This window comes from Paenibacillus plantiphilus (genome assembly GCF_927798095.1).
Taxonomy (GTDB): domain Bacteria; phylum Bacillota; class Bacilli; order Paenibacillales; family Paenibacillaceae; genus Paenibacillus_Z; species Paenibacillus_Z plantiphilus.
Map to the genome: position 1 here is coordinate 1 of NZ_CAKMMF010000004.1, position 115,343 is coordinate 115,343.

At 51.7% G+C, this 115,343-nt stretch carries 93 protein-coding genes, 1 rRNA gene and 1 riboswitch (1 of these 95 running past the window's edge); of the genes, 15 read left to right on the top strand and 79 right to left on the bottom strand.

From position 1 onward, the window contains the following. The 4 genes from L6H65_RS03960 to L6H65_RS03975 form a co-directional block, all read right to left on the bottom strand. A 16S ribosomal RNA gene (locus L6H65_RS03960) occupies positions 1 to 112 on the bottom strand; the annotation flags it as partial. A 658-nt stretch (positions 113 to 770) separates the two neighbouring features. Next, positions 771 to 1,097: a hypothetical protein gene (locus tag L6H65_RS03965; RefSeq protein ID WP_236339127.1), complete on the bottom strand. Its 327-nt coding sequence runs from the start codon at positions 1,095 to 1,097 to the stop codon at positions 771 to 773. Positions 1,098 to 1,300: 203 nt separating this feature from the next. Next, complete coding sequence (locus tag L6H65_RS03970; protein ID WP_236339129.1) at positions 1,301 to 2,233, bottom strand: manganese-dependent inorganic pyrophosphatase; 933 nt, start codon at positions 2,231 to 2,233, stop codon at positions 1,301 to 1,303. Positions 2,234 to 2,446: 213 nt separating this feature from the next. Then, a complete protein-coding gene (locus L6H65_RS03975; RefSeq protein ID WP_236339130.1) occupies positions 2,447 to 3,385 on the bottom strand; it encodes an alpha/beta hydrolase in 939 nt (312 codons plus the stop codon). Between the two features lie 178 nt (positions 3,386 to 3,563). Here L6H65_RS03975 and yxiS point away from each other — a divergent pair, with 178 nt between their 5' ends. After that, positions 3,564 to 3,869, top strand: coding sequence for a protein YxiS (yxiS, locus tag L6H65_RS03980; protein WP_307728299.1), 306 nt, complete (start codon positions 3,564 to 3,566; stop codon positions 3,867 to 3,869). A 132-nt stretch (positions 3,870 to 4,001) separates the two neighbouring features. Here yxiS and L6H65_RS03985 read toward each other — a convergent pair whose 3' ends face one another. The 5 genes from L6H65_RS03985 to L6H65_RS04005 all read right to left on the bottom strand — a co-directional run bounded on the left by L6H65_RS03985 (position 4,002) and on the right by L6H65_RS04005 (position 8,644). Beyond that, a complete protein-coding gene (locus L6H65_RS03985; RefSeq protein ID WP_236339133.1) occupies positions 4,002 to 4,301 on the bottom strand; it encodes a hypothetical protein in 300 nt (99 codons plus the stop codon). Continuing rightward, entirely contained in the window at positions 4,270 to 4,884 is a 615-nt protein-coding gene (locus L6H65_RS03990) for a DUF3990 domain-containing protein (RefSeq protein WP_236339134.1), read from the bottom strand. Before L6H65_RS03990 ends, L6H65_RS03985 begins: the two co-directional genes overlap by 32 nt. A 41-nt stretch (positions 4,885 to 4,925) precedes the next feature. Next, entirely contained in the window at positions 4,926 to 6,875 is a 1,950-nt protein-coding gene (locus L6H65_RS03995; protein ID WP_236339136.1) for an ATP-dependent DNA helicase, read from the bottom strand. A gap of 120 nt (positions 6,876 to 6,995) precedes the next feature. Further along, a complete protein-coding gene (locus L6H65_RS04000; RefSeq protein ID WP_236339138.1) occupies positions 6,996 to 8,117 on the bottom strand; it encodes a DUF4179 domain-containing protein in 1,122 nt (373 codons plus the stop codon). Then, the gene (locus tag L6H65_RS04005; protein WP_236339141.1) at positions 8,114 to 8,644 is read right to left on the bottom strand and encodes an RNA polymerase sigma factor; all 531 of its coding nucleotides are present in this window, start codon (positions 8,642 to 8,644) and stop codon (positions 8,114 to 8,116) included. The genes L6H65_RS04000 and L6H65_RS04005 overlap by 4 nt, the downstream gene beginning before the upstream one ends. A 183-nt stretch (positions 8,645 to 8,827) precedes the next feature. Here L6H65_RS04005 and L6H65_RS04010 point away from each other — a divergent pair, with 183 nt between their 5' ends. Next, positions 8,828 to 8,959, top strand: a complete 132-nt coding sequence (locus L6H65_RS04010) for a YjcZ family sporulation protein (RefSeq protein ID WP_371877638.1) — start codon at positions 8,828 to 8,830, stop codon at positions 8,957 to 8,959. Between the two features lie 92 nt (positions 8,960 to 9,051). Here the strand turns inward: L6H65_RS04010 and msrB are convergent, their stop codons facing one another. Both msrB and L6H65_RS04020 read right to left on the bottom strand, forming a co-directional pair. Next, the gene (msrB, locus tag L6H65_RS04015; RefSeq protein WP_236339437.1) at positions 9,052 to 10,041 is read right to left on the bottom strand and encodes a peptide-methionine (R)-S-oxide reductase MsrB; all 990 of its coding nucleotides are present in this window, start codon (positions 10,039 to 10,041) and stop codon (positions 9,052 to 9,054) included. Between the two features lie 27 nt (positions 10,042 to 10,068). Beyond that, on the bottom strand, positions 10,069 to 10,251 hold the full coding sequence (locus tag L6H65_RS04020) for a hypothetical protein (protein WP_236339143.1): 183 nt from the start codon (positions 10,249 to 10,251) through the stop codon (positions 10,069 to 10,071). A 165-nt stretch (positions 10,252 to 10,416) separates the two neighbouring features. Between L6H65_RS04020 and L6H65_RS04025 the strand changes: the two genes are divergently transcribed. Further along, a complete protein-coding gene (locus L6H65_RS04025) occupies positions 10,417 to 11,061 on the top strand; it encodes a metal-dependent hydrolase (RefSeq protein WP_236339145.1) in 645 nt (214 codons plus the stop codon). An 82-nt stretch (positions 11,062 to 11,143) separates the two neighbouring features. Here L6H65_RS04025 and L6H65_RS04030 read toward each other — a convergent pair whose 3' ends face one another. The 4 genes from L6H65_RS04030 to L6H65_RS04045 form a co-directional block, all read right to left on the bottom strand. After that, positions 11,144 to 12,328 carry a peptidylprolyl isomerase gene (locus tag L6H65_RS04030; protein WP_236339147.1) on the bottom strand — a complete coding sequence of 395 codons (1,185 nt, stop codon included), beginning with the start codon at positions 12,326 to 12,328 and terminating at the stop codon, positions 11,144 to 11,146. 189 nt (positions 12,329 to 12,517) lie between these two features. Next, positions 12,518 to 13,408 carry a hypothetical protein gene (locus L6H65_RS04035; RefSeq protein ID WP_236339149.1) on the bottom strand — a complete coding sequence of 297 codons (891 nt, stop codon included), beginning with the start codon at positions 13,406 to 13,408 and terminating at the stop codon, positions 12,518 to 12,520. 126 nt (positions 13,409 to 13,534) lie between these two features. Continuing rightward, positions 13,535 to 14,188, bottom strand: a complete 654-nt coding sequence (locus L6H65_RS04040; RefSeq protein WP_236339151.1) for an HAD family hydrolase — start codon at positions 14,186 to 14,188, stop codon at positions 13,535 to 13,537. Between the two features lie 61 nt (positions 14,189 to 14,249). After that, positions 14,250 to 14,990, bottom strand: coding sequence for a MerR family transcriptional regulator (locus tag L6H65_RS04045; RefSeq protein ID WP_236339153.1), 741 nt, complete (start codon positions 14,988 to 14,990; stop codon positions 14,250 to 14,252). Positions 14,991 to 15,233: 243 nt separating this feature from the next. Here L6H65_RS04045 and L6H65_RS04050 point away from each other — a divergent pair, with 243 nt between their 5' ends. Continuing rightward, complete coding sequence (locus L6H65_RS04050; RefSeq protein ID WP_236339155.1) at positions 15,234 to 16,985, top strand: alpha-glycosidase; 1,752 nt, start codon at positions 15,234 to 15,236, stop codon at positions 16,983 to 16,985. Positions 16,986 to 17,029: 44 nt separating this feature from the next. Then, positions 17,030 to 17,824 (top strand): hypothetical protein, encoded by a 795-nt coding sequence (locus tag L6H65_RS04055; RefSeq protein ID WP_236339156.1) that lies wholly within the window; start codon positions 17,030 to 17,032, stop codon positions 17,822 to 17,824. A gap of 86 nt (positions 17,825 to 17,910) precedes the next feature. Here L6H65_RS04055 and L6H65_RS04060 read toward each other — a convergent pair whose 3' ends face one another. From L6H65_RS04060 to L6H65_RS04160, 21 genes are all read right to left on the bottom strand, one after another. Further along, the gene (locus L6H65_RS04060) at positions 17,911 to 18,663 is read right to left on the bottom strand and encodes a (S)-benzoin forming benzil reductase (RefSeq protein WP_236339157.1); all 753 of its coding nucleotides are present in this window, start codon (positions 18,661 to 18,663) and stop codon (positions 17,911 to 17,913) included. Positions 18,664 to 18,853: 190 nt separating this feature from the next. Continuing rightward, positions 18,854 to 19,516, bottom strand: a complete 663-nt coding sequence (locus tag L6H65_RS04065) for an ABC transporter ATP-binding protein (RefSeq protein ID WP_236339158.1) — start codon at positions 19,514 to 19,516, stop codon at positions 18,854 to 18,856. A gap of 33 nt (positions 19,517 to 19,549) precedes the next feature. After that, on the bottom strand, positions 19,550 to 21,196 hold the full coding sequence (locus L6H65_RS04070; protein ID WP_236339159.1) for an ABC transporter permease: 1,647 nt from the start codon (positions 21,194 to 21,196) through the stop codon (positions 19,550 to 19,552). Between the two features lie 3 nt (positions 21,197 to 21,199). Next, on the bottom strand, positions 21,200 to 22,321 hold the full coding sequence (locus tag L6H65_RS04075; RefSeq protein WP_236339160.1) for a Fe(3+) ABC transporter substrate-binding protein: 1,122 nt from the start codon (positions 22,319 to 22,321) through the stop codon (positions 21,200 to 21,202). A gap of 248 nt (positions 22,322 to 22,569) precedes the next feature. Beyond that, entirely contained in the window at positions 22,570 to 23,682 is a 1,113-nt protein-coding gene (locus L6H65_RS04080; protein ID WP_236339438.1) for an extracellular solute-binding protein, read from the bottom strand. A 26-nt stretch (positions 23,683 to 23,708) separates the two neighbouring features. Then, positions 23,709 to 25,133 (bottom strand): HAMP domain-containing sensor histidine kinase, encoded by a 1,425-nt coding sequence (locus tag L6H65_RS04085; protein ID WP_236339161.1) that lies wholly within the window; start codon positions 25,131 to 25,133, stop codon positions 23,709 to 23,711. After that, positions 25,130 to 25,807, bottom strand: a complete 678-nt coding sequence (locus L6H65_RS04090; RefSeq protein ID WP_236339162.1) for a response regulator transcription factor — start codon at positions 25,805 to 25,807, stop codon at positions 25,130 to 25,132. Before L6H65_RS04090 ends, L6H65_RS04085 begins: the two co-directional genes overlap by 4 nt. Positions 25,808 to 26,190: 383 nt before the next feature. Next, entirely contained in the window at positions 26,191 to 27,906 is a 1,716-nt protein-coding gene (locus L6H65_RS04095) for an ABC transporter ATP-binding protein (protein ID WP_236339163.1), read from the bottom strand. Between the two features lie 131 nt (positions 27,907 to 28,037). Then, positions 28,038 to 29,252, bottom strand: coding sequence for an MFS transporter (locus tag L6H65_RS04100; RefSeq protein WP_236339165.1), 1,215 nt, complete (start codon positions 29,250 to 29,252; stop codon positions 28,038 to 28,040). 15 nt (positions 29,253 to 29,267) lie between these two features. After that, entirely contained in the window at positions 29,268 to 29,858 is a 591-nt protein-coding gene (locus L6H65_RS04105) for a nitroreductase family protein (RefSeq protein WP_236339166.1), read from the bottom strand. Positions 29,859 to 29,866: 8 nt separating this feature from the next. Then, the gene (locus tag L6H65_RS04110; RefSeq protein WP_236339167.1) at positions 29,867 to 30,862 is read right to left on the bottom strand and encodes a FecCD family ABC transporter permease; all 996 of its coding nucleotides are present in this window, start codon (positions 30,860 to 30,862) and stop codon (positions 29,867 to 29,869) included. 8 nt (positions 30,863 to 30,870) lie between these two features. Then, positions 30,871 to 31,851 carry a FecCD family ABC transporter permease gene (locus L6H65_RS04115; RefSeq protein ID WP_236339168.1) on the bottom strand — a complete coding sequence of 327 codons (981 nt, stop codon included), beginning with the start codon at positions 31,849 to 31,851 and terminating at the stop codon, positions 30,871 to 30,873. Positions 31,852 to 31,872: 21 nt separating this feature from the next. Further along, positions 31,873 to 32,880, bottom strand: coding sequence for an ABC transporter substrate-binding protein (locus tag L6H65_RS04120; RefSeq protein WP_236339169.1), 1,008 nt, complete (start codon positions 32,878 to 32,880; stop codon positions 31,873 to 31,875). 185 nt (positions 32,881 to 33,065) lie between these two features. After that, complete coding sequence (gene ssuE, locus L6H65_RS04125; protein ID WP_236339170.1) at positions 33,066 to 33,587, bottom strand: NADPH-dependent FMN reductase; 522 nt, start codon at positions 33,585 to 33,587, stop codon at positions 33,066 to 33,068. Positions 33,588 to 33,611: 24 nt separating this feature from the next. Further along, positions 33,612 to 34,814: a type III PLP-dependent enzyme gene (locus L6H65_RS04130; RefSeq protein ID WP_236339171.1), complete on the bottom strand. Its 1,203-nt coding sequence runs from the start codon at positions 34,812 to 34,814 to the stop codon at positions 33,612 to 33,614. Next, positions 34,811 to 36,724, bottom strand: coding sequence for an IucA/IucC family protein (locus L6H65_RS04135; RefSeq protein ID WP_236339172.1), 1,914 nt, complete (start codon positions 36,722 to 36,724; stop codon positions 34,811 to 34,813). The genes L6H65_RS04130 and L6H65_RS04135 overlap by 4 nt, the downstream gene beginning before the upstream one ends. Before the next feature lie 20 nt (positions 36,725 to 36,744). Beyond that, positions 36,745 to 37,779 carry a 2,3-diaminopropionate biosynthesis protein SbnB gene (sbnB, locus tag L6H65_RS04140; RefSeq protein WP_236339173.1) on the bottom strand — a complete coding sequence of 345 codons (1,035 nt, stop codon included), beginning with the start codon at positions 37,777 to 37,779 and terminating at the stop codon, positions 36,745 to 36,747. A 13-nt stretch (positions 37,780 to 37,792) separates the two neighbouring features. After that, the gene (gene sbnA, locus L6H65_RS04145; protein WP_236339174.1) at positions 37,793 to 38,779 is read right to left on the bottom strand and encodes a 2,3-diaminopropionate biosynthesis protein SbnA; all 987 of its coding nucleotides are present in this window, start codon (positions 38,777 to 38,779) and stop codon (positions 37,793 to 37,795) included. Then, the gene (locus L6H65_RS04150) at positions 38,754 to 40,691 is read right to left on the bottom strand and encodes an IucA/IucC family protein (RefSeq protein WP_236339176.1); all 1,938 of its coding nucleotides are present in this window, start codon (positions 40,689 to 40,691) and stop codon (positions 38,754 to 38,756) included. Before L6H65_RS04150 ends, sbnA begins: the two co-directional genes overlap by 26 nt. Further along, a complete protein-coding gene (locus L6H65_RS04155) occupies positions 40,666 to 42,480 on the bottom strand; it encodes an IucA/IucC family protein (protein ID WP_236339177.1) in 1,815 nt (604 codons plus the stop codon). The genes L6H65_RS04150 and L6H65_RS04155 overlap by 26 nt, the downstream gene beginning before the upstream one ends. 14 nt (positions 42,481 to 42,494) lie before the next feature. Further along, positions 42,495 to 43,835, bottom strand: coding sequence for an LLM class flavin-dependent oxidoreductase (locus L6H65_RS04160; RefSeq protein ID WP_236339178.1), 1,341 nt, complete (start codon positions 43,833 to 43,835; stop codon positions 42,495 to 42,497). Positions 43,836 to 44,137: 302 nt separating this feature from the next. Between L6H65_RS04160 and L6H65_RS04165 the strand changes: the two genes are divergently transcribed. After that, the gene (locus tag L6H65_RS04165) at positions 44,138 to 45,742 is read left to right on the top strand and encodes a helix-turn-helix domain-containing protein (protein WP_236339179.1); all 1,605 of its coding nucleotides are present in this window, start codon (positions 44,138 to 44,140) and stop codon (positions 45,740 to 45,742) included. 117 nt (positions 45,743 to 45,859) lie between these two features. On the opposite strand, the gene L6H65_RS04170 is transcribed toward L6H65_RS04165, so the two are convergent. The 10 genes from L6H65_RS04170 to L6H65_RS04210 form a co-directional block, all read right to left on the bottom strand. Then, the gene (locus L6H65_RS04170) at positions 45,860 to 46,060 is read right to left on the bottom strand and encodes a copper ion binding protein (protein WP_236339180.1); all 201 of its coding nucleotides are present in this window, start codon (positions 46,058 to 46,060) and stop codon (positions 45,860 to 45,862) included. A gap of 17 nt (positions 46,061 to 46,077) precedes the next feature. After that, a complete protein-coding gene (locus L6H65_RS04175) occupies positions 46,078 to 46,428 on the bottom strand; it encodes a metal-sensitive transcriptional regulator (protein WP_236339181.1) in 351 nt (116 codons plus the stop codon). 137 nt (positions 46,429 to 46,565) lie between these two features. Continuing rightward, positions 46,566 to 47,882, bottom strand: coding sequence for a deoxyguanosinetriphosphate triphosphohydrolase family protein (locus tag L6H65_RS04180; protein WP_236339182.1), 1,317 nt, complete (start codon positions 47,880 to 47,882; stop codon positions 46,566 to 46,568). A 37-nt stretch (positions 47,883 to 47,919) separates the two neighbouring features. Next, positions 47,920 to 48,987 carry an adenosine deaminase gene (add, locus tag L6H65_RS04185; protein WP_236339183.1) on the bottom strand — a complete coding sequence of 356 codons (1,068 nt, stop codon included), beginning with the start codon at positions 48,985 to 48,987 and terminating at the stop codon, positions 47,920 to 47,922. 254 nt (positions 48,988 to 49,241) lie between these two features. Then, positions 49,242 to 50,582: a 2-oxoglutarate dehydrogenase complex dihydrolipoyllysine-residue succinyltransferase gene (odhB, locus tag L6H65_RS04190; RefSeq protein WP_236339184.1), complete on the bottom strand. Its 1,341-nt coding sequence runs from the start codon at positions 50,580 to 50,582 to the stop codon at positions 49,242 to 49,244. 16 nt (positions 50,583 to 50,598) lie between these two features. Next, positions 50,599 to 53,502 carry a 2-oxoglutarate dehydrogenase E1 component gene (locus L6H65_RS04195; RefSeq protein WP_236339185.1) on the bottom strand — a complete coding sequence of 968 codons (2,904 nt, stop codon included), beginning with the start codon at positions 53,500 to 53,502 and terminating at the stop codon, positions 50,599 to 50,601. A 302-nt stretch (positions 53,503 to 53,804) separates the two neighbouring features. Beyond that, positions 53,805 to 54,173, bottom strand: coding sequence for an ArsR/SmtB family transcription factor (locus L6H65_RS04200; RefSeq protein WP_236339186.1), 369 nt, complete (start codon positions 54,171 to 54,173; stop codon positions 53,805 to 53,807). Positions 54,174 to 54,344: 171 nt separating this feature from the next. Then, a complete protein-coding gene (locus tag L6H65_RS26535; protein ID WP_290370303.1) occupies positions 54,345 to 54,476 on the bottom strand; it encodes a hypothetical protein in 132 nt (43 codons plus the stop codon). A gap of 13 nt (positions 54,477 to 54,489) precedes the next feature. After that, positions 54,490 to 55,473 (bottom strand): carbon-nitrogen hydrolase family protein, encoded by a 984-nt coding sequence (locus tag L6H65_RS04205; RefSeq protein WP_236339187.1) that lies wholly within the window; start codon positions 55,471 to 55,473, stop codon positions 54,490 to 54,492. Positions 55,474 to 55,502: 29 nt separating this feature from the next. Beyond that, positions 55,503 to 56,321 (bottom strand): uroporphyrinogen-III synthase, encoded by an 819-nt coding sequence (locus L6H65_RS04210; protein WP_236339188.1) that lies wholly within the window; start codon positions 56,319 to 56,321, stop codon positions 55,503 to 55,505. A 419-nt stretch (positions 56,322 to 56,740) separates the two neighbouring features. Here L6H65_RS04210 and pdxR point away from each other — a divergent pair, with 419 nt between their 5' ends. After that, positions 56,741 to 58,171 (top strand): MocR-like pyridoxine biosynthesis transcription factor PdxR, encoded by a 1,431-nt coding sequence (gene pdxR, locus L6H65_RS04215; protein ID WP_236339189.1) that lies wholly within the window; start codon positions 56,741 to 56,743, stop codon positions 58,169 to 58,171. A gap of 73 nt (positions 58,172 to 58,244) precedes the next feature. Here pdxR and L6H65_RS04220 read toward each other — a convergent pair whose 3' ends face one another. Both L6H65_RS04220 and L6H65_RS04225 read right to left on the bottom strand, forming a co-directional pair. Then, complete coding sequence (locus L6H65_RS04220; RefSeq protein WP_236339190.1) at positions 58,245 to 60,194, bottom strand: ATP-binding cassette domain-containing protein; 1,950 nt, start codon at positions 60,192 to 60,194, stop codon at positions 58,245 to 58,247. Continuing rightward, positions 60,185 to 61,030, bottom strand: a complete 846-nt coding sequence (locus L6H65_RS04225; protein ID WP_236339191.1) for an ATP-binding cassette domain-containing protein — start codon at positions 61,028 to 61,030, stop codon at positions 60,185 to 60,187. Before L6H65_RS04225 ends, L6H65_RS04220 begins: the two co-directional genes overlap by 10 nt. Before the next feature lie 85 nt (positions 61,031 to 61,115). Here L6H65_RS04225 and L6H65_RS04230 point away from each other — a divergent pair, with 85 nt between their 5' ends. Next, positions 61,116 to 61,715 carry a biotin transporter BioY gene (locus L6H65_RS04230; protein WP_236339192.1) on the top strand — a complete coding sequence of 200 codons (600 nt, stop codon included), beginning with the start codon at positions 61,116 to 61,118 and terminating at the stop codon, positions 61,713 to 61,715. A gap of 20 nt (positions 61,716 to 61,735) precedes the next feature. Here L6H65_RS04230 and L6H65_RS04235 read toward each other — a convergent pair whose 3' ends face one another. Both L6H65_RS04235 and L6H65_RS04240 read right to left on the bottom strand, forming a co-directional pair. Continuing rightward, complete coding sequence (locus L6H65_RS04235) at positions 61,736 to 62,215, bottom strand: YhjD family protein (RefSeq protein ID WP_236339193.1); 480 nt, start codon at positions 62,213 to 62,215, stop codon at positions 61,736 to 61,738. Continuing rightward, positions 62,212 to 63,471 (bottom strand): DNA polymerase IV, encoded by a 1,260-nt coding sequence (locus tag L6H65_RS04240; RefSeq protein WP_236339194.1) that lies wholly within the window; start codon positions 63,469 to 63,471, stop codon positions 62,212 to 62,214. Before L6H65_RS04240 ends, L6H65_RS04235 begins: the two co-directional genes overlap by 4 nt. Before the next feature lie 183 nt (positions 63,472 to 63,654). Between L6H65_RS04240 and L6H65_RS04245 the strand changes: the two genes are divergently transcribed. Together L6H65_RS04245 and L6H65_RS04250 are read left to right on the top strand one after the other, a co-directional pair. Further along, on the top strand, positions 63,655 to 64,911 hold the full coding sequence (locus tag L6H65_RS04245; RefSeq protein ID WP_236339195.1) for an MFS transporter: 1,257 nt from the start codon (positions 63,655 to 63,657) through the stop codon (positions 64,909 to 64,911). 628 nt (positions 64,912 to 65,539) lie between these two features. Then, complete coding sequence (locus L6H65_RS04250; RefSeq protein WP_236339439.1) at positions 65,540 to 67,180, top strand: diguanylate cyclase domain-containing protein; 1,641 nt, start codon at positions 65,540 to 65,542, stop codon at positions 67,178 to 67,180. Between the two features lie 135 nt (positions 67,181 to 67,315). Here L6H65_RS04250 and helD read toward each other — a convergent pair whose 3' ends face one another. The 7 genes from helD to L6H65_RS04285 form a co-directional block, all read right to left on the bottom strand. Beyond that, positions 67,316 to 69,706, bottom strand: coding sequence for an RNA polymerase recycling motor HelD (helD, locus tag L6H65_RS04255; RefSeq protein WP_236339196.1), 2,391 nt, complete (start codon positions 69,704 to 69,706; stop codon positions 67,316 to 67,318). Between the two features lie 356 nt (positions 69,707 to 70,062). Next, positions 70,063 to 70,713 (bottom strand): cell wall hydrolase, encoded by a 651-nt coding sequence (locus tag L6H65_RS04260; protein ID WP_236339197.1) that lies wholly within the window; start codon positions 70,711 to 70,713, stop codon positions 70,063 to 70,065. A gap of 201 nt (positions 70,714 to 70,914) precedes the next feature. Further along, entirely contained in the window at positions 70,915 to 71,784 is an 870-nt protein-coding gene (hflC, locus tag L6H65_RS04265) for a protease modulator HflC (protein ID WP_236339198.1), read from the bottom strand. Further along, a complete protein-coding gene (gene hflK, locus L6H65_RS04270; RefSeq protein WP_236339199.1) occupies positions 71,781 to 72,809 on the bottom strand; it encodes an FtsH protease activity modulator HflK in 1,029 nt (342 codons plus the stop codon). The genes hflC and hflK overlap by 4 nt, the downstream gene beginning before the upstream one ends. A 77-nt stretch (positions 72,810 to 72,886) precedes the next feature. After that, positions 72,887 to 73,105: a coiled-coil domain-containing protein 22 gene (locus L6H65_RS04275; RefSeq protein ID WP_236339201.1), complete on the bottom strand. Its 219-nt coding sequence runs from the start codon at positions 73,103 to 73,105 to the stop codon at positions 72,887 to 72,889. A gap of 150 nt (positions 73,106 to 73,255) precedes the next feature. Further along, on the bottom strand, positions 73,256 to 73,669 hold the full coding sequence (locus L6H65_RS04280; protein ID WP_236339203.1) for a disulfide oxidoreductase: 414 nt from the start codon (positions 73,667 to 73,669) through the stop codon (positions 73,256 to 73,258). Between the two features lie 26 nt (positions 73,670 to 73,695). Then, on the bottom strand, positions 73,696 to 74,361 hold the full coding sequence (locus tag L6H65_RS04285) for a DsbA family protein (protein WP_236339204.1): 666 nt from the start codon (positions 74,359 to 74,361) through the stop codon (positions 73,696 to 73,698). Between the two features lie 620 nt (positions 74,362 to 74,981). Between L6H65_RS04285 and L6H65_RS04290 the strand changes: the two genes are divergently transcribed. The 3 genes from L6H65_RS04290 (at position 74,982) to L6H65_RS04300 (ending at position 76,678) form a co-directional block, all read left to right on the top strand. Beyond that, positions 74,982 to 75,884: a transposase gene (locus L6H65_RS04290; protein ID WP_236339205.1), complete on the top strand. Its 903-nt coding sequence runs from the start codon at positions 74,982 to 74,984 to the stop codon at positions 75,882 to 75,884. Between the two features lie 387 nt (positions 75,885 to 76,271). Next, on the top strand, positions 76,272 to 76,427 hold the full coding sequence (locus L6H65_RS04295; RefSeq protein WP_236339206.1) for a DUF1540 domain-containing protein: 156 nt from the start codon (positions 76,272 to 76,274) through the stop codon (positions 76,425 to 76,427). Positions 76,428 to 76,543: 116 nt separating this feature from the next. Next, on the top strand, positions 76,544 to 76,678 hold the full coding sequence (locus tag L6H65_RS04300; protein ID WP_236339207.1) for a DUF4023 domain-containing protein: 135 nt from the start codon (positions 76,544 to 76,546) through the stop codon (positions 76,676 to 76,678). An 85-nt stretch (positions 76,679 to 76,763) separates the two neighbouring features. Here L6H65_RS04300 and L6H65_RS04305 read toward each other — a convergent pair whose 3' ends face one another. After that, on the bottom strand, positions 76,764 to 77,921 hold the full coding sequence (locus tag L6H65_RS04305) for a response regulator (protein WP_236339208.1): 1,158 nt from the start codon (positions 77,919 to 77,921) through the stop codon (positions 76,764 to 76,766). Positions 77,922 to 78,172: 251 nt separating this feature from the next. Here L6H65_RS04305 and L6H65_RS04310 point away from each other — a divergent pair, with 251 nt between their 5' ends. After that, a complete protein-coding gene (locus L6H65_RS04310) occupies positions 78,173 to 86,437 on the top strand; it encodes a carboxypeptidase regulatory-like domain-containing protein (RefSeq protein WP_236339209.1) in 8,265 nt (2,754 codons plus the stop codon). 133 nt (positions 86,438 to 86,570) lie between these two features. On the opposite strand, the gene L6H65_RS04315 is transcribed toward L6H65_RS04310, so the two are convergent. The 17 genes from L6H65_RS04315 to L6H65_RS04395 form a co-directional block, all read right to left on the bottom strand. After that, complete coding sequence (locus L6H65_RS04315) at positions 86,571 to 87,674, bottom strand: DUF3900 domain-containing protein (protein ID WP_236339210.1); 1,104 nt, start codon at positions 87,672 to 87,674, stop codon at positions 86,571 to 86,573. 148 nt (positions 87,675 to 87,822) lie between these two features. After that, entirely contained in the window at positions 87,823 to 88,752 is a 930-nt protein-coding gene (locus tag L6H65_RS04320) for an EcsC family protein (RefSeq protein ID WP_236339211.1), read from the bottom strand. A 315-nt stretch (positions 88,753 to 89,067) separates the two neighbouring features. Beyond that, positions 89,068 to 90,687: a DUF4179 domain-containing protein gene (locus L6H65_RS04325; RefSeq protein ID WP_236339212.1), complete on the bottom strand. Its 1,620-nt coding sequence runs from the start codon at positions 90,685 to 90,687 to the stop codon at positions 89,068 to 89,070. After that, positions 90,668 to 91,252, bottom strand: a complete 585-nt coding sequence (locus L6H65_RS04330) for an RNA polymerase sigma factor (RefSeq protein ID WP_236339214.1) — start codon at positions 91,250 to 91,252, stop codon at positions 90,668 to 90,670. The genes L6H65_RS04325 and L6H65_RS04330 overlap by 20 nt, the downstream gene beginning before the upstream one ends. A gap of 305 nt (positions 91,253 to 91,557) precedes the next feature. Then, positions 91,558 to 93,630: a HelD family protein gene (locus tag L6H65_RS04335; RefSeq protein ID WP_236339216.1), complete on the bottom strand. Its 2,073-nt coding sequence runs from the start codon at positions 93,628 to 93,630 to the stop codon at positions 91,558 to 91,560. A 740-nt stretch (positions 93,631 to 94,370) separates the two neighbouring features. Next, positions 94,371 to 94,664: a DUF1294 domain-containing protein gene (locus L6H65_RS04340; protein WP_236339218.1), complete on the bottom strand. Its 294-nt coding sequence runs from the start codon at positions 94,662 to 94,664 to the stop codon at positions 94,371 to 94,373. 101 nt (positions 94,665 to 94,765) lie between these two features. Then, positions 94,766 to 97,255, bottom strand: coding sequence for an ATP-dependent helicase HrpB (hrpB, locus tag L6H65_RS04345; protein ID WP_236339220.1), 2,490 nt, complete (start codon positions 97,253 to 97,255; stop codon positions 94,766 to 94,768). A gap of 56 nt (positions 97,256 to 97,311) precedes the next feature. Next, entirely contained in the window at positions 97,312 to 98,025 is a 714-nt protein-coding gene (locus tag L6H65_RS04350) for an adenosylcobinamide amidohydrolase (protein WP_236339221.1), read from the bottom strand. Next, positions 98,022 to 99,830 carry a cobyric acid synthase gene (locus L6H65_RS04355; RefSeq protein ID WP_236339223.1) on the bottom strand — a complete coding sequence of 603 codons (1,809 nt, stop codon included), beginning with the start codon at positions 99,828 to 99,830 and terminating at the stop codon, positions 98,022 to 98,024. The genes L6H65_RS04350 and L6H65_RS04355 overlap by 4 nt, the downstream gene beginning before the upstream one ends. Before the next feature lies 1 nt (position 99,831). Then, positions 99,832 to 100,962, bottom strand: coding sequence for a threonine-phosphate decarboxylase CobD (cobD, locus tag L6H65_RS04360; RefSeq protein WP_307728301.1), 1,131 nt, complete (start codon positions 100,960 to 100,962; stop codon positions 99,832 to 99,834). Positions 100,963 to 101,006: 44 nt separating this feature from the next. Beyond that, positions 101,007 to 101,822 carry an adenosylcobinamide-GDP ribazoletransferase gene (cobS, locus tag L6H65_RS04365; RefSeq protein WP_236339224.1) on the bottom strand — a complete coding sequence of 272 codons (816 nt, stop codon included), beginning with the start codon at positions 101,820 to 101,822 and terminating at the stop codon, positions 101,007 to 101,009. After that, on the bottom strand, positions 101,804 to 102,784 hold the full coding sequence (gene cbiB / locus L6H65_RS04370; RefSeq protein WP_236339225.1) for an adenosylcobinamide-phosphate synthase CbiB: 981 nt from the start codon (positions 102,782 to 102,784) through the stop codon (positions 101,804 to 101,806). Before cbiB ends, cobS begins: the two co-directional genes overlap by 19 nt. Next, positions 102,781 to 103,383 carry a bifunctional adenosylcobinamide kinase/adenosylcobinamide-phosphate guanylyltransferase gene (cobU, locus tag L6H65_RS04375; RefSeq protein WP_236339226.1) on the bottom strand — a complete coding sequence of 201 codons (603 nt, stop codon included), beginning with the start codon at positions 103,381 to 103,383 and terminating at the stop codon, positions 102,781 to 102,783. The genes cbiB and cobU overlap by 4 nt, the downstream gene beginning before the upstream one ends. Before the next feature lie 61 nt (positions 103,384 to 103,444). Next, the gene (cobT, locus tag L6H65_RS04380; RefSeq protein ID WP_236339227.1) at positions 103,445 to 104,500 is read right to left on the bottom strand and encodes a nicotinate-nucleotide--dimethylbenzimidazole phosphoribosyltransferase; all 1,056 of its coding nucleotides are present in this window, start codon (positions 104,498 to 104,500) and stop codon (positions 103,445 to 103,447) included. 44 nt (positions 104,501 to 104,544) lie between these two features. Beyond that, complete coding sequence (locus L6H65_RS04385; RefSeq protein ID WP_236339228.1) at positions 104,545 to 105,342, bottom strand: heme ABC transporter ATP-binding protein; 798 nt, start codon at positions 105,340 to 105,342, stop codon at positions 104,545 to 104,547. Further along, positions 105,339 to 106,379 (bottom strand): FecCD family ABC transporter permease, encoded by a 1,041-nt coding sequence (locus L6H65_RS04390; protein ID WP_236339229.1) that lies wholly within the window; start codon positions 106,377 to 106,379, stop codon positions 105,339 to 105,341. The genes L6H65_RS04385 and L6H65_RS04390 overlap by 4 nt, the downstream gene beginning before the upstream one ends. Before the next feature lies 1 nt (position 106,380). Beyond that, positions 106,381 to 107,382 carry an ABC transporter substrate-binding protein gene (locus L6H65_RS04395; protein WP_236339231.1) on the bottom strand — a complete coding sequence of 334 codons (1,002 nt, stop codon included), beginning with the start codon at positions 107,380 to 107,382 and terminating at the stop codon, positions 106,381 to 106,383. 186 nt (positions 107,383 to 107,568) lie between these two features. After that, a riboswitch (cobalamin riboswitch) is annotated at positions 107,569 to 107,800 on the bottom strand. 193 nt (positions 107,801 to 107,993) lie between these two features. Between L6H65_RS04395 and L6H65_RS04400 the strand changes: the two genes are divergently transcribed. Continuing rightward, positions 107,994 to 108,425 (top strand): FixH family protein, encoded by a 432-nt coding sequence (locus L6H65_RS04400; protein WP_236339232.1) that lies wholly within the window; start codon positions 107,994 to 107,996, stop codon positions 108,423 to 108,425. Between the two features lie 473 nt (positions 108,426 to 108,898). Here the strand turns inward: L6H65_RS04400 and L6H65_RS04405 are convergent, their stop codons facing one another. The 4 genes from L6H65_RS04405 to L6H65_RS04420 form a co-directional block, all read right to left on the bottom strand. Continuing rightward, positions 108,899 to 109,579, bottom strand: a complete 681-nt coding sequence (locus L6H65_RS04405) for a sulfite exporter TauE/SafE family protein (protein ID WP_236339234.1) — start codon at positions 109,577 to 109,579, stop codon at positions 108,899 to 108,901. Further along, on the bottom strand, positions 109,579 to 111,798 hold the full coding sequence (locus L6H65_RS04410; protein WP_236339236.1) for a heavy metal translocating P-type ATPase: 2,220 nt from the start codon (positions 111,796 to 111,798) through the stop codon (positions 109,579 to 109,581). Before L6H65_RS04410 ends, L6H65_RS04405 begins: the two co-directional genes overlap by 1 nt. Positions 111,799 to 112,494: 696 nt before the next feature. After that, a complete protein-coding gene (locus L6H65_RS04415) occupies positions 112,495 to 112,806 on the bottom strand; it encodes a rhodanese-like domain-containing protein (RefSeq protein WP_236339237.1) in 312 nt (103 codons plus the stop codon). Positions 112,807 to 113,148: 342 nt separating this feature from the next. Continuing rightward, positions 113,149 to 115,343: the 3' portion of a VWA domain-containing protein gene (locus tag L6H65_RS04420; protein ID WP_236339238.1), read on the bottom strand. 778 nt of this gene lie beyond the right edge of the window; 2,195 of the gene's 2,973 nt are visible here — the last part of the coding sequence; the start codon falls outside the window, past its right edge; it ends in the stop codon at positions 113,149 to 113,151.

Consider the following 115,343-nt stretch of genomic DNA (forward strand, 5'->3'; position numbering starts at 1 on the left):
CCGTCCGCCGCTAACCATCAGAGAAGCAAGCTTCTCTTCAAGTCCGCTCGACTTGCATGTATTAGGCACGCCGCCAGCGTTCGTCCTGAGCCAGGATCAAACTCTCCATAAAAGAAGTTTTCGCTTTCGACGCTAGTCGAGAGAGAAAAGCTTCAACGAAGTTTTTCTTTTGCAGCGTTAGCTGCTGGAGAAAAGCTTCAAGATAAGCTTGTAGCTCATTACATTTGTATTACTTAACTACAGTTCCGAAGAGCTATAGGGCATTGCGCTCGTTGTTCAGTTTTCAAAGAACAATATGTCTCTGTGCGAGACAGGAATTACATTGTATCATGTTCATGTTTTTATTGCAAATACTTTTTTTAATAATGTTTCAGCATATCATTATCTGAACCATCATTACCGCCCTCATCTTGCGGCAGGAATAATAGAATATCATAGTATTCGTATAATGTACAATATCATTTTTTTCCAAAAGCTAAATTATTTTTTCATTTTGAATCCTCGCCTCTAACCCCTCTTCTTGACATTCATCTGTTTGCCCTCACACAAACCATCAACAGCGATGCCAAAGGCGCTTATCCGCCTGCATGCGTATACCTCCAATATGCCCTGCCTCTTGCCTGTGATATTCAATAGAAGTAAGCTTCACCAATTGGAACAGAATTATTCCAAGCAGCTAGCAACTGTATCGGGCAATTGCGGCAGCAAAAAACAGGGTCCCCCATGATAGAAGGAGCGCCTGTTTGAAATGCCGGGTATGAGGTAAAAGCTTAGGAGTGTGTCAGCATGGCATGCAGCTCATCCTTGCTTCGATCGCGCATCAGCACATATTCTGCAGGGATCTCGTCTACTTCCGGCTTGCAAAAAGCTTTGCCATGTAGATGATAGCCGCTCATCCTTGCCATGGAATAGAACGTACACAGCTGATCCGCTACTCGAATAGCTTTTTCTTTGCTGGAAGCCGTATACAGCGTGTTGCCGAAACTGAGCGGATTGTTGTCGCTTTGAATGTTGACATTATATTGCCCGCCCTCTTCCTCCACCTGCTTCACTAGAATCTTCATATTATAGCAGTTCAATAGATAATGGACTGTCATGTCATTCACCGCCTAATCGTCGTTTCGGCCTGCGCATCGGCTTGCCGTACTTCCTATTACACACAACTATACATTCTTAACCAGTTTCTCTAATGCCAGCATGACAGCCACTTTTGATACGGATTGCTCCCCAAACAAAAACCGCCCTCGCATTGCTGTGTCAGCAACGCAGGACGGTCTTATACGATCTCTACAGCAATATATTAAAACTTGCTTAATGTTTCTGTAAGTATCGGAACAATCTGTGATTTGCGGGACACAACACCTTTAAGAACCGCTTTGTTGTCCTCTAAAGTGACGTTGTAAGCCTGCTCCACCGCTTTGCTGACGCGACCAAGCGCCAGACCGATAGAATCATTATTGAGGATATCGGTTACGACCAGCAGGAACAAATCAAGGTTCTTCTCAGCGATTATGCTGCCCAGAGCTTCCTCCAGCTCAGCTTGACGCGACAGAACATCGTTCGTATCAACCGCGTTTACTTGTGCGATTTCAACCTTGTAGCTGCCCATTTGGAACTCTTTGGCATCCAGCGAGATCAGTTGGCTGATCGTTTTGTCGCTCAGATCTGCGCCTGCCTTCAGCATCTCAAGACCGTAGCTCTCTGCATTCACGCCTGCAATTTCAGCAAGCTCGCGAGCAGCGTCTACATCCTCTTGTGTGCAAGTCGGCGATTTGAAAAGAAGGGAATCCGAAATAATCGCAGACAGCATCAATCCAGCGATGTCCTTCTCGATTGCGACTCCATTCTCCTTGTAAATCTTCTTAAGAATCGTTGCTGTACAGCCTACAGGCTCTGCACGATAGTATAACGGACCGCTTGTCTCAAAGTTAGCGATACGGTGGTGGTCAATTACTTCAACAACGCGAACTGCATCAATATCAACTGCGCTTTGTTGGCGTTCATTATGATCAACCAATATGACATCTTTTGCTTCGTTCGCTACTGTCTCCACCAGACGCGGGGCAGCTACCTTGAACTGATCCAATGCATATTGTGTTTCTCCATTCACTTCACCCAGACGGACAGCTTCAACGTTCAAGCCCAGTTTGGCTTTAAGCGCAGCATAAGCGATTGCTGAACAAATTGTGTCTGTGTCGGGATTCTTGTGCCCGAAAATAAGCGTCTTTTCCATGATAATCTCCTTAATAGTTTATTGGCGGGAGAGAACCTTTCGATGCAATCAGCAGAAACTCATGCGCTCTCTACCCCTCCTGATGCTTTTCCCCATCTATTATAACGTGAAATCCACCTTATTCCTATCCCTTTTGTACAGAATACGACAAACAGCTCGCAAAATTGGCAAAATGATGTCCGGCCCCCGCACTGCCTCCGCGTTCATCCTTATTCAGACTCTCTCGTTCCCAGACAGCACCTGCTTCAGCCAGATCAGAATATCGTTATATACCTGCTCTTTATCTATTTCATTCAGAATTTCATGGCGCATCCCGTCATACAGCTTCATCTGAACGTTGGTTACCCCTGCTTTCACATAGCTAGAGACTGTCCGTTTTACCATTTTGCCATAGGAGCCGACTGGGTCGTCCCCTCCCGACAGCAGCAGTATCGGCAGATCAGCACGGGTTTGGTTGACATTATTCTGAGCGGTTATATAGAGCAGACCCTCGAACATATCGCGAAATCCATTCGCAGTAAAAACAAACCCGCAGCGCTCGTCCCGTATAAACTGATCAACCTCGGCATCACTCCGTGTGAGCCAGTCCTGCTTCGTTCTTGATGGCTGAAATCGATGGTTGAAGGATTCGTATGATAATCGGTTCAGAAGCCTGCTGCGATGCTTTCTGCCTAAGGCCCGAATTTCCCAGCTCGCTATAATCTTCGCCAGGTGCAGAGTGAATCTGGATTGATGCGCCGTTCCGACAAGGATTAAGCCATCCAGTTCCTCCACGTATCTCATCGCGTAGTGTCGCGCCAGAAACGAACCCATGCTATGTCCAAGCATAACAATGCTTAAATGCGGATGCTCTTGTCTGGCCAGCTTCGTCACTTGGTACAGATCATCCACCATCAGGCTCCAGCCGTTCCATTCTCCAAAATAACCCAATTCCTCGTCTGATGTGGCCGTTAAACCATGTCCCCTATGATCATTGGCGTATACCACATAGCCATGTGCTGCGAGAAAATGCGCAAATCGTTCATATCTGCCCGCGTGCTCACAGGAACCATGCACCAGTTGAATGATGCCGATCACTTCCATCGCATGATCCGGTTCCCATTTGTAAACATACAGATGATCGTCAGACAGCTTGTAGTGCGAGCATTTCATCCTTCCCTCTCCTCCAACTCAAATCTCTTCGCATATGATGCTCTTATCCCGTTTCTCCCTATACGATTCATTCTTCCATGGCTCCGAAATGCCCCTTAAATCAACGCCCTGAGTTGTGGAACATAGCCAGTCTCCGTATAATGTGTTCATATGTATCTGACAAATTGAAGGAGCGCTGATGATGGACCGCCATGAATTAGAGCAATTTATTGTACAAAGGTATCAGGATGACGAGCAGTCGATGATCGCCATCTTCGCCCAGTGGTGTATAAATCATAGCCTTGATCCGCTTGAATTGTATGCTCGCGCCTATCCGCAGCAGGCTGGCAATGCCGCTCTGAAGCTGGCGATAGAACAAGCCGTGAGCAGTGAAATGTCTGAGCCAATATCTGCTGAAATCGTGCAGGCCGTATTATCCATGTTCGATAATGAAGAGCTGGCCTATGTCGTCTATGAGGAAGCAGGCAAAATCAAAGCTAAGTAAAGCGCCGTCCGGCTTCTCCGCAAAGCAAAAACCTGCCGTAGCTTCCCTCCACAATAAAGGCTACCCTGAGTCATTCATTTCATGACAATAGGATAGCCCTGTGAAGTTCCATATCTGCAGCTGGCAGGCAGCTTACCTTACGCGCGCATATTGGGAGCCGCGTTCAAGATGAGAAATGCCTTTGTCTCTCGCCGCATCGCGATCGATCGTCCGAATTCGTTCCAGCCATTCCTCTGGGGCGATGCCCATTTGCTTAGCCTCGGCCAGCCGCTCCGCATGATCAAAGCAGTTATCGTAGCCGCCAAGCTTGCGTATAACAACAATATATTGAATAACTAGTCGGCGGGCGGCATCAGCCGTAAAGCCGTAGCTTCCGACCAGCGCTTCCACAATGCCGCGTTCATAGAGACTGAGCCTCACTTGAGCAGTCATGATAGACCCACCTTCCTCCCATATAGATATGATACCCAACGAGTGCGAGTGCTGATTCCCAGCTTTCGGAAGAGAAGACAACCTGATTGCCAAGCTGCAAGGAATCCATTCTTCGCCCGCGCATTGACCGTGTAATTTGCTCGTAAAACCAGTGTGCATCTTTATTCAATTGTACTGCTTCTTTTATTATTTTACCAGTGTCACTGTCCGCCATGGGGCCAATTATGATATCAGGATGGCGCTGATGACAGGGATCTTCGCCCTTCTGCGAGGCCAGACGGTGCAGCATTATAAATTGCGCCCAAGCGAGTGAATCACTTAAGAATATTAAGGGCTGACAGGATGCCGGTATTGTACGCAATTCGATCTCCAGCACACATGCTCTCGCATTTCCCAGCAAGGAGCTTCTTAGTCCCCTGTACGCCCACTTGCGGGCTTGTCCAACCGAGATTGTCGTATAGAAGCCTTCTCCGAAATCTCGGCCAGGGCGCCAATATTGGCTGTTCAGCAGCTTGTTCTGGAAGGATGGCAAATAGTTGTCTGTCGTGCCGTGATACAACCTTTGTGGTGTAATGATATCCATCGCACACACTCCGATCTGACGAGGTCTCTAATATGTGGATGCTACAGCTCGATGAGCTGGATTCCCACTCCAGGTGGAAGCGACCCGACGACTCGCTCCCGAATGCTCTCATCCTTTAGCTCATGTGCGATGATCGTTACAGTTCCAGAGTCCTCCCGAGACCGTATAAGTCTCCCGACGCCCTGTCTAAGTCTAAGCAGCATATAGGGCATATCCACCTCTTCGAAGGCGTCAGCCGCATCCTTGCGCTTGGCTGTAAATACGGGGTCATGTGAAGGGAATGGCAGCGACCATACGAGCACTTGAGATAAGGCTGGCCCTGGAATGTCAAGTCCCTCCCATAGTGTGACCGCTCCAAGCGTACTCGTCACATCATTCTGAAATTCACTGATGAGGTGGCTGATCTCACTGTCGCCCTCATATAACAATCGAAATGCGAATTGCTCCGCCTCCGGCTGCATATGCTCCTTGAACTTCTCCAGCTCTTCCTTGGAGGGGAACAGGATGAGCGTCCTGCCTTCATTTTGCTGCAGCAAATGAACGGCAAGCTTTATTTTTTCCGTATAATCCGTGTCGGCCGTGAGGGTGGAGGTTTTGACGCTCATCTGATTCTCATAATCATAGGGAGAGGCAACGGTGAAGCTCATGCTGTTCTCTATCCCCAGACTCTCTGCGATATAGCGAAAATCTCCATTAACCGAAAGCGTTGCTGAAGAGAATACAACCGGCATTTCTCTGGAGAATACCTGCTCCTTCAACACTTGCTTCACCCATTTGGGCATGATGACGAGTGTAATTCCATCCTTATCCTCCATAACCCAGGAGATAAATTGGTCCTGCTGTTTGAATAGCGCCAATGCAAGCTGAATCATCTCAAGATGCTCTTCTACAATTTTGAGCTGATAAGAATCCAGAGAATATACGCCGCTCTCGAACACCAGCTCTTCCTCTATGGCGTCGATCAGCCCCCGGAAGCGGTTGATCTCGCGAAGCAGCCCGTCGCTCCAAGCGATTTCCTTCCGATGTGATGCCGGAACCCGCACACTATGACGGTCTATCTCTGCGAAGAGATGCTCGCTTTGCATGCTCGCCTCATCAATGGCAACGGCAAGCGATTCGCGGATTTCCCCTTGCAGCAGTCTGGACAGGATACTATCGAATACCGCGTGGTTCAGCTTATAGGTCAGCGCCTTCTGCGCGGCGGTCTCCAGCAAGTGACCCTCATCGAACACAACAGAGCTGTGCTCCGGCAGCAGCGGCAGCTGCCCTTCCCGTTTTCTGGACTCATAGGTCCACACATGCTCCATGTAGAAATCATGGGAACAGATAATCAGATCCGCCGATTTGCGATAATGCTCCCGCGATATTGTCTGTCCGCATCGATGCCTTCTGCTGCACACCAGGCAATCCTGAAAGACATCCCAGCCGATTCTCTCCCACTGCTCGTCGCTCAGATGGGCGTAGTCCTTACGGTTCCCATAGGGATAAAACGACTGCATCGTAACGGGAGAATGAACGAAATCCGGCAGCCCCTGATAAATATTCTGATATTCTTCGCCGTCATCGATTGAGCCTCTTACCTCGTCCAGCTTGTTCAAGCAAATATATTGATGGGGCGACTTGCCCAATCTTGCATCAATGGTCAGCTCCAAATGGCGGGCAAGCTTTGCAATATCGCCTTCAGGCTTGATCAATTGCTCAATCAGCGATTCATCCGCACACGCAATAATAGCCGGTTTTCTCGTATAACGGGCATAATTGATCGCATAAAGCAAATAAACAAGCGTCTTCCCCGTGCCAACTCCCGCTTCCGCGAAAATAGTAGCCTTCTCGCTGTACGCTCGCTCCAGCTGAAACGCCATAAAAATTTGTTCATCCCTGATTTCAAATCCGGCCTCAGGCAATATTTCGTAGAATACATCGGCAATCCAATCGCTTGCCTGTGCAACAAATGGTTGTTTTGGATCAAATGAGAATGGATAATTGTTCACTTGGTCTTGCCTCCACATTAACAGTTCTATCTGTATAGTTAAACAATTCATTGTAACACAAAATTCAAAAAAACCGAACAGCTTCCCCGCAGGAATTCTGTTCGGCTGCTATGGCCCCACCTACTGATCAATCGGAACCTCGAAGGCAAACTGTCTCAGCGGCTTCTCCACCGCCGGTTCATTGCTGCCTTCCTTCGGAAAGATTATTAAGACAGGTGTGATTGTTACTAACTTGCACCCTTCGGGCACAGGCTCCGTATATAACGTCACCTTCTCTTCGTGAAGCCATTGCTCAACCGGCAATTCTCGATCTACAATACGTCCGTCTGAATTTCTGGTTAATACAGCGAGAGAGCGCCCGCGATCGTACTGCACTTCGTATTTGATGCCATAGCGAAGATCACGATTTACTTTCTCATCTACAATCCCTCTCGGCAGTTTCCAATTCATGCTCCATACTGCCGCATTCGGAGATAGTCTGGACTTCACAAGCTGGAAGATGATATCCTTGTCTGCTGCAATAAATTGCTCTCCGTACTTCCTCTCCGTCACCGAGCCCGACTGATGAAGAACTGCTTCAAAGCTCCAGTCGCCCTTGATGCTCCTCCAGTCTGATCCGGTGTTGCTGAAGGATAGCTGAGATATATTCACTTTAAGCTGCAGAGGACCTTGTATCTCTCGATCCAAGTAATAATTGACGATGCCGATCTTATTCTGCTCGTTGATGCGCCCTGAGTCTGACATTAATATACCCGGCGACAGCTTCTTGATGGCAGGGTCCAATGAAAAGCTGGGCTCAACATATTGTTCACGAAGGCTGCCATCCTCCTTCGATATTGAATAACTGTACGAAATCCGCAGACCGTCGAATTTCACCTCATGAACACGGAAGATATAGCCCTGATCCACCCTCTCTGCGAGAACTGCAATTTCGCTGCTGCTGTCTGTGCCAGCAGCGAGCCCATTGTCTCCCATCATCCCGAAAATCGATTGGAAGAAGGGACGGACAGAATCTGCAAATGTGTTCGTATTAAAAACAATGATGGAGGAAAGCAGAACGACACCCCCAATCAGACTAGCAGCCCAATAGCGAGGGAGCGCTCTCCCGGGTTTTCGTCTCTCGTGCTGAAGAGGCTGTGGCAGCTCGTCAAGCACATTGTTAATACGCTGCTTCACCTCATCAGGCATAGCCGTTTCTCGAAGATTCAGCCGCGTCTTTATTAGACGATCAACGTGTGTCATAGCCAGTGTTCCTCCTTCATATCCGCATCCTTTAGCAAAGTCGCAAGCTTGGTTCTTGCCCTGTATAGCCGAGACTTGACCGTACCTTCGGAAATATCGAGCATGCCAGCGATCTCCTTCACCGATATATCCTCCATATAATAAAGAACAACAACCTCCTTATGATCCATATCCAATTGCTCCAACAGCTCTTCCATTTCTAATTTTGAATCCAAGCCTTGATACGCAGCTGTCGGCTCCATTACAGCAGCAATGGATACAAACTTGCTATTATATCTGACAATTTGCCGACATTCATTAATAAGAATACGAATGAGCCATGTTCGGAAATAAGCTGGCTCACGGAGATTGCCGATATTGCTGTATGCTTTCAGAATCGCCTCTTGCATCGCGTCAGCCGCATCATTGTCTGTTCGGAGAATGTTGCGCGCGATTGCGTACATTACACCTTCATTATTGCGAATCAAGCTGATGAACGCATCTCTTGAGCCGTTCTGAGCGTCATGAATCGTTTGCAATACATTCAACAGCCGTTTCCCCTCTCCCTCTCTTTCATTTGCCTATTAGATGGACGAGCGTCCTGCTCGGTTCCCGATTCTGAAAAATATTTTTTATAGTCATCCACGCGCTTGTCTGAGGGACAAATGCACAGTCACTACGGCGTCTGCCACATACATTGTATGGAGTCTATTCGAGAGGAGATCAAACAAATGTCATATTCAGGCGGCTTCGATAACAAATGCAACAACATCAGCCCCGTAGGCAGCTGCTTCACAAGCGCTGGCGTCATCCTCGTTCTGTTCATACTACTTGTCATCGTCTCTTGCTCCGTATTCTGTTAATGCTATGACCCCATAAAATGCACAAAGAACCTTCAACACCACTGTAAAAGTGGAGCTGAAGGTTCTCTTGTAACCCCATAACGTCTACCGCTTTACTCGAACAGACTCGCGTACTCCCCGTAGCCCGCCTGCTTTAGCTCTGACTTCGGAACGAATCGAAGAGAAGCGGAATTGATACAGTAACGCAAACCTCCTGGCTGGGGACCGTCAGGGAAGACATGGCCAAGATGAGAATTGCCCAGTCTGCTTCTCACTTCCGTACGGAACATATTGTGGCTGTAATCCTCAACTTCAGCAACGATGCCTTGCTCCAGCGGTTTCGTGAAGCTGGGCCAGCCGCAGCCCGAATCGAATTTATTTCTGGAGCTGAACAGCGGCTCGCCGGATACAATGTCCACATAAAGCCCTTCCTCGTGGTTGTTCCAATATTCATTATGGAATGGCGGCTCTGTTCCATTGTTCTGGGTTACTTCAAACTGAATGCTGGTCAGCTTGCTACGCAGCAGATTCCGATCCTTCTCTGTATTCCAATGCTTCGCAATAAAAGCGTCGCGGCCCGAGCCTTTGCGGTACATTTTGTAACGGAGCGGGTGTGTCTTATGATAGTTCTGATGATACTCCTCAGCATCATAGAACGTTGTGGCAGGAATAATTGGCGTGACGACAGGATGCGCGAAGCGGCCGCTCTGCTGAAGCTCAGCTTTTGACGCCTCAGCCTTGCGTTGCTGCTCCTTGGTATAGGTAAAGATCGCTGTTCGATAGGATGATCCGCGATCATGGAATTGACCGCCTTCATCTGTGGGATCAATTTGACGCCAATAGATATCGAGCAGCTTCTCGTATGGAAATTTCTCGGGGTCAAACGTAATTTGCACAGCTTCCGTATGCCCTGTTGCATTCGAGCATACCTCTTCATAGGTCGGATTCGCCGTATGCCCGCCGATGTAGCCAGACACGACACTGATAATACCCGGCAGCTCCTCGAACGGTGTTACCATACACCAGAAGCAGCCGCCCGCAAAGGTCGCTTGCTCTGCTTGCCCAACATTCTCATCTTGCTCAACAGGTTGTTTCTCAGTCATCATCCTCAGCTCCTATACATCATTTATTCAATCGACTAAGTCCCATATACTTCCGTTCCATTTCAACTTATCGCCAAGCTTGGCCAGCGGAGCCACCTTCATTGCCGGCACTCGTATAAGCTTGCCATTAACCTCCAGCGTAACAAATGGAAGCTCCTGCGCAACAACTGAGCCGAGCCGCTCGATTGAACAATTGCTCCTCTCCCCCATCGATCAACATCCCTCATCTTACATATTCTTTCCCTTAGTATACACCAGCTCATCATGTCTGAGCTCATCCTGCTGCTCAGGTTGTCTCATAATGATGAATCATGTATACTATAGCAACGAACATACGTTTGTGTCTTATGAATAAGGTTAATATTTGGAGGCGTTATGAAAGGAACAACACATCTTGCCATCGGCGCTGCAATCGGCGTTGCCGCGTCAATCTACTATCCCTTCACCGTTAACAATGCCGCCCTTTATCTTACAGTAGCTTCCTTCTCTGCGCTTAGTGCGGACCTTGATGGTACTAGCTTATTGAGCAGCAAGCTCGGCAAGCTATCCAAGCTGTTAAGAGAGCTGTTTCTATGGGGCGGTATGCTCTTATTAGCCGCAGTCGCCTACTTCTATTACATCGGGGAGCCTTTATCCAGGGAATATGCCCTCATATCCGGCGCGATATTTCTACTTGGCATGATAACAAAGCAAGGCGTAATTCGCAATGCGCTTGTGAGTGCAATCGGATGCGCGCTCATGATCGTTGGCTTGTCTTATGCAATGAACTGGCTGATCGGTCTTGGGTTGTTCATCGCCTGGGCTCCATGGCTGAGTCATAGAGGAATGACGCATACGGTATGGGCCGTGCTCATTTGGGGCGCTATCGGATGGGGATTGGAGCAGCAGCTGCATGTGGCAGGAATTACTGCCGTCTCTGTGGCCGGTTATCTGTCGCATCTGCTTGCAGACACTTTAACGCCGAGCGGAGTCAGATGGCTGTATCCCCTGTATAAGAAAAGCATAAAGATGCCGCTATAGCAGCATTCGACTTTACTGCAAAAAATCCACCTTGCAGACAGCAGCAAGCCGCTGAACTGCCAGGTGGATTTTTCACTTCGAATTATGCCTTCGACATATCAAGCTTCGTTATTTTACCAGGCAATTCCTTGCTCATAAACGTATCGAAGCTGGCCTTTGCAATTGCGGATCGAATAGCTAGAGCCTCTTGGGAGGTGAGCTGCTCATACGATTTCGTATCCCGCTTCTCTACCTTGATGACATGATAGCCGAAACTCGTCTTCACAGGCTGTCCGATCTCGCCGACAGGCTGTGTGTTCGCAGCATCCTTGAATTCAGCCACCCATCCATTCGACTGCTGGTTCTCATACAAACCGCCGTTGCCGCTGGACCCCGGGTCTTCGGAATACTCCTTCGCAAGCAAAGCCCAATCGCCGCCTTCTACGAGCAGCTTTCTCACTTTATTCGCCCGCTCCAGCGCCTCGGCATCCGTACGTTGAACACCGCCGGTATCCAATGGGTTGGTTCCAACCAGAATATGGCGTACTGTCACCATGTTGTAATTAGCTTGCGTTTTCTTAAACTCGGCTTTCAGCTCATCTTCGGTTACTTCGTTTTCCATTGCAAGAGGAACTTGTATCAGCATCGTATAGTACACTTTGATATCAGCGTCGGTTAAACCAACCTTATCCACCGTCGCCTGTATATTAGCATTCTGTTTCACATAGGTTTTGAGCTCGCTCAAAAAGCCTGCCAGATTGCTATCGAAGCTTGCCTGCTGTTCCTTGCTCAAAGGCTTGGCTCCATACTTTGCGTACAAGATTTTATAACCAATATACTCATGCATAAATTGTTCCTTGTAGGATGCGTCGCTGAGCATTTGCTCTGTTTGTGTATTGATAATGCTCATAAATGCTTTGTATTTGGCAAACTCTTTGTCCGTTACAGAACCTGTAATCGCATTATCCTTATAAGTAGCTATCGTCTGGGGTTTAGTCGGAAGGACAGATGGATCTACTTTCAGCTCAACGGTCTTGGACTTGGCATTCCAGTTCACCTGAGCGCCTACAAGCTTGCTAATGTCCTTCAGATAGACATAGGTTTTGCCGTCATAAGTAATTGCAGGATTGTCCAGCTTGGCCGCACTGCCGTTAACCGTAACCTTAAGGTCCTTGTTGAGCAGCGCTTTAATCGCCTGAATACCCGTATCGGCAAAGGTGACTGAAGATATGGTTAACAGCGAACCTACTACCGTACCAATAATAAATGGTTTGATCGACTTCTTCATTATGTAACCCCTTTCATTTATACATCTTGTTAAGTATAGCATATCTTTCAAAGGTTGCTAGGATGGAAGTTGACATGAGCCCCAATATCTGCCTATTCACAGATAGCAGAAAACCAGCTGAGGAGATGTAAATGAATCTCTCAGCTGGTTATTCCCGCATTTGCAATGTAATTGTTAGGGGCAGCAAGATTAACCGAGCCGTTGTTGAAGGATTGCCGTCAGCTCCTCGGTCCCTTCCCACACAATAGGATGAATGCCGCTCGCTTGCAGGAGAGGCTGATCCGCATCACTTCGGTTAACCGTACACAGAATCGGAATTTGCAACCCTAATGCATACCCTGCGGCAAAATAAATCTCCCGATCCTGCCCTGTTAAATCCGCAATGATAAGCTTGCTTTCCGAGATGAGCTGCATGAGTCCATCGTCATCGATCTCATGACTGGAATGATCCGCCAAGCGAACCTTGTAGCCGCATTGTTCAATCTGAGGAAGCACCTTATTGCACCATTCCCGGCGCCACTCCTCATCATCAGCAAGTATGACGACACATGACTGAAGCGGCTTGCCCCCGGCATTCGCCGCCGCTTCGTTCCAGCCCTTCTCCGTAAGCTTGAAGGTCGCTCCAACTCTCTCAATATACTCTTCCTCCCTGAGCTTCTCAATAATATAGATGAGCTCTTGCAGGTTTGGAGAGTAGGTCAAGTTATAGCTCTCAGACAGCTGGTGAATGACAATCGGATCTTGAGGCCCCTTGGATCGAATAAATAAATATTGCAGGAGTCGGTTGGACTTCTCTTCAATTGTCGACGGAATAGCCGAGCTATTGGCCAAATGTTCCATATCCTCGAATTTAAATGCAACCCGCTCATCACTGTCCGAGCGCTCACGAATATATGCAGAAACGATCGGGAATAACTGGCGTTTGATTCTATTGGATAGCGAACTGAATGCAGGAACGCTATCTGAATGTATGCTGTATGAGCTTCCGGGCGCACAATAACAGCCTTCATAGCGGTCAAATTCACCGATACTATGAACAGGTACAACTCCATCGCAAAATAAACAACGTTTCGTAATCATAATCTGCAGTCACTCCTTCACCATAGCTTTCGCATCGGCTACAGGATTAAAGGGTGCTGCCGAGATTAATAGTCTCTCATGAAACGTTCATTATTCTCACAAAACAGTCCTTGCTGGCTGGCTCAATTATTTTGCTCGATAGAGCACTTCATGAAGCTCATTAAAGTGCGAAATAAGAAAGTCCGCATCCTCCAAACGCTCTGACACATGAGGCAGGCCCTTGTATCCGATACCTGTCATACCAGCGCTTTTCGCTGCCATCATCCCATTATAGGAATCCTCAATTACGACGCATTTATCAGGCGAGACAGCTAGTTTGCTGGCTGCAAGAAGGAATATTGCAGGGTCGGGCTTCGAATGCTTCACTTCGTTATCGCACACACATTGATGAAACAATGAACGCAGCTCAAACTGATCCAGAACCGCATCCATCCTTTTCTTGGAGGCGCTCGTTGCAAGTGCTGTCTTAAAGCCATGTTCATTAAGATGCTGAAGCAACTCTTTAACTCCTTCAATGAGTCCGATCTCTTCGTACAAGGCAATCTCCTGATCAACATCATAAGAGCCAATCAATACCTTCATATCATGCGGGAGCCCATAGTCATCCTTCACCCGTTGCCAGAACTGGCGCGCGCTTAGACTTCCCCAGGTTTTGATCTCCTCGATAGTCAGATCACAGCCAAACGACCGGGCGGCATCACACAATAACGAATACGCGACAGAATGAGAGTCAATAACAACACCATCCATATCGAATATAACAGCTTCCACACCAACCATAATAACGCACTTCCCATTCTATCAAGTAATCGAAACATGAGGCTGTTTCAATACAGAAATTTTATCCCCTGTTATGATCAGCATAGACCGCCATTGCATCGCGCATGAAAAGCGCCAAGCCTTCACCGAACTTATCGATGTTTTTGGTAAAGCGTTCATCGTCGACATACATTTGGCCCAAGCCTTTGAAGGCGTCGAGTGAATAGCAGCCCATTCTGTTCAGCATGTCATACCATTCTTTGATCCCCGCTTGAGCCTCGCTCGATGCAGGAGCATGATGGCGAAGCGAAGCAAGCTTCGTGTAGAGCGCAGTCATTTCATCAGACATAGCCTGCTGCTGTCCCTTGGACATGCCTGCTAATCGGGCATTCGACTCATCTACAGCCCTATCGCCCCAGCGTTCGCGAGCTTCTTGCTCATAAGGGTTGCGGCTGAAGTCAAAGCCTTCAAACTTCTCTTTATTCGTCATTGCAATTTCTCCTCTCGTGTATAGCAGCGTCTTATCAATGGTTGCAATCATACGGTCAAGGCGGTCGCGCTTCTCTAGCAGCAGTCTGCGATGCATGGACAATGCAGCCTCTCGATCAAATGACTCATCATTGACAATTTCTTTAATTTGCTTCAAAGGAAGATCCAGCTCTCTGAAAAACAAAATTTGCTGCAGCAGCTCAAGATTGTCGTTGGAGTATAGCCGATATCCGGTATCCGTAATCTCCCCGGGTGTTAATAACCCAATCTCATCGTAATGATGCAGTGTGCGCACACTGACTCCAACCAAATCTGCAACCTCTTTTACTTTCATAGCAGCATTCAATGCCTCCCTTCAACATTCACTATAAAATATAACGTAACGTGAGAGTCAATCAAAAATATGGCTAAAGTTAAAAAAATTCGACTTTTTTCGCGCCCCCATATTGACGAGAGAGTAATTGCTGTGTTATATTGACATTAATTTAAGGGCAATGCAACCTACGGGTTCAACCTCACCAATATGTGAGGTTGAACCCTTTTTGCTTTATGCCGGCTAAGGAGGATAACTACTATCATGAATTTAGAAGCCGTGTACCACCGTACCAAATCCAATTGGTCCTACGCCTATGACGCCGAAACGCTGCATGTCCGGATTCGCACGAAAAAAGCGGATATCACCTCAATCGAGCTGCACTGCGGCGACAAGTATGGCTGGGATAAAACAAGCGCCATTATTCCAATGGTTCCGTTAGCCTCAGACGCCCTGTTTGATTATTGGGAAGCAGCCGTACAGCCAAAATTCCGCAGAACGGTCTACTATTTTGCACTTCATGACGGAGAGACGACCGCTTATATGCTGGAAAAAGGATTTTTCAACGAGCCGCCAGCCATTATCTATGAAGGTCTATTCGATTTTCCCTTTATAAATCCTGCCGATGTGCTCAAGCCGCCTTCCTGGGTGAAGCAAGCGGTATTCTATCAAATCTTCCCGGAGCGGTTCGCAAACGGCGATCCCTCCCTCAATCCTGAAGGAACAGAGCCTTGGGGCGGGACTCCTACACCGAAGAACTTCTTTGGCGGCGACTTGAAGGGCGTGCTGGATCATCTTGATTATTTGACCTCTCTCGGCATTAATGCCATCTATTTTAATCCGCTCTTCGAAGGAACGACGAATCACAAGTACGATACGAGCGACTACATGAAGGTCGATCCGCAGTTCGGTACGAATGAAACGTTGAAAGAGCTGGTGAAGGTCTGTCATGATCGCGGCATTCGTGTCCTGCTCGATGCCGTGTTCAACCATAGCGGACATACTTTTCCGCCATATGTTGATGTGATTGAGAGGGGACCTGCTTCTCCTTACTATGATTGGTTTCACATCCGAGAGTGGCCGCTGTCGGTCGAGGATGGCGTGCCGACATACGACACTTTCGGCTTTGAACCGATCATGCCGAAGCTGAATACCGAGAACCCTGAAGTAAAGGAATATCTCCTTAAAGTAGCGAAATACTGGATCGAAGAGATCGGGATCGACGGCTGGAGACTCGATGTTGCCAATGAAGTCGATCATGCCTTCTGGAGAGATTTCCACAAAACCGTGAAGTCCGTTAATCCTGAGGCTTATCTGCTTGGTGAAATTATGCATGATGCACTTCCTTGGCTGCTCGGTGATCAATTCGACGCTGTCATGAACTATCCCTTTACGAACGCCTGTCTGGACTTCTTTGCACACAGCAGAATTGGAGCGGATCAATTCGCCAGCCGAATCAGCGCTCAATTAGTAAGCTATCCGCAGCAAGCGAATGAAGTATCCTTTAATTTGCTCGGCAGCCATGATACTGTCCGCTTGCTGACACTATGTGAAGGCAGTCTGGATCGGCTGAAGCTTGCCTATCTATTCCAGCTTACATTCACAGGTGTTCCATGCATCTATTATGGAGATGAAATCGGCATTGATGGTGATTATGACCCTGGCAACCGTAAATGCATGGAGTGGGACCCCAAGAAGCAGAATCTCGAATTGCTCGCCTTCTTCCAGCGCATTATCTCGCTGCGGCATAAGTATGCCGCCCTTCAAACGGGTACGCTCAATTTCTTGATGGATTTGGAGAATGACAACAACCTGATCTACGAGCGTCGTGACGGCAAGGATCACTTCCTTATTCTGATCAATAATTCGGATCAATCGTCTACCTTCCGCACCGTTGTTTCGAAGGAAGCATGGTCAGGAATACTGTCTGATGCACCTGTATCGACCCAACAGGGTCAACTAAATGTAACACTTCCGCCTTTCGGCTACGCGATTCTTCATGCTATGGAGAACTAAAAGGAGTTCTTCACTACGGTTGTTAAAATAAGAGGAGGCATACTATGACAAAGCAAGAGCTGCTTCTGCACAGACTAGATGCGATAGGTCAAACGCTTGAGAAGAAGGGCGAGGTGCTTATGCTTCTTGGTCTTGGTTCCGTCGGGATCGAGACAGAGCGATTGGATGAATACTCTGACCTTGATTTCTTCGTCATCGCGAAACCGGGCCATGCGCAAAGATTTATCGATCAACTGGATTGGCTGGAGGATACGTATCCGTTAGCTTACGCCTTCAAAAATTCCGATTTCGGCTGCAAAATTTTGTTTCAGGATGGCATCTATGGCGAGTATGCTGTATTCGAGGAATCGGATATGGAAACAGCCGGCTATTCAGAAGGCAGAATCGTCTGGAAGGCTCCTTCATTCAACAACTTGGACATTGTCAAACCGAAGATCAAACTTCCTGAATTGAAAACAAAAACAATGGACTTTGCCATCAACGAAGCATTAACGAATTTGTATGTCGGTCTGGGAAGATACGCCAGAGGCGAGAAGCTTTCGGGAACCCGATTTGTCGAGGGCTACGCAGTGGACAATATTATCGCGATTATGCACATGCTGCAGCCAGAGGTCGACTATTACCCTGACTGCTTCGGCAATGATCGAAGATTCGAGAAGAGATTCCCGCTCACAGAGGATATGCTCGGCAATATGATACAAGGTTATAAAAAAGTTCCTCAATCCGCCATTTATATTTTGAATTATTTGGAGAAGATTTATCCGATTAATGAGCGCATGAGCGCTGAAATTCGAGCGCTTGCCGCTCAGCTTGAGACCCAACAGCAGAAGCAGCAATAAAAGCACAAATGGACACAGAGCATGCAACAGCGCCTTTACGCCTGCTGCATGCTCTGTCTTCTCTTATCCTCTTCCTCGCAGAATGATCATTGCAGCTGTTTAATATCTACGATTTCTCCGCCGGAATAATCGCTCTCCAGCAACCGGAGAACATAATGCGCAACTTCTTCAGGAGACAGCAGCATCCCTTCTTCCTTGAACGAGATGAATCTCTCCAGATCCTTGAAATTGTCCACATTGGTCGCTCGAATCTGTGCTTGCATCTCCGTATCTATAATCCCAGGCGCGAAAGATATGGCTCTCACCGGAAATGCCTTCTCCTCTTGCTCCAGCGCTGTACACCTTGTAAACAAATCCAAGCCTGCCTTGGCGCTGCAATAGCTGCTCCATCCGAAGTAAGGCTTCTTGCCTGCACCGGATGAAATATTAATGATTCTTTTATCCGCTTGAATTGATTGAGCCAAGTCAATAAAAGCGGAAGCCAACACAATTGGAGCGGTAAGATTGATCGCAATGTTTGCAATAATCTCATCATCCGCACAGCGTTCAATCGGCGCAATCGGTGTGACAGTTCCCGCATTATTGATCAGTACGATAGACTTGGCCGCTGCATGATCGATCCGATCGAAGATAGACGCCATCATGCCGCTAATAGCGGCCCCATTCGTAAGATCAAATGGAATATGCTCCACGCTCGCACCGCTTCTGCCCGCCAGCTCCGTCAATTTGCTGCTTTCATTTCTGGAAATACAAAATAGATGATTGCCAGGCTCCATCAAACGAAGCGCTATCGCTTCTCCAAGACCTCTGGAAGTACCCGTAATGATGTAATAGTTCAACTTTCTTCTCTCCCCCACAAGTATCCATGCCACTACTGAAATTCGACAATATTCGCAATGCCAAAATAACTTATATTACATAATTGTATGCATTATCCATTATACAATTCCGCTTCTACGGTTACAATTCAAAAAAGCCAAGCATATTCGCTCAGCTTTATCGTCTCGTCGCTCGTCCCTAATAAGAATTTCATGCTGTTGCTTCTGCCATTTCCTTCTGAATACGGATGGAGCGATCACAGATCGCTTCAATATCGGCTGCATCGTGAGAGACTAACAGACAGGTCATCTCAGCCTTTCTCAGAATTTGGCGAAGCTCGCTTCGAATCGAAGTCTTCAAACTTGCATCCAGGCTGCTGAACGGTTCATCCATCAGCAGAATAGATGGCTTCGGCGCAAGCGCGCGCGCCAATGCTACACGCTGCTGCTGTCCGCCACTTAGCTCATGCGGATACCGCTTGGCATAATCCGTTAATTGCACAAGCTCCAGCATTTCCTGCACCCGCTCCTTGCGCGCTGCCCGCTTGAGCTTATGTAGTCCAAAGGCAATGTTCTCGACCACATTGAGATGAGGAAACAGCGCATAATCCTGAAATACCATTCCCACGCCGCGATTCTCGACATCCACATATAGGCCATCGTTCACCATCATCATCCCATCGATCATGATGCTTCCCTTCTCCGGCAGCTCAAGACCGGCAACGAGCCGCAGAAGTGAGCTTTTTCCGCTTCCGCTCGCCCCCAGAATACCGACGACTTCCCCTTTGTTAAGGGTGCAAGAGAAATCGTCAATGACAGGCGGCTGACGGCGGGCATAACGAAACGTTACATGCTTGATGGCGACAAAGTTCATGAATGCCTCTCCTCTCCTTTTCACAATTCAATTTCACTTTTCCTTTTCCAGCCTTACAATAAGAAGCACCGAGATCAGACTAATGCCAATTAGCAGCAGCGATGGCAATGCCGCATCATAGATTCGCTCATCAATCGCGTATTGATAGGTTCGAGTTGCCAATGTATCGAAGTTAAAGGGACGAAGCAGGAGCGTAAGCGGAAGCTCCTTCATGATCTCTACAATCGTAAGAATAAAGCCGGTAATAACCGCACCCTTCAACAGCGGCAGCTCAACTTTGAAGAACGATTTCGTATTCCCGCGTCCTAGCGTCCGAGATGCTTCCGTATAGACTCGCGGCAGCTTCTCGTAGCCTGATTCAATAGCATTATAGCCTGTCGCCATGAACCGGATAATATATCCGGTAATGAGCATGGAGAGCGACAAGCTAAGCACCAGCGCTCCTTCTCCCTTGCCCAACCATTCGTATACGGTTGACAGACGTTGGTCCAATGCTATGAAGACGGCCAGCACACCGATTGCTACAATAGCGCCGGGAATCGCATAGCCCGCTGTCATCAGGCGAGACACGCCATAAGCAAGCGACGAGGACAGCATGCGCGCCGTTCTAGCCGACAGCAGAGCAATAATCATAATGACAGCAGTGGCGATTGCCGCACCTGACAGACTGTTAACCATCAGATCGATAAAGTCCGCTCTCCAGATTTTATGATACGTCCAGGTCGTCCATACGATGATCTGCGTCAAGGGCACGATAAAAGCCAGCAGAAAAATAATCGAACAGAACGCTGTCGCTCCCCATGCAGCGATCCCCTTCATTTGCTGCGGCTTTAGCGGGCGGCTCTGACTGGTTGTCGCATTAAACTGCCGATTGCGCCGCAGAAAGCGTTCAATGACGAAGAGCCCAATGATAACGATCAGCAGCCAGGCTGCCAGCCTGATCGCTGAATCCACATCATACATGCCGAACCAGGTTTGGAAGATTGCAGTCGATACCGTCTGCATGCCGAAATAGCTGGCCACTCCATAATCGCTGAATACCTCGAATACAACCAGCATCACACCAGAGATAATCGCTGGGCGCGACAGCGGCAGCACCACCTTGATAAACAGCGACAGCCGGCTGCGTCCCAGCAGTCTGGCATTTTCAATATAGGAAGCGCTCTGCCTTTCAAGAAAGGTTCGCGTCAGCATGAACACGTATGGAAACAGAAACAGCGTCATGATGAAAATAGCGCCTTTGCTGGACATGATCTCAATCGTGCCCGGAGGCAGCTTTATATCGAATTGATTGCGAAGTGTCGATTGTATGAATCCTGTATAGCTGGTCATCGTACTGTAGGTGTATGCCGCGATATAAGGCGGCACTGCAAGCGGCAATACGAGCGCCCACCGGAAAAACCTCCGCAGCGGAAACGTATATCCGACGACAAGCCATGCAAGCACAACCCCGAGCAAGGCGGCAAAAAAGCCAGTGAACAGCACCAGCTTTGCCGAACCGAGCACATAATCCGTTAATAAATACTGCTTCACAATTTGCCAATTCTCATTAGTCGGTCGAAACAGGCCGAGAAGCACATAAAGGATGGGCAGCAATATTGCCGCCCCTCCTAATAAACTTGCGATCATCCACCCGTTTATGTGCCTCCTTATGTTGCGCAGGAGCCTCGATGTTCTCATTTCTTATTTCCAGCCAACCTTGTTGACGATCTCGACAGCCTTAGGATTCAATTCGCCGTATGCGGCAAAATCAATGCCCTGGCTCTTGAACTCGCCCCAGCTCTTGAGCAGCTCCGGCAGCTCTGCCGCCTTGTTAACCGGGAACTCGAAGTTCGTCTTCGAAATAATGGACTGCGCTTCAGGCGCTGTTAAGTACTCAATCAGCTTAATCGCATTTTCCTTGTTCTTGCTATGCTTGATCAAGGCCGCGCCGCTAATATTGATATGCGTTCCCGTTGTCTGCTGATTAGGGAAGAACACGCCAATTTGCTCGGCTACCTTTCTTTCTTCCTCGACATCAGATGCTGCCAGATTGCCCACATAGTACGTATTCATAATCGCAACATCACCTGTACCCGCTACAATCGCCTTCGCTTGGTCTCTGTCGCCGCCCTCAGGATCGCGAGCCAGATTAGCTGCAATTCCTGCAGCCCATGCTTCTGCTTCCTTTTCGCCGTTAATGGAAATCAACGAAGCGAGCAGCGAGAGATTGTACAAATTCGTGGAGGAGCGAACCATCAGCTTGCCCTTCCATTTATCTGTAGCCAAATCCTCATAGGTGGAAAGCTCGCTTGGATTGACGCGATCCTTGGCATACACAATAACACGAGCCCGGGTCGACAAGCCGATCCAATGGCTATCCTTGTCGCGAAGCTCGGCCGGAACCTGCGCATCGATAACCTCCGACACAACCGGCTGCAGCAGCTCGGCTGTCTTCGCCGTATTCAGTATGCCTCCGTCCACTGTAATGAACAGGTCTGCAGGTGTGCTAGTGCCTTCACGTTTGATTTTCTCAATCAATTCAGGCGCTTTTCCTTCAACTACATTTACCTTAATTCCTGTTTGCTCCGTAAACTTTGCATATAGGTCAGCGTCCACATCATAATGGCGCGCTGTATAAATATTAACCTCTCCGCCTGTCTTCGTTTCTGGCTCCTCTGCTGTGGCCTCTCCTGTTGTCTTCGTGCCGTTAGCGCTTTTGTTCGCGCCTCCATTGTTGTTGTTGCCTGCTCCACAGCCTGCGATCAGAGCCATGACGAGTACAAACGTAAGCATAAGAAATACATAATTGCGTCTTTGCTGCATGGTGCTTCTTCCCCCTACTATTATATGTACTGGATACTTGACTGACGATAATATTCATTCTCAATTAGAAGGCGAAAAAAAAAGCTTTCCTGCCGCTATTCCGTTCGACCTGCAACTCATTGATAATGAGTATCATTACCATTCAATATGTCCTAATTTCTATTATAGGGAACGAAAATGAGAATTTGATGTGAAAATAAAAAAAGACCGTCAGGTCTTTTTTAGTGCAGCACAACGGGCGCATCTGCTTATTTCCAGCCTGCAGCTTGAAAAATTTCGATCGCCTTCCTGTTATAGATACTCAGCGCGCTGTATGGGACATGCTGTGACTTAAACTTGCCCCACTGCTTCAGAAACTGGGGCATGTCCGCTTCCTCATTGACGGGGAACTCAAAGCTGCCTTGTGTCAGAATCGTCTGTCCCTCTTTGCTCGTCATGAACTCGACCAGTTTAATAGCATTCTCTTTATTCTTGGCATACTTGGCCAATCCTACGCCGCTTATATTAATATGAGTGCCCGTCGTCTTCTGATTAGGGAACAGAATGCCCAGATTTGCAACCGCCTCTGCCTCTTCTGCATCCTTGGAAACCGACAGCTGTCCGATATAATAGGTGTTCATAATCGCAATATCCCCGACATGGGCGGCTATCGCTGTCGCTTGCGACAGATCGCCTCCCTCCGGTGTCCGCGCCAAATTATGGACAACCCCTTCTGCCCATTCAGCCGCTTGCTTCTCGCCTGTCAATGCAATAAAGGAAGCCAGTAGAGACTGATTATACAAATTATCCGATGAACGGACCAGAACTTTACCCTTCCACCTGTCTTTAGCCAGATCCTCATAGGTGGACAGCTCATCGGGGTTTATACGGTCCTTGGCATACACAATCACTCGCGCGCGAGTAGCGATACCTACCCATTGACCGTCCCTGTCACGCCGATCTGCGGGGACTGACCGTTCAACAGCAGCGGATTCTATCGGCTGCAGCACATCGCTCTGCTTGGCGTAATCCAATATCCCCCCATCAACCGTAATTAATAAATCTGCGCTGGAGCTTGCTTTCTCCTGCTTCATCCGGTTAATCAGCTCATCGGCGGTTCCCTTCACTTCATTGACCTTAATACCAGTACGCCTAGTAAATTCCTCATAGATAAGACTATCCACTGCATAATGCCTGGCGCTGTAAACATGAACGACCTGCTCACTGCTGTCACCGGGCACAGCTTCTGAATTCGGATTACCGGTTGCTGACATACTCCCCGGTGTATCCGCTGGTGCTTTGCCCCCACTGCTGCTATCACAGCCTGCGAAGATGAGCGCAGTCAGCAGGAGCAGCATAAGAGCTGCGGCTTTTTTTGTCATCATATATCAACCTCGCGATCTCTTTCTCATATGTCAGTAATCGAATAAACAGGGAGCGATACCGTTACCATCGTACCTTCAAGCTCTCGACTCTCAATAGCAAGAGTACCGTTGTACTGATCAACCAGCCGCTTGGCAATCGCAAGCCCCAGACCATGGCCGCCCTGCTGCCGGCTTCTTGCCTTATCTACCCGATAGAATCGATCCATGACATGGGGCAAGTCCTTCTTCGAAATTCCTATCCCGCGATCGGAGATCTGAAAGCTCGCATGGCCTTTGTCGACACTGCCCGTTAATCGGATAAGCGGATTCCCAGCAGAATATTTAACCGCATTATCCAATATAATCAGTAAAATTTGTTCCAAATGCTCTGCGGGTATACGTATCACTACCTCCGATAACCCATTCATTTCTGTTTCAAAACAAAAAGACGGATAGATAATGGCCACATTTTTAATGATCTGCGGAATGGTCTGGTCCGGGCTGGAGATCTCCGCTCCCTGCTGCTGTACATTGCCGTCGACGCGGGTTAGCGTCAGCAAATCCTGAACAAGACCCTTCAAGCGAAGCAGCTCCTGGATCGATGCATGCAGCGATTCGTCCAGAACAGCAGGATCTTCCCTTCCCCATCGCTGCAGCAGTGTCAAGTGGCCTTCAATAATCGCAACTGGCGTCCGCAATTCATGCGAGGCATCCTCTACGAACTGCGTCTGCTGCTGAAAGGAGCGTTCAACCTGATCCATCATTTCATTAAACAGCTTCATCAGCGTGGACAGCTCGTCCTCATTGTTATTTACCTTCATACGCTCATGCAAGCCTTTATGCTTGATTCTTCGAATCGTTTCCGCCATCGATTGGAGCGGCTTCAGCAGCTGCCATGCCAATAGACCGCCTCCCAGACCGCATACGACGACAGCGCCAAGACCGAAGGTTGTCACAACCCGAAGAATAGCCGAGCTAAGTCTGTCGAAATCATCCAAATTTTTCACAATTTCCACAGTGCCTGTGAAATCATGAATCTCAATCGGGCTTCTCATAATTAGCAGCGAGTGATCACCATAGACCTCTCTGACGATTTCGGAGCTGCTCACTGGCACAGCTTCTGCCCAATGCTCCGGAAGATTATCAGACACGGCCAGCATTCGATTGCCGTTCCCGTCGATAACCCGAATCAATTGATGTTTATGATTGATCTTGTTCAGATAATTGCGAATGGGGGTCAATTCATTTGCCTCAAAAACAGATTCACGCTCCAGGAGGTAGTTAAGAATATCGCGCATTTTCTGCTCTGCATCCGTCTTTTCCTGATCGATCATCCACTTCTCTATATACAAATACTGAACCGTGTTATATGCCGCAAACAATACAAACAGCATAACAGCAGACCAGATCGTAAGCTTCCATTTAATCGGAATCCGCGATAAGAAACGCCGTTTGGATGTAAAGGTCATTTTCTCATCACATATCCGATGCCGCGTACCGTTTGAATGCAGCTGGGTCCCTCGGAGCTGTCTATTTTATTGCGCAAATACCGCACATACACATCCACTACATTCGTATCGACCGATGCTTCAAAGCCCCATACCTTATCCAATAAAGTCTCGCGATTCAGCACCCTGTTCGTATTCTCCATGAAGGCGACGAGCAAATCATACTCTCGCTTAGTAAGCTCTATCTCAACATTGCCCTTCATCACAATTCTCGCTTCCAGATTCACGCTCAGGTCCTGAAAAACAAGCTGCGCCGCCGCATCTTCCCTGCTGTCATCGAGCCTTCTGAAAATCACTCTAATCCGCGCCAGCAATTCCTCCATAGCAAATGGCTTCGGAATATAATCATCGGCTCCGCAATCAAGCCCTGTTACCCGATCCGTTACACTATCTCTTGCCGTTATCATAATGACCGGCGTCTTCTTAAGCGCGCGCAGCCGGCGGCACACCTCCATGCCATCCATGCCAGGAAGCATCAGATCAAGAAGAATTACGTCCCAATCCTCAGCCATCGCCATATGCAGACCTACTTCCCCATCGTAGGCAACTGTCACAGAGAACGATTCATGCCTGAGCTCCAGCTCAATAAAGCGGGACATGTTTTTCTCATCTTCAATCAGCAATACTTTTCTCATTCGTACAATTCCCTTCCAAGTTAGCTCGTCTGCTGCACTGCCTATAATTTGTAGTATAGCTCACTACGATGAGATTGAGAATGCTTATCACTCTACTTTTTCATTCAGCACAGGGGTTATTGCTGCTTTTGGCCACTATCCCCTTCGCTCAGAACAATGGGTCTGCATTGCTTTTGGCCATTATCCCCTTGGCTCAGTAATCTACAATGCCATACTTCACTAGCAGTGCAATTGACAATATTACAAACCGTCCTGAGTCTTGGGGATAATGGGCAAAAGAAGGAAATACCCCTGTGCTGCCCCGTCTTTCGCTGCCTGTAATTCCACAACCGATCCGTGAAAAAAAGAAGACGCCTGCCTGAGCGCGCCTCCTTCCTTCCATCTTACTTACTCAGCTGCGCTTCATGCAGCCTGCTGTAGACGCCGCCAGAAGCTATCAGCTCCCTATGCCCGCCTTGTTCAGCAATTCCATCTTCGTTCACAACGACGATCCGGTCCGCATTGCGAATTGTCGTCAGTCGGTGCGCGATGACCAAAGTCGTTCTTCCGACTGAAAGCTCGGACAAGGATTGCTGAATCGCCGCTTCGGTTGCGGTATCCAGCGCGGAGGTCGCCTCATCCAATATAAGAATAGGCGGATTCTTCAGAAACATTCTGGCAATTGACATCCGCTGCTTCTGACCGCCGGACAGCTTCACTCCACGCTCGCCTACAATTGTGTCGATGCCATCCGGCAGCTTGCGGATCAATTCCTCCAGCGATGCTTTTCTTGCCGCTTCCCAAATCTCGGCTTCCGTTGCATCCAGATTGCCGTAGGCAATATTCTCTCGAACCGTCCCTGAGAAAAGAAATACATCCTGCTGAACAATGCCGATATGCTTGCGCAGCGATTCAAGCTTGATCTGGCGAATATCGATGCCGTCAATCGTAATTTTGCCGCTATCCACGTCATAGAATCGCGGCAGCAGGCTGCAGATGGTTGTTTTTCCAGCGCCGGAAGGCCCCACGAATGCTATCGTTTCTCCAGCTGCAATGGACAAATCGATATTGTGCAATATTTTTCGGTCCGTCTCATAACTGAACGAGACGCCTTCAAAGCGAATGTTGCCCTTGAATAACTCGACCTCAACCGCATCCGGCGAATCTGCAATATCCGGCTCGGTATCGATAATTTCTACATAACGCTTAAATCCGGCAATCCCTTTCGGATAGCTTTCAATAACAGCGTTGATTTTCTCAATCGGGCGGAAGAAGATGTTGGAGAGCAGCAGGAAGGCCATAAATTCGCCCATTTCCAGCTTCCCCTGAATGAAGAACCACGCTCCGCAAATCATGACAAACACTGTGATCAAGCGCATCATCATATAGCTTACTGAGATGCTTCTTGCCATCGTTTTATAGGCCAGCAGCTTCGTCTTGCGATAGCTTTGATTATCAATAGCGAATAGTCTGTTCTCATGCTTTTCGTTCGCAAAGGACTGTACAACGCGAATCCCGCCGACATTTTCCTCAATACGCGCATTAAAATTACCGACATCCCCGAACAGGCGGCTGTAGGTCGAGGTCATTCTCCGGCCGAAAAAAATAACTAGCCAGCCCATCACCGGAATAATAATAAAGGTCAGCAGCGCCAGCTCCAAATTGATATACGCCATCAGCGAGAATGCGCCCGCCAATGTCATAATCGCAATAAACGCATCCTCCGGCCCGTGGTGAGCCATTTCGCCAATATCATTCAAATCATTCGTTACCCGTCCGATCAAATGACCTGTTTTGTGATTATCAAAAAAACGGAAGGATAGCTTCTGAATGTGCTCAAACATCTTTTTCCGCATATCGGTCTCGATATTAATACCCAGCATATGTCCCCAATAAGTGACGATATACTGCAGCGCTGTGTTAAGCGCGTAGATCGCAAGCAGCCCTACACAGGCCAGAACAATGACCGGCCAGTTCTCGCCCGGCAGCAAATCATCAATAAATTTGCTCACTGCCAGCGGAAAGGCCAGCTCAAGAAGACCCGCAATAATAGCGCAGGTGAAATCCAATAAGAACAGTCCTTTGTACGGGCGATAGTAGGAAAAAAAACGTCGAAGCATGACTCTCACTCTTTTCTGTATATAGTCGCTAATTCTGAAGTCTATCATACCCGAAAAGAAAAGACACTCCCCTATGGGTAGTGTCAGAATGCAGAATGATAAGGCCTGCCGCAGTATTTAAAGGGCATCGATCAGCCCTTCAAGGAGGAAATAGATGATACGCGGGAAAGCAGTGATCTGCGTACCCAGTAAAAGTTGGCAAATAATAGTATGGCCGTCATAAAAAATATGCCGCGTATGCCCATATAGCGGGACAAGCCTCCAGCCAAAATCGGCCCCAGCATGCTTCCGAAGCTGACAGCGCTCGTATCAAAGCTGTACGCTCGGCTCTCCATGCCCGGCGGGGAGTAATGTTTGATCAGCGCCCTCACCGAAGGAATGAGTCCTCCCATAAAAACACCAAGCAGGAATCTGGACGCCAGCAGCTGCCAATAATGCCATACAAAGCATTGCATTAAAAACGCGAATCCCGCACCGAGCAGTGAAATCGCCAATATCGGCTTGAAGCCAATCCTGTCACCCCACCTGCCGACCAAGGGAGAGAAGATCAGGTTGGAAACCCCCATCACCGAGATTACTAGTCCTACATAAAAAGCGAGCTGTCCGCCGCCCCCTTGAAGCTCCTCTACAAACAGCGGAATTAAAGGCAGCGAGCTTACTAGCGCAAACTGTATGACAACGCTGATTGTAAACAATGTCGGCAGCGGCTTCGTATTCAGCAGCACCCGCATGCCCTGATAGATGGAATGCTCATTATTCCTGACTGTCGAAGCGGTCTGGAATTTCTCCCGAACGAACAACGCGACGAGTATGGAAGCAGCAAGCGTCACTGCGCCTGTAACAAAAAAGCTATACCTAATGCCTATCCATTCCGCGAATAGTCCGCCGAATAAAGGTCCGAGAATCATGCCCGACACATTCCCGGAATGAAGAACTCCCATGGCGAAGCCCATCCGTTCATTTGGCGTGTTAGCCGCTACCAGCGCCGTAGCCGCCGGAGTAAAGCCGGATACGACACCGCTTAGAAATCGGAGCGCCAGCAGCTGCCATGGCGATGAAGCAAACCCCATCATCCCCACAATGATCGCGATGCCGAAGCCGGCGCGCAGCAGCATAAGCTTGCGTCCGTAGCGGTCAGCCAAACTTCCCCACAACGGCTGAAACAGAAACAGGGTGACAAAATTCGCGGCGAATATGAGACCGGCCCATGCGGCAATCTCATCGGGGTCCTGTACGCCTAGCTCCTGCACATACATCGTCAGGAAAGGCGTAACCATCGTCACACTCCCCATGACCATGAAATTGCCGATCCATAAGACGGTCAAGTTGATCCTCCAATTATTCAACCGATCGCCTCTCTCTTACCTCCGTTCGTCGCAATCGATCACAGTCAGCAGCTTCTCAGCAGCTGTGCGTGGACGCGCTGGCGGTATTTTATCGGGATATCCGACGTGAAGCACACCGATGACCTTCTCTCCTGGTTGAACGCCTGTTGCCGCTCTAAATCCGGGATCATACAGGTAAGGGTTCGTTTTCCATACAACACCCAATCCCTGCTCCCACGCGGCCAGCTGGAAATTCTGGATGAGACAGCAGACCGCTGCGAAATCCTCGTCCCATTGCTTCTGACGCGGGTCCTCTTTCAGAATAACGATCAGATGAATCGGGATGCCCATGTAATATTCCGCTCTGGTCTCGGCATATTTTATTTTTTCATCCGGCGTGAATGCGCCGATAACGGCATCTGTAAATACGCGGCGTCCCTCACCCTTATACAGAATAAACCTCCAAGGCTCTCTCAAGCCGTGATTCGGAGCCCATACAGCTACATTAAGCAGCTCCAGCAACAGCTCATCGGAAACGGGATCATTCCTGAATACCCGAACCGTCCGGCGTTCTTTGATTAAAGCCGCTATTGTCGCGGCGGGTTTGATCCTATCCGTATTTCCCATTCCCTCTGCTACCTCCGTTTTCGATAAAGCAAATAGATCATATAGGGTGCACCCACAATAGCAGTAATGATTCCGCATGGAATTTCATACGGAGCGAACGCCGTTCGGCCGAGCAAATCTGCGGTCATAACGATAAGACCACCCATCAATGCTGCCACTGGGAGCAATCTGCGGTTCGAAGCGCCCACCAGCTGCCTCGAAATATGCGGCGCCATCAGGCCGATGAACCCGACTGTACCAGCCATCGCAACTGCGGCGCCTGCCAGACCGACGCTGATGAGCAGCAGCAAGCCGCGAATGAGTTCGATTCGGCTTCCCAGCCCTCTCGCCAAATGATCGCCTAGCTGCAGAACATCCAGCTGACGCGCAAGAAGCAAGGCAGCCGGGAATAAAACGACCAGCCAAGGCAGCAGCGGCCAGAAGTGCTCCCAGCCCCGTCCGTATACGCTGCCTGTCATCCAGATGACAGCTGACGTTACCTGATGAATTTTGCCGATGGTCAGCAAATATGTGATTAATGCGCCCGCTGTCGCAGATACTCCGATTCCGACAAGCAGCAGTCGAATGGGCGATACTCCTCTTCTCCAGGAGATGCTGTACGTCACCGCCGCTGCCGCGAAGGAGCCGCCGAAGGCCACAAATGGAAGCCACGCAATCGGAAAGGACGGGATCATAACAATGATTGCGACGGCAGCGAGCGCAGCCCCCGCATTCAATCCGATAACGCCAGGCGAGGCAAGCGGATTGCGTGTTATCGCCTGCAGAATGACGCCGGACAACGCAAGCCCGCAGCCAACCAGAAAGGCAACCAAAGCTCTCGGCAGCCGTAATATATTGACCACATAGTTATACTCGTCCCCGCCAAAGCCCAGCGCAGTACGCAATGCTTGAACAATCGGCACCGGGTATTCTCCCAGCACAATATTCAGAATTAGAACACTGGCATTGGCTGCCGCCAAAACAATTACAATGAACAGCCACTTATTCCGCCGTTTTGCTTCCACGCTGCCGGTCACCCCTTTCTCTGCGCCAAATAAATTAGAAACGGGGCGCCAAGGAAAGCTGTTACCACTCCGACAGGAACCTCATGGCCCGGGAGCACAAAGCGTGCGCCGATATCTGCAAGCAGCAGCAGCAGCGCACCCAATATTGCAGAGTAAGGCAATATCCAGCGGTAGTCCATGCCTGCTGCAAACCGCGCCAGATGCGGGACTGCCAGACCGACAAATCCGATCGGCCCGGCAATTGCTACAGCGCTGCCTGCCAGCAGCATAATAATTCCGATCAGAGCTGCCTTTGTCCAGACGACTCGTTGCCCAAGGCCGGCAGCCACATCATCGCCCAAACTAAGAAGATTGATCTGCTTGCCCATGAGCAGCGTCAGCAATAACCCTGCCAGCATGTACGGAACAATCTGAACAAACAGGTCCAGATCACGTCCTGTTACGGAGCCTGCCAGCCAGAAACGCATCTCATCCAAAGACTGCTCATTAAAGATGAGAATTCCTTGGGTTATAGAGGCCAGCAGTAAATTTATCGTAGCTCCAGCCAGAACGAGCTTCATCGACGTGAGGCCCCCCTGTCCGACAGAGGCAAGGCCAAATACGATCAGACAGGCCAGTCCCGCGCCAAGAAATGCAGACCAGGTAAATATAGGAAAGGCCGAATGGCTGAATAAAAAGCCCGCGATAACTGCCATCAGAGCAGCGCCATAGTTTATCCCGAAAACTTCAGGACCTGCCAAGGCGTTCCGTGTCATAGCCTGCATAATGCCTCCCGCCAGTGCCAGCGATGCACCAACCATCATTGCAATCAATGCTCGGGGCAGCCGCACGGAACGAACAATCAAATGCTCGCGGGAGCCATCGAAGGCAGTGAATGCCTCGATGACCGTTTGCAAATTTATTTTTGTTGATCCCAGCATAATACTTGCCGCCAACGAGCAGATGACAAGCACGATGCCGACACATAATCCGGTCAGCTTGGCACTCAAGTCTGTTCCTCCCCTAAAGCGTTATTGCCCAAGATGAGTGAACAAATCATCGATTACCTTGTTGGCGGCTTGAATGCCGTTGCCGCTCATCCATGTTTCCCAGTCCACATGGTATACCTTCTTCCCCTGCACCGCCTTCAACGTGGCCCAAAGCGGACTTTTCTCTACCTTTTCCTCAAAATATGCTGTATCGCGCGAAAACCAGAAGATCGCGTCCCCGTCCAAATCGGCTATGCTCTCCTCGGTAATATTCCGCGAGAATGCGTCTTCACGCTGCGCTTCCGGGCGCGGCAGTCCGCTGTCCGCCAGAATGCCTGCGGCAAACGGCTTGGTCAAATAGATTTGAATGCCGTTGTCCCGCGGACGGAAGAGCGAGATTTCCGTTTCGGCAATTCGATCGCCAATCGCTTTCTTCAACTGCTGCGTCCGTTCATCATAAACGGCAAGGAGCTCCTTTCCCTTCTCGCTTAATCCGACCGCATCGGCATGAATGCGCAGGTTATCCTTCCATGTCTCGCCAAGCGTTTCTACGAATACAGTAGGAGCAATCTGTGACAACTTGTCATAAATCGCCTCATGTGAAGCCTTGATGCCAATAATCAAATCCGGTTTGAGCGCTTGAACCGCCTCCAGGCTTGGCTGATCGACTGTTCCAATATTGCTGATGCCATCTGTTCCCGGCAGGTATGCCGGAAAACTGGCATTCACCGATACGATCGAAGGCGCGCCGACCGGCTTGACGCCCAGCGCCAGCAAATCGTCCAGCGCTCCGTTGTGCAGCACGACAACGCGCGCCGGTTTGGCCGGAACCTCAATCTCTCCTCTTGCATCGGTTATTTTGCGGGTCTGCGCTTCCTGCCCATTATCCTGCTTGTTGCCAGTCGCATTATTGGCAGCGGATGAATCGGCATTCGTGCCCGGCTTATCCGCAGTATTCTTCGTATCTGAATTATTGGCTCCGCAGCCGCTAACCAGAAGTGTAAAGCATAAGACCAAAGCTGAGATGAATAAAGAAGATGATTTGAACACGATACATAACCCCCTGTGTGTATAAAACAACGATTCGAATGACTACCATTCATCGATGGGTGGATCGGTCAACTTTGATCCAACAACCGGAAATGATAATCATTATCAATTAATATGATAAAGTTCGTGCACCGGTTTGTGAATATTTTATTTTATCTGTTTGCATATAATATTTTGTCATCCCATCATGGAAGAATTAGATTGTCCACGGCTTTATCCAGTCGCTGCCTCACTTCCTCGTCAAGCACATACTTGTCGTCCGCCGATCGGGACACTTGAGAATCAATGACATAAACACCGCTCATCTGATGGCTTGCCCCTAATATGGAGAGCGTCGGCTTGAGCCCATATTCGATCGACAGCAAATGGGCGATTGTGCCGCCGATGAAGACAGGAAGCACGCTTTTATTGACTAATGCCTTTTGCGGCAGCAGGTCGAGATATGTTTTGAGCACACCGGAGTAGGTCGCTTTGTATACAGGACTTGCCGCAATGACTGCATCCGCCTTCTCCACCAGTGCGTTGCAGGCCTCTATGGCAGGACTGTCCCATTTGGCATGGATGAGATCCTCTGCCGGCAGCTCGCATACCTGAATCCAATCGACTTTCGCGCCTTTCTGGAGAAGCCTCTCCTCCATATATTGCAGCACCCCGGTTAATCGGGAGCCCCTTGAGGGGCTTCCGACAATGAATACAATATTGTTCATTGCGCACATTCTCCTTTATCAGAATTAATCGAGATAGATATGCAGGGGATGCGGATGGCTTAGAAAATCATGATGCGATATCGCCCAGCCGTACGCCCCGGCATACTGGAACACAACAATATCACCGATGCGAAGACGGGCAACCCGCACTTCTCTTGCCAGAACATCCTTCGGTGTACACAGCTCTCCGACTGCCGTGATCTCGCTATCGATCAGCTCTGGCCGGGGAAATGGGTACTGCCACGCTTCAATAGGCACGATCTCGAACGGATGGCTGTGCTGCCAGGATGCCGGAAGCCGAAAATGATGCGTGCCACCGCGCAGAACGGCATAGTGTCTGCCATGATTATGCTTAATATCCAACACCTCGGCGGCATAGCAGCCGCAGGATGACGTCACATAACGGCCGCATTCAAACAGCAGGCTCATGCCCGCAGGCAGCTTTTCTCCGCATACCAGCTCTAAACCCGCTACAAAAGACGGCCAGTTGAACTGGTCATTCAAATTATCGTAATTGACGCCGATTCCGCCCCCTGCGTTCAAATAGGACAGCTCCAGTCCGAATTCGTCCATCCAGCTCCGCACCCGATCGCAATAATAACGAATTAAGTCCAAATGCCGCTCCACATTCAAATTGTTGGAAATCGAATGCATATGGAAGCCTTCCAGCTTAATATTCGGCAGCTGGCGCACCGTTTGGAGAAGGGCTGGAATCTGCCTTTCATCTATGCCGAATTGCGTGCGTGGTCCGGCCATCGTCAGCGTGGCGGCTGGCAGCGGACCGGTTAAATTAACGCGCAGCAGAATCGACGCCGTGCTGCTCCGCCTTTGCGCAATATGAGCGATTCTCAGCAGCTCCAGCTCACTCTCCACATGGAAGAGGCTGACGCCGTACTCCATTCCTTCTTCTATATCGTAATCAGTCTTGCCCGGTCCCCCGAAAATAATTGGAGCGTCCGGTGCCACACCCCTGACCCTGATGATCTCGCCAAGCGAAGCGGTCTCGAAGCCGTCCACGAGCGAAGCCAGCGCTCGAAGTATCGGCTGCTCGGAATTGGCCTTCACCGCATAGAAAAACTTGCATCTTGGCGGCAGAGAATCCATCCGCGCCTGTACATGCTCGCGCAAATGCCCTAAATCATACAAATATGCGCTGTACGGACGGCGGCGCTCCTGCTCCTGCTCCTGCTCCTTATCCTGCAATATCCGTTCAACGATCCGCTTCATCTCATTCTCCCTCCCTGTGCAGTCTGTACACAGACAGCCGCGAGCGGATTCGGAATATCCACGTACAAGGGCTTCTCGGATAATTGGCGGAAGTAGCTGGCGAGACTCGCCTTAGCTGGCAGTGTAGGCGAATTGAGCAAATCTGACAGGTAGAATTGATGCTGCTCCTGTTCTATAAAGCCGGAGGCCGATAAGGACTTGCCTACGATTTGCCACAAAGCGGCCTCATCCAGCCCTCCGTCAAAGGCGATCGTATGGATCAGATGACCGATATGGTTGACCAGCACATAATACTTGAATCTTTTCCATGCCTCGCTATCGCTGTAATAGGCCGGACTGTCAACCACCAGTAATGCAGGATGCCATTCGAGGGCGCGGCTGCGGCTAATGCTGACCCCCTCCAAATCCCTGACAAAAAATTGCGCTGGCCAGCCCTCCTTCAGCGCGACGAGCGAATTCTGCACATGTGCCTCCATGCTGATTCCACGCTCCAAAAACAGCCATAACAACGGGATAAGGGATAGGCTCAAGTAACGCTCCAGCCATTGCTCGACCAGCGCTTGGTCGGCTGCTGTCCCCCTTGCACTGGCGGCTGCTTGAATGGCCTCCCACAGCGGAGAGTGCGCTGAAGACAGCTGACGCTCCAGCAAAGACGCCACTACTGCGGGCGCTTCCTGATCCCCCGTCTGCTGTGGCTGTTGTGGCTGTTGTGTCTGGTGCGGCTGCTGCCGCAGGTCGCTTCCTGACTGAGCGATTGGGCTTTGGCGGAAAATAACGCCGAAGTTCTCCTCCAGCATCGCGGACCGCTCCTTATCGCCGGGCAGGGAAAGCGTTCGGTAGCCCTTCTCCAGCATAATATGAAAGCCGCTGTAAGGTATCGAGCTGGCAACAGCCGCCAGCACTCTGCCAGCATCAACGGACCGCTTTAATTGCTCTAGCGGGTTGACCCGAATGAAATTCGTTACCCTTACATGCAGCGGAAGCTTGTAAATCATCGGATGCCGAAAATCCCAAACCGTTCGAATCGAGGAGGTAGCTGTCAGCTCCTCACCCAGCTCGCCAAGATCAACGAGCAGCCCCTGCTGCAGCAGCTCTTGAACCACCGGCTGAAGCTTCAGATACTGCGCCTGCCAGGGATGGCTGGGCAGCAAGCGGTAATGACGCTGCTCCATCGGCAGCAGGCGCATCGCCTCATCGGTCACCTCCGCCGGGAATAACAGGCCCGGCGCTTCCAGCCATTCCTCGCGGACAAGCCCCGGCGCAGCCGCAAAATAATGGAGCGGGAACGAGGCGCCAAGCTCCGGCGCATACCGCCCTACATCGGCGTCTGCAAAGCCGCTCAAGCTTTTGGGCGACGGGTGGAACGGATGACCGAACAGCAGCGACTGCTCCGCAGCCCGCGTATGCGCTGCGCCCTGTAAGCTCCATAACGAGCGCCGAGGCTCCCTGCGGCTCTCCGCATACGCAGTCATGCCGCGCATCGAGCTCTCTATCTGCTCAAGCAGCGAGGCAATTCGCCCTGAGGACTGCTCCTGTCCGGACAGGACGGCGGCAGCCTCGTTTACGATGAGTCGTACAACCCCCTCGAAGTCCAGCGGTTCATAGACGAACGGCTTTTGCAGGCTGGCGCTCCAGAAGCGTTGACCGTACTTATGATGGCCGAACGGCGAAATATAGGCCGCCGCGCCAATGAGAACAACTCCGGCCGTGGATATCTCTATGCCCATCAGACGGCCTTCCGCAACCAGCTGCCGCAGAATAGCTGGAGGCATCGCCGCATAAGGGTCATCCTCGGCCCTGACTTCAGGGACCGGAATGCCGCGCTCCCGCAAGTAGCAGTTCAACAATCGCCCGATATGCTCCGACTCCGCGATGAATCGAGCATTCCGACCTTCCTGCATATCCATCATTCCACTTCCCTCCATTAAGATTAAGCATCTTTGCCGAACAGCGACAGCCGCTGGCCGACATTGGCAGCCAGCGCCCTCTGGTAGATCGCCTGCGCGCTGGCTATATCTTCAATGGCCATCCCCATCGGATTCAGAATAATGATTTCCTGCTCGGATTGTCTGCCGGGTTTGGCCCCGGTCACAATCTCCCCCAGCTCGGCATAAAGCTGCTCCCGTGAGAAGCTGCCCTCCAGCACAAGCTGGTTAATGATCTTCTTCTCCCTGTTAGACTGATCCCAATCGTCCACGACGACCTTCGCCGCTCTCACAAATACATCCTTATGCAAATCCATAATCGATATATTACTGACAAAAGCGCCCTCCCTCAGCCATTCGAAAGGAATATACGGCTGATCTGCTACTGTGCAGGTAATAACGACCTCGCCCGCGCGCACCGCGCCTTCGGCTGATTCAGTGATGACGATTCTGACAGCTGGGAAGCGCTGCGCAACCGATTGGGACAGCTTGACGGATGCGGCCTCGTTCCAGTCATACAACGACAGCTCCTCAATCCCGCTGAACTGCTCAAGCATCGAGTGGAGCTGCATCGCTGCGATCGTTCCGCAGCCGATGCAGCTTATCCGCGTGAAGCCCGCCTTTGCCAAATGACGCGCGCCAATGACAGTGACGGCCGCTGTCCGCATCCCGCTGATGAGGCTGGCCTCCAATATGGCGATCGGGTAGTTGCTGCCAGGATCGTTCAAGATAATAACGCCGCTGGCGCGTTCCAGCTCCCGCTTGCCAGGATTGTCATGCTTGCTGCCAATCCATTTGATGCCGGACACGGCTTGGTCGCCTCCGATATGTGCGGGCATAGCAATGATTCTGTCCGCGATATGCCCCGTCTGTCCGTCCCGGCTAACACGCAAATACGGCTTCAACGGCTGGACATAGTCTCCATTGGCATGCAGCTTCAGCGCTTGTTCAACTGCTGCTACGTACAGCTCTGACGTACCGCCGCCAACCTGCTCGATATGGTTCCGATTCAAATACAGAACCGTATTCCGCTCATTCATTACTCCGCCCCCTTCACGCCTTAAGCTGCTGGACCCAGCTCTGGTCATATACACTATCCATATAACGATCGCCCCTGTCAGGCAGTACAGTTACAATCGTCGCTGGCCTTGCTATATTGGCGACCAGCTTGTGGATCGCCGCAATAATCGAGCCCGAGGAGCCCCCGCCGAATATTCCCTCCGCATGCAGCAGCTGATGGCAGCCATCCACCGATTCCCGGTCGCGCACATAGATCACCTCATCGATCTCCTCCCGATTCAGCAGCTCGGGGACACGGCTTGCTCCAATGCCCGGTATTTCCCTTGCTCCTGCCCTGCCGCCAAAAATAACCGAGCCCGCAGCATCCACCGCAATGATTTTTACCCTTGGATACCGCTCGCGCAGCCGTCTCGACAAGCCCATAATGCTTCCAGTCGTGCTCACCGCACAGACAAGATAGTCGACAGGAGCCGGCATCTGGCACACAATCTCTTCTCCGGCTCCATAATAATGAGCCTTCCAGTTCATCTCATTAGCGTATTGATTGATCCAATAGCCGTTGGGATCAGCCTGCAGCATTTCAGCCACCCGTTTAATGCGCGTGTGCAGGTACCCGCCCTGCGCATCCTGCTCTGTCACCATCTCGATCTCTGCGCCGTAGAGCCTGATCATCTCCAGATTCGTTCTCGTAATTTTAGGATCGACGACACAGGTCAATTTCAAGCCCTTAATTTTGGCTACCATCGCAAGCCCAACGCCCAAATTGCCCGATGTGCTCTCAATCAAATGCGAGTCCTTGCCGATTATCCCCTGCTCCAGTCCCTGCTCGATCATGTATCGGGCGGGACGATCCTTCATGCTGCCTCCGGGATTCATCATTTCGAGCTTGGCGTAGACATTGACTCCAGCTGTCGAGAACAGCCTGCTCAAATGAACGAGCGGCGTTCCGCCTATGCATTGGATGATCGAACTGGCCGAAGCGTCCAGAGCCGCCTCAGATTGCAACGGTTCCACTTTCATTGCCTGCACCGCCTTCTTTACTTTTATTGAAGACAAATAACGGGTTCGGAACAAAATGATCGCTCGCCGCATGTTCGCCGTACAGCCTCCGTGTCGCCAGCCGTCCCACAGCAACAAATTCCGCGAACAAATCATATTGCCCCAACGAATCATCCGCAGCCGTATTGAATGACGATTCATATTCATGAATGACCGCTGCCGCCAGCCGCCAGAAGGCTGTCTCGTCGAATCCATAATGGGCCTCCAGAAACAGCGCCAGCTCCGCGCAATTGATATGAAAGAAAGCATCGACGAAAAAATCCCTTGCTTGCGTCATCCCCTCTGCCAGACAGGAACGAAGAAACCCTTTCTCCAGTCGGGACTGACTGCTCCCGCAGCTATGCGATCCCCTGTCCGCACAGCTTTGTCCGCCGCCATTGGATACGCTGCTTTGTTCCGCATCATTGGATTCGCTGCGGACACTCGCCGGACCGCTGCATATTTGCAGCCCTCCCGGCAAATCCTTGATCGCCAGACGCGCTGGCCGGCCTTGACGGTGAATAAGCAGCAGGTTCTGCGCATGCGCCTCCATCGCAATGCCATGCGCGAATAACAGATGAATGAGCGGACGGATGCTGACCTGCAGCAGCTCCTTCACCCATTCTTCCAGCCCATACTGCCGCACCCATCCATCGATTGCCGGACGGCCATTGATATCGAGATGGCAGAGCAGGGTGAACGGCACAGCCTGCTCCTCCCCGACAAGCCGCTTATGAATGCTTTCGCGCCATATCGCGCCCAGAGCGCCAGCCGCCTCCTTCCGAATCGGTGGAAGCAGACAGTCATAGCGGAACGAAAGTCCGACGATTTCCTTCAGCACAATCAGCCCCAGCTCCTCATTCAAATAAGGATCGTCGTCAACGATGCGCGCCAGCCAATCTGACAGCTGTGGAGCGCTCGCCGTATGATGGGGCCGAATGATGCGCAGCGCCGAGGTGTTGATGATCGAGAGCGACAGCTTGACATTGGCTTTAGCCTTGTCTGTTCTGTTCGACAGCGTGCGGATCGACTGCTGTGCCGTATAGTCGTCCTCGTCTTCACCAACCGGTACTACCTGGCCGCTGCGAATGAAGCGGAACAGCAGAGCCGCGCCCCTCTCTCTCCATTGCCATGGATGGAGCGGCATATAGACATAATGCTCAGGCGCATGTCCCTCAGCGCGCAGCAGCCCGTTAAACCTCTGCAGCGTCTCCGCTCCCAGTTCCTCTCCGATCCATGTGTCATACTCGACAGAGCCGGATACAGCCAGCTCCACAAGCTCCTTGCGGACAGCTATCCAGAGCAGCTTGAAGCGCTGCTTGAACTCTGGGCCATAGGCCGCATGATCGGAGAGATCGAACCCTATCCGCGATTTGTAGCAGGGATGATAAGGATGGCCGCCGCTGATCTCGCCTTCCAGCTCCTCATATTCCGCCTCTGCTGGCAAAAGCAGCTCTTGTCCGCGAGGAGCCATCGCATCCTTGAGAAGCGTCTGCATGATTTCGCGGATAAAGCCGCCAAGCTGCTCCGGGCGTTCCGAGTGTTCCGGGCTTGCCGGGCTATCCGCCATCGCCCCGTAAACCTCATCGAGAAATCGCGCTGGGTCATCCGCTTCCCGACTCTGTTTCCCCTGAATTCTGCGCACTGGCTCCGGGGACAGCCGAATCCGTCCGAAGCTCAGCTTGCGTCGTCCTTCGCATACATAACGCACCTCCTGCCCCGCTTCATCTCTCCCGCTGATCGTAAACCGCACAGCCCCGGAAGAAAGCGGCACTGCGTCCGCCGCAGTCGCTTCCTCATAGATGAGCGCTTCAAGCAGCTGCCGAAATACTCTTCGCCGCACTTCCACATAGCGGCTGGAGCGTATACTATCCTGCAGATCCAGCATATTCATCCGTTGGCTCGCCTCCTTCTGATCGCGTACGAATGATAGAAAGCACATTCCGTACGTGTTGATCCTCCTGACCGGACCCTCCAAACAGTCTGCGCTTGGCCAGCTGTCCAATCTCGGCTGTTTCATCAAACAAATCGTGCAGCCGGAATTGCTCCGCCAGCTCTGGATGACCGTCGCAATAGCGATCGATGCCGGAAGCGACGAGCTGCCAGAAGGCTCGTTCCTCATAGCCATAGTGCTGCTCCAGAAACAGAGTCAATTCCGTCAGATTTATGAAAAACAGCGCATTATGAAACACATCTCGCACTTCGTGAGGCCGGTCCGTCTCCGGGTACAGGTCGGCATTGGCCCCGGTCGCCTTGTACAGCAGCACACCACCGGAGAAATCCCGCGCCGCCAACCGGCACGGAATGCCGTCACGATGGATCAGCAGCAAATTTTGCGCATGGGCCTCCAGCGCAACGCCATGCGCATACAGCAAATGCAGCAGCGGCTGCAGCGTAACGGACAGCAGCGCGGACAGCCAGACTTCAAGCCCCTCCTTCTGAACCCAGTCATCGATCCACGGACGTCCGTCCGCTCGCAGATGGCATAAGACCGTATATGGCACTGCCTCCTCCCCGGAAGCAAGCTTCTGATGAATGCTTTCCCGCCAGATGACGCCCAGCATCCCTTCGGAATCCTCGCGCAGAGACGGTGTCAACCACCCCGCCTGAACCGAAATGCCGACAATCTCCCGCAGCAGAATTAATGGCCGCTCCTCTCTTAAATAACGGTCGCTCTCAATCATCGCTCTCAGCCGATCCGAAACAATTGGACCGTTGCGTACATGTCTGCCCGAGAGCGTGCGGAGCGACGAAGTATTCACAATGCCAAGCGCCAGCTTGACATTCGCCTTGAACGGATTTGTCCTGTTCGACAGAGTGCGAATTGACTGCTGCGCCGTATACTCATCCTCTCCCTCGCCAAGGAGCACAATCTCCCCGCTGCTGATGCTGCCAAGCATAAGCGCCGCTGCCTGCTTTCGCCATTGCCATGGATGGACCGGCATGTAGAGATACTGCTCAGGCGACTTTCCCTCAGCGCGCAGCCTGTCTGTGAACTGCCTCAGGCTCACAGGACCAAGCTCCTGCCCGATCCAAGTCTCATAATAGGCCAATTCAGATAGCGATACCTGCGCCAGCTCGCGGCGCACCGCTATCCATTGCAGCTTGAACCGTCCTTTGAACTCAGGGCCATAGGCTCCATTATCGTGAAGATTGAAGCCAATCCGCGACTTGTAGCAAGGATGGTACGGATGTCCCTCCGTCACCCCGCCTTCCAGCTCATCGCAATCATCGAGCATTGCTGTCCCTGTATACTGACGCCGCCCATGCTCCGCCATCGCATCCTTGAGCAGCGTCTGCTCGATTTCATCGATGAAGGGAGCAAGCAGAGCGGGCGCTGCCGGCAGCAGTTCAGCCACCTCGCATAAGAACCGGGCAAGATCATCGGCTTCCTGCTCCTCCTCACCAGCCATTCTGCAGACAGGCTTCGCGGACAGCCGAATACGCCCGAAGCTTAGCTTGCGTGCTCCTTCGCACACATAACGGATTCTGCGGCCCATTTCATCCGCTCCATAGATGGTGAACCTCTCCGTTCCATCGGGCAGTCTCTCGTATTCCGGTTGAATGACCTGCTCATAAATAAGCGCCGCGATTAATTGCCGGAACACTCGCCTGCGAACTGCAATATAACGGGTAGAGCCTACGGCGGCAGCTATGCGGGACATCTCCATCTCCAGCTCCATTAGCGTCCACCTCCTCAGAATGCAAGCTGTCCGGCTTTGCTCGCAGGAAATTTTAGGCCGAGATGCTCCCTGAGCGTACGTCCTTCATACTCTGTTCTGAATAGGCCGCGATTCTGCAGCTCTGGAATAACCCTGTTCACGAACAGCTCCAGCCCGCCGGGAAAATAAGGCGGCATGACGTTGAAGCCATCCGCTCCTTTAGCCAGAAACCAGCCCTCCATCTCATCGGCAATTTGCATAGCCGTACCGGCCATCGTAAAATGCCCCCTGCCAGCCGCCGTTCGCAGAATCAGCTGCCGAATCGTCAGCTTCTCCTTCCGCGCCAGCTCGACGTACATTTGATAGCGGGCCTTCTGCCCCTTTATCACACTGACATCGGGCAATTGTGCCAGCGGAACGGGCTCGTCAAGCGGATAAGGGAACAGATCAAATTCAAATAAATTAGACAGCCGGATCAAGCCATATTCGGGTATCGTCAGCGCGTCCAGCTCCGCCTCCTTGTCCCTTGCCTCGGCAAGCGTGTCACCTATTATGGGACTGAAACCCGGCAGCACCTTAAGCTCGTCGGCAGAGCGCCCGTATTTGCTCATTCTCGCTTTCACATCGGCGTAGAAGGAGCGCCCTTCTTCCAACGTATTCTGGGCGGTGAAGATCGCTTCCGCCGTCTGTGCCGCAAATTCCTTGCCGTACTCAGAGGAGCCTGCCTGAATCAGCACCGGATAGCCTTGAGGCGAGCGCGGCAAATTGAGCGGGCCGCGAACAGAAAAATGCTTGCCTTTATAATTGGCAGCGTAGATTTGTCCAGTGTCCGCATAGACACCCGCTGCCTTGTCCAGCACCAGCGCATCCTCCGACCATCCATCCCACAGACCCGTTGCCGTCTCCAGAAATTCTCTAGCTCTGTCATAGCGATCGGAATGGCCCGGGTGATGGGCAATATTGAAATTCAATGCCGATGCATCGCCTGTTGAGGTGACAATATTCCAGCCCGCCCTTCCGCCGCTTATATGATCCAGAGACGAGAATTTTCTAGCCACATGGAACGGCTCATTGTACGTAGTCGAGACCGTTGCGATCAGACCAATCCGTTCCGTTGCGACAGCAAGCGCAGCGAGCAGTGTAAACGGCTCCAGACCGTTGACCACCTTGTGCTTGATCGCTCTTGACAGCGCATACGCATCCGCGACGAATAGCGAGTCCATCTTGCCGCTCTCGGCTATCCGGGCCAGCTTCTGATAATAGCCCACATCAACCGCCGATTCAGGCGCAGCCTCGCTGCAGCGCCATGACGCTTCATGATGGCCGGTATTCAGAATAAACAAATTCAAATGAAGTCTGCTCCTTGCTTGATCCACGAATGAACACCTCTCTTATCGATTTATTCAAGTTTTTCATCCTATACTGCCGGGCTATGCTGCCGGAAATTTGGCTTTTGCCTCCCTTCTTAATTGAGAGTGATTATCAATATCATCTTAGATGCATATCCAATATTTGAACATATTATTTCTTATCCACTTTTATGGAATATTTTCTCCTGCTGCACCTCGACTGTTTTAATTTGACAGTGAGAATCATTATCGTTTATAGTATGGAAAATTGTATGTGACGACTGCGGTTGTTTTCGGAGAAGTAAAAATTTCATATGGGAGGGTTTGTGATGCTTGCAATTCCACCATCGGACGCTCAACATACGGTATTCTTCTATTCCGCGATTCACAAATATACAGGCATGAATGTGATCGCCCCATTTCATCCCGAAACCTATGTATGGTGCATGATGGCGAGTGGCAGCGGATTAATAGCTCTGGATCATCAAACGTTCCAGATGGCCTCTTCCCGTCTCTACTGGCTGACGCCAAGCATATCCGTCTCTATTACCCTCCATTCCGAGGACAGCGAATGCTATCTGATCTTCATGGAACCGCTAATGCTGGCCAAACAAAGAGGCAAGTGGGGAATCGCCAGAAATCTCGCCTTGCCTTCTGTCTTGCAGCCTGGTGAAATTGCGCTGCAGAATACGGGCAAGCTGCTGCTCCATGCAGAGAAGCTCTATGCGGAACAGCTCCATGCAGAGTCGCTTGACTGCCACATTGAGGAATCCGGCCTGCATCTGCAGCATACTTTTCAGCAATTGCACAGCTTCATCATGCAAGATTTATTGGAGCAGCAAAGCAAGGACCCTTCTGCAAAAAAACTGTTCGATCTCTCGATCAAATATATGCACACCCATTTTGATGAAAAAATAACGCTGGAAACGCTGGCCGGCCTGGCCCAGCTCACCCCTACCTCTTATTCCCGCAGCTTCAAGAAGGAGATGGGCATCTCTCCAATTGAATATTTGACCGGTCTCCGCATGAAGCATGCCAAGGAGTCGTTGTTGAAGAACAACTCCACCGTGACCGAGATCGCTGCCGCTGTCGGCTACAGCAATCCGTTTTATTTTAGCCAAACCTTTAAAAAAGCAACGGGCATTTCACCTACCCTGTACCTGAAACGCAAGCAGTTGAAAGTCGCTACCGCCTCCTGCTTCTATTTCACCGACGATCTGATTGCGCTGGGCACGGAGCCGGTAGCAGCCGTTGATTGCTTTCATTATCCGGGCATTGCTCCCGCCGATCATCAGCGGCTGCTGACAGCTAGCCTGAACGAAATCCGTCGCGCGCAGCCCGATCTCATCCTCTGCGACCAGTATCATCTGAGCTTTCTGGAGCAGCTGAAGGGGATTGCTCCCGCCGTTGTGCTCAGGCTGCATGCCGAATGGAGGGACTCCTACAGCAAAATGGCGGAAATCGTCGGTGGCGAGGAGAAGGCCAAGCATGCTCTGGCCCAGTTGGAGTTCAACATCCATGATGCCAGAGAGCAGCTGAGGCACGCGCTCGGCAAAGAAACGCTAACCGTTATGCGTGTCGATCATCGCCTGGTGCGAATTCAAGGAAGGGGCGGCCACCCACTGAACAAGCTGCTCTATGATGAGCTTGGGATCAGCCCCGGGAGCATCGTTCCGCCCGATCAGACAAGTGTTTATTACGAGCCTGAGGCAGTGCCCTCGCTGGAAACCGACCATCTCCTGCTTCAGAAGCATCATCTGCAGGCCGGCAGCGAGAAGGTGTTCTCCCAGCTGCAGCGGGCAAAGCATTGGGACGGCATGCCTGCCATTCAGAAGGACAATATACTTCTTATCTCCAATTGGTTTCTGATGAGCTATTCACCGGCTGGGAGGAAAAGAATTATCGAGAATCTGCTCCATTATACGAGTGGATAAGCGCATTTTATGCTTCAAATGGAATTGTCGTGGTCAATTAGCCCATACAAAAAAAGAGAGGCGCGTCCTCCCTAAGGATTCGCCCTCTCCAATTGTTACCGTTTGAAATATAGCAACCTATCCAACATCATAGCCCTGCTCTTCAATCGCTTCCTTAATGGCTCCCAATGTCAGCTTGCTTTCATCGAACTGTACCGCTACCGTATTCGCTGCCAAATTAACTTTGCCTGCGGCCCCGATTTCCTTAAGGCTGCCCTCCACCGAATTGACACAGTGCTGGCAGGACATGCCGCTCACTTGCAGCGTAACCTCTTTCATAGAAAACCCTCCCTTATTTATTTCATCAGCTTATTAACGGTAATGAGCAATTCATCAATGACTTCCGCCTCGCCCGCTTGAATGCGCTCGATAACACAGCTCTTCATATGGCCCTCCAGCAGAAGCTTGCCTACACTATTCAATGCGGATTGAATGGCCGCAATTTGATTAAGCACATCATCGCAATAGGTATCCCTTTCGATCATTCCTTTAACGCCTCTAATCTGGCCTTCAATCCGGTTTAATCGAGACACCAAATTGCCCTTCATTTTATCCGAATGATGACTCTTGCGCTCGCCCTCCGCTGTGCAGCATTCCTGCTCGCTTCCAGCGGGTACTGACGATCCCGATCCGTTAATCTCTGCCATATCATCACCTCTTCTTCGGCTCAGTATACTATACCCCCTAACGGTATGTAAAGAGGGTAGTTATTCATATTTCCCACATACATAACCACGGGTCAGAGAGCATCCTGCAAGGATTTTCCGTCCAGCGCCCCCTCTATTTAATCGCGCTCATAGATGGAGCCTGTACGTCCGGCGAACAGCTCCGCGTAGACTTTCTCGGCATAGGCGTCGGTCATGCCTGCAATATAATCGGCGACAAGCCTTGGCCATGACCAATTCTCCTTGTGCTGCTCATAGCTCTCCAGCCAATCTGGCGGAATGATGAGCCTTCCGGTCTCATAATGCTTGAAGCTCTCCCACATCCGCGTAATAATAATCTCGCTTCGCTTCTGCAGCCGCAGCACCCGAAAATCTTTTATAAGCGTGACCCAGGCAAGCTTCTTCACAATTTCCATCGTCCGCAGCAGCTCCAGATCCTCCTGCCCGTCCCGCACAAAGGTTACCCGCTTCCAGCCTGTCGCCGGATCGTCGATAATGCCGACCTGATTGGCGAATCTGCTTACCCAGCGCGCCTTCATCTCCCTGCGAGCCCGCGAAGCCTCGCGTTCACACTCGGCATAGATTGTCTCCCATTGCTCCAAATAATGCTCCAGCACTTTGCGAACCATAGTTGCCATATCGACCTGATCCCAGCCTACCGCCGAGTTGCCCTCATCCTCTACAATCTCTTGAATTAAATGCTGGATTAACCGATCATCCTCGAAGAAGCTCCGATTCATCAAAATTTTCCCGGCACGAATGCCATCCTCAATATCATGTGTCGAATAGGCAATGTCATCGCTCAGATCCATCAATTGCGCTTCCAGCGTCGCGCAGCCCTCCGGCATGCCCCAAGTCTGGCGCAGAAATTGAATGCCTTCCCACTCCTTGGGGTACACGCCCTTAAGTCTGCCAGGCTCAGCGAGGCTGAACGGGTATTTGTTAATGCCGAGCAGCACGGCTGCTGTCAGATCGAGCCCGCTCCCGCTTCCCGCCCGTTTCTCCAGAAACATCAGAATACGATAGTTCTGGGCATTGCCTTCGTAGGGCAGACCGTATTCGCTCGTCAGCAGCTCATTGAGCACCTCTTCCCCTTTGTGTCCGAAGGGAGGATGTCCCAAATCATGCGCCAGCGCCGCGCATTCGACCACCTCGGGCTCCATAAAAAGGCCGGGATGCTCCCTCTTCGCCAGAAAGGGATAGGTCTTGCCAAGCCGCCTTGCCAACTCCCGGGCGATCTGGGACACCTCAATCGAATGGGTAAGGCGGGTACGGTAATAATCGCCGGTTCCTGCCCCGAACACCTGCGACTTCCCCTGCATCCGGCGAAATCCCGGGGATTGAATGAGCCGGGCGTAATCCTTCTCATACTCATCCCGATCCTCGCTGGAGAGAATATTCGCAGTGTCGAATAACCGCATCTTGCGCACATTCATTATTATCCCTGCTTCCTGGCTTTGGCTTTACTTCAGCTTATGTCTGGGCATGCTGCACATCAATTCCTAAAGCATGGAAGTCGCGGATGTACGCTTGCTTCAATAATTGCTTCTCTGCGTCAGGCAGGAATGCTGCTTCAACGCCGTTCATGACAATAGCTGCGAGCTCCGAAGCCGTGAAATGAAAGATATCCGCCAGAATCCCGTATTCCTTCGTCAGATTCGTATCCGAAACCGTCATATTGTCGGTATGAATCGTAACGGCAATTCCCTGCTCGTAATAGTGGCGCACCGGATACGACGACCAGCCCGTCACCGCTCTTGTCTGAATATTGCTCATCGGGCACATCTCCAGCGTTATGCCTCGCTCCTTAACAAGCGCCAGAACAGCGGGGTCCTCCCTCAGCGATATGCCATGGCCGATGCGAGTCGCGCCCAGATTCATGATGGCCTCATAAATATTATCCGGTCCTGCCGCCTCGCCGGCATGAATCGTGACAGGCAGCTTTCTTTGCCTCGCGATTTCGAACAATTCCCTGAACGCTGCGGCAGGGAATGCTGCTTCATCCCCTGCAAGATCAACTGCGACCAGACCTTTGCCCAGGAAGCGCGCCGCCGCTTCAATGACCTCGCTGTTAACCGCGAAGGAATGATGCCGCATACATATGGCAATGGCCCTCGCCTTCACACCGTACAGCTGCTCGCCGCGCTTCAGCCCGATTATGACATGAGCGATGGCCTCGTCCAAGGACAGCCCGTTATGGAGATGCAGCTGCGGACCGAACCGAACCTCGACATACTTGCAGTTATGTCCGCTCGCCTGCTCTACAACCTCGCAAGCTGCTTGCTCCAACGCTTCAGCAGTCTGTAGAAACTGAAGGACAAATCCGAATGTGCCTAAATATTGCCTCAGACTCCCGCATTGCCCCTCTTCGACCTGCATAAATGGACGCAGCCCGGCTTCGTCGCCAGCAGGCAGCGGCAAGCCTTGACGGGCAGCCAGCTCCAGCACGGTTGCAGGCTTCACACTGCCATCCAGATGGACATGCAGATCGATCTTAGGCATCTCTTTAATCAGCCTATCGTTTGGTAAACTTCCTGTCATTCATGATCAACTCCTTCATGTTCCTCGCACCTTGCGAGTAGAACTCGACATTGATCGTTTCTGCCGAGATATGTATGTGTTTTGACAGGTACACCAAACGCTTCATGATTAGTTCTATTATAGATGATGGCCGAACACGACTCAATCCAGCAATTAGAGCGCTTAACAAGGATGGATGACGACGCCAATCATTAAAAAAACAGGCTCTGTCCGGTTGCCCGGCCAGTGCCTGCGGTTTGCATTAACAACGATCCTTACCCTTCAAGCAGCAGTGACTCTGGATCCTCCAGCAGCTCCTTCACAACGACAAGGAATCGGACTGCTTCAGAGCCGTCTACAATGCGGTGATCGTAGGAGAGCGCGATATACATCATCGGACGATTGGCCATCGTCGTCTCATCAATTGCAATCGGCCGCAGCTGAATTTTGTGCATGCCGAGAATGCCGACCTGCGGCGTATTCAGAATCGGGGTAGACAGCAGCGACCCGAACACACCGCCATTGGTGATCGTAAACGTACCGCCCTGCAAATCATTCAGCGACAGCGTGTTCGAACGCGCTTTTCCCGCCAGCTCGGCGATCTGTTTCTCGATGCCCGCGAAGCCAAGGCGATCGGCATCCCGAACGACAGGAACGACAAGACCTTCCTTGGCAGATACGGCAATGCCGATATCATAATATTGCTTAACGAGAATTTCATCGCCCTTAATCTCCGCATTCAGCAGCGGGAATCGCTTGAGCGCACCGACGACCGCCTTCGTGAAGAAGGACATGAAGCCGAGTCCAATATCGTTCTTCTCCTGGAAAGCCTGCTTCCGGCGTTTGCGAACGTCAAGTATGGCGGTCATATCCACCTCGTTAAAGGTTGTCAGCATCGCTGCTGTCCGCTGCGCCTCCACCAAGCGGTTAGCAATCGTAATCCGTCTGCGCGACATCTTGCGGCGCTCTACCGGCTTGCCCCCATCACTTACAGCAACAGCGGATTCGCCCGTCTTGGCGGCCGCTGCCGGCGTCGACTGCTGAGCCTTGGAGCTCTCTGCTCCCTTTTGCTCAGAGTGAGCCTTCACATCCTCTTGGCGAATCCGGCCGATAGGATCTTGGGCCGCTACCTGACCAAGGTCTATGCCGCGCTCTCTCGCCAGCTTGCGGGCTGCAGGAGAAGCCGCATAACCATCTGCTGCCTGACGCGCCTGCTCGCTCGTACGAGAATCGTTTGACGACGCTCCAGCAGATGCCGGCGCTGTTGCCTCTTGAGCAGAAGGCGTTGCTGCCGCTGCTTTATCGGCATCCCCGCTCGCGGCGGGCCTAGCGCCTCCGTCCGTCTCATCAGCCGGCTTGCCCGCTGGCGCTGCGGCGTCACCGCCCGCACCGATGCGGGCAATGGTCTCGCCAATGCCAACAGTCTCGCCCTCCTGACGGAGAATGCCTTCGATAACTCCGTCCTGCTCTGCGCTTATCTCCAGATTCACCTTATCGGTCTCCAGCTCTGCCAGCACATCTCCCGTATGGACACGGTCGCCTTCCCTCACATGCCACTTGGCAATTGTACCCTCGGTGATCGATTCACCCATCTCAGGAACTTTAATCTCACTCATGCCGAATCCTCCTACTTTACTGTTTCGTATTCAACGTGCTGCGGTTCAACGCCACCGATATAATCCGCTGCTGCTCAAAATGATAAATTTCCTGAAATCCGCTTGCCGGGCTCGAACGCTTCGGAAGGCCGACGTATCGCACATCGGATTGCTGAGGAGCGCGCGAACGAATGCGAGGCTCCACATAATTCCATGCACCCATATTTTGCGGCTCTTCCTGAACCCACATAATCTCCTTCAAACCAGTGAAACGGCTAATAATCCGTTCAATATCACCTTTGGGGAAAGGGTACAGCTGCTCGATACGGGCAATATGGAGCCAGCTCCAGTCCGGCTGCTGCTCCCCGTCCGCTCCACCAGGCTCAATGGCGGTAGCCAGATCGATAGCGATCTTGCCGCTGCACAGAATAAGACGCTCCACCTTCTCCGGCTCGCCCCCAAGCTCAGGCTGTTCAAGCACCGGCTGGAATGCCCCTTCACTGAACGCCTCCGGCGCCGAGGCCACCCTTGGATTCCGAATGAGGCTTTTCGGCGACATCAGAATAAGCGGTCTGGCATCCTCTGTATTGAGGATCGACGCTTGCCTGCGAAGCAGGTGAAAGTATTGAGCCGAGGTCGTCAGATTGGCGACCGTCCAGTTGTCTTCTGCCGCAAGCTGGAGGAAACGCTCCAGTCTCGCGCTGGAATGCTCCGGCCCTTGTCCTTCATGACCATGAGGGAGCAGCATGACCAGGCTTGACCTTTGATACCATTTGACACGCCCTGCAGCGATGAATTGATCAATAATAACCTGTGCAACGTTAACAAAGTCCCCATACTGCGCTTCCCAGATGACGAGCGTCTCCGGCGAGAACACATTGTAGCCATATTCGAAGCCAAGCACACCGGCCTCCGACAGCGGGCTGTTATGAATTGCAAAGGAGGCGTTCGCCTGCGGCAGGCGATGCAGCGGGCAGAAGGTATCGCCCGTCTGCGGATCATGCAGCACAAGGTTCCGATGCGCGAAGGTCGCCCGCTCGGAATCCTGACCGCTGAGCCGAATGGGCTTGCCGTCGGCTAGAATTGTAGCGAACGCCAGCGTCTCCGCCAGCCCCCAGTCCACCTTGCCGCCCTCATCAAGCGCGCCCTCGCGCCGCTTCAGAATTCGCTCCAGCTTCTCATATACCTTGAAGCCCTCCGGCCACTTCAGCAGCTCGGCATTGATAGCTTGGAGCTGTTGGAGCGGAACAGAAGTATCAGCCTCCGCATTGCGCCGCTTGCTGCTCATCTCATCGTTGCGCGTGCGGCGGCGCTCCCCGCCATCCTGTTTCACGCCATCAAGCGCAGTCTGCAGCACGGACAGCACCGCTGACTTCATCTCCTGCAGCTTCTCTTCCGTAATGAGCCCTTTGTTCGCCAGCGCATCCGCGTACTTAGCGGCAACGCCGCCATGATTGCGCAGCTTCTGGTACATAAGCGGCTGTGTCGTCTCGGGATCATCCGTCTCGTTATGCCCGTGTCTGCGATGCCCGATAAGATCAATAAGAAAATCCTTATGAAACCGATGGCGGTATTCACATGCCATTCGTATGGCGGCAATACAGGCCTCCGGATCGTCAGCGCTAACGTGGACGATTGGAATTTCATAGCCTTTAGCCAAATCGCTTGCGTAATACGTCGATCTTGAATCACTGCTCTCCGTTGTGAAGCCGATCCGATTGTTCGCGATAATATGAATGGTTCCGCCGTTCTGATAGCCGGACAGCTTTTTAAAGTTCAGCGTCTCCGCGACAATGCCTTCGCCGGCAAAAGCCGCGTCGCCATGAATCAGCACCGCCGCCGCCACCCCGAAGTCCTGCTTCGGATATCCCGGAGCAGAGCGGTCATCCTGTGCGGCGCGGCTGAAGCCTTCGACGACAGGATTGACATATTCAAGATGGCTCGGATTGTTCGCCAGCGTTAGCCGCGTTTCATAAGTCTGGCCTTCCTTGATCGAACGATGCGCCCCAAGATGATATTTCACATCTCCGGTCCAGCCGTAGCTGATGCCAATGGAGCCTTCCGAAGGAATAAGCTCCTTATTGGGCGCATGATGGAACTCGGAGAAAATCGTTGCATATGGCTTGCCCAGAACATGCGCCAGCACATTCAGCCTGCCTCTGTGAGCCATGCCCATCGCGATGTGCTTCGCGCCGTTATGACCGACTTCCCGCACAATTTCGTCGAGCATAGGAACCAGCATATCAATGCCCTCGATAGAGAAGCGCTTCTGCCCGACGAAAGCCCGCTGAAGGAAAAGCTCGAATTGCTCTACCTCAATCAACCGATTAAGAAGGGCGGTCCGCTCCTTCGTGTTTAGCGGCTTGGCGGCCATGCCTGATTCCGCCATGCGGTTGAGCCATCTGCGCTCCTCCTCTTCATGAACATGGCTGAATTCGAAGCCACACGACTGTGTGTAGATTTTTTTCAGCAGCGTTATCGCTTCCCAGCCATTGCTGACGGACGAGGGAGCATCCTCCCATATGAGAGAAGCCGGAATAGACTTCAGGTCATCCTTGCTAATACGGAAGGTTTCCGGCTCAAGAAGCCGGGTATCCGGGCTTCGATTCAATCCCAGCGAATCATTATCTGCAGCCAGGTGGCCATAGGTACGGATATTCCGCACCAGCTTGCCAGCATCCACTACTTTTTTCAAATAAACCGGATTCATCGCTTGATAACTATTCTCACTCGGAATAGCTGCAGCACCGCTGCCCGTTGCCGCTTCGTTGTAATCCGCTCCTGATGGCGGCGGACCCCAACGCTCGAACATGTCGCGGTATCCCGGCTCCACCTCATCGGGATTGCTCATAAATTTCTCATACTGCTCTTGTATGTACCCCAGATTGGGACCATGATATAGCTGCCAGGGCGATTGCCTTTCGCCGTTGTCTGCTGCCATTGCTGTCTACCTCCGCTTAAATGAAATTCATAATCATTCTTCTATTGATTAACCATTATTTCGTGCCTTCATGCCCTCAAGCCTAATTCCGACAAATCCCGACTTCACTGGCCGATTGGACATACAGCGGCAGAGAAGCGGACCATTGCCGCCTCCTCTGCGCTGCATTCCTCTTTTTCCTAACCTTATTGTGCCGTTAAAATGACCGATAATGCACAACCCCGCGGGCGGTCATCCCCCTGTCATGCCGGACAGCACAAAACCGCCCTCATTGCCAAGGCGGTTCTAGTCGCAGAATTCGATTAATCGTGCTTCAAATGCTGCAAGGTTTGTACAAAAATTTGTTCAACATGATCATCGTCGAGCGAGTAATAAACCGTCTTCCCCACTTTGCGGCGTTTGACGATTCTAAGATTGCGCAGCAATCGGAGTTGATGAGAAACAGCAGATTGGCCCATATCCAGCACCTGAGTCAAATCATGTACGCACAGCTCGCTTTGCAGCAGCGTATGAATGATCTTAATGCGAGTCGGGTCGCCGAGCGCCTTGAATAAATCAGCCATATGAACAGCTGCCAATTCACTGATCAGCTTCTCCTGAATAAGCCTCAAATTCGCTTCCGTACCGCTGCAAGTCTCGTCGCATGATTCTTGTATGCGTTTATCTGTCATAGGGCGCCACCAACCAACTTCTATCGTTTCGCAAAATTATACCACATTCAGGCGTAGATATAAAATCGCCGGCCCCCATTCAGCGCCAAGCCACCACAAAAAACAGCCGGGCGGATTCAATACCCTCCGTCCAGTTGTCTGCTGTGCCAGTCCCTGCATCGTGCATGCCGGCTACTTATCAGGTTTCTCCTCATTGTCTTCCCATCTTCTGGAATACGCCTTATTGGTAATCCAGAACGTCGCCCATGATAAAATAATAACGATAATCGCTGCGGCAATCCACACGCCTGCCGGCACCTGCATACCCATCTCCTCCTTAAGCTTCTATCGCGTTCGCAATTGTATATGATTGAAAACGAACGATATCACGCTTCGTCTCGTTGACAATCAGCTGGAATACATCCGGCCGATTGTAGTGGCCCACTACATCGAAGTCGAACCGGCTCCGGGTTACAAGCGACATATCCAGATCAGCGACAAGCATCCCTTCTCCATCATAGAGAGGCTCTCCGATATATTCTCCGAGCGGTCCGACAATCGCGCTGCCGCCTCTGCACAGCACATCGGAATCCTGCTCAATATCGCTATAGCAGTATAAATCCGTCGGGTAGGAAGACTTTGTCACATACTGGTTGCTTGACAATACATAGCATCGGCCCTCACAAGCGATATGCTGCAGCGTCGCCTGCCAGGTGTCTCTGGCGTCTGCAGTCGGCGTGATCAGAATATCGATGCCTTTAGCATACATTGCCGTCCTCGCAAGCGGCATATAGTTCTCCCAGCATATTAAGCCGCCTATGCGGCCGAATGGCGTATCAATGACAGTAAGCGTACTGCCGTCGCCCTGTCCCCACAGCAGCCTTTCGGCCCCTGTAGGCATCAATTTGCGATGCTTGCCGAGCAGCTCGCCTTCCGGCCCCACGTATACAATGGAATTGTACAGCGTCGAGCCGCTGAATTCCTGATCTCTTTCCACGACGCCAATCATCAGGTATAGACCGTACTCCCTCGCAATCTCGCCCAGACGCTCCGTATCCGCTCCTGGAATATCGATTGCGCTCTCCCAGTAGCGCGCCCAATCCCCTCTCCCTTCCGGGGTTCGGCTGCCAACGCGAGCGCCCAGAGAGAGGCCTCTCGGATAGCCGGATATGAATACCTCCGGGAATACGAGCAGCTTGACGCCTTGTCCGCTCGCCTCCTTCGCATAGCTGATAACTTTCTGGAAAGCAGATTCCTTGTCGAATAAGATCGGCGCAGCCTGCACAACCGCGACCCGTACAGCCCCATTAAGCCCCTTCATGAACGGCTCCTCCTCCCCATCTCTTATCTTCACTCTACCGCTTCATAGCAGCGTGAAATCTCGATGATCATCGCACCCATTCGTTCAATGTCGGGAACAACGACCCGCTCCACTCCATATGATCTCAATGCCTCTGCCGTTACCTTGCCGACTGCGGCTGCAAGGACCGGCCCGTTAAACGCGGCCCGCAGCAGTTCCACACTCCCTGTCTCCATTCCATAGCTGAACAGATAACGCACCTGCACCGCTGTCGTGAAGCACACCGCATCCACCGACCCTTCCGCCAATTGGGACAGAATCGCATCCAGCGTCTCTCTCTCCGGCGGAATATGTCTGTACGGCAGCACGGACTGCACCTGTGCGGCTCCTTGCTCGGTCAAGCGCTGCTCCAGCTCGGGGGCCGGCTCACCGTGAAGCTGAATCCATATGCGCTGTCCGGCAAAATCGATAGACTCCAGCTTCTCCATCAGGCTCCCCATCGTCCCGTCGTCATCGCTCACTACCGCCCTAAGATCGATTCGCTTGAGAAAAGCCGTTGTCTTGTAGCCTCTTGCAGCAATGCTCGCCTGTGATAACCGATGCAGAACCTCCTTCTGGATTCCTAGCTTCTCGGAAGCCTTGATCAGGTTATCTGCTCCCAGCCCCGTAGTCAGAATGACCCAATCCGCTCCTTCCCGAGCGAACCGCCGCAAGGGGTCGGCAACCTGAGCCTCTTCAAAAATCGTTAATCCCTGCAGGGAGCGGACAATCGGCGTGCCGCCCTGCTTCTCTATAATGACGCTCATCTCATTCGTTTTTTGCGAGCCGGCAATGACAATTCGTTTGCCTTTCAACGCTTCTGCTCCCATGGCCTGTAAATTCGCTCCTCTGCTGATTGCTGCTATTGCAGCCTTCATGTGTAATATCATAGAACCGCAAATCGGTTTTGTAACCGTCCAATTTCGGAGAGAATGTCCCCTCCACTTCAAATACACGGCGCTTCCGATTATAATTGGAGGGTCTGCAATACTTCCAATTGGATCTTTTCCTTTTACACTTCAATGGTTACCATATTAATTAAAAGATACGATGAATAGGGGCTCTACTTCAAAATCAGCCGTTGACTTTACATGCGAGCACAGCGGAGGGTCGGAGGGATTCTGGAGAAACGATAGTGTTCGCCTTTAAAGCCCGATTTAACAGCGATCGGAAGAACCCTCCAAACCCGCAGCGGCCTTGTTCCTTATACCTCAACCGCCGCTACATCATTCACAAGGAAGTGCGGACAATGTGGAAACCTGATCGTTCAGACAAAAAACCTATCTATCAGCAGATCGTTGATCATATCGAACGAAGCATCTCCTACGCCGAGCTTCCGCCAGGCAGCGCCTTGCCCTCCGAGCGCAAGCTTGCCGAGCAGCTTGGCGTGAATCGCAGCACCGTTATTCAAGCCTATGAGGAATTGCGTGCATCGGGCCTGGTGGAGAGCGTTGTCGGCAGCGGCACACGGGTAAGCCTAACCAAGTGGGGGATTTCGCCCAGCCATACCCCGAATTGGCGGCAGTACACAGAAGGCGGGACATTCCTGCCGAACCTGCCGCTTATGAGGCGCATCCGCGAGGTCACGCAAAATGATGCCTCGATTATCAATATGGCGAGCGGCGAGCTGTCCTCCGATCTGTTCCCGAACACGATCGTGCACCGTTTGCTGCGCGAGCAGCATTTTCAAGAGCATCTTGGTTATGATGATCCGCAGGGCTACAGTCCACTACGAAACTCCTTGGTCGCTTCCTTGAAACAGTACAACGGCATCGATACGACGGAATCCTCTCTTCTCATTACCTCCGGGTCGCAGCAATCGCTCTATCTGATTACCCAATGTCTATTATCCCCAGGAGATGCCGTCGCCATTGAAGATCCGTCCTACTGCTATTCGCTGCCTATGTTCCAGTCAGCAGGGCTGCGTATTTTCCGCCTGCCCGTCCATCAGGATGGGATCGAGCCGGAGGATATTGCCGCCCTGTATCGGCAGCACCGCATCCGTATGGTTTTTCTAAATCCGAACTACCAGAACCCTACGGGCACGATACTAAGTGAAGCAAAGCGAAAGCGTCTGCTCGCGATCGCTGCTGATCTGCGCATTCCTATCGTGGAGGATGATCCGTTCAGCCTCACTTCCTTCAGCGGCGCAGTTCCTCCGTCACTGAAAGCAATGGATACCGACGGTATCGTCCTGTATATCGGCTCCCTCTCCAAAATCGCCGCCTCCGGCCTGCGAATCGGATGGATGATAGCCCCCCAATCAGTAATTGGCCGCTTGTCTGACGCAAGACAGCAGATGGACTTCGGGCTCAGCATCGTATCCCAATGGGTTGCAGAACGGCTGCTCGCCTCCGAAAGCTTTGAAGACCATATACATCAATTGCGGCATGCTCTGGATGGGAAGCAAAGAATAATGGTTCAATCATTGAAAGATATGCTCGGGGACAAAGTAACCTTCTGTCAGCCTCAGGGCGGCCTGAATTTGTGGTGCAAAATCAATCAGCCGGTGGACGACAGCAAGCTGCTGGAAGAGTCTATTAAGAGAGGCGTTGTATTCGTGCCTGGGAGCGTATACGGCTCTGAGCCCGGCTATATCCGCTTCAGCTATGCCAAGCCCGGGCTCAATGACATTCCCGCCGGAGTGGCTGCTTTCAGCCGGGCTCTCGAAAATATTTAACAGCAGGAGGGGCTGTTCCAAATATGTTTGGACAGCCCCTCCTGCTTCTTCTCCGTCAAAGCCTGCATACATACTACAGCGCCCACATATACAGCACGGCAAACAGCAGAACCCCTGCCGCAATACAGATCCATTCCCGCCTCGTCCAAGGCAGCCGCGCCATTCCTTCCCTTCGCAGGCGCTTCAACTGGTAGCCCCTTGCTTCGAGCGTCAGCGACAGGTCCTCCGCATATTTCATCATGGAGAGCAGGAATGGAATAAGGAACACCGGAATTTCCCGCAGGCGCAAGGACCCCTTCTTCGCCTGTGATTTGCCGCGTGCCTGAACGATAATGAGCATGCGATCCATCTCCTGAAGCAGCCTTGGCAGGAACCTCATGAGCAGCGTAGCGGCAAAGGCAAAGGGTGCGACCGGGATGCCGAAGCGTTCCAGAAATGATAGAGCCTGCTCCAGCGCCATCTGCATCCGCTTTGCTCCAGTCGTCACTGCGAGCAGAATGCCTAGCAGCATGACAAAAAGAAATCGGACCAGCAGCTCAAAGGTCTTGCTCGCAGGCGCAGTGGAGAAATAGATTCGTTCGGGCAGCCATGAATCCGAGGCAAAAATAATCGTAATTCCAGAAACAACCGTAGAAATCACAATAAAATATAGAAAGGGCTTGGCAGGCCTCAGCAAGCTCCGATACGCCACGCCTGAGAGGATGATGAGACTCCCTGTGAGGAGCGCCGATACGCCAATTCCAGCCCAGCTATGCTGCATGAGAATAGCGGCTGTTAGCAGCACATAAACAATCCACTTCGCACTAGGATGCAGCTGCTGCAGCAATTGCGCTGCTGCCCCCATCCTTGCTGCTCCAGCTTGCTTGGCCTCGCTAGTACCGGCTGCTAGAATTGACGCTTCAGGAGGCGATTCCGCTGCATGCTCTTCACCCGATGTCGCCGTTCTGTGCTCCGTCGCATAATCTCCACTGGGCACCGCAGTCCCGCTCTCCGCCGCATAATCCCCACCGAATGCTCCCGTCCCGCTCTCCGCCTTACGAACTCCATCGAATGCTGCAGTTTTCGGGTTCGCTGTTCCGTGGCTTTCCCTCTCCCTCGGGCCCAATATCCTGTCGGCCATCGCCTCAGCGGTCAAGGGAACGTCTTCTGTCCCCTCGATTCCCATCCCCGTTCCAGCCTCGCGCAGTTGGGCCATCAGTTGAAGCGCTGAAGGAAGCCCGATCTCTGTCTCCAGCCACAGCTCGGGCCTTGCCAGCAGCTCTTGAGGAGTTCCTGCTGCCGCGAGCGCACCGTTATGCAGAATAAGGACACGGTCCGCAAGCGGTAGGAACGTGTCCAGATCATGACTGACTACGATTACACCGCCGTCAGCAGCTTCCTTCTGCTGCTTCAGGCAGCGAAGCAGCGGCCCCACTCCCTGCGGGTCGATTCCTGCGGTAGGCTCGTCCAGCAGGAGCCACGTTGGTCTGGTCGCCAAAGTAGTCGCGAGCGCGACCTTCCTCTTCTGTCCATCGGACAAAGTGAGAAAGGACTCCGAAAGGATGTCTGTTGGAAGTCCCATTTGCCTCAATGCGCCATCGATCCGCTCTGCCTGCACTGCCTTGGAGAGGCGATACGGACGGAGGGAATAACGGAATTCCTTCTCGATGCTGTCCGCGAACAACTGCCTCTCAGGGTATTGGAACACGATCCCGATGGAACGATGCAGCAGCGCGTGCAGCCGGTTCCCGTCCTCCCACAACGAATGCGCCCCGTACCTTACAGCTCCACGGCTCAAAGGCATCAGTCCGGCAATCGTCTGCAGCAGCGTCGTCTTGCCCGAGCCCGCAGTTCCCGCAATCAAGGTAATCGTATTGGGCTCGATGCGGCAGCGAATGCTCTGCAGCAAAGGTTTCGCCGCCTGCCCCTTGCCCTGATCCCCGGGATAAACCCATACATCCTCCAGCGCTACGCCCGTTCTATCCGCCGGAGCCTGCTGGCCCGCAGCAGAAGCTGTCGGCAGCGTCTCCCTATTCATTCCCATGCGGACACAGCCTTTCCAAGTTCCTCGATAGAGAAAGGAAGCGGATGAAGCCGCCTGCCCCGTTTCATGAGCTCCAGCGCAAGCTGGACAGCATACGGAGGGCTGAAACCCAAACGCTCGCATGCTGAGCCGACCTCTCCAGACCGCGGATAAAAGAACGTCTCTCTCGATCCGTCGAACACGATTGCGCCAGACTCCAGCGCGACGATCCGCTCGCTTGCCTCCAGCTCGTCCAGCAGCTGCGTAATCCAGACGATGGTCGTGCCCTCAACATGCAAGCTGCGGGCAGCTTGAAGCAGACGCTGACGCGACATCGGGTCCAGCATGGAGGCCGCCTCGTCGAAGATCAGCACTTCAGGCTGTACCGCCAAGCAGCCTGCTGCCTGCAGCAGCTGCTTCTGTCCGCCGGATAGAACGGCTGGGGAAGCATCCGCCAATGCGGTCAGCCCAACCTTGTCCAGCGCATTCATCGCGAGCCCGTGTATCTCCCCGGAAGGGAAGCCGTAATTGTCCAATCCGAAGCGGACATCCTCATAGACGGTCTCACCCATCATCTGCACGTCCGGATTTTGAAATATAATCTGAACAAAGGGCCTATAGCTTGCTCCAGGTTGATTGCTGTATACAACCGTTCCCGTCGTTGCAGGGTACAGCTTTGCCATAAGCTTGGCCAGCGTGCTTTTTCCGCTGCCGTTCGCACCTACAATAGCAAGCCATTGCCCCTTCGGTATATGCATATCCGTCTCCTGCAGCAGCGTTTTAGTTCCGCCTGCTGCAGCTGCTGCATAGGACACCCCTTGCAGGTCTATGGATGAAGCTTTCATCTTGTTTTCCATTTATATTTAACTCTTTCCAATAAAAATCGATCATGCTACAATGCAAATGTTCATATTAGGTTAACAAATTAAAGGAGATCCTGCAATGAAAACTGTTTTATCTATGAGGGGCATCGTATTCAGCGCGCTTTTTGCAGCCCTGCTTATCGCATCCAGTTATGTGAACCTTCACTTGGGCTTCTCGCCGGTTCCGATCACGATTGAGAATCTGGTCGTCATGCTGACCGGCGCCATTCTTGGCCCCTTGTACGGCTTTCTCAGCGTATCGCTTGTCATCGTGCTTTCCGTGATCGGCATTCCCACACTGCATGGCAGCAGCGGCGCCGCTCTTCTGCTGGGACCAACAGGCGGGTTCATCTGGGCCTATCCTTTCGCCGCCCTGTTCATCGGCCTTATTGTCCAACGGATTAAAGGGCGCTCCGCAGCAAGCATCGCCCTCATCTGGCTGACACTGGAGCTGTTCGGCTCGCTGCTTCTGTACGTATTCGGCGTACCTTGGCTCGCGCATTCAGCCAACTTAACCTGGCAACAGGCGATGGCTCTCGGCTGCTACCCTTTTTTGGCTGGAGATGCGGTCAAAGCGGTCATTGCAGCCATCATCATCCTGCCGGTCAGAAACGCTTTCCCGATCTCCCGCATTACAGGCGCCAGACCAGCCCGACAGCAGTCCGCCACTCGCAGATAAGATAGCGCGGCCGAGCCGAGCTACTTGCGAAACAGGACTGCTATATATTTGGCAATGCGCACACTGGCTTCCGCACGGACAACATCTCGAATCATCGTGAAATTGTCCTCGTAGCCGCGGCAAATAAAGCGGAACTGGATTGTATTGTCGATCCGTTCCTCTTCGTACACTTTAATATTCCGTTCCTTCAACACTTTCCGAACACGGACAAGGTCGGTATGGATCAGGTCTAGAAGCGCTTGTGCTGCGTTGACGTAAAGCTTCCGCAGCGAGTAGGTCGTGTTTTCGATTGATCTGAGATTGGTCTCCACGATGGAGAGAATAAGAGGCAGAAGCGCATATTCACGAACAAGGTTAATTTCCTCCGTGGTGGGTATATTTTTGCGCGGGGCTGATTCTCTCTCTCCTCCCTGTCGGTGTTTAATTAAACGCTCGCGGTGCTCGGGCAGCATCATACGGCTCGATTCCCATAGTCCATTTCCTTCAAGTTTTTTACTCATTTATAATGCCCCCCGATTTTGATCGCACGCTCACGCGCTTGCCCCGCCTCTCTTAACGAGGATGCCCGCAATATCGATGCCACGCCGTATCTCTGCTTGATGCCATCAACTGCCCGGTCCAGATCGCGCAGCTTCTCGCGCTCCCCCATCGTCAGCTGGTACTCCCGGTCACCCGTTAATGATGATAAAGTTACTGCGAGCTTGCGGACGGGCAGGCCATCCCAATGCCGATTAAACAGCAGCCTGACAGCCTCGTATACTTCTACGGCTATATTCGTCGGATCCGCAAGCTTCATCTGCCGAAAGAAGCCTGTGGGCCGATCAAAGTCCGCTCCCTGGGCTCCCGCTGCAACAACCCGTCCCATATATCCCTTCTCACGGCAGCGGCGGCAAACCTCATCGCTTAACTCCAGCAGCACCGTATCAATTTCGTCCCGACTGCTGTAATCGCGCGGCAATGTCATGCCATGTCCGACCGATTGCTGAAAATCGTGCGTGCCCGGCGTAACCGACGAATCATCGACGCCATTGGCGGTACGCCAGTAGACTTCCGCATTAATATCGCTGTTCTTGCCTAAGCGAAAGCGCATTTTCCGTTTCAAATCCGGCAATGGCGTGGACGCAAGATCGCCTATTGTCTCTATTCCCATACGGTTAAAGTGTGATGTCATTCGGCCGGCCACACCGAACATATCGCTAATTTGCCGAGGCCACAATGTCATTGGGAGGTCTGATTTCCGCAGCGTAAAAATACCCGATTCGTTCTTCTTCGCGAATAGGTCGCAGGCCATTTTGGCAAGAATTTTCGTTGAGCTTATACCTACTCGCGCCCACACCCCCGTCTGAGTCCGCACCCTCGTTTGGATTTGCTGCGCGATCTCTTCAGGCGATCCAAAGAGCGCCGCCGATGCCGTTACATCGAGAAACTGCTCGTCGATGCTGAACGACTCAACCAGTTCTGTAAAATGCTCGAACGTTTTCGTAATTAACATGGATACGTCAATATAGGTTTGCATGCGGGGGCGAATAACGATGAGCTCCTGACACTTGGCAAGCGCCTGGCCAAGTGTCTCGGCAGCCTTGATGCCGTGAGTCTTGGCAATGGGACATGCCGCGAGAATAATGCCGCTGCGGCGTGTCGGATCACCCGCCACTACAACTGGCTTATCGTGATATTCCGGATGAGCCGCTTTCTCTATGCTGGCATAAAACGACTGGCAATCCACTAACATAATAACGCGCTCAACCGGTATCATGACACACCGCCTCCAAATACGAACATGTGATCCTATTATACACCGAATGTATGTTCGTAATGCAACGGTAATTCATCCATTTTCAGCATTGAAGAGGATAAGCTGTAAAAAAATGCGCGAATTTATACAGAATATGATAATATATAATAACTTAAACGTTTAAGTTATTAAGGAGGCATGAATGTGTTTATTCCTACTCAAGAAGCAGCTCTGCCCCGGCAAGAAACGCAAAGCATTTGGCGCAATCGAAATTTTGTATTGGTGCTCTCCGGCTACACCCTCTCTACCTTCGGCAACTGCTTTCACAGCGTCGCGCTTAGTCTATGGATATTGCAATCGACCGGAAGCGCCCGTTATATGTCCGCGATAATGCTGATTTATATTTTCACCCAGTTAGCCTTCGGCACCTTGGCAGGGACCGTTGTCGATCGGATGGACCGGCGAAAACTGATGTGGATGGCGGATTTCATCAGAGGCGCGCTCGTGCTTGGAGTCGCCCTTTGCGTCTCCGTTCCGCACATTCCCATCGCGGTTGTCTTCGTGCTGACGGCATTAATCGCAGTGGGCGGTTTGTTCCAGTCCCCTGCTCTGCATGCCTCCATCGTCGATATCGTCGGTGCATCCAAAGTGCAGAAAGCGGTAGGCTTTATCAATATTAGCGATAATACCGCCCGAATTTCAGGCCTGGCCCTTGGAGGCGCATTTGTTGCGCTGTTCGGCGGCTCGGTAGCTATTATTGTCGACGCCTGCGCTTTTTTCCTGTCCGCGCTTCTGGTGCTGGCATGCAGCCGCTTCTCCGTCTCTCATTCGCATTCTGGACAGCGCGAACGGCAAACCTTTTGGCAGGATATGAAATCGGGACTTCATTATATATGGAGGGATTCCTTCATACGCAGCCTGGTCTTTCTTTCGCCTATCGTCAATACCTTCTTCCTCGCAAGCCTGATGCTTGTCCAGGTCATGGCGGTTAAGCAATGGGCCGCGACTCCCGTGCAATTCGGCTTGATCGAAGCTTGTATCCCCAGCGGATATATTATCGGAGCCGGCATTATTCTGCTGGCCGATGCAAAAATGAAGCGACGAGGCTTATGGATCTGCTTCAGCATGATCGCAATGAGTCCCGTCCTTGTCACGCTGTCGCTGTTGTCCTCTGCTTGGCCGGCTATCCCGCTTATTCTGCTGATGGGATTTTTATTTTCCTTCTGCACGATGCTGTCCAGCATTATTTTGCGGCTCAAGGTGAGCCCCGAGGTGCAGGGCAGAGTGTTCGCCACGCTGGGCTCCCTGTCCAGCGTACTTCCTCCGGTCGGAATCGTAGCCGCATCTTTTGTTGCCGATTTGAAAGGACCTGATCTGCCCTTGACAGCGAGCGGCATTGCTTTGCTCATTATTAGCCTGCTCTTCGTGTTGTTCCAGAAAGCGTTAAGGACGTTCCGCTGATCAAAAGCAGGGCCATGTCATTCAATACTCTGCAGCGCAAAAAAACGATCCAGTGAGGCGGGCTGCCCGCACATCACAGGATCGTTTTACTACGATCGGAGCCTTTAGGGGGTCCTTCCGTTCTTTTGCCCATTATCCCCAACGCTCAGAATGACTCGTCGCCCCTCATCAATGACATATGGGTTACGCTTCACGACAACGCGTCATGACAACGCTTCATGACAACACTTGATAGCAATGCTTGATAGCAACGCGTCATGACAACACTTGATAGCATGCTTGATAGCAACGCGTCATGACAACACTTGATAGCAATGCTTGATAGCAACGCTCCATGACAACACTTGATAGCAATACTTGATAGCAACACTTTGATGATCGATCGCTCTCTGAGCGAAAGGGATAGTGGGCAAAAGAACGCTGAAGGGGAGTAGCCTCCTCCTGTGCTGTCCTTCTATGATGGAAGCGGATCGCTCTTTGAGCAAACTGCTCTTCAACGATAATTTTCAACAAAAACCGCCAAACACACTCCTGCTTGCGCTATAATAATCGGATACTATCTATACCATCACCGTCCCGGTCCATCCAGCCGGACTGCCCCTCAGGAGGAGATTCATTCGTGCATTCAATGAGCCTGCGCACTATTCTTTCCCTTGTATTCGCCATACTTATCATCCTCATGTCGATACTCCTCAGTATGACGACAAGCAGCCGCTCAACCAGAGAGGTCGAGGAGAAAATCGGCAATACCCTATCAGAAGTATCTTATCAAATGGCGGAAAATCTGGATCATTTCATGTGGTCTCGCGCCGGCGAAATTCAAATTATAAGCAAGCTGGACGCACTGCGCAACCCGAATAATCCAGAGCGGGTACATGAACTGCTGGAGGATCTCAAGCTCAACTTCCCCTCGTTTACCTGGGTTGGATTCCTCAATCCGCAAGGAACGATCGTTGCTTCAACCGGCAACATATTGGTTGGCACAGATATTTCCAAACGTCCAGTATATAAGGAGGCGCTGAAAAGCCAGTTCATCGGCGATGTCCACGATGCCGTTCTGCTCTCCAAGCTGCTTCCCAACCCCAGCGGCGAGCCGCTTCAATTCGTCGATATCAGCACTCCTGTCCACAATGCGGAGGGTGAATTCGTCGGCGTCCTGGCCGCGCATTTGAGCTGGGAATGGTCACGGCAAGTGGAGCGCTCCATTATGAAGCCCATCTCCGACCGTATGGAAGAGCTTGAAATCCTGATTGTCAGCAAACAGGACAATGTCGTCCTCATGGGTCCCAAGGCTATGATCGGCCAGCCGCTTGAGCTGGCAAGCATTCGCGAAGCGCAATCCGGCAAGAACTATTGGCGAACCGAGAAATGGCCTGATGGCGTAACCTATTTAACAGGCTATGCGTACGGGGATGGCTACTTGAATTACTTAGGCCTTGGCTGGACAGTTGTCGTTCGCCAGCCTGCAGATATCGCTTTTGAATCTGTGAACCAGCTTCAGACGTCCATTATAACGATCGGTTCCCTCGCCGCTGTCCTGTTCGCGGTGGTTGGCTGGTTTATTGCAGGCATTGTCGCCAAGCCGCTGAAACGGATTGCAAGCGCGGCAGACCGGCTTCGCAACGGCGAGCAGGTCGAAATTCCTTACCAGCGAAGCTACAAGGATATCGAAATTTTATCCGCTTCTCTCCGCAGTCTCGTTGACAATCTGACACAAACGGAGAATGAGCTCGGTGCAATGAAGAGCTTGGCGCATCATGACAAGCTCACCGGACTTCCCAACCGGATTGCGCTGGATTCCTATTTGGACAAAGCCATTCACAAAACAGGGCAGGACGGAACCGCGCTAGCCTTCCTGTATCTTGATCTGGACGGCTTCAAGAAAATTAACGATACACTGGGACATCTCGCGGGCGATCAGTTGCTCCAGCAAGTGGCAGTACGTCTCCAATCCTGTGTGCGAAGCGGCGAAATCATCTCCAGACTCGGTGGCGACGAGTTTATCGCTATCCTTCATACCTCCCGGGAGAATGCGGTTCAGGAAAGCCGCCTCATCGCGGATGAGATCATCCGCAGGTTGAATGAATCCTTCCTCATCGACGGCCAGCAAATCAAAATCGGCTGCAGCATAGGCGGATCTGTCTGGCCAACCGATGGGATGGAGCTCATTGAGACGATGCGTCTGGCAGACGCAGCATTGTACGCCTCCAAGCGGGCCGGCAAGAACTGCACCACCTTTGCTTCCGAGGAGGCAGCGGGCGTAACATAGCCGTCGCTCCGCCTCCACTGCTGCTAACGCGCTGCAGATTTCAAGCCTGAATAACCGAAACGATAGCAGTCATAACCGTAGCGCAACCGCTCATTCCAGCTCTCGACAGACTGCTGCTCATCTGCCCCTGCTCTATTAAACCGAATTTACCGTCGCCGTTTTCTGCGATTCTAATGCACACAGTCGCTTCGCTTCATCTGTAATAAACGGACTCCACTCACCCTCTGCTGCATATAGGTGCAGCTCATGCATAGCTCGTGTGCATACCGTATAGAACAGCCTCCGTTCACTCTCACGGCTGTATTCTGATGACGAGGCATCGTAGACAATAACTGCATCGAACTCGACCCCTTTGGCGAGATAGGAGGGAATAACGATGACTCCCGGCTCAAAGGATTCCGTTTCCTTCTCAAGCAATCGAAGCTCCGGAACAGCTTTCCCCAGCGCTTCATACGCAATTCGGCTCTGACTCACCGTCTTGCAGATCACGGCTATAGTCCCATGCCCTGCGGACAACAGCGCTTCAATTCGACAGCTGACCAAACGATGCAGCTCCGTCTCACCTGCAGCAGACGTTAGAGTCGGCTCCAATCCATCGCGATTAAACGGTTCAATCTTGTCTCCGCCTTCAATAAGCCTGCTCGTAAACTCCACAATCTGCCGTGTCGAACGGTAGCTTCGCATCAGCATGATCGTCTCCGTCTCCTCCGGCTCGAACAGCTCCGTTAACGCGGCGAACCCATCGCTCCCACCTGATGTGTGGGCATTAATGGATTGATTCAGATCACCAAGCGCCGTCACCCTGCTTCGCGGGAACATCCGCTTTAAAAAAACGAATTGAAAGGCCGTATAATCCTGTGCCTCATCAATCAAGAGATGGCGAACCGACGTATTCGTCTGAAAGCCGCGTATCCGTTCAACCAGATACAAGAACGGAGTCGCATCCTCATAGGCCATTTCTCCGCCATCCAGCCGATTCACCATTCCCGCGCAAATCTCCGGCCATGCAGCAGGGAGCTTGCACCCTCCATTGGCAATAGAAACGGCAAAGGCAGGATCAGTGAACAGCTGGCGATAAATCGCCTTCAAGTCGATGAAGCCAAGCTTCTTTATGCGCGAGCGCAGAGGCTTGAACTTCTCCGCCACCACATATTTCGCCAGAAATCTATGTTCGCGATCATAATCGTTGAAGGATTCTTCAGTGAAGCCCTTTTGCCGTTTCAAACTTTGAAACGCCTTCAGATACGTTTCTTTGTCGAGCAGCTCGACTTCCTTCTCCACCCATGCCTCGCTGCAAGCCGCTTGCTCACGCTCCTTCAGCTTCTCCAGCAGCCATTCCGCCACAAGTCTCAGACGGTTCGGGATCGCAATTGAGTGATCCAGCGAATAGAAATACGCCTTCAGTGTATCCGCGTCCACCACCGATTCGCCGCGGAACAGCAGGCTGCGGAATATGAGTCCCTGCTCGCCCAGATAAACCAGATAACGTTCCATGAGCTGAGCGTAATTCATGGATGCCTTATAACGAATCCCTTCCATTCGAGCCTTGTATCCCGGCTCATCCGCATTAGTTAAAGCATATTCAAGCTGAGCATAGGGCCCTTCCAGCTTGAATGCTTTGCCAATCCGATAAACAAGGTAATCCTGAAAGGTCGTTTGCTGCATATTTTCCTCACCCAGCTCGGGCAGCACTGTCGCCACATAGCTGTTGAACATCGGATTCGGCGAGAACAATACGATTTGATCGGCGGTAAGCACTCCCCGGTAACGATAGAGCAGATACGCGACACGCTGGAGCGCTGCGGATGTTTTTCCGCTGCCAGCCGCGCCCTGCACAACGAGCAGCCTGCTGCGCTCATTGCGTATAATTCGATTCTGTTCCCGCTGAATCGTCGCGACGATGCTTTTCATCTGAGCATCGGACTGCCCTCCGAGCACCGCCTGCAGCAGCTCGTCACCGATCGTCACACCTGTATCGAACAGACTGAGGATCACACCTTCCCGAATCATATACTGCCGTTTAAGCTGCAGCTCTCCTTGAATAGTACCCATCGGCGTCTCATATTGGGCAGGTCCAGGCGGATAATCATAATAGAGGCTGGACACCGGCGCACGCCAATCGTAGATCAAATAATTCTCATCACTGCCATCGCGCAGCGATGAAATACCGAGATAGATGGCTTCCGCGCTCTGCTCGCCTTCCTCCGCATAATCAATCCGCCCAAAATAAGGCGAGTGCTGCAGCTTATTCAACGTTCGAAGCTGCAGAGCAGCCTGACGGTGCGTCCGCTCCCGCTCGGACAACAGCTCTGCCTGCTGCTTCAGGCTGGCAAATGTCTCTGCCCTCTCTGCCGCATCATCAAAATTGACGGTAACGTCATCCCAAAAGTTTTTACGTATATCAATCATCTCTGATTTCGTATCCAAAGTCTCCTGCTCCAGCAAATGAATCCGTCTGCTAATTTCTGATACGACCTCATCGACACGCTGCTGCTCCAGCGACCAATTCTGATTCGTTTGATTCATAACAACCACCCTCTTCTCCAAAACTACGGCTTAAACAATAGGCCTCCAAAGCCTTCTACAACAAACAACAAGCTTCTCCAATCAACGCTTGACAGCAATTAAATCTCTGTGATATAATTATTTTGGATAATACTATCCACGAAGAATAAGTTGTTTGGATTCCAAACTTGATTTTATCAGATTTCGATCGGAAGATCAACCTGATCTAACTATAATACATAGAGGCTGCCCCGTAAGTAGTTTACTACTAACAGGGCAGCCTTTTAATGTCTACCTTACGCAAAGCCAGCAGCTCTTTTGCATAAGAATTAGCTGGCTTTGCTGAACAGAGATATATTTTCACCAAAGATCACGGTTTATTTGGCAAACACGTGACTCCCGATTTTAACGATAATCTCGCGTGTTCGAATCCATTGTGAGGTGGCGACATCTGGATTGTAATAAAATAGTGCATTGCCAGTGGGATCCCAGCCTTTAACGGCATCCTTGGCCGCTTTGAAGGCAGTCTCATTCGGGATCAACCAATATTGCCCGTCCATAACTGCCGTGAAGGCATAGGGCTCCATTATAATATCCGTTAACGTATGCGGAAACAAGGATGACTGCAGCCTGTTCATCACAACAGCGCCTACCGCCACTTGCCCCTTATAGGACTCGCCGCGAGCTTCAGAGTAGATGACCCTCGCAAGCTTGGAAAGCTCCGGCTGACTGACTGAAACCTTCTTCAGCGCAGACCATGTACGGGCCCCGGCGACTCCGTCAGCGGGAAGGCCGTACTTCTTTTGAAAACGCGATACCGCATTCCGGGTAGCTGGACCATAGTAGGTCGTTATGGCTGAGGAATGGTAATGGCCAAGCAGTTGCAGCCTGTATTGCAGGTCCGGCACATCCGGCCCGCTGCTGCCAAGCTTCAATGACGCCGGGGCAGCAGCTTCAGCATAATCAAACGGGGTAGCTGCTGCAATCAATACAATAAAAAGAATCAAAGTACGAAGATGCCTGAACATGATGTGTAAGCTCCTCCTCGCGCTTTTAGCGCAATAAGTTTGGGTCTCTGCCCATGCCACTGATTGTAGCATGCTGGCAAGCCGCTCTAAGCTTTCCTAAAAAATTTTAATGTACCAAAATATACAATCAAAAAAAGCCCCTTCAAAAGCCACTATAGCAATAGTGGTTCTAAAGGGGCTTCAACAGCCTGTGCCTATCTGCTACTGCTTGCCGAGCAATATCTTCGCATAAGGAGATTCAATCGGCATAATAATGACTGGTTCATTCTTCATCGTCGTCACATAGCTTTCCAGCGTACGATAGAAGCTGTAGAACTGCGGGTCTTTGCCATAGCTCTCGTTGTATATTTTGGCTGCTTCCTGCTCGCCTTGCGCTACGATTTTCTTCGCATCCGCTTCCGCCTGAGCGATTAATTCAACCGCAGCGCGATCAGCCTTGGAAGTGATTTTTCGTGATTCCTCGTCACCCTCGGACAGGTAACGCGCTGCAATGGATTGGCGGTCAGAGATCATTCGGTTGTATACGCTTTGCTTATTGCCTTCCGGCAAATCTGTCCGCTTGATTCGCACATCAATGATCTTGATGCCGTAATTGTCGCGCTCCAGCGCAGTCGATACTTCCTTCGTGATTTCATCATTAATATTACCGCGTTCCGTATTCTCACTAATGATATTATCGTAATTGATTTCGGAGAGCTTGCGGCGCACCGTGTTGTAGACAGCCTCATCGATCCGCTGCACCCCTGTTGTTACTGACTGAACGGATTGAAGGAATTTCTCCACATCCACAATTCTCCACACCGTATAGTTATCGACAATAATCGGCTTCTTGTCTTTCGTCAGTATAGAGGTCGGGTTACTGTCATAGGTCATTTGATATTTAGGCAGCGACTTCACCGATTCGATAAAAGGAATTTTGAACCGCAGTCCCGGGCTTTCGCTTACTCTGACCGCCTCACCGAACTTAAGTACGACCTTGTATTCGCCTTCCTTCACAATGTACATGGAAGAGAACACAAGAATGACTGCGACGACCGAGGAAAGCGCAATGATTATAGCACGTTTACTCATTTCGATGCCCCTCCTTGTCCGGCGCTGCTAGCCCCTGAAGCTGCGGCTGCACTGCTGCCGCCTCCTCGAAGCAGCTCGTTAATCGGCAAATATTTGACCATTTCTCCCGATGATTCTGAGATAAAGAGCTTCGCATTAGGCAGGATTTTCTCCAAAGTCTCAATAATTAACCGGCTCTCGGTCACGCTTTTATTAGCCGCGTATTGGGATTGAATAGCATTAAACTTGGCTACATCACCCTGCGCGTTCAAGATACGGGACTTCTTCTGCGCTTCCGCGTTCTCGATCAGAGCCTGCGCTTCACCCCTTGCTTTCGGGATGCGGTCGTTCTCATATTTGGCTGCATTATTAATTTTCGTATTCTTCTCCTCACGGGCGTTCGTTACCTCACGGAATGATTCCTCTACTTGCCCGCTCGGCGGTTCAATATCCTGGAATTTAATATCGACAATATGAATGCCTGTTTCATACTTTTGATGCAATTCAAGCAGCTTGGCATACACTTTGCTTTGAATTTCAGTCTTGCCGTCCGTTATTGCATAATCCAGCTTGGATGAGCCGATGATGGATCGGATGGAAGAAATCGCGGAATTGCGAAGGAACGTCTCAGGGTCCTCTATATTGTACAAATAATCGCGGATATTGCTAATCTTCCACTGTACAACGGCATCCGCCGAAACGATATTCTCATCTCCTGTAATCATCAGCGCTTCTTCATCTACCGGGGTGACTGTATCACCTTCCTGACGATAACCGATATAGATGCGCTGCGTCAGATTAGCCGGAACCTTGATGACCTTCTGTATCGGATAAGGCCACTTAAACCCCAGCCCTGCTTCACTCTCGCCGGTGTACTTTCCAAAGGTAAGAATCGCCGCCTTCTCCTGCTCCTCGACCGTATAGAACATCGTGCTGCCAAAACCCAATACTACGGCCACAATAACACCGATCACAATCTTCTTCACCAATCCAGGCGGAAGCTGTGGAGGCTTGCTAGGCTGAGGTCGTTCCATAGATTCGTACATTTACCTTCCCCTCTCTATTGTTTATCTAGACTTGATACGAATCAACAGCGGAAATGTTTCAATTTTTTTCAAGCAGCCTATCCCTGCGGGCCCTTGGCCAGCAGCTCTCTAATCTCCGCAAGACGTTCAATCATGCTTCTCAGCTCAATAGCCAAAAAATCCTCATCAGCCGCCTCAAATGCCTGCTTCAGTTTCACCAAGCTTGCTTCCGCGTCCGGCAGCAGCGCAAAGGCTTGCTCTGCATGTCCATAAAATGGATGAATCATTGTTTGTGCCTTGGAATCCCCTGTCATCATGTCACTCCTTCGATTATTTATAAAACATCTCACTAACTCTAACATCTCCTGGCAAGCAAAGTCCATCGATACTCCGCTCCCTCTCGGCATTCTCCGCACACCAAAACAACCACCCGCAGATGGCTGCGAATGGTTGTCCGATCGAACTAATTATTTGGTCGACGATTTCGTGAAAATCATTAGAATCGTAATAAGCGTAAACGCAATGAGCGCAAGGAACGGAATCGTGATAAATCCGAGCCAGTTAATATAATCAATGTTGCAGGGCACACCATATTTGCAGGGCTTAATCGCAGCGAATCCGGGAACCTTTTGCTCCAAGTAGTGAAAGAGCGCGATGCAGCCACCGAAAATGCTTAAAGGCAGCACATACTTCTTAATGGACTGTTCTCCTGTAAATGCCGCAATACCTAAAATAATACTCAATGGATACATCAGAATCCGTTGATACCAGCATAGCTCGCACGGTATGTATTCCATTACTTCACTAAAGTACAAGCTGCCCAGAGTAGCTACAAGCGCCACAATCCAAGCCAAGTACAACGTATAATCGCGAATACGCATAAATTGCCCCCTCTCCGACCCCTGATTTATTGCTTTTCTTCAATTAATTTCACAATAGCGTCATAATCGAATGGATCGTCCAGCATGACATCATTAATCATAATCGTTGGCGTTTGCTTGATTTTATAGTCTTTCACCAAAGCTTCGTCAACACTCACTTGCGGCTGAGTCGCCAGAGTTTCGATATCGCTTTTCAGCTTAGCCGTATCGATAGCAGGCTGAATGGTTCCCGCAATCTCCAGCATTTTATTCAAAGTCACCCAATTGCTCTCCATATCCGGCTGCGCATGGAATATTGCATCATGATAAGGCCAGAACGCTTCAGGATTTTGCGCAAGCACCGACTCTGCAGCAAGCGCGCTCATTCTCGATTCTTCTGCATGGAACAGCACATTAATGTAGGAAAAATTAGCTTTTCCAGTATCGATATAATCCTTCATAAGCTTAGGAAATACTGTTGTGCTCCATGCTTTGCATGCAGGACATTTGTAATCCCCGAACTCATATATAGTTACCTTCGCGTCCTTGTTTCCGAGAAGCGGTTGGCCTGTAAGATCAGGCGCGCTGCCAAATGTTTGATATTTGCCCGCTTCATTCGACAACTGAGTTAAAACAAATAATGCGATAAGCAATACGAGAATAACTAGTGTGAAGATAACTAAATTGCGTGATTTGGCTTGTTTTTTGGCCATTAAATACCTCTCCTATTTCGTAGTTTAATGATGTAATAAGCGCTTGAGTACAAAGTGCGGGGCAATATTCGCTGGCTTGCACAGACATTTTATCACAAAATCGTTCATAATGTGTGAATGGAGTTTGACAAACATGCAAATCCTGACGCTCTCTGGGTGTATCCCCTCTCTATTTTTACTTAAGGCCATTATCCCCTTCGCTCAGAGAGCGCATTTGCACATACGACAACGGCCTTTCACATCTATTCTCGCTGCTACCAAATATTCAGAATATCACCGCTCAAAACCCTGACCCCACAAACAGCACACAACCTGCCAAAAAATAATTGATTATAATCAATCCTTGAAAAAGGAACATATGTTTGGTAAAATAAAAACAAGAACACACGTTCCTTTTTATCGAGTTTTCGAGAGAACCCCTTCTTTCATCGGGGCACAAGCAGCACAACTTCATGCTCCTACTGAATAGTAGACCCCAGGGTGCCGCCATTTTCTCGACAGCTCTGTTTCCATACATTGATTCCGAACAATCTCATATCGATTTATTTCTTCTTGAAACGAAGTCTACGTTAGTGGAAGGAACTTATTCCAGCCAAGAAGCTCTTTAAGAGGTGCAGCCAATGGATTTCGATGAATTTTGCCGTCATTTTCATAATGAGGAAGCTTGTTTTGATACTTTATATAAAGATAAGTGGCCCAACGGCTACTGCTGCGTGCGATGCGGACATGAACACGCTTCTTTGATACGCACCCGCAGACTGCCTCTCTACGAGTGCAAAAACTGCCGCTACCAAGCCTCGCTGATCTCAGGCACTGTTATGGAAGGCAGCCGCACACCACTGCACAAATGGTTTAAGGCCATCTTCCTTCTTGCATCCTCGGAAGCATGGACTAATGCCGTCAAGCTTGCTGCCACTATTAATGTCACCTACAAAACAGCATGGTTGATTATGCACAAGGTTCGTTTCGTTATGAGCCAAGCCAATGCGCAGGAACTGCTGTCCGGTATAGTACGCGTAAAAGCAGCCGTCTATGGCAAGCCTCATAACCCTACGGTTCATCGTCATCCTAGTGAGCATCCGCTCTTAGTAGGCGCATCGATAAATTCCAGCGGCGAGATGACCCATGTCAAAATGATTCAGGTTCGCCCCGAGCACCTCTCGGCAAATGGCATCCTTCGATCCGGCACCAACGATTTCGTTGCCCAGCATGTGGCATCTCCAACAGCTGGCCTCAATGTCGAGACCAAGCGTTACAACCTCCGCGGTTACCAGCCTTTGCTCCTATGCTGTAAAGAAGCGAGCAACTGGATGAAAGATGTCTACCATGGTATCGGCCCCAAGCATCTGCAGGTATATTTGGATGAATTCTGTTACCGTTTGAATTATACATTACGTAATGAATCCCCTCTTCTGCAGCTATTCAAATTATGCGCATCAGCCACTGCTATTACGTACGAAAGATTAACACGGTCCCACCAGCAATATTCTCAGAAAACCCAGATTGCAGCATCAGCGGCGTAGCCCGACGAATTATCGAAATGTTATCCTCGGCATTTTCTATGGTCATGTTGACGAGGATTGATTTATGCTTCTTGATTATTTAATCATTTTAAAAAATATAAATGAGTTATCGAGTTCTACATGCGTTTGGGTTTGTAAATCAAATCTGAGCTAGGATGACATTTGAGCTAGGGCGCATCTGAGCGAAGGGGATATCTAGGCAAGAGTGATATCTGAGCAAGGGTAACATTTGAGCATAGGTGATATCTGAGCGGGGGGGATAATGGCCAAAAGAACAGAAACCCACTATATTCCCACTGGTTTTCCAAATTAGCTCCAGTTCATTAGGTATAAAAGGGGGCTCCTTCCGACAATCCTATTGAATAGGAAGGATGGAGGTGAACAATAATGGCTAAAGATGTGTTATGCGAAGTAAACTCATGTAAGTTTTGGGCAGCTGGAAATAACTGCAATGCCTCCTCGATCTACGTCGTAAGCAATCGAGGAAAGCAAGCAAGTCACTCGGAAGAAACGGATTGCAAAACATTTGAATCAAAGATTTAGTCGTATAGCGATGCCGACGAGCCCCCTTTTCCAGAAGGGAGCTCGTCTTTTCCCTTCATGTAGTATAACCACAAATGATAATTATTATCAGTGAGAATGACAGGAGGTCTATAATCTTGGGCGACAGTACAAATGAATTTGTTGAAAAAGTACAAGAAACACAGCGTAAGGATCAGAAAAACCGAGAGCATTATGGCAAGGGAACTCCCTCTTCCAAACTCCCAGCAAAACAGCACAGCAAAAATCCGTAATGGCATTAAAAAACGAAAAGCCACTCAGATCGCTCGATTGATGCGCTATCAGTGGCTTTTTTTCTGAACAATTATGTTATCTCATTCACCTTCTTATCTCCGATTCGTTTAGCGAGGTCAGTCCGCTATACCACTCCTGAATCTCGACCTTTGGCTGAAGACCGAGTTCGTCAGCCATGATTTTGCGCAACTGCTCGTACTTCTGCTCTACTAACGCTGTGTCTCCCAGTTTCAAGTACAGCTTCATTAATGCAAAATAAATTTGCTCCGCATGTGGAAATCTGTCAGCAATCCGGCCATAGAGATCAATAGCTTCTGAAAGACGGTTCGCATTAGTAAGCCAGTCCGCAATTTCTTTGACATGCTTATACCAAACATAACGTATTCGTTGGCGCTCGTTCTCTGCCCAAACAAAATCGTAATCAACCAAATAATCGCCGGAATACATCTCCGCAAGCTTAAGATGGTGATCAATGGTTTCTGCAGAGATAGGCGGCGCTTCTCCGACCCCCCGCTCCCAGAGCTCCGTATCCAGGTGAACGTTCTCAATCTCAAGCTTATAGCCCTTCTCATTGCTTGCAACTATGCATTTAATGCCTATAGAGGATAATGTCTTCCGAATCTGATAAATAGCTGTGTAAAGCTGCGTAAATCCACGCTTGTAATCAACCTCTGGCCACAATAGCTCCAACAGCACATCCTTGCGAATGAGCTCTCCGCGTCGATGCAGCAGGAAGGCAAACAGCTCCTGCGCCTTATTCGTTCGCCATCGAAACGGCTCACGCTTTCCTCCTGAATACTCTACCTCCATCCTCTGAAAACAACATAACTTCAGTTCTTCCGGCAGTTTAACGCTACCTTTGTCGATCCGCTCCCGTGGAGAGATCTGCTGCCTTGTTCGCTCAACTGTCAGCTTAAGCCGTTCCAACCCAACCGGCTTCAATAAGTAGTCCAAAGCATTTAATTCAAATGCTTTGATCGCAAATTCATTATGCCCTGTCACAAATACGATATGAATCGATGGCTGAATGCTCTGGATAACTTCTGCAAGTGCTATTCCATCCCGTCCAGGCATCTGAATGTCAAGAAATACAACGTCAAGATCCTGCATGGACAACGCTTGTATAGCTGATTCTGCATCCAGCAGCTCATGAACGATTATAGTGCCCCCAACCTTCTCCAATTGCTTTCTAAGATTAACAAGCGCCAGTCGCTCATCATCAACGATCATTACTCTCATCATAACTATCACCTCAATTCTAAGCGATTTGAATTTGTCACAAATCACCACCATTATAAACCATATATTGTTCACTTTTAACTTTATTTGCAGAATTTCGTCGAATAAGTTCAGAAATTGTTCAGATAAAACTGGTACTATTGTCACGCTCCGCGTCTGATTGTCACAGTTGTGCCGAGGGAGGTGGGTTTTTCGCACGAGATGGCAGTTTGGATGCGCACTAATATGTTTGTCTATGGAGGAAACGTACTATTATGAGAAGAAAGTGGTTATCAGGTTTCATTGCTTTTACAGTATTTTTTCAACTGGTATCTCAGATGCTGAGCATTCCTGCCCTGGCAGCAGGAGAACACAAGTTTACAGGAGCGCTAGGCCTATCGTTCGCAATGGATGAAAAGGAGCTGGCCGTCAATCAAAGCGTCGATGCTGTTCTAGGTAAGGATACCGTAATAGACGTCACTGTGTCGAATAACGACGCCACTCAGTGGGCCTATAATGTTGGTATCGAGCTGGCACTGCCGGACGGGATGAAGGTAAGTGATCACAATGCTGTGAAGCCTTCAAGCATCACGTCCAATTCTGTAGAGGTTCAAAAGGCTTACTGGAGGGATCTCAAGGATCTCGCTCCGGGAGAATCCTATACCTTCCCTGTCACGCTTCAAGCGCTGGAGAATTACCGTTACTTGGACGGCAAAGGCAGCGTTCCTTTCGGTATTCAGCCCAATGTTAATGTTGGCGTGTACGCAAGCAATGATGCCCGCCAGCTCTACGAGCCGGCCCAGGCAGCCAATGCCAGCGCACTGGTCAAATACCGCATCGTGCCCTTTACGGTCAAAATTGAGGATGCCCGCAAGTATGTCAAGGGGGCAGGACCAGATGCTGCACCTCCAGGAAGTGGAGATGAATACGGCTATTTCAATTGGACAATCACGATCGACAACAACACGCGAGCCGCTTCTAACTTCTCCAATTTCCGAAACGAGGTTGACGGTTCTCTTGAAACATACAGCTATGACCACGCACCGACCTCAGAGAACTTCACAGCTGGCAAGCGTAATGCGGTATGGACAGGCCTGTCGGTAGGTGCAGGCGCAACCGAAATTATCCGTTTCAAGGCCGCATTTCTGGAGAATACCCCTGCTGGCACGCTGCTTGCCGACGGTACTACTGTCACAAGCTCCATTATCTATAGCGCGATTGTGGAAGGGTTCTCCCTTAGCGGAAGTACGGAGTACACAGCAATGGCTAAGGATGTTATCATCCACAAGACAGTTGATGTGACTCATGCAAGCTACGGCGATACATTGACCTACAATCTGAAAGTGGTCGCCAATGAGTATTATGATATAACCGATGTACTGATTACCGATATCATTGGCGATGGACAGCAGTTCAGCGGCTATATCGGTACGGCTGGAACACCTGCATCGCCTACTCGCAGTCCCGATGGAACAACTGTTCTAACATGGGATGTGGGTACGATCGCAAAAGGCACCTCTGTATCGTTTGGCTATACGACCGTGGTCGAATCAAGCTGGGATACTTCTTACTCCAATGGTCCTGTATATGCCGGGGATAATCTGGTCAACAATGTTGAATTGACCGGAAAAACCGTAGGAAAATCCGGCGATGTAAGCGATCGCGACGAGACTCAGGTTAAGGTCAATACACCAAACATATCAGAGCGGATTGTGCAAATCAATGGCACGACAGGACTGAATTTGGATGAAGCCAATGTAACTGTCGGCGATACGATCACATTCGAGGTTAATTATGATGCGACTGGCGTTAGTGCTGACCAGCATAATGTTGTCGTGTATAATTTCCTCCCGCTAGGCACTCTGCCTGATTTTGATGGAGACGGCGATGTTGATACAGCCGATCTTGAAGAATTCAAGCTGGGCGGGATAACTCCCATCTATAATGCAGACAAGCTGCTGCTCATTTGGGAGCTCGGTGAATTGGATGATTCGACTACAACGCTGACGGCCAACGTCAAAGCAGTCGTTCAGGACAGCAGCACTTATGTTGCCGCTGACAAGGGAGCCGAGAATCTGGTCAATCTCTCCTACCGCAATTCACCTCAACAAATTGAAAGCAACCGTGCCAGCGTTCAATTGAATTTCGTTGAGCCTGAACTGGTCATCGAACGGTGGGTGGATACAACGCCTGTTCCTGTCGACGTCAATCCGCCGGTTACCGTTGTAAGCGGCCAAGAGGTCACCATAACGGTAAAGCTGACTAATAATGGTGAATCGGATGCATACAATGTAAGCTTCAAAGATACGCTGCCGTCGGAATTGACGAATTTCAATCTAATATCAGGAGCTAATTGCTCCATTGTTGGATCAGAAATTAGATGCACTCCGGCAACGCCGATTGCAGCGGGGGGCTCTTACACCGTTGTCTACAAGGCGAATGTAATCGATCCAATCGGTGCCGCTCGCGGCATCAAGGAAGGCTCCAAAGTCACCTATGACGGGCAACCGACAACGACCGGTGTTTATCGGGATTATGAAACAGTCGAGGACTCCCATACAACAATGCGAGTCCCAAGGGCTTCTATTACGAAGACCTGGATCGATTCGGCAACAGGCAATCAGAATGATGTCCGTATCGGCGACTGGGTCGTTTATAAGATCGATGTAACGATTCCAGCAGATGTCGTGGCATATAACAGTGAAATCATCGACACGATCCCAACTAACCAATCGCTGTTAACGGCATTCTCTGCTTACAATACCGGTACGAATACCGGTACGGAGCTTATTCCGGGAACGGGAGTTGGCCAATATAATCATACATCGCCAACCGTATCAATTGCATTCCCGGCCACTGCCACAGGGGGTACGACGTATACATACTACGTCAAGACCTTAGTTAACCAAATTACAAGCGGCAATGAGGAGCTGCAGCAATCGAAAGCAAGCTACAAATGGCTCGATCATTCGGTCTCGGGAGCAGTACGGTCTATTGATTCCGGCAATGCTGCAGTCACAGTCAAAAAACCGAATCTCACCTCTGTCGTTAAGCAGACGTCCAGCGTTCCCGATACGCCTGCCGCAGTAACGATGGGCAAGGACGATATTACAGCGCTAACTTACAAGATCGTGAACAACGGCCTGAATGCGGCTTTTGATTTCACGCCAACTGTAACGCTGAGGCCCGGCTTCGAATTTGTAGATGCAGGGGGAAATCCCGATGCTGCAGGTGTTACCGGCGATATTAATGCCGGATATACCAAAACCTACGCGAAGCTTGACTTAAACGGCGGAGGCACGTCACAGTCCTATAATTTCCATGTGCGGCTCGTCGATTTGAAGGGCTCCGGCTCCTCTCATCCCGTAATCGGACGTACAGGAACGTATTATGCTACGCATGATGCCTATACCAAGGATGATGATGGGATTGCGGGCAACGACCCGACAGCATTCGAGAAATTCACAGAGCATCAAGCGCAAGGCATCATTGCGACACCTGCCGTTACGCTAACCAATGCAATCACAGCGACGAGCAATGGCAGCAGCCTGACGCAAATACGTCCGGGAGATACGCTGGACTACAAGCTGACCTTAACTGTTCCGGAAGGCACGCAAGCGTACAATGTAACAGTTAGCGATCTTTTCGAAGCACCGAGCAACTTCGAGATTATTGGCTACACGGTTGACCCTGTCAGTATCGCTGTTCCGGACAGCAGCAACTGGAACGCCGGGTTGTTCACCTATACTCTTGGTGATGTCGATGCTTCAGGCGGCGAGAAAGAATTCGCCATTACGTTCCATATGCGGGCCAAGTCAGATGCCGACAAGCCTGCTCTAGGCGACTACAGCACGACTGCAAAAGCCCAGTGGTCCATAAATGACAGCGATCCAACGTTGACGCAAACAACAGCGAATCAACCGACTGAGATTGAGGTTATTGAACCAAGCGTCAGCATCGCGCCTAATCCTATCATTGATTCTGTATTCTCAGATACCAATGACATGATACCTGTAAGCTTTACGTTAACAAACGCAGGCGATAGCGCAGCTTATGCGACAAAAGTGGAGCTTCCTATTCCAACCGGTCTGGAAATTGTGAATACAGTCGCTCATCCGATCTCGGACAGCGGCACAATTACAGCCGGTAAGATCATCTGGACTGGCTTAACCATTCCGGCGGGCGGCACAGAGGTAATTACTTTCTATGCCAAGCCGGGTACATTTGGCGCCAAAACAGCAGATATTGAATTGATCGCAACCCTTCTTAGGTTCCAATCAACCCCTGTCGATCAGCCCGGCCAGGATACAACTGTATTCGAGCCGAATATGCCGGCAGAGCAGCATCTATCGATTGCGGCAGTAGAGCTCCAGCATGTGCTGACCGCAACGACGAACGTAGTTCTGGACAGTGTGCGTCCTGGCGATGAGCTGACGTATGAGCTGACAGTCGATATTCCTGGCGACAGTCCAGCTTATAACGTCATCCTTAACAATAGCGGTCTGACCGAACAGACCATCCAGAGCGTCACTGTTAACGGAGCGCCAATAACGGCGGATGGCAATGGCGATTATCCACTTGGCAATGTTGCCGCAGATACTGTCGTCACTGTTGTCACTCGAACGGTTACAAATACGAGCATCTCGCAAAATCCGTATGCGACATCGTTCAAGCCAACCATCACGTATGCATCAGCAGCGGCCGACTCGTCGTCGCATCAAGCGACAACAAGCGCCATTACTACTGATGTCATTCAGCCGAACCTGTCCATTCTGCTCAACTCTGACGCGACGGAATTCGCTGCAGTAGGCGACACGATCACTCTTTCGGTAGTGGTCGATAATGTTTACGGACTCAGTACGGCTTACAACTCAGTCGTCAAGATCAAAGTACCAGACGGCATCTCCATTCAGTCCGTTGGCAACAGCGGCAATCCGTCGGATACCGTTGCTTCCGACGATCAGAATGTGACATGGACCATTGCACCGATAGGCGCGGCTGGATCGCGCGTTATCACTTTCACTGTAACGGCTGATAACGAAACCGCAGTCGGTGCGGCTTTTGATATCGAAGCATCAATCATCCAGTACAATTCACTGCCTGACGGAACAGGCAAGTCCTACGGACCGGTGACGACGAATGAAATCGGAGTCGTTGTCCTTGGCAGCCATGTGCTGACAGGCCATGAAGCGGTATCGCTGACTGCGGGCCAAAGCAAGCCGTTCGCCCATACGCTGAAAAACACAGGAGCAGGCAGCGATGAATTCATCATCACTGTAAGCAGTCCTTTCCCTGCGGACCTGTATGCCGGCAACAGCAAGATCGCATCCGGCTCGCGTATTGACGGGGTTTGGGTATGGAACAGCATCGCCAGTGGTTATGGCAACAATGGCAACGTGATCATTCCAGCCCATGCGGGTGGGGTTCAACCGCTTACGCTCGATGTGCACGTTCCGGAAACAACGCCATACGATAACTCTGCGGCACATGTCATTACAATGACTGCAACAGCAGTCCACACTGCGCGGGTCAGCTCCGTTCAGGACGAACTGACAGTTACAGGCATACCGCTGGACGGATGGAGCGGCCATCAGGAGCTTGCGGGCTGGATCATTCCTGTCTATGGACATGGTGATGGCGCGAAGCTTCAAGCGTTTACGGCTGTCAATGCTGCTGCAGTTACAGCCTATTATGTAGACGGTGAGATCAACAAAGAGATTCAGCTCCAGGTTGCCAACTCATCGAGCTACATCAATGACGGCTACAAGCGTTGGAGCGGCATTACGATTCTGCCTGACAACATTGCGCCGGGCAGCAAAACCGTTACCTTCGTTGCTTACAGCCATATCGGCGACAGATTGGAAACCGACGCGCCGGAAGGCCTTGTCGGAGGCAACAACCCGTTTGTTGTTCAAGCCGATCTGAACGTTGACGGACATATTACCGATTCCGTTACGAACAGCCCGATGGCAGGCGTAACGGTAACACTGTATGACCCGCTCAACAATGTTGTAGTAGCAACAACGACAGCTGATGGAAACGGTTATTACAAATTTACAGATGTCGCGGTCAATGATTATGAAATTCGCGTTCAGGCCGTTGGTTATGCGGACGCTGCAGTCGCCTTCTATGCGCTGGCGGATAATGGCGCATCAACAACGATAACCGTTGATGTCATGCTGTCACCGTTCTACATTACGCTTGAAGCGATTCCAAGCTCATTGCTTGGCGATGGAAACGCGCGAACGAATCTGATCACAACGATCAAGGATAAGGATGGAAATCCGGTCGCTAACGCTCCGGTTACATTCGCATCGCCGCAAAACCGCGGATCATTCCCGGATGGTGTCAACGCAACGACGGATGCCAACGGACGCGCTTCCGTGCCGTTCCAATCCGAAGCCATCACGGGTGTAGATTCTGTACGCTTCCCTGTCGTCGTCACGGTGAACGACCCGGCGCGCGGTCTGAAAGCTACGGATCAGATCATTATTACCTTTGATCCAGGAGCTGTAACAGGCATCGTTACCGAGATGGTCAATGGCGTATCCGTTCCGGTTAGTGGAGCCATAATCCGGATTACCAAAGACTTCGACAATGACGGCAAGCTGGATTTCTCCGCTACTGCGGTAACGGGTGCGGACGGCAAATATTTGATAGCTGTGCCGCGCGGCAACTCTGTCTATGATCTGACGGTTACGAAGCCGATCAAGATCGGCAATGAAACGCAGCTGATCTCGTTCCCTCAAACGGCAACAGTAGGCGTCGTCTCCGCAGCCGGATATGAGCTTTTCCCATCCAACGAGGCAGTCAGCGGCGTTCTGCTGTCAGGCTCCACGGAACGGGGAACCTCGCAGTTCGGGTCTGCTATCTACAATAAGATGATTGGCTACTTGCTGGATGAGAACGGCAATGTTGTAAAGGATGGAACAGGCAGCCGCCTGCAATTCCCGATCAACAGCAACGGCTCCTTCACCGCACAGAATTTGCCGGACGGCAAATATAAGCTTGTCATCGCTTATGTATTTGATAGCAATCACGAAATTATTGTGAATCAGAATGCCCAAGGAGGCTATCCGCCTCTGGAAATTTCGAGCAATGGCGAGATGAACATCACGTCTGAGCTGATTGATCCATACGGAACAGTGACAGATGCTGTAACAGGGCTGCCGATTGAAGGCGCGCATGTGCAATTGTATTATGCCAACACACCGCGCAACATCGCGCATCCTGACGGACATACGCCCGGCACGCTCGTTATGCTGCCGATTCTGGTCGGCTTCGCGCCTAACGACAATATTAATCCGCAGGATACCGACAACAAGGGCGATTACGCCTACATGGTATACAGTGAAACGGATTATTATCTCGTCGTTACGAAGCCCGGCTATTACACGTACACAAGCCCGATGATTTCCGTCGAGTTTGCAATCGTGCGCCATGACCTGCAGATGCAGCCCGTGCCAGCACCTGGCCCAGGAACGCCTGTTACGCCAGTCACGCCAGTTGCTCCTCCTGCGGATACAGCCGAAGCAAACCTGGCTGTAGAGCTTTACACAGACCGTCCTTCGTATCCGGAGGGAGCTACAATCACGTACACGATTGAATACTTGAACCGGACGAATGCCGCAGTGAAAGGCGCCTTCATCGAAGCGCAAATTCCTGCGAACACCGTCATTGAGGACGCTATGGGCGGTAAAGTGACAGGAAATGTCATCCGCTTCGAGCTTGGCGATCTGGCCCCGAGTGCGGCAGGAACGCTGACGTACAAGGTAAGGGCCTCAACAGAGCTGGCAGAAGCCGAGGTATTGGCGGATAATACGGCCACTATCGGAGCGGTGACGAAGCTCGTCGAACTGGCGGATGATCGTTCATCCATCCAGGTCATGCTCTTCTCCTCCCGTTTCGGAGAGCAAAAGCATGAGCGGTATACCAAAGGCTATCCGAATGGCAATTGGCTGCCGAACCGTTCCATTACAAGAGCAGAGATCGCAGCGATTTTCGCGAGAATTATGAATCTTGAGGATACGGTAAAGGGAACCTCCTTCTATTCGGATATCAAACCTGGCTTCTGGGCTGCGGAATATATCGAAGCTGTATCACGCGCAGGCTTGTTCAGCGGATATGCGAACAATGCCTTCAAGCCTGACCAGCCGATTACGCGCGCAGAGCTGAGCGCTGTTATCTTCCGTTACTTGAAGCTGCAGGAAAGCACACCGATCAAAACTCACTTCAAGGATACGAATGGCACTTGGGCTGGCAATATGATCGAATCCATCTACCGGCACCATATCATTACGGGGTATAAGGACGGCACTTTCAAGCCTAATGCCCTCATGATCAGAACAGAAGCCGTTACGATGATCAATCGCTTATTGCATCGCGGTCCGCTCGCGAATGTACAGCAATCATTCCCTGATATGCCTAAGACACATTGGGCATTCGGACATGTACAGGAAAGTGCGGTTACCCATCAATTCAGCCGAAATGCTGACGGCTCGGAAACGATGACCAAATATATTCCAGAGCAGCTGTGGTAATTAGCATCAGGGCACATTAAAAAGCGCACGTTCTAAAACGATCCTTGGATCGCCTTTAGAGCGTGCGCTTTCTCTATTGCTGCCTATACTCTATATTGACTCCGTTCATCGCTGCGACAGGCTGACAGGCAGCTCAGAATGGCGGCTCATCAGCGTTGGAATCCGCCGCTGGCTCCTTCTTCTTGCGGCCGACCAGCTCCAGCACCTCCAGCAAATCCGGCGGCTGCAGCAGCTCAACCGGCGACATGCTGCGGTCGAATTGAAAGGCGTCTCCTTCAATCAGCGCCACGTACCGGCCATTATATACGGCAAAATGAATGGACTGTCCGAACTCTGACAGCGGCCCTTTGACCGATACGCTGTCCAGCTTGAACGCAACGCTTAGATCAGGCTGATGCACAATTAACCGCTCCGCAGCCGCAGCAACCTGCTCCGGAGACCATTGCTCCTGCAGCTCCCGCTTCTCACTGGCAGCCCATACTTCATAACGGCCTGCCTCCTGCTCTCGCTCCTCGCCTTCCTGTCCCTGCCACTTGTCCTCCATATATTCATGAACCATCGTCAGCACTTGCTCTGTCATTAGCTCCGGCATCGCCTTCTCATAGCTGACGAATCGCAGGAAATCCTCGAAGTATCGGGCATGGGAAGCCTGATGGATTTTGAGCTCCCAAGGCTCCAGCATCCCTTCCTCCGGCATGAACGGGTATTGAATCGACTTCATATTCCGTGCGCTAATGGCCATCTCCACATGTGAGATCAGCTTCTTCTCATCGGCGATACGGGCAATTTTCGGCTCGAAATCACATTTCAGCATGAACAGCAGCGGCTCGTCCGTATGCTTATTCGGTGTTGCCTTCACAATAATGAATGCTCCGCCGCGAACCGCCGCTGCATCCATATACAATCGTACCAATTCATCCGCAAAATCATGAAACTCATTGTTCGTATCTGCCTGACGCAGCCGTTGGAGCAAATTATAATTAGGGTTGCTGTCCAGCTCATAGCCCGGCTCTACAATAAACCGACCGATCTTCGTCGGCGCAGCCTCCGTGCTGGGATGGCGCTCCGCCTTCCGCTTGCATATCCGTTGAAATTCGCCATCAAGGAACGATTTGAGCTCGCTCTCCGCATATTCAGACCCATCCAATGTTTGAAAATGCTTGAACGCCTTGCCTGCTCCATCTGATCCATCACCTTGTATAACAAAAAAAGACAAATGATGCACAATAAAATCCATCTGTTGACTTCCCCTTCACTACTTGGAAAATGAGTTGCAGCTCGCAGCCCGAACAAGGAGCCTTCCTCTCGCTTATACAGCCAGCCCTTGTCCGATCGTAGCCGGAATCATTAGCATAGCATATTTACCGTTCATCCGGCGACCGGCGCTATGCCTGTTCCTCCAATAGAACGAGCCGTTCCATAACCCGCCGTTTACGATACAGCATCGTCGCTGCCTCCGCTGCATCCTTCAACGTGCCACGATTTATAAATGCGCCGAACAGCATGCCGGCAACAGGGATGAGCTGGAACAGCTTCTTCCAGCCAAAATTATCTCGATACGTTGCCACAACCTCACGCCAGCCTTGAAGCTGGGAAGCCATCTGGCCCTGCGTATCCGGCTTGCCGAACAAGGAGAGCTGCTCAAGTATCGCTTTCTTCCCGACGATGTCGGAAGAGGCGAACTGCAGGCATTTGATAACGAACACGCGCTCCTCCTTCAGCTTCGGATTATAGCCATAACTGATCGCTACCTCTTGTATCACCTTTAAGGAGAGACCGAGCACGGCAGGAATATCAATCGCGAGCGTAAATATTCCGCCGAATCCCGTTGTCGCCCCTTGCAGTGTCGCCAAATTTGCATTGCTTTGCGCGTAATCATCTGCAGCTTTGTTCATAGCTGCAATAGGCAGCCGAGCTGCCGTATCCATCGATTCGGTTCCCAGCTTGCGAAGAACAGCGCCCTCCGAGATCAAATATTGTCCGCCTGTCTGCATATAGCTGCCAATTTCATCGACCGCCTGACCGATTTTCTGCTGCAGAACGCGCGGCGTCAGCTTGTCCAGCAGCATGAATGGCAGCCTGCCGAGCTTCTCCCAAAACCACAGATCCTTCTGCTCCCGTTCCCACTTCTCGATGACCAGCCGGGCTGCTTCCAGCTCATCCTTGCTCTCCGGCGGTATCCATGCTGCAACATCGCCCCCTTCGCCTGGAGCGTGCTCATCCTGAACAATCGTAGTATCCCTATCACTCTCTCTATCGGTAAGGTCCTGGCTGCCTTGGTTATCTGGACCGCCTCGATTTTCATTATTTTCCATATATATTCCAGCTCCCTCTCTATCGTCTACGGTTCTATTTTTGTATGCTTCACTTCGTTGTACGCAGGTCATTCAGATTTGGACTCAAATTATTTCGCGCAAGCCGCTTCATTCAGCCGACAATGATAAAGGGAGACTCTGGGTCATCACTGACACCTGGGTCTCCCTTTATTAACAGCCAAAGCATGAGATTAAAACATATGGCAGCCGGCAAAGCAGCTATTTTCGCTCAAGCTTGTCTTAAGTTATGCTGCCGCCAATCCAATAACTTATGTTGCACCGAAGTAAACGTCCCTTCGCAGCGCCTGCGAAGCTTTAATATCCATAATCGGATGGGTCAACCTCTTTAATCCCTTGAAATTGCTCCCCTCTGGGCAGTTCAAAGGACCAGTTCACATCGAAGTATCGCTTATCGATTATTTGCCGAACTAGTGTGACTTCACTGGGTAATGCAGTCATGCCATCTGCAATAAAGCCAGGATCGCCCTTAATGTCTGTGACCTCACCTCTCGTAATTCCGCCCCTCATGGACAGCGGATATTCTCGTCCGTTCTCGTCCCGCAGGCTCCACTCATCTTCTACGTATGAATTTCTAAATTTACCTTTAATATGAATTAAACCCACGATGGCGGAGTTAGAATCGAAGCCCTTGCCGATCTTCATTTCCGAAATGGTCAGTGCATCGCCTTGATCCACAAATACAAGCGGCTCCAGTTGAAGGTCGGCGGGACGGAATGTAACCGAAGCTCCGCTTTTCTCCGGAATAGAATACCCCTCCAGTACGAAGGTAACCTTCTGGCGATCATATGGCAAATATTTAAAGAAATAATTCCATTGCGTTCGACCAGTCTGCTTATCCGTATAATGAGACATGGAAATCAAACTTTCCTTATGCGGGACTTTGAGACTATTCACACTGGAGATTTCTTCCCCATTCTCATCCTCAAAACGAAACATCAGCTGCAATTTCTCAGCAAGGTCGCTCGGTGAACGCTCCGCCGCCTCCGCATTCAGAGAAGTCACCAATTGAAGCTGCACCGCGCCGGGAGTCCGTATGAGTCCTTTCATTTCGATCGTAAGACCATTTGGCGACGTATATTGCTCATGAAGTGCATTGACCAGCTTCAGCTTGTTAATCTCCGTCATATCCAGCTCGAAGCGAAAGCCCCAATCACCATAGACAAACGGCTTGCCATCGAACTTGCTGCCGATTCGGTCAAAATTGCCTTCCACAAAAATACGATCCGTCTCATCCATCGTTGTATAGGCGAATTCCAAATTGTCAAAGTTGGTGGCTCCGCCCCGCGAGCTCATCGCTGCAATCTCCGTCCCGTTCGCGTTCATTATTTTGAGCTTGTTCCAATCCAGCTTATCTCTGATCGGGCGCCCCTGTGGGTCCGTCAGCTTCACGCCCATCACAATACGCGCTCCATCTGCTACAACCTCATTAATTTCCAGCGTATAGCCCTTGTCTTCAACCTTAATGCCCGGGTTCTGAACAATGCCGAGTTGATTCGATTCGATGATGCCTATATCCGTACTGCCGTCAGCCGTGAGCAGGGATCGTATCAGATCAGCGATGGTAGGGCGCGCATACAGCAGAGAGCCGCCAAGTATGACAAAAGAAGCTGCGGCAATAATTAGCCATTTGCCTGACATTCCGCGTCTGCAACGGGAATCCGTCTCTCCTTGTCCCTTCCCGCCGCCTTCGCTAAATGGATCAATCGTATGACTCTCCAATGCAGCCATCACTGTGGTATCGAAGGCGTCCGGCAGCTTGCCTGGGAAAAGAGTTTCGTGCCATCTGAGCTGCTCCTTCAGAGCAGCCTCGTAAAGCGCACCGCAGCTTGGACAATTGTCAATATGGGATGACAGGCTGCCTGTATCTCGATTGACGATGAGCGCTTCGATCTGATCACGATTGTAGCATTTCAATGCCTCCCCCTCCTTCCGCTTCCATTCTTTTCTTAAGCCCCTGCTTGGCCCGATAGAGGCAATTGCGCACTTTGTTAGGCGGCAGGCCGGTAATTTCGCCAATTTCCTCATAGCTTAGCTCATTCGTATACCGCAGCAGCAGAACGAGACGATAATCGTCGGGCAATTGACCAATTAGCTGATTGAGCTCCGCCTGCCTTTCCTTGCGCAAATAATGCTTCTCGGGTGTATCGCCATCCATACGCTCGCTATCCATAAGCTGACCATTGGCAATCTTTTGTCTGACGTTCTTCCGCCTGCCCCTTTCCTTCAATAAATTAACTGCAATCCGGTAAAGCCAGGCGGCAAAGCTTCGGTCACGCTGGTGATGCGCAAGCTTCCTGTAGGCTTGGATAAAGGTTTCCTGAGTCAGATCCTGCGCATCCTGCTCCCCCGATCCCATTCCGCATAGAACACCATAAATGTTCGCGCTGTATTTATGCATAAGGAGAGCGAATTTATCCTTTTGCCCATTTAGAATGTCTTCTATTAATGCTCGATCCTGTATTAGTGACAGGTTCTCCATCTCCCTCTCCCCCATTGCTCCAGCTATACTATAGACGGCGCGAGCCGGAAATTCTTCTCACTAATGGCAAAAAAAATTCCGCCCCGAACGAGATTCGGAGGCGGAAATGTATAGGAATCGATATGACAAAACCGTTCGAAATGGCAATAGCGAGTAAATTTGCGCTGCCTATCATTCAGAATGAACAGTGGCGAGTAAATTTGCGCTGTCTATCGTTCAGAACGAGCAGTAGCGAGTAAATTTGCGCTGTCTATCGTTCAGAATGAGCAGTGGCAAGGGGATTCGAGCTGAATATCGTTCAGCTTCTATAGCAGTGCTGTCAACGGTCCGCAGTGGAGAAGAGCCAGCTTGTGAAGCGCCCTCGTACAGCCAACATACAGCAGCTTCGCATCATAGATGCTGTAGCTGGCAGCATCGGCATCAGCGATCAGAACCGCGTCGAACTCAAGACCTTTAGCCAGATACACAGGGACCACAGTAAGCCCACCTCCGTATGCAGGCTGTTTGCGCTCCACCAGCGAGGCTTCGATTCCCTCCTGGGCCAGCCGTTGTGCAAGAATTGCGCAGGCGTTCGCAGTCCGACCGAGTACAGCAATCGTCTTATAGGTTCCTTCCCGCTGCCAATTGCGCACCGTATCGACAGCTTGCTTGAGCCGTTCCTCCTCAGTGTCAGCCGCTTCCACTTCAACAGGCTCGCCGCTTCTGAACACTGGAACTGCTGGCTTAACGCCTGCTCCCATACTGCCTAACACTACATTGGCAAAATCGATAATTTCCATTGTCGACCGATAGCTGCGATCCAGCTCGAAATAGCCGTTGTCCTCAGCTGGGAATAAGTCCGTTAATTCCTTCCAGCTGTGAATACCCGCATAGCCGTGAATACCCTGCTGCAAATCGCCAAGAACCGTCATCGACGGCTGGCTTTGACGGAGCTTAAGCGATTCGAGCTGAAGCGGCGAATAATCCTGCGCTTCATCGATGACGATATGATCGTACATCGGGTGCTCAGAACCATTTAACCGAAGGTGAATATAAACGAGCGCCGCTAGATCCTCAGACTGAACGAGTCCGGATTTCAACCGCTTTATCGTGGCTGCGCGATCCTTTGCTGGCAGCGATTGTGCTGCATCGGCATCCTGGAGAACGGCTGTATAAAGCTGTGGCGCGGTGAATGCGGCAATTTTCTTGCTGTATGCGCTCACCTTGGCATTCGCTTTGCTTTTCAGCTTCGAATCCGTATAGCGCCGCGCTTTCCATTCTGATTCAAACCATCGTTTGATTCGACTGACCAGACGTTCCCGCCGCCGCATAATCGGCTCATCCTTGAGGTCAACTGCAAGCCATTCTTTCATCATCGAAGGCTGCAGAACGAAACCATCCATTAGCTCCAGGGAAGCGGCTGGCAGCAGCTTGTCTTCCATATCGGCAAGCTTGCCATCAATGGCTTGCTTGAAGGATGGGCTCCCTTTCAAACGGCCGGACGCATGCTCAAGCTCCGCAGCTGTGCGGGACTGCTCGAACCAGTAGTCCATCGCATCGAATGTCTCATCCAGTTTAACCGTATGCTGAAGCTGATCCAGCGCCCACTCCGTATAGGTTGTCCCGATAATATCACCTACGCCAAGCTCTGGCAGAACGCCGGATATATAATCCAGAAACATTCGGTTCGGGGCAAAAATGACCATCCGGTCAGCGCGAATGCGGCCCGCGTACCTGTAGAGCAAAAAAGCGAGACGATGCAGCGCTACCGTTGTTTTGCCGCTGCCCGCCACACCTTGAATGAACACCGCTTTGTTCTTGTCCATTCTAATAATGAGATCCTGCTCCTGCTGAATCGTGGACACAATATCGCGAAGCTTGTTGTCCTTGCTCTCTCCGAGCCGATACAGCAGAAATTCATCGGTTACCGTCTCATCCGCTTGACCGCGCACATAGCTGTCCACGATCCGTTCGAGCTTGCTCTGCCGAACCATCAGATTGCGCTTCAGATGTACGATCCCCTCAATTTCGCCCTCCGGCGAATCATATGCAACCGGGGCCTCTCCGCCGCTAAAGGCATAATACAGACTGGCGGCAGGGGCGCGCCAATCGATGACCAGCAGCTCATTCGTTGCTTCATGCGCAACTCCGGCTTTGCCGATGTAAAGCGGGCTCGGCGCTGCCTGTGCAGACTCTTGGAAATCGAGCCGACCAAAATACGGCTCTCGCAAAGCGACCTCCAATCGCTGTTTGCGCTGCTCGCGCTGCAGATCCAGCATCTGCTCGGTGAAGTCATCACCCGTGTATCGCGGACCTATAGCGCCAAGCTGGTTGCCAATATGCTGAAGCACGTCGTCCATCCGCTTCTCTTCCTGTTGAAAGGCACTTTGAACCGTCATGTCAGTTACCTCCCTCTGCGACTGCACACGCATGTCTTTCGGCGGCTTTCACTGGCAGGACAAAGTTATGCAACAGCCAGCGAAAGCCGCATTCTCATGCGGCTTAGTCGGGTTATTTGATTTATATTTGCATCATATACGCATGCTGGTTCCCCAGCACGAATGACAAATATAGCATATCAGCACCGTCAATGGCAACTATAAAATTACAAATATTGTCCAATTTCACAAGCATCTTGTCAACGGTCCCGGCAACAGTCTGTTCCTACAACAATCAAATTGTTGAGAAAATCCACGGGGACATTTCTCGGCGAGGGTTGCATCAGCCATCGCTTGCATCTCGAAAATCCCGCGTATATCGCGTTACTATTCCAATTGGACTTATTATATACCTGTATATTCAGTGAAGCCTTTTTATATCGTGTTAATCCAAAGTCTCTATTTCCGTCTTACGGCGATAGCCGAAGGGGGCTTTGCGACAACGACATCTTGTCATCTGTAAGAGGTTTTTTCAAGCTTACAGCGCAATTCACTCCACTCTTCCGTGCTGTAGCGCGATATTTCCGTCTTACAGCTAAAACCAAAGGGGATTTGGCGACACCTTGTCATCTGTAAGAGGTTTTTTCAAGCTTACAGCGCAATTCACTCCACTTTTCCGTGCTGTAGCGCGATATTTCCGTCTTACAGCGAATGCTTGGGTTGAATTTTCAATATCCTGATTATTGTCAGCGTCAGCTTGCTTATTGCAAGTAACGATATAGCACATACAGCACGCCGATGTGAAGCAGCAGCATGAGTGGCAGTCCGATCGCGAATGCAGCATGCTTCGTCTTATGGTGCAGAAGCCGGAGAGCCAGCCATGCTCCTAGCGCGCCTCCGAGTGCGCTCAATCCAAGCAGCCGTCTCTCTGGTATGCGCTGCCGGCTGCCACCTCGGCGTTTTGCCCGCAATTTATCGGTTCTCATCATGAGAAAGAGTATGATATTGATTACGAGCAAGTAGCTCGCAATGATCATGAATAGGCCATTATTCACATAATCACTCCTTCCATGAGGTTGAATTTATCGCACCGCGCGCAGCTCCCAGCACGCGGTGCGGCGTTGCATGACGCGTTGCATGACGGCGATCGACAACTTTAGCCTCGCGGCTTTGCGCGATTGGTCGGCATCGCTTCCAGCGGATTGTCCGGCCAATAATGTTTGGGATAACGTCCCTTTAAATCCTTCTTCACTTCAAAATAAGCCTGCTGCCAGAAGCTCGCCAAATCCTTGGTTACCTGAACCGGACGATGAGCAGGAGAGAGCAAATGAATGGTAATAGGCAGCTTGCCCCCTGCGATATGCGGCGTCTGCTGCCAGCCGAACAGCTCCTGCAGTCGAACAGCAAGTACAGGGGCTGTTGGATCGCTATAATCAATAGCGATCCGGGAGCCGCTAGGAACCGTGAGATGCGTGGGCACCTCTTCATCAAGCTGCTGCCGGGATTGCCAGGTCAGCCCGCTTGCAATGATGTCGGTCATATTCAGCCGTCCAAGATCGCTGGCGTTTCTCATGCCGCCTATATAAGGAGCGAGCCAATCCTTCATCGTGGCAAGAAGCGTCGCCTCCGTTAGATCCGGCCAGTTGTCCGGATTGTGGACGTGCATAAGTCTTATACGCTCCAAAAGCTGCCGGGATTGCCGCGTCCACGGCAAAATATCCAATCCCTGTTCCGCGATGCCACCCATGAGCGCTTCCATAATCCGCTCAGGATCAGCGTCGCTCAATGGACCTTCCTTGAGGACGAGGGAGCCAAGGAGCAATTTGCGCCGTGCGCGTACGGACAGGGCCGAGCGATCCCAGCTTATATGGGATTCCCATTCCAGTTGCCCTGCACAATAGCGCTCGATCTCTGCAAGCGTAATCGGCGCAGCCAGCATAATGCGGCTGTCCGCTCCCGCATCCTCAATATCCGCGACGACCAGGTACGGCGCGGATGATAACGGCTGGAGCTCCGGCACAATCGCGCCGCGACCGCTGCGAAGCAGGAACCTCCCGTCACCGCGCCGCTGCGCGATGCGGTCGGGATAGGCCTGCGCAAGCAGGATGCCGCAGCACTCGGCATCCCGCTCCGCGCCCGCGTGCGGCCGAATCCCGGCCGCACGCATCCACTCCCGCGCTTCGGCAGCTATTCGCCTGCCTGTCGCCTCATCCAGCCCCGCTCCCGGCGCGCCGCCATGCAGCGCCTCAAGCCGCAGCCGCATATCGATGCTGCGGCTGCTGCGCAGCGGGTCGCGATCGCTAAGCAGCGCCGCCAAATGACAGGAGGCGGCGCCAAAACCCAAACCATCCCCGGCCAGCACCATATGGGCAAGCCTCGGATGCATGCCAAGCGCCGCCATCGCCGCGCCATGAGGCGTCGGCTTGCCATCCGCAGCCAGCGCATCCAGCGAGCGGAGCAGCTGGCAGGCTTGCGCAAAGGCGCCCGCTGGCGGAGCAGTGAGCCACGCCAGCTCCGCCGGATCAGCGATCCCCCAGATCGCCAGCTCCAGAGCAAGCGGAGCCAAATCCGAGCCTAGCAGCTCGGGATCGCTCTCCGGCTGCAGCTGCCGATGGTCTGCTTCCGTCCATAGGCGGTAGCAGATGCCCGGCGCTTCCCTTCCTGCGCGGCCTCGCCTCTGATCTGCGGACGCCACAGATACCGGAACCGTCTCCAGTCGTGTCATGCCTGTTCGCGGCGAGAATCGCGGTACTCGGCTGAGGCCGCAATCTACAACAATCCGAACACCTCGAACAGTAATGCTGGATTCCGCAATAGAAGTGGCGAGAACAATTTTGCGCTCACCCTGTGGGGATGCAGCGACCGCAGAATCCTGCGCTTCCGCAGACAAGCTGCCATAAAGCGGAACAACGCGCACCCCCTCGCCTTGCGAAGATAGCGCGCCTTTAAGCACACCCTCCAACCGGCGAATCTCGCCAGCTCCGGGCAGGAAGACAAGCACATCGCCCTCGTCGCGGCTAATCGCTTCCATAACTGTCCGTGCCGCCGCGTCTTCCAGCCGTCCTGCCGCCCTTCCCTCCGCATAGATCGTCTCGACAGGGAAGGCTCTTCCTTCACTGACGATTACAGGCGCATCGCCCAGAAGAGCAGCCACCGGTTCCGCAGCCAGCGTTGCCGACATGACCAGCAGCCGCAAATCCTCTCGAAGCACCGCCTGCGTCTGCAAGCAGAGCGCCAGCCCCAGATCAGAATGCAAGTGCCGTTCATGAAATTCATCAAAAATAACGATACCAACACCTTCAAGCGCCGGATCGCTTTGCAGCATGCGGGTCAATACACCTTCTGTAACCACTTCTATCACCGTGCCCGGTCCAACCCTCGTATCCATTCGCACACGGTAGCCGACCGTTTCACCGACCTGCTCGCCCAGGGAAGCAGCCATGAAGCGCGCGGCGGAACGGGCCGCCAGCCGTCTTGGCTCCAGCATAATAATCCGCTGATTCTTCAACCACCCCGATCCCAGCAGCGCAAGGGGAACACGCGTCGTCTTGCCCGCTCCTGGGGAGGCGACCAGAACGGCATTGCAATGCGCGGATAGCGTGTCGAGCAGTTGAGGCAAAATATCATCAATCGGTAATTGCATCATATCTTCATCCCTTGTCGTACGAAGCAGGCACGTAATAAAAAATGCTTCGCCGCTTTTTATAACTCCCCTTGCGTGCTTGTCGATTCGTACACAGTCTCATAAACAACGCGGCCAATCAAATTGCCGATTGTAGTGGCTGCTCCGGCATACGCATGCAGCGCTCCGTACCGTTCCGACTGGCTCGCGCCGATGACGACAGCGTCCGTTGTCGTACCTGTTGCGCCACGGCCGTTGGCATGATCTTTAATACCTATATCCAGCAAAGCCGCCGTCTTAGCCTCTGTAGCAGTAATGACGGCATTGACCATTGCTGATGGAGTCATTCGCCCGTCTATGAACAATATGATATTGATAGTCCCTGGGCTGTAAGCAGGAAAAACCTCGCGGATCATTCCCGATCTCGCAGCATTGCCAGTCCCGGAAGTCGCCATGCAGAACACGGTAAAGCAATCTCCCTCGGATTCCGCTATAGAGGCATGTGTCAGCTTCGCTGCAGTCAGCAGCCCTACCGTAGCAGAAGTGGACAAGTTCCACTGCTCAAGCATGCGGCCGACATCACCGACAGGATCGCTGCAGTTGTAGTGAAGCGGAACCTTCCAGTTGACGAAGCCGTCAGCCGTGCTCAAGCCACCTCCATAAACCGCACTGCTGACCGTCTGCAGCGGCTGGTCTAAACGCGCAACAATCCGGTCCTCTGCATATTGTACTTTCAATCCCTGCCAAATGGAAGATTCGTATAGCAACGCTCCTCTGCGAAAGGGCTGTGTCATGATTCCCGTCCCTCCACATCGATTACCTGTTTCAAGAAGCTGATATTCACATGCTGGCGAACATGGTCGGCAAGTCGCTGGAACGCCTGCTCGCGGCGCTCTTGAACCCGGACGCCGGCAGTCGCTTCCTCCCATCCGCGATCCCTGCGAAGGCGATTAAGCCAGCCTCTGCGCAAATCATCATTATGAAGAACGCCATGCATGAATGTCCCCCAGACCCGTCCATCAGCCGAGACGCAGCCTTCCTGATAAGGAGTAGATGCTGCGGACTCCGCAGCAAGCCCGCCATTCTCATCACGCGCATTGCGCAAAGTAAAGGGGCGCTCTGTTGCCACGAGCAGCTCACTCGCTTCATCCGCATTCGCAGCCGGATCATCTGCTCCCACGTGCAGCCCCCTCGCTCCTTCCGCATCCGCCACCGGATCATCTGCTCCTACCGGCAGCTCCCTGGCTCCGTCCGCATCCGCTATCAAATCATCTGCTGCCACCGGCAGCTCACTCGCTCCGTCCCCAATCAGATGATCGATCCATACCACCTCGCCCATATGGATCTCGTACCCTTCGACTGCATAGGCTTCTGCCAAGCCTGGCAGCTTCGCGGTTCCTATAATACGCTCCGTTCGTTTCTCTGCGGCGAAAGTGACCTCGAACGGGAACCATCCGAAGCCTTTCGTCTCGTCCTGATCGGATTCGGCATGAAGCGGATCAAGGAGGCGAGCACCCATCATTTCATAGCCGCCGCAAATGCCGACCGTGTGCCCGCCCTCGCGCACATGGCGTTCCAGACAGCTGGCAAGACCGCTGGACTGCAAATAGCGCAGATCATCGACAGCATTTTTGCTGCCGGGAATAATGACCGCATCCGGCTTGCCCCATTGCTCTGCATTTGTTACGAAACGGCATCTCACATCGGGCTCGAAACGAAGCGGATCAACATCAGTAAAGTTGGAAATATGCGGCAGCCGCAGGACGACGATATCCAGCAGCGTCCCCTCATGCCCTTCGTGCCCTGCACCTTCAACAGGCCCATATCCAGCAGCCTCGCTTGCAATAGAAGCATCCAGCGAAAGCGAATCCTCATCCTCAAGGCCCAAATTCGCCAAGTAAGGGACAACGCCAAGCACTGGTTTGCCGGTTCTTTCCTCCAGCCAATCCAGACCGGGCTTCAGCAGCGTCACATCACCGCGGAACTTGTTGACGATGAAACCGCATACCCGGTCCCGCTCATGCGGCTCCAGCAGCTCCATTGTCCCCACGATCGATGCAAACATCCCGCCGCGATCAATGTCCGCAACGAGTACGACAGGAGCATCCGCCCAAGCGGCCGCATTCATATTCACAATATCACGGCTCTTTAAATTAATCTCAACCGGACTTCCTGCCCCTTCAAGCACGACAATATCAAAGGAAGCGCGCAGCCTGGCAAGCGCCTCCTGAACAATGACTGCCGCTTCTCCAAGCACCTGCTCCCTATAGACGCGCGCTGCGAAATCGCCCAGAGGCTTGCCATGCACGACAACCTGAGACACCATATCCTTCTTCGGCTTCAGCAAAATCGGATTCATGTCTGTCGTCGCCAAAATGCCGCACGCATCCGCTTGCAGCCCCTGCGCACGGCCAATCTCCTTGCCGTCCCATGTCACATACGAATTGAGCGACATATTCTGCGACTTGAAGGGAGCGACCCGAAAGCCGTCCTCGGTCAAAATACGGCAAAGAGCAGCCGTCAGAATGCTTTTGCCAACATCAGAGGCGGTCCCCTGCACCATAATCGTTCGAGCTATCCGTTGCGTTATTTTGCTCATCCTATGCCTTCCCCTCTGCAGCGCAATCGGACCCCAGCAAGCTTGTTAACGCCTGCAGCAGCGCCGCATTATCCTCGCGCAGCCGGACAGCTATCCGGCAGTAACAATTGTCCAGCCCCTCGAACCGTGAAGCGTCGCGTATCAGAATGCCGCGTGAGCCCAGCGCCCGCTGCAGCAGGCCTGCCGTCCAGCCCCTGCCGGGCGGAATCGATACGAGCAAATAGTTAGCGGCGCTCTCATGCACCGTCAGTCCAATTGCCAACAGCTGACCGCTGAGCCAGCAGCGCTCCTCCGCTACAAACCGCAGCGTTGAAGCGGCGTATTCTTGATCTTCCAGCACCGCTTCACCGATCCCTTGCGCAAGCGAATTCACGCTCCAAGGGATTTGGAAATACTGCAGCCTCGCAATCATCTCCGGCGATCCGATGACATAACCGAGCCGAATGCCGGGTATCGCATAAAATTTCGTCATAGAACGAATAACGAGCAGCCTCTCATGATCGGCTGCAGCCTTCGCCAGACTATATGTATGCTCTTCCGGCACAAAATCCATAAACGCCTCATCCACAACGACCCGCTCCCCTTCAAGCAGCAGATCATGCACGAGCGATGGATCAATGAGCTTGCCTGTCGGATTATTGGGCGATCCGAAGAACCAAATGGCTTCTCCGCTCTCGACCCCCTCTTCACGAAGCAATGCCAGCTTGTCACGCACCAATTGCTTCGTTAGCCGAAACTCTTGCTCCGCCTGCAATTCAATGGCGCGTATGCTGCTCCCGCTCTTCACTGCGGCATCGCCATACTCAACAAAACATGGCTGGGCAAGGACAGTATGCGTGGGATGAAGCAGCCGGAATACAAGGTCGATCAGCTCTGCCGCTCCGTTGCCGACTAGAATGCTGGAATCACTCACCCCATGATGCAGCGCCAGCTTGCTACGCAGCGCTCTTACAGCAGGATCAGGATAATGACGGATCACATCCATATAGCGGCCCAGAAGATCGGCTACGCAAGTCGGCGGTCCGAAAGGATTCATATTAGCGCTGAAATCGATAAAATGATCAGCCCCATGACCAAAAAGCTCCTGTGCAGTTAATAAATCACCACCGTGACCGAATCGTTCCAGCATCATGTTGCGCTCCTTTTTATTATCATCCTGTCCATGAGACAATCGCTCTAATGAAGCAATGGCAGCAGCCAGAGAACGGCCAGCAGCAGGACAGCTTCCAATAATTCATTCAGTGCTCCATAAGTGTCGCCAGTTAGCCCGCCCAGCTTGCGGGTTAGCCATACATTAACGATGAGTCCAACAATAAGTGTTATAGCGGTTTGAATAAAGATGATTAGCAGCAGCTTGGATAAAGATATGCCGAACAAGGCGTAGCCGCCCATAACAATTGCGATATGCAGCAACAGCGCACCGATGAAATGCCGCATCCTCAAACCAGCGAACATGGAGGCAAGTCCTTCCCCCGGTCTTGCGAACGGCCATATTTTAATAGCTGCCACAATCCCCATTCTGCTGAATATGCAGGTGGAAGCAATCAGAGGCGCAGCCGCCATCCAACTGCCTCCATCCTGCAGCTCTGCCAGCATTGCAAATTTGAAAAGTAGCAGCAGTACAGCTGCCATAACCCCCATCGCGCCGACGCGGCTGTCCTTCATAATATCAAGCATGCGCTCTCGTGAACGATGACTGAGCACGCCATCTGCGGTATCCATTAGACCGTCCAGATGAAGAGCTCCGCTTAATCCAATCCAAAGCGTCAGCAGAAGCACTGCCGCAGGCATAGGAGGAACAACCGGGGCAAGCAACCATCCCGCACCGCTCAGCAAGCCGCCGATGACCGCTCCTACAAGCGGGTAATAAATGACGCTTCGCGCCAGAACGTCAGGTGTGAACGGTATCGCAACCGGCACTGGCACTCTGGTCATAAATTGAAAGGCACAGCCAACAGCCTGAAGCTGCTGCATTAATGAACGAATAGCCATACGGCAAGCACCCCCGCAAACAGCAGCAAGCTGGTCAAATATAGAAGCTTGATCATTCTAATAATGTCTTGCGGGACAAGCTCCCTTAACGGCCACCCCAAACGGGCGCGCTCGCTGGCTTGACCGAAATAATAATTGATTCCGCCCAGCTCAATTCCGATGGCTCCTGCAGCAGCCGATTCCGGAATGCCGCTGTTCGGACTCGGATGGCGGCGGGCAAACTGGACAATCGCTCTAATCGCCCTTCCTCCCGACAGTCCGGGTGTGACTAGCGCAGACAGAGCAAGCAGTACTCCACTAATCCGTGCTGGAACGTAATTCAGCCCATCATCCAATCTTGCGGATGCCCAGCCGAAATGAACATAGCGTTCATTGCGGTAGCCCACCATGGAATCCAGCGTATTGCCCGCTCGATACAGCATGGCAAGCGGCGCTCCGCCGATGAGCGCGAATACAAGCGGCGAAATAAACGCATCCACGATATTTTCCGCTACCGTTTCTATCGCTGCCCGCGCCGCATCTCTTTCATTTATCTCCGACGTATCTCTGCTTACAATATAAGACGTGTAGCGTCTTGCGTCAGCCAAATTGCCGGCAGCAAGCGGACGATAGACGAGCATCGCCGCATCCTTCAGGCCAGTGACAGCGATCGTAGAAGCGATAAACCATATCGAAACCGCATACCCGAGCCATAAATGTATGTAATTCGCCAGCCACGTCATGCCCCAAATGACAGTGAAGGCTGCCGCCATCGTTGTCAGCGCAAGGACGATTCCCCGCCGCTTGAGCTGATCCGCTTGCAGCGTCCGTCCCTCCGGACGAAGCAGCGCTTCCATTCTGCTGATGAATTTGCCTATATAAATGACGGGATGTGTCGGCCATTTCGGATCGCCTATGATCCAATCGACGAGGATTGCTGCTGCAATCAGCAGCAGCGTCTCAGATAATGAATAGAAGATCATACGTCCTCCAGGCGGAATGCATGCGCCTTCAGATCCAGCGGGAAACCGGCAACGACAAGATAGGCTTCCGTGCAAACGGCCGCCAGCTGCCGATTCAGCCTGCCGGCCTCATCACGGAACCTGCGGCCAAGGGGATAAGCAGGCACGATGCCGCTCCCAACCTCATTGGACACCAGCAGGAGCGGACTGCTGCAGCTTGCGACAGCATCAACTAAATCGTCGATAACATCCTTTAAATTCAGCGTGCTGGGGACTGCCGAATGGTCCCCTTCCTCGGCCATCGGCTCAAGACGCAGCAGCCAGTTCGTCAGCCACAATGTCAAGCAATCTACCAGCACAACAGGACGTTCAGAAGCTGTCGCCCCCTCCTGATCCAACTGCCGAAGCGCTGCAGCCAGCTCAAGCGGCTCCTCTATCGTACGCCAAGGAAAGCCGGAAGCCTCCCGCAGCTCCTTATGCTGCTTGATCCGAGTTGCCATCTCATCATCCCAGCTCTGCGATGTAGCGATATAGATCCCGCTTGCAGCGCTGCGCATCGCATACCGTTCAGCGAAATCGCTTTTCCCGCTTCGCGCCCCGCCCGTAACAAATACTTTCATTGTCGAGCCTCCTGAAAAAAATCCCACGGAATCGGATTCTCATGATTGCTTTCATTCCTTGCTATCCGCGCGAGATGCCAGCGCTTTCGAAGGTTGCCATCTCGCGCATGATGCGAAGCGCGGCGTCGATAATAGGGAAACAAAGCACCGCGCCTGTTCCCTCGCCGAGCCGCATATCAAGATGGATAATCGGCGATAGACCGATGACGTCCAGCAGCTGACGATGTCCTTGCTCATGGGACAAATGCGAGCCCAGCATAAAGGCCGCTGATTGCGGCGATAATGCCGATGCAACCAGTGCAGCAGCCGAAGAAATGAACCCGTCCACCACAACCGGACAGCGTTCCGCAGCCGCGCCGAGAATGACGCCGACAAGTCCGGCGATCTCCAGGCCGCCTACCTTTGCCAACGCATCAATGGGATCACGCCTGTCCGGCGAATGAAGTGCAATAGCCCGCTCTACAACATCTATTTTATGCTGGCGCCGTTCCTCATTGATACCCGTTCCCAATCCGACGGCATCCTGGACCCGCATCTCTGCCAATACTGCGCACAGGGCGGCGCTCGCCGTTGTATTGCCGATGCCCATCTCGCCAGTTGCGAACATCCGATAGCCCTTTGACGCCAAATCCTTCACAATTGCCGCCCCGGCTGCAATCGCAGCGACTGCCTCTTCACGCGTCATTGCTGCTTCACGGGTCATATTTGCCGTCCCTTTGCGCACCTTGCACTGAATGAGACCTTCGTGGCTGAGATCAGCATTCACGCCGATATCTACACAAAACACTTCAGCGCCTGCTCCTCTCGCCAGCACATTGACAGCCGCTCCGCCCGCCAGAAAATTCAACACCATCTGCGGCGTAACCTCAGCAGGAAAGGCGCTGACACCTTCCTCGCATACGCCATGATCGCCCGCCATCACGATAACGGCGCGTTTGGACAAATCCGCACTTATTTCGCCCGTAATGCCAGCGATCTGCCGCGCAATTTCCTCCAGCTTGCCCAGACTTCCCGGCGGCTTCGTCAGACTGTTCAAGTGCTGCTCCGCAGCCTCAACCGCGCTTTCATTCAACGGTCCAATTGCGGCAATGATCGTTTCCAGCGTCCCTTCGCTCATACAGCCTTCGCCTTCTCTCTTCTTCAATTCTCTTCCTATATGAATCAAATATAATAACTATCAGCAGGTTGACCGGGCTGCAGCAAGAGCTGCGGCACTCCCGTTGCTGGATGCGGCAGAACAACAGCTCTCGCTCCGAATACACGCTGGATCAGCTCCGGCACAACGACCTTTGCCGGTGGACCAAATGCATCCACACGGCCCTCATGCAAGACGAGCAGCTCGTCACAATAATGCGCAGCCAGATTCAAATCATGCAGTACCGCTACGACAGTCATGCTCTTCTCCCGCTGCCAGCTCTTGACGGTATCCAGCAGCTGAACCTGATAGCCGATATCCAGATAGGTCGTCGGCTCATCAAGCAGCAGCAGCTTCGGCTCCTGCACCATAACCTTGGCAAGCGCGACCCGCTGCCTCTCCCCGCCGCTAAGCTCGTCGATGCGGCGATCCTGCAGCTCCGACAGCCCCATCGCAGCCAGAGCATCATCAATAAGCGCGTCAACATTCCGTTTCTCCTCGCCTAACCAGTTTTGAAACGGAAATCGGCCCATCATAATAACTTCCCTTACCGTAAATCCTGTCGCGCCCAGCCCGCCCTGCTGCAGCACTGCCAGCCATTTGGCCAGCTCTTTGCGGCCATAAGCGCCAGCAGATTTCCCTTCCAGCGTTACCTCGCCTGAGGTTGGCGAATCGACACCTGACAATAGTCGGATGAGCGTTGATTTGCCAACGCCGTTCGGCCCAATGATCCCATACATTCGCCCCTCTTCCATAGAGAAGCTGATCTCCTTCAGAATCGTTCTGTCTCCGATTTTCTTAACTACACTCTGCGCCTCGATCATGATGGCGAACCTCCCTGCAGCACCTTGCGCCGATAGAGCAAGTATGCGAAGAATGGAGCGCCAATTAGAGCTGTTATGACGCCTAACGATATTTCCTTTGGACTAAGCGCCATTCTCGCAAGCGTATCGGCCCACAGCAGATAGATGCCCCCGCCAATGGCCGACAATGGAATGAGCAGGCGATAATCCGGACCGACCATTAGCCGGAGCATATGCGGAACAACGAGTCCGACAAACCCGACAACGCCGGAGATAGAAACCGCTACAGCTGTCAGCAATGTTGCCGTTATAAGGACGATCAGCTTCGTGCGCTCGACATGAATGCCCATATGCGCCGCATGGCGTTCACCGAAGACGAATAGATTAAGCGGCTGCGCATACCGCAGCAAGATCGGAAAGCCGACCAGGAGGAACGGCAGCACAACCCCCGCATGATCCCAGCCGCGAGCGCTCAGGCTGCCCAGCAGCCAGAACATAATCTCATTCACGACTCCCTGTGACAATGAGACCATGAAGGTTACGAATGCGCCGAGAAAAGCTTGCACAATGACGCCCGAGAGGATCAGCGTCTCGATATTCATGACACCGCGAGCTCGTGCGAGCGCAAATACGATGACCAGCGCACCGATTCCCGTCACAAAAGCGACTACCGGCACAGACCATATTCCGATAACCGTCTGAAAGCCGAATAGAATGAGAAAAGCCGCTCCGACTGAACAGCCGGAAGCGACGCCTAACGTAAATGGATCAGCAAGCGGGTTGCGAAGCACGCCTTGGAACCCTGCTCCCGCCAGAGACAAACAAGCCCCGACTAGAACGGCCAGCAGGACACGGGACAATCTTAGCTCCGTCACAATTGCGATAGAGCTGGGGTCCCACTTGCCCTCGCCGCCGTCCATCCATGGCAGCTGATGAATAAGAATTCCCCACACATCGCTCAGCGGCAAGCCCGACGATCCAATGGACAAACTTATAATAATAGATGCGGCAAGGAGGAGCAAGGCTGCTCCTCCATACATAAAAAGTTTAAGTTTCATCTTATTTGACAAGATCAGGATGCAGCTTCTTCGCAACCTCTAGCAGACCGTCTGCCAGACGCGGACCTACACGAACAAGCGGATCTTGTGCCACCTCGAACAGTTTATTGTTTTTTCTGGCGTTGATCGTATCCCAGCCCGGACGGCTCTCAATCTCCGTCAGAATCGGATTAGCTTCGCCTTCATTCACGATCATTGACGCATAGATGATCACATCTGGATTCGTCTTAATGACCTGCTCAGGATCAATCTGGTACCAGCTTGGCTGATCCGCGATGTTGATGCCGCCGGCAATTGTCAGCAGCTCATCGAGAAATTCACCCTTCCCAACCGTGTAGCCGGGGGAAAATTCAAGATATACCTTCGGCTTCGGCGCATCCTTGATCGCTTCAGTCACCTCTGCGCGAACATCCTGCATATGCTTGGCAACTTCATCAGCCTGCTCTGATTTATTCATAATAACGCCGACCTGCTTGATCTTCTCAATGACCGCATCATAGCTCTTCGGGTCTGTCGCATACACATTCAGCTTCAATTCACGAAGCTTCGCGATGACGGGAGCGTTCATGGTGGAGGAAGCAAGCACAAGATCTGGCTTCAGACCGACAATGGCTTCAATATTCGCTTCCATGCCGCCGATGCGCGTTTTGGCAGCCGCATCCTCTGGATAATTGGAATAATCATCAACACCGACGACAGCATCACCTGCGCCGATCGCGTACACAATTTCCGTCTCGCTTGGAACGAGCGTCACAATTCGCTGAGGCGCTTGCTCGAAAGCAAGCTCTGTGCCCGTAGCATCCGTAAGCTTCAGCGGGTATACCGTGCCCGTAGGGACACTGGCGTTATTATCCGACTTGGCGTCTCCCGCCGTTGTCGGTTCTTCAACATTCGTCTTCGGCTCTTCCTTGACATTCTCTTTGTTCCCGCAAGCTGCTGTTGCAAGCAGCATAGCCGCCAATAGCAGCAGCATGCCTATTTTCAACCACTTCAATTGTTTCATCCCTACCAATCACTCCTAATTATACTGAATATTGAAACGCAAAAAAAGCACTTCCGACTACCATGTCAGAAATGCTTCAAGTTCCTAAGAACAACGGCCTTATATAGAATCGCTTCCTCGGCGAATGCCGAATCCTTAATCGAGTTCCATCAGCCAATCTCCAACACCTCCCCAACTCCACGTAGGTAGCGTTCACCAAAACAGGCAGGTCTCCTGACTTGGAGCATCCGCAACCATCGTCTTCCCGAAGAGCTTCGCTTCAGTGACATGCGATTGTTGCATTTGTCGAATAGACCGATGAAGCAGCTCTCAGCTGCCAGCACTCCAATCGACGCTCCTTACAGTGGCGGGTCCGTGCCGGTATTGCACCGGTCTTCCCTATTAAGCCAAAATAACGATCCATTATAAGAATGGAAAATCCTTATTTCAACACCTGTTTCTACATCTATTCAATTATGCAAGTGTAACTATATCATCCCCTTTTCTCATTGTCCACATAAAAATCCGCAATTGTCGGGTCTTTTGTTCTTCCTGACCGCATACCTGTAGAGAGTGGTTTTTTGTTGCGCTGGCGTGTTTGTACGGTCATTGAGAACAGGAGGAGAAGTTCAATGAATAGCAGAAAAAGGCTGACTACCGCGAGCACGACGGCTTTATTGGCCGCAGCGGCTGTAATTGCCGTCATACGTGCCCAGGCTGGAGCGGCTGAAGCAATACCTGCGGTCGTCACACAGACGGTCGAAGGAATGAATGCGCAAATTAAGCTAGGGACCTACCCTGCTAAAATATTGCAAAATAACGCATTCACAGTCACCTTGACAGACCATGCCGGCCTGCCCGTGCGCGATTCCAAGCTCGATGTCGTTCTCTCTATGCCCGGCATGATTTGCGGTGATGCTGCGTTTGATTTGAAGGAAGTAGCGCCAGGCGTGTATGAAGGAGAAGTAATTCCGCTTATGGCGGGAATGTGGGAAGCGAAGGTAACCGCTGAATCGACTGATGGAAGCACTACATTCAGCCGAAAGGTGAAGGCGGATCACTAGCTGGCGTCGGGCGCTGTACATGGACAGCGGTTTGAACAAGCCAGTTGGCAGCCATCACTCGCCGTCACACCATATGCAGAGAGCCGCATGAGCGCAGCTGCGTGTGGGGAGCCGCGAGCGGAGCCACGCGAGGGAATCGCGTGAGCGGAATCACGTGAGTGGAGTCGCGTGAGCGGAATCGCGTGAGTGGAGCCGCGCGAGGGGAATCACGTGAGTGGAATCGCGTGAGCGGAATCACGTGAGCGGAATCGCGTGAGTGGAGCCACGCGAGGGGAATCGCGTGAGCGGAGTCGCGTGAGGGGAATCACGTGAGTGGAATCGCGTGAGCGGAATCACGTGAGTGGAATCGCGTGAGCGGAATCGCGTGAGTGGAGCCGCGCGAGGGGAATCACGTGAGCGGAGTCGCACAAGGGAAGCCGCGCCGTGGGAGCTGCTTGAACGGAGCGCGCGAGGTGCAGAAACCGCTGTGTTAATTACCACAGCCACGGAGAGAGGCTTGGCACGATATCATTCGCTGCCAGGCCTCTCATTATGGCAAGCAGGCCCACAAGCACAGCCGCTATCGTGCCGGCTTGCCGCATTATTTTGCGCCAGCGTTTATTGACGCGCCCGATGAACAGAGCGACAACCAAGAGCGCCGGCAAGGTTGCCACTCCGAATACCGCCATAATGGCCGCCCCCTCCCACGCGGAGCCGGAGGCGGCCGCATTCATTTGCATGGCATAAGTCAATCCGCACGGGAGAAACCCGAATGACAATCCCGTAGCTGCGATATGAATGGCATCCCCCTCCTTTTCCCGCGACTTCCGAGGCTTCAAGCTGCGGTACAAAAAGTCTGTCCATCTGTGCAGAAACGGCAGCTGGAACCGCCGCCATAACCACAGCAGCACGAATAGCCCGCCAATAATAGAGGCGAGCCCCTGCAGCCCTGCTATTTTGCCGGCAATTTCTACGAATGAGCCTACAGTCCCCATGACAGCCCCCAGCACACTGTAAGACACAATCCTGCCCAAGTTATAGTACAGGATGGATTCCAAAGCAGTAGCCTTCGATTGAAGCGTAACGGCAGATACAATTCCACCGCACATGGCAATACAGTGAGGCGCGCTGAAAAGACCCGTTAATGCGATCAATCCCCATTCCGGTCCCTCCATTACCTCGCCTCCCGCCGCTCAACTGCCCGTCTGAGCTGACCATTCAAACGGATCGCATTGCCTACGACCGATAGCGAGCTGAGCGCCATCGCTGTTCCTGCCATCCAAGGCAACAGCCCTCCGACCGCTGCGAACGGAATAATAATCGCGTTATACAGGAAAGCAAAGGCCAAATTCTGACGAATATTGCGCAGCGTCAGCCGGCTAATGAGCAGCGCCTCGACGATGCCGGTAAGTCTCGCCCGCACAAGCGTTAGCTGCCCCGCCTGAAGAGCAGCTTCCGTACCGCCGCCCATCGCGAAGCTCACATCTGCAGCTGCCAGAGCAGGCGCATCATTCCAGCCGTCACCGGCCATTCCAACCATATGGCCCTTCTTCTGCAGGCTGCGGACCAGCGCCGCCTTCTGCTCCGGCAGCATGGAATCATATACTTCAACAACGCCAGCTGCTCTGGCTGTATGCACTGCTGCAGCAGAATGGTCGCCTGTCGCGAGAAGGACAGACACCCCCGCAGCTTGAAGCGCCGCTACCGCTTCTTTGGACGATCTCTTTAACGAATCTGCGAACGCGAATGCCCCCCGGCATTCCCCATCGATCGCAAGATATAAGACTGTCTCCCCTTCGGACTCCTTGCGGGCAGCAAACAGCTGCTCTGCACGACCAGGCTCCCAGCCTTGTCCAGTCCCGTATCGGATGTTGCCGATACCGATGTGTTTGCCTTCAACAATTGCTTCTACTCCTATGCCGGGGCTTGAGTGAAACTGCACAGCTGACGGAACTACAATTCCTGCGAGCCTTGCCGCTTCCATTATAGCTCCTGCGAACGGATGCTGTGAGCCCGCTTCAACCGCAGCCGCAGCACGCAGGAGCGCATTAACCGCGCCGGAAGAAGCCGTCATTTCGGTTAATGACGGCTTCCCTTCTGTCAATGTGCCCGTCTTATCGAGTACGATCATATCCATTTGCGCCAGCCGTTCCAGAGCGCCTGCTTCTCTTAGCACAATGCCGCGACGGGCCAGTCTGCCGGAAGCCAGCACGAGCGAGATCGGCGCTGCCAGCCCAAGCGCGCAAGGACAGGCGGCAAGCAGCACAGCCAGGGCATGTACAGCAGCCGTACCTGCATCGCCAGGCTTCAATACAATTAGCCATAGCAGCAGCGTACTGAGCGACAGCACGATCATAACGGGCACGAATATCGCGGCAAGCCGGTCGACCTTGCGACCGATCGACGATTTGGTTGATTGCGCTTGACGTGTCAAAGCAGCGATGCGGCTCAGCAGCGTGTCCCCCTGAAGCGCTTCAACACGTATTCGCAGCTCCCCATCACCATGTACGCAAGTACCGGCAAAGACACGGTCGCCGGCAGTTTTTACAATCGGCATACTTTCGCCTGACAAGAAGGATTCGTCTATCAAGGCATGACCTGCAATAATGCATCCATCCGCCGGAATCGGGCATCCCGCCTCTGCGATGATCTGCTCGCCAATGTGCACATGCCGGAGCGGCACACGCAGCCGGCTGCCGCTCCGCACCACAACCGCTTCGCGGGCTTGCATGGCGGCATAGCCGTCATTCTCACGCATAACCCGTTCCGATGCGGCAGTTTCCAGCAGCTTGCCAAGCAGCACGGCAGAGATCACGACCGCAGACGTTTCAAAATAAAGCGGCATGCCCGCCATCATCGCATAATAGCTGTAACCAAAGGCTGCTGATGTGCCAATCGCAATAAGGACATCCATATTCGCACTTCTCTCTCGAAGCGCATAATAAGCACGAAAATAAAACGGCTTGCCGATAAAAAATTGCACAATCGCCGCCAAACCAAATTGCAGCAGCGGTTCCTGCAGCAGCAGCGGAACCGGCACACCGCGAAGCCATGTATAATGATGAGCCATCGCCCATAACAGCGGCAGCGTCAGCAGCGCAGATAGCACAAAACGGGCAAGCAGCGAGCCTATTTCATTATGCGCGCTGTTGTCAGACCCTCCGAGGGGCGAAGCTTGAAAGCCAAGCTTGCCGATCGCATCAACAATGCCGCTAGTCGTAACGACATCCGGCGCATAACGAATATTTGCCGACCTTGCTGCATAATGAACCGAAATGCCGGACACACCTTCAAGCCGTCCAACAGCCCTCTCGATTCTAGCAGCGCAGGCCGTACAGCTCATTCCCCCGATACGCAGATCAAGCTCAACCGCACCACCCCGTACATCCCCCACCCTCATCCCTCCTGCCATCAACTTGCCTTCGCTCGTCTGCAATAGCTTTAAAATCACTATATGGCAGAACAGGTTTATCCATGATAAGTTAATTGGATTCCTGTACAAGAGCATGCAGAAGTTTATTAATAAATACGTGTGCAGGTACAGATACGTGTATGGATCGGCCTTATGAAGCAAACCATCTTTCGTTTCGAACAACACTTCGAGGCAGCGCTCTTTTAAATCAACGAAATCAAGCACAAATAAAGGCTGTCCCATAGTAGGTTACTACTAATGAGACAGCCTTGACGCTTTACCGACCCAAGGTCGCTCAGCTCGCTTTTTCCCTGCCTAATAAAGTTATCCGTGAAACATCCTGTACAAACTCTCAGGTCTGCTGGCTTCAACAGTCGCTTACATCCTCGTTACTGCAAAAATACTGCAAAAATAACGAGAACGTATACATTCAAGTCCATTAACTGCAAAAGTGCAGCAATACGATCCTCGAAAACGTTAATAACTCATCTGCTGGCAGTATTTGATGTAGTTTTGCAGCAACTTAGCTAAATCCGGCTATTTTTGGGTTCAGGAACTGTATTTTCGCAGTAAAGCACTGGAGCTTCTCAAAATTCCAATGGGAATCTCAATTGTAAAAGTCGATTCTGAGATGCTTTTTACCCTTAGCATGACGAGTTTGCCACCACCCGCATAAAACTAGTCGCCTGTCGCCACTTCACCGGGCCAACTAAGCATACCGCCAACCATATTAATGACCTCATATCCTTGAGCGGATAAATAATCGCATGCCTTGCCGCTTCTGTTGCCGCTGCGGCACACCATATAGAAAGGCTCCTCCAGCGCGCTTAATTCACCGACTCTTTCTACAAATTCAGATAGCGGAATGTGACGAGCTTCTGCAATATGGCCTGACTGCCACTCGTCCAGCTCCCGCACATCAATCACACTCAGCTTCTCACCCTCGCGAAGGCGGGTTTCCAATTCCGTTGCTGTTATTTCACCGTTCATGAATCAACATCCCCTTTAAATTCAGCTCGATTTCATCCTACTATATTGCATTGTACAGTTGCATAATGAGCATGTCCAGCTTGAGCGTTTCATGCGAAATATATGAACGATGTTTATGCGATACTTGAGCGATTCTATGTGACATACATGAACGATGCTTATGCGCTGCTTGAGCTACGCTTGTGCGATTCACGATCGATACTTGAACCAGTCAAAGCAATTTTCGAACAATCCACGAGCAGTATTCGAACAATCCACGAGCAGTATTGGAACCATTCACGAGCAATGAACAACCCACGAGCAAGAAACGATGGAAAGGAGCCTCTGGCGTAGGAAGCAGCTTTAGCGGCGTGTCCGGTTTTTGGCAGCGAGCAGTCGGTTGATGGTTGTGCCGGTTTCACCAGAATCTGCTGGCTTGGAGCCAGACGCAGCTGCAGTGGAATCTGCGGGAGCTTGTTTGCGCTCGTCACCAGCTGCTCTGTCAGACCGTTCTGCCACAGGAGGTTTCCCCTTCAATACGACGCTACCGTCGGATCTTGGCTCCCTATGAGCAGCATTGCCGCTAGTTCCGCTTCGCGTGTCAGCACCGTGGCCATTCAATGACCCCTTTCCTCTGCCGTAAAAGGAATCCACACGACCTTTGCGTTTCTGCAGCCTTGAAACGGATGCGGCTCCTTCCGGCCTCGGAGATCGGGGCTGACTCCATAGCCGTTGTCTCAACAATCCGACAGCCGAAGCGATGCTCGACCATTGTATAGACACCCGCCTGATTGCAATATCAGCCAGCCATAGCAAAAGTGCGGCAATCAGCAGCAGCCGTGTGACATCTATAAACTCGCGGCTGCTTATCGGGTCAGTACGGAAGACTTCCGCAGCATTGTCCACTGCCAGCACCCGGCCTCCGGTCAGCGCCGCGAGCTGCTCCAGCTTGACAGTGCCATCGCCCTTGGCAATTCGGTACTCCTGCGAGTAGGGGATGACGAATCCGGCAAGCATTCCTTCATCCTCATTATCTTGAGCTTGCTCGCCACCGACTGCTCGCGGAGCAATTCGGGCGACATAAGCACCGGGTCCCGCCGCTGGAAGATGAACCTCGAATTCTCCTGGCGAGGTAGGGATTGCAGATAATTGCTGAGTCGCTCCTTTTTCGTCTGTCACATCGACCTTTAGTCCAGCCGAGCCGCTTCTATCAGAGCCTTCACTTGTTATTTGCAATCTCGCTTCACTGCCTTCTACTGAGGCCGTTACTTCATACGGATCAGCAGCAAACTGCGGGAAGGTCCATTTCACCCATTTCGTGAACAGCTCGGAAAATTTGGACCACTCCACCCAATCACGGGACCATTTGCCTGTCAAATCGCTCGTCCAGGCCACAGAACGGCCAGATCCGTACTGCCAGCGCGCAAGCAGCGGATCGCCATCCGGGGACAGCAAAATCGTTTCTGCCGTTTCTTTAGCCGTTGTCGCGACATATGCTTGAATCTCCGGCACGCCGCTTTCCAAGTCTGCCGCCCAATTTCCAGCTCGACCTAATGCCGGTATGAACGGTTGGTTGACAATGTACGTCCGTGACATAAGCACCGCCTCCCTGCTGAAAATAGCAGGAAGCGTGCTCTCATCATTCGTGAAATAGTAGCGTCCTTTGGCCCCTTCCGCAAGCGCGCGCAGCAGATTCGTATCCGCCCCGTTGCCAATCGCAACGGACGAGAGCGTAATCTGATTGTCTGTCATCGATTGCGTCAATGAGCTGTACCCCGGATTGCTCGCAGATTGCCCATCCGTAAGCAGAATGATATGCTTGCGCTCCGTGTTCACTTCCAGCATTGCTCTGTACGCCATATCAAGCGAGGAATAGATTTCTGTACCGCCGTCTGCATGTATGCCTAGAATGTCGCTGATAACCGTCTCCTTGTCATCCAGCCTCGTAGGATCGACAACCCACCATGGCTTATTGTCAAAGGCAAGCACACCGACGGTATCCTGCTCTCTCATCAGCTCAACCGTACGCATCGCCGCTTCCTTTGCAAGCTCAATGTTCGCACCGCCCATGCTTCCCGATTTGTCAATGACGAGAATAAGTCCAAGGGACGGGAGCTGCCGTTTTCCTTTGAGCTCCATATAGACCGGAAGCGCTCGTTCCACTGGTGTCTTGAAATAGCCGCCCAGCCCGTAGCTGTCCTCGCCGCCAATCTTGACGAGCCCGATGCCGTAGTCAGAAACTGCCTTGCTCAGCCATTCCATTGGTTTAGCAGCAATTCTAGTTGCAGGGATATTGTTCAGTACAATGCTGTCGTATCGCGCATAATCTGCCAGCTCTTGGGGCAGCTGCTCCGGCTGAATGATTTCGGTCCGAATATGAGACGCTTCAAGGGCAGCAACAATATTGCCCGAATCATCCGGCTTGCCTTCAACTACGAGTACTGTCGGCGGCCCGTTCACGCGACTATATGCATAGCCGCTATTGTTCTCGGCCTGCTCGTCTCCTGCGGCAAACAGTTCTGCCCGATAGCGGTGAAAGCCTGTTCCAGAGGCAATGC

Bases quoted from the DNA above. Each gene is read 5' to 3' on its own strand.
- cobU (WP_236339226.1), bottom strand. From the start codon at position 103,383: ATGAAAGTATTTGTTACGGGCGGGGCGCGAAGCGGGAAAAGCGATTTC.
- L6H65_RS04230 (WP_236339192.1), top strand. From the start codon at position 61,116: ATGAAAACTGTTTTATCTATGAGGGGCATCGTATTCAGCGCGCTTTTT.
- L6H65_RS04395 (WP_236339231.1), bottom strand. From the start codon at position 107,382: ATGAAACAATTGAAGTGGTTGAAAATAGGCATGCTGCTGCTATTGGCG.
- cobT (WP_236339227.1), bottom strand. From the start codon at position 104,500: ATGAGCGAAGGGACGCTGGAAACGATCATTGCCGCAATTGGACCGTTG.
- msrB (WP_236339437.1), bottom strand. From the start codon at position 10,041: ATGACTGAGAAACAACCTGTTGAGCAAGATGAGAATGTTGGGCAAGCA.
- L6H65_RS04080 (WP_236339438.1), bottom strand. From the start codon at position 23,682: ATGACAAAAAAAGCCGCAGCTCTTATGCTGCTCCTGCTGACTGCGCTC.
- hflC (WP_236339198.1), bottom strand. From the start codon at position 71,784: ATGAGTAAACGTGCTATAATCATTGCGCTTTCCTCGGTCGTCGCAGTC.
- L6H65_RS04250 (WP_236339439.1), top strand. From the start codon at position 65,540: ATGAGCCTGCGCACTATTCTTTCCCTTGTATTCGCCATACTTATCATC.
- L6H65_RS04020 (WP_236339143.1), bottom strand. From the start codon at position 10,251: ATGGGGGAGAGGAGCAATTGTTCAATCGAGCGGCTCGGCTCAGTTGTT.
- L6H65_RS04330 (WP_236339214.1), bottom strand. From the start codon at position 91,252: ATGGAGAACCTGTCACTAATACAGGATCGAGCATTAATAGAAGACATT.
- L6H65_RS04220 (WP_236339190.1), bottom strand. From the start codon at position 60,194: ATGGGAATGAATAGGGAGACGCTGCCGACAGCTTCTGCTGCGGGCCAG.
- sbnB (WP_236339173.1), bottom strand. From the start codon at position 37,779: ATGAATGAGCGGAATACGGTTCTGTATTTGAATCGGAACCATATCGAG.
- pdxR (WP_236339189.1), top strand. From the start codon at position 56,741: ATGTGGAAACCTGATCGTTCAGACAAAAAACCTATCTATCAGCAGATC.
- L6H65_RS04035 (WP_236339149.1), bottom strand. From the start codon at position 13,408: ATGATTACGAAACGTTGTTTATTTTGCGATGGAGTTGTACCTGTTCAT.
- hrpB (WP_236339220.1), bottom strand. From the start codon at position 97,255: ATGATGCAATTACCGATTGATGATATTTTGCCTCAACTGCTCGACACG.
- L6H65_RS04405 (WP_236339234.1), bottom strand. From the start codon at position 109,579: ATGGAGGGACCGGAATGGGGATTGATCGCATTAACGGGTCTTTTCAGC.
- L6H65_RS04135 (WP_236339172.1), bottom strand. From the start codon at position 36,724: ATGATGGATATGCAGGAAGGTCGGAATGCTCGATTCATCGCGGAGTCG.
- yxiS (WP_307728299.1), top strand. From the start codon at position 3,564: ATGATGGACCGCCATGAATTAGAGCAATTTATTGTACAAAGGTATCAG.
- L6H65_RS04385 (WP_236339228.1), bottom strand. From the start codon at position 105,342: ATGATCGAGGCGCAGAGTGTAGTTAAGAAAATCGGAGACAGAACGATT.
- cbiB (WP_236339225.1), bottom strand. From the start codon at position 102,784: ATGATCTTCTATTCATTATCTGAGACGCTGCTGCTGATTGCAGCAGCA.
- L6H65_RS04050 (WP_236339155.1), top strand. From the start codon at position 15,234: ATGAATTTAGAAGCCGTGTACCACCGTACCAAATCCAATTGGTCCTAC.
- L6H65_RS03985 (WP_236339133.1), bottom strand. From the start codon at position 4,301: ATGACTGCTCAAGTGAGGCTCAGTCTCTATGAACGCGGCATTGTGGAA.
- L6H65_RS04070 (WP_236339159.1), bottom strand. From the start codon at position 21,196: ATGAGAACATCGAGGCTCCTGCGCAACATAAGGAGGCACATAAACGGG.
- L6H65_RS04400 (WP_236339232.1), top strand. From the start codon at position 107,994: ATGAATAGCAGAAAAAGGCTGACTACCGCGAGCACGACGGCTTTATTG.
- L6H65_RS04150 (WP_236339176.1), bottom strand. From the start codon at position 40,691: ATGAATATGCTGGATCTGCAGGATAGTATACGCTCCAGCCGCTATGTG.
- add (WP_236339183.1), bottom strand. From the start codon at position 48,987: ATGACAGGAAGTTTACCAAACGATAGGCTGATTAAAGAGATGCCTAAG.
- L6H65_RS04085 (WP_236339161.1), bottom strand. From the start codon at position 25,133: ATGACCTTTACATCCAAACGGCGTTTCTTATCGCGGATTCCGATTAAA.
- L6H65_RS04240 (WP_236339194.1), bottom strand. From the start codon at position 63,471: ATGATACCGGTTGAGCGCGTTATTATGTTAGTGGATTGCCAGTCGTTT.
- L6H65_RS04305 (WP_236339208.1), bottom strand. From the start codon at position 77,921: ATGATGAGAGTAATGATCGTTGATGATGAGCGACTGGCGCTTGTTAAT.
- L6H65_RS26535 (WP_290370303.1), bottom strand. From the start codon at position 54,476: ATGCAGGTGCCGGCAGGCGTGTGGATTGCCGCAGCGATTATCGTTATT.
- L6H65_RS04335 (WP_236339216.1), bottom strand. From the start codon at position 93,630: ATGACGGTTCAAAGTGCCTTTCAACAGGAAGAGAAGCGGATGGACGAC.
- L6H65_RS04310 (WP_236339209.1), top strand. From the start codon at position 78,173: ATGAGAAGAAAGTGGTTATCAGGTTTCATTGCTTTTACAGTATTTTTT.
- L6H65_RS04075 (WP_236339160.1), bottom strand. From the start codon at position 22,321: ATGCAGCAAAGACGCAATTATGTATTTCTTATGCTTACGTTTGTACTC.
- L6H65_RS03990 (WP_236339134.1), bottom strand. From the start codon at position 4,884: ATGGATATCATTACACCACAAAGGTTGTATCACGGCACGACAGACAAC.
- L6H65_RS04025 (WP_236339145.1), top strand. From the start codon at position 10,417: ATGAAAGGAACAACACATCTTGCCATCGGCGCTGCAATCGGCGTTGCC.
- L6H65_RS03970 (WP_236339129.1), bottom strand. From the start codon at position 2,233: ATGGAAAAGACGCTTATTTTCGGGCACAAGAATCCCGACACAGACACA.
- L6H65_RS04130 (WP_236339171.1), bottom strand. From the start codon at position 34,814: ATGAAGCGGATCGTTGAACGGATATTGCAGGATAAGGAGCAGGAGCAG.
- L6H65_RS04210 (WP_236339188.1), bottom strand. From the start codon at position 56,321: ATGGGAGCAGAAGCGTTGAAAGGCAAACGAATTGTCATTGCCGGCTCG.
- L6H65_RS04260 (WP_236339197.1), bottom strand. From the start codon at position 70,713: ATGTTCAGGCATCTTCGTACTTTGATTCTTTTTATTGTATTGATTGCA.
- L6H65_RS04235 (WP_236339193.1), bottom strand. From the start codon at position 62,215: ATGAGTAAAAAACTTGAAGGAAATGGACTATGGGAATCGAGCCGTATG.
- L6H65_RS04155 (WP_236339177.1), bottom strand. From the start codon at position 42,480: ATGGAGCTGGAGATGGAGATGTCCCGCATAGCTGCCGCCGTAGGCTCT.
- L6H65_RS04320 (WP_236339211.1), bottom strand. From the start codon at position 88,752: ATGGAAAATAATGAAAATCGAGGCGGTCCAGATAACCAAGGCAGCCAG.
- L6H65_RS04285 (WP_236339204.1), bottom strand. From the start codon at position 74,361: ATGGCCAAAAAACAAGCCAAATCACGCAATTTAGTTATCTTCACACTA.
- sbnA (WP_236339174.1), bottom strand. From the start codon at position 38,779: ATGAAAGTGGAACCGTTGCAATCTGAGGCGGCTCTGGACGCTTCGGCC.
- L6H65_RS04205 (WP_236339187.1), bottom strand. From the start codon at position 55,473: ATGAAGGGGCTTAATGGGGCTGTACGGGTCGCGGTTGTGCAGGCTGCG.
- odhB (WP_236339184.1), bottom strand. From the start codon at position 50,582: ATGAGTGAGATTAAAGTTCCTGAGATGGGTGAATCGATCACCGAGGGT.
- L6H65_RS04315 (WP_236339210.1), bottom strand. From the start codon at position 87,674: ATGGATTTTATTGTGCATCATTTGTCTTTTTTTGTTATACAAGGTGAT.
- L6H65_RS04175 (WP_236339181.1), bottom strand. From the start codon at position 46,428: ATGGCAGAGATTAACGGATCGGGATCGTCAGTACCCGCTGGAAGCGAG.
- L6H65_RS04200 (WP_236339186.1), bottom strand. From the start codon at position 54,173: ATGACAGATAAACGCATACAAGAATCATGCGACGAGACTTGCAGCGGT.
- L6H65_RS04090 (WP_236339162.1), bottom strand. From the start codon at position 25,807: ATGAGAAAAGTATTGCTGATTGAAGATGAGAAAAACATGTCCCGCTTT.
- L6H65_RS04055 (WP_236339156.1), top strand. From the start codon at position 17,030: ATGACAAAGCAAGAGCTGCTTCTGCACAGACTAGATGCGATAGGTCAA.
- L6H65_RS04390 (WP_236339229.1), bottom strand. From the start codon at position 106,379: ATGAAACTTAAACTTTTTATGTATGGAGGAGCAGCCTTGCTCCTCCTT.
- cobS (WP_236339224.1), bottom strand. From the start codon at position 101,822: ATGGCTATTCGTTCATTAATGCAGCAGCTTCAGGCTGTTGGCTGTGCC.
- L6H65_RS04180 (WP_236339182.1), bottom strand. From the start codon at position 47,882: ATGAATGTGCGCAAGATGCGGTTATTCGACACTGCGAATATTCTCTCC.
- L6H65_RS04275 (WP_236339201.1), bottom strand. From the start codon at position 73,105: ATGATGACAGGGGATTCCAAGGCACAAACAATGATTCATCCATTTTAT.
- L6H65_RS04355 (WP_236339223.1), bottom strand. From the start codon at position 99,830: ATGAGCAAAATAACGCAACGGATAGCTCGAACGATTATGGTGCAGGGG.
- helD (WP_236339196.1), bottom strand. From the start codon at position 69,706: ATGAATCAAACGAATCAGAATTGGTCGCTGGAGCAGCAGCGTGTCGAT.
- L6H65_RS04000 (WP_236339138.1), bottom strand. From the start codon at position 8,117: ATGACACACGTTGATCGTCTAATAAAGACGCGGCTGAATCTTCGAGAA.
- L6H65_RS04095 (WP_236339163.1), bottom strand. From the start codon at position 27,906: ATGCTTCGACGTTTTTTTTCCTACTATCGCCCGTACAAAGGACTGTTC.
- L6H65_RS04165 (WP_236339179.1), top strand. From the start codon at position 44,138: ATGCTTGCAATTCCACCATCGGACGCTCAACATACGGTATTCTTCTAT.
- L6H65_RS04170 (WP_236339180.1), bottom strand. From the start codon at position 46,060: ATGAAAGAGGTTACGCTGCAAGTGAGCGGCATGTCCTGCCAGCACTGT.
- L6H65_RS03965 (WP_236339127.1), bottom strand. From the start codon at position 1,097: ATGACAGTCCATTATCTATTGAACTGCTATAATATGAAGATTCTAGTG.
- L6H65_RS04040 (WP_236339151.1), bottom strand. From the start codon at position 14,188: ATGGTTGGTGTGGAAGCTGTTATATTCGATATGGATGGTGTTGTTATT.
- L6H65_RS04350 (WP_236339221.1), bottom strand. From the start codon at position 98,025: ATGACACAGCCCTTTCGCAGAGGAGCGTTGCTATACGAATCTTCCATT.
- L6H65_RS03975 (WP_236339130.1), bottom strand. From the start codon at position 3,385: ATGAAATGCTCGCACTACAAGCTGTCTGACGATCATCTGTATGTTTAC.
- cobD (WP_307728301.1), bottom strand. From the start codon at position 100,962: ATGATGCTGGAACGATTCGGTCACGGTGGTGATTTATTAACTGCACAG.
- L6H65_RS04415 (WP_236339237.1), bottom strand. From the start codon at position 112,806: ATGAACGGTGAAATAACAGCAACGGAATTGGAAACCCGCCTTCGCGAG.
- L6H65_RS04225 (WP_236339191.1), bottom strand. From the start codon at position 61,030: ATGGAAAACAAGATGAAAGCTTCATCCATAGACCTGCAAGGGGTGTCC.
- ssuE (WP_236339170.1), bottom strand. From the start codon at position 33,587: ATGAACAATATTGTATTCATTGTCGGAAGCCCCTCAAGGGGCTCCCGA.
- hflK (WP_236339199.1), bottom strand. From the start codon at position 72,809: ATGTACGAATCTATGGAACGACCTCAGCCTAGCAAGCCTCCACAGCTT.
- L6H65_RS04065 (WP_236339158.1), bottom strand. From the start codon at position 19,516: ATGAACTTTGTCGCCATCAAGCATGTAACGTTTCGTTATGCCCGCCGT.
- L6H65_RS04290 (WP_236339205.1), top strand. From the start codon at position 74,982: ATGGATTTCGATGAATTTTGCCGTCATTTTCATAATGAGGAAGCTTGT.
- L6H65_RS04295 (WP_236339206.1), top strand. From the start codon at position 76,272: ATGGCTAAAGATGTGTTATGCGAAGTAAACTCATGTAAGTTTTGGGCA.
- L6H65_RS04105 (WP_236339166.1), bottom strand. From the start codon at position 29,858: ATGGGAAATACGGATAGGATCAAACCCGCCGCGACAATAGCGGCTTTA.
- L6H65_RS04280 (WP_236339203.1), bottom strand. From the start codon at position 73,669: ATGCGTATTCGCGATTATACGTTGTACTTGGCTTGGATTGTGGCGCTT.
- L6H65_RS04030 (WP_236339147.1), bottom strand. From the start codon at position 12,328: ATGAAGAAGTCGATCAAACCATTTATTATTGGTACGGTAGTAGGTTCG.
- L6H65_RS04045 (WP_236339153.1), bottom strand. From the start codon at position 14,990: ATGAAAGTAAAAGAGGTTGCAGATTTGGTTGGAGTCAGTGTGCGCACA.
- L6H65_RS04010 (WP_371877638.1), top strand. From the start codon at position 8,828: ATGTCATATTCAGGCGGCTTCGATAACAAATGCAACAACATCAGCCCC.
- L6H65_RS04195 (WP_236339185.1), bottom strand. From the start codon at position 53,502: ATGGCAGCAGACAACGGCGAAAGGCAATCGCCCTGGCAGCTATATCAT.